Below are 89,307 nucleotides of genomic sequence, written 5' to 3' on the forward strand. Positions count from 1 at the left end.
GGAACTCGCCGAACCCGCACAGCGACCAGACCAGGTCGACCTGGACGGGGCCTGGCAGGAACGCAGCGCGCAGTTTCGCAACGGCGGCGACCAGGTCACCGTGCTGGTACGGGTGAACCCCGCGCGGCGGGAGGACTTGGTGGGCACCGCACTGGCCGTCCACGCCGAGGAGACCGACGCAGACGGCTGGCTACGGATGGAGGCGACCTTCCAAGATCCAAGACACGCCGAATGGGCGCTCTGGCAGCTCGCCACGAACGCGGAAGCCTTGGCCCCGCAGTGGTTGCGCACCTCCCTCCGTAACCGAGCGGCCACGATCGCCGCCCGCTACGGGGTGCCATCCTGAGAGTTCGATCGGGGCTTCGCGTCGGGCGACTGCTCCGGTTCACGAGATGACAGCGCCCACCTCAGGCCAGCACGGGCGGCCTCGTACGCCAAGGGAATCGTTGACTGCGAATCGGTCGAGGGCATGAAGAACATGCTCGCGCGTCTCCGCGGTACCGAGATGACCCGCGCTCTCGATCACGGTCAACGTCGAGTCGGGCCAGGCACGATGCAGATCCCACGCTGTTTGCAGCGGCCCGCCCAGGTCGAGTCGGCCATGGATGAGGACACCGGCGATGCCGGCCAGCTGGCCGGCATCGCGCAGCAGCGCGCCCTCCTCAAGCCACGCACCATGGGCGAAGTAGTGCGCGCAGATGCGCACGAAAGCCAGCCGCGCCGCAGGGGGGCGATCACCGTACGGACGTGATGCGCCGCCGGTCTCCCCGGACAGGACCGCGTCCTCCCAGGCGCACCAATCGATCGTGGCCCTGTCCCGCACGGCGGGGTCGGGGTGTTCCATGAGGCGGGCGTACGCGGCGACAACGTCCCCGTCGCGGGATGTGCCCGTAGCTCCTTCGAGGAATCGTTCCCACTGCTCGGGGAAGAACCGCCCGACGCCTCGGTAGAGCCAGTCGATGTCGGCGCGCCTGGTCATGGTGACGCCGGCGATGACGATCTCGGTCACCCGCCGAGGGTGCTGCTGCGCGTAGGCCAGGATGAGCGTGGAACCCCAGGATCCGCCATGAAGCAGCCAGCGGTCGATGCCGAGGCGTTCGCGCAGCCGCTCCATGTCGGCGATCAGGTGCCAGATGGTGTTGTGCCGCATGTCGGTCGCCGGATCGCTGGCGTGTGGTGTGCTCCGACCGCAACCACGCTGGTCGAACAGGACGACTTGGTACCGGTCCGGATCGAAGTACCGACGCCAGCCGGTCCCACACCCCGAGCCGGGCCCGCCGTGGACGACAAGCGCTGGCTTACCGGCCGGGTTACCGCACACCTCCCAGTACACGACGTTGCCGTCGCCGACGTCGAGCATGCCGGTCTCGTACGGCTCGACTGGTGGGTACAGCTCGGTCAAGGTCCAGACCTTTCGGTGCTCATTCGTGATCGGCTGCTGAGCCTGCCCGGCTGAGCAGGTGCAGAACTCTGCGGGCAAGCAAGGGGAGTACGAGCAGCGCGACCAAGCCCTGCGCGAACAGGTCCGACTTGAGGCCGACGGCGCGGTGTATCCGTGCAAGCGACTGCCCGACCAGGGTGAGGCCACGCCTGCGGGTGGAGGTCATGATCAGCGCTACTCCCAGTGCGAACTGGGCTGCCAGCGTCCCCGGGTGATCGGCGCAGTTTCTCGCGCCCGTCCCGCAGCTGGCGTGCCGAGGCCTCCCATTTACTCGGATCCGGCCTCAGCTCGAACAGATGAGGTGAGCCAAGCCTGCGCGAGGACCGCGTGCGCGGCGACCGGGTCGGCGGCCAGGTACTCATCCGAGCACCGTATGGCCAGGCTGCCTGCATGGGCCGGGTGGCAACATCCCGACGACCGGTCCCGGCGACGGTCCGGCGGTGGTCCCGGCCGGGTCGTGAGGACGCGGGTCGCGGCACGACGGTACATCCGGTCCTATGCACGGCCGGTCAGGCCCGACTCATGGGCCCAGACGGCGATCTCGACCCGGTTGCGGGTTCCCAACCGGGCGTGGATGCCGGTGAGGTGCCCCTTCACCGTGCCCACGGAGATGTGCAGCTCAGCGGCGATCTCAGCGTTGGACCGGCCGGTAGCGACGAGTCGCGCGACGTCGCGTTCCCGCCCGGTGAGCATGGCGGCATCGGGCTGTTCCGGCGCGATGGCAGCCTTGGCGTTCAGATGCCTCAGTAGGCGCATCGTCACTTGTGGGCTGATCAGAGTGTCGCCAGCCATCGCCGCTCGGATTGCCTCGATCATCAGCGTCGGACCCGACCGCTTGAGCATGAACCCGGACGCGCCGTGGCGCAGCGCGGCGTGCACGTACTCGTCGAGGTCGAAGGTGGTGACCACGATGACCCGGATCGGGTCGGCGACACCGGGGCCGGCGAGCTCGCGGGCGAGGTGCAATCCGTCGAGGCCGGGCATCCGCACGTCGGCGAGCACGATGTCCGGGCGCAGGTGGCGAGCCAGTTCCAGGGCGGTGACGCCGTCGGCCGCCTCAGCGATCACGGTCATGTCGGGCTGGGCGTCAAGGATCAGGCGGAACGCGGCCCGGATGCCCTCTTGATCGTCGGCCAGGAGGATTCTGATCGTCGTCACGGCCGGCCGTTCCCCGGCGCCAGTGGTAGTTCGGCACGCAGCCGCCAGCCGCCGCCGTGCGCTCCCGCGTCGAGGCGTCCGTGCAGAGCTGCCGCGGCCGCGGTGAGCTCCGGTAGCCCACGCCCACCGGGTGTGGCCCGAGCCGGTGCCGCCGCGGTGGTCGGCACGTCGTTGGTCACAGTCACGGTGAGGGTGCCGAGGTCGGTACGGACCACCGTGACCGAGACCGCGGTAGCGGTCGGGGCATGCCGGCGGATGTTGGTGAGCGCCTCGGCCACCGTGCGGTAGGCGAGGGCCGAGACGTCGGCCGGGACCAAGCCCGCGGGTACCGGGTCGAGGTCTAGGTCGGCGCGAACAGGACCGGCGGCGTCGAAGCCGGCCACCAGCACAGGCAGTTCGTCGAGGCCCGGTAGCTGATCGCCGAGCATGTGCACGGTCCGGTCGAGTGCGGCCATCGCGTGCTGTCCTGCCTGCTCGATCCGCCGGAACAGCGCCGTCGCGGTAGCCGGGTCGCCGCCGACGACCATCCCGGCCTGAGCGGCGGCAACCATCTCGCTGACGTCGTGGGCAACGTAGTCATGTAGATCCCGCGCAAGTCCCAGCCGCTGTGCCCGCCGCGCCTCGGCTGCGACCTGTACCCGTCGCCGGTCCTGGCGACGCAGGTGCAGTCCGACAGCGACCGCACCCACAGCCGGCAATCCCCACAGGCAGCATGCCCCGACGGCGGCGAGCAGCGACGGCGGCCCGGTGAGCCGCAACACGAGCAGGGCCACCGCCACCCCGGCCGAACCCGCCCCGAGCGCCGCTGCCCGTGGCCCGGTCCGGCGCGTCACCCAGGCCACGATCACCGTCAGCGCCGCGAACTCTGCCAGCAACGGCAGCAGCGACAGCCCCCAGGCCGGAGGCGAGCCGCTGGGACTCCGCCCGGCGACCGTGACGGTCATCGAACCCGTGACGGCGACGGCCACAGCGAACCCGCCGAACCTGCCCCGAACGATCAACACGGCCGCGACCACCGCGAGCACGGCCGAAGCCAACGTCAGCACGGTGCCAACCCTAGTGACCTGCCCGCACCGGCCACACCTGCCCAACGGCCGAAGTGCGTAGCGGGTGCGGCCCGGAACCGGCCGTTCGGCAGGTACACGGGCAACGGCTCCGCGCCGACGCTGGTCTGCATGCGAAAGAACCTCGTGCAAACAGCGACCGCCGGATGGTCGGCAGCGACCGCGGTAGCCGGTTTGATGTGGGCGACCGGCGGCCCGGGCTTCCCGTTCGGTGACAGCGATCGGGCCACCCGGATGGGCGCGGTATTGACTGGCCTCGACCCGCTCCCCACCGGCCTCGCCCTCGCCGTGCTCGCCGCGCTCGGCGCGGTCGTGGCCGTGCTGCCGGCAGGGCGCCCACCGTTGCGGTTCGTCGGTTGGCCGGCCGCCGCCGTACTCCTCCTGGTCATCCCCGACGGGCGTCTGCTGCTCGCGGTCGGCGAACTGCTGATGCTGCGGGCAGATCGGGTGGAAACGGCCGCGGTTGCGCAGGCCTGGTTCGCGGCGGGCGGCGCGTTGTGGGCGGCGGTGGCACGCCGGCCCACACCCTGCACCGCACCGCCCTGGGGCCGGCCGGTGACGTTGCTCGCCGCAGCGTTCCCGTTCGTGTATGCGGTACCGCGAGCGGTGTGGGCCGCCGGTTATCCGTTCGGGCTTGATGCGGCGACCACCGTGATGGTGTCCTCGCCAGCCGGACGCGCGCGGGAGCTGGTCTTCGCGTGCGCCGCGGCCGGCGGCGGCCTGCTGACGCTCGGGCTCACCCAGCGCTGGGGAACACGAATGCTCGGCATGCGTGTGCCACGGCTGCTGGCGGTCGTGCCGGCGACGGTCGTGGCCGTGATCCTCACCGGGTCAGGCGTCACGATGTGGCGAGCCCTGGCTCAGTTCGACCCGGCCAACTGGGCAGCATGGGTCGGAAACCTCGTATGGCTGCCGTGGGGCGTGACGCTGGGATTGGCCACCTGGGCGTATCACCGTCGACGCTGCACCGTCCACGACGAGAAGGCCCACGACAACGTGCCGGATCAGCCGTATCCGAACTCCGCCACGGCCACGTGACGCGACGCGATCACACTGCTCCGATCGCCCGCACGCTCATCGGCCAGAAGTGGATGCGCGATCAAGGTGGCACGGCACGCGTCACGTATGGCCGACGTCGCGTTTCCGGCCGTGCTGGCAGGCCGGTCAGGTCGGGCGTGGGGTCCCAGCCCAATGTGAAGACGATCTTCTCGTATGGCCGGAGTTCGGTGAAGTGGCCACGTACGACGGGCTGCTGGCCCCTGCGGCAGCCGAGGCGTCGGGAGCGCGTCGCGGTGAGGAGACGGTGTCGCCGGCGAATCGAGGACGACGATCGCGATTCGCTCCTCCCCCAACGACGGCAGCGTGATCGCGTATGGCGATGGTTGCTCGGTGACCCCTAGTCGGCTGGTGCTTGCGGCGTAAAGGGTCGATGGCTGTTCCGCCGTCGACGGGCTTCCGTCGCACCAGAGCCTGGCGGTGACGAGTGCAGCCCTCCGCTCGGGCTCGTTTTTGGGTGATTGGTAACGGCGCGGAGCGACGTTTCATCTTTGCTGTTGGTGCGGCTTGCCGCACGGCTGCTAAGCCGTCCTAGGACACTGGGTCCCTGCTTGGTTCGGCTCGGTCCGTTCATCGGGTCCCAGGGATCGGTACAGAACTCAGGAGGGCGGTCGCTGAGATCGGTGAGGACGCCGTCGACGAGCGCGATCGCCGCGTCGAGGGTGGCTGGGTCCCCCGTCGATATGGTCGAGGTGCTCGGCGTACGAGCGCAGGCCCTGCCGGTGGGCCAGCTGCCCGGCGGTGGTCAGCACATTCGCGCGGCGTCGCCGTACCCGGCTCAGCCGCCACGGCCAGCGCCCCGTGCCGCGTCCGGCCGTAACAGCCGCTCATTCAGGCCGCCCGCTCGGGCCTACCGCAGTCGGAGGTACGGGCGACGTGCGGCGGCGTTCCCCGTAACGCACCGAGCCTGACGGCAGGCCCGGCGCCGGGGCGGGAGATGTCTCGTGGTCAGTTGTCAGCACGGCCCCGTTGGTGCGGGCGGGCGGCGGTGGTGAAGCGACCGCGGTAGGCGCTGGGCGTCAGCCCGGTGTGGCGGCGGATCTGGGTACGCAGGTTGGCGCTGGTGCCCAGGCCGCTGGCGCGGGCGACGCTGTCCAGGCGTGGTTCACCTGCTTCGAGCAGGCGGCAGGCCAGATTGATGCGTTCGCTGGTCAGCCAGGCCAGCGGGGTGGTGCCCAGTTCGCTGTGGAAGCGGCGGTGCAGGGTAGCCGGGCTGACGGCGGCGTGGGTGGCCAGGTCCGTCACGCTCAGGGGTTGGTGCAGCCGTCCTCGGACCCAGTCGAGCAGCGGTGCCAGAGACGTGTCGAGTACGGCCGGCAGTGGCTGGGGGACGAACTGGCGTTGCCCGCCGTCGCGGTGCGCGGCGAACACGAGCCGACGGCTGACCGTGTTGGCGATCTCCGCGCCGTAATCGCGGCGGATCAGGTGAAGGCCGAGGTCGAGGGCGGCGGCGCTGCCGGCGGCGGTGAGGACGTCACCGTCGTCGACGAACAGCACGTCGGGGTGCAGCAACACCCGGGGGTGGCGGGCGGCGAACAGATCACTCCAGCGCCAGTGGGTGGTGGCGTGCCGGCCGTCGAGCACCCCGGCGGCGGCGAGGGTGAACGTGCCGGTGCAGAAGCTGACCAGTCGGGCGCCGCGGGCGGCAGCCCGCTGCACGGCGTCGATGACGGCGGGCGCGGGCGGGACGTGCGGGTCGGGCCGGTTCGGCACGATGAGGGTGTCGGCGCCCTCGGCGGCGTGCAGGCCGGGTACGCCGCTGAGGGTGAACAGCCCGGCGTGCAGCACGGTGTCCGGGGCGGCGGCGCACAGCGTGAAGTCGTACCAGCGGCGGTCGATCTCCGGGCGGCGCAGGCCGAACAGTTCGGTGGCCACGCCCAGTTCGAACGGGTTCGACCCGTCGTCGACGAGCATCACCACCCGGTGCGCGTCGCCAGGTTGCGAGGATTGGTGCGGCATACGCGATTTCTAGCACTCACGCCTGGCTGACGGCATCGGCCACGATGACAGCCATGATCAGCGAACCGGTCCAGCTGTCCACCGCCCTGGCCACCTTCGAGGCGCTGTGGAGCCCGCGCATCGTGACGCGGGTCAACGACTATGACGTACGCATCGCCAAGGTCGCTGGCGAGCACGTGTGGCACCGCCACGACAACACCGACGAGTTCTTCCTCGTACTGTCCGGGCAGTTGACCATCGCCCTGCGCCTACCGGGCGAGCAGGAACGAACCGTGGTGCTGCCACAGGGGTCGGTGTTCGTCGTACCGCGCGGCACCGACCACAGACCCTCCTCCGCGGACGGTGCCGCGATCCTGATGTTCGAACCCACCGGCACCCTCACCGTCGGCGACCACCATGACCCCGTGCCCGACCACGTCGACACCACCACTGGGTACGACCTGCGGTGATCCCGTCCACGTGCCCCCCGGTCAGGGCCGCAGCCAGCGATCGAACCAGGCGCGGGTCCGGCGCAGGACGTCGATCTGGTGGTGGCGTTCCCGGATCGAGTGGCCCTCTCTCGGGTAGATCACGAACTCGTGCTCGACGTCGAAGTGGCGCAGCGCGCGATGCAGGTACACGGCTTGTCCGAGGGGAACGTTCGTGTCCTCGGCGCCGTGCAGGATGAGCACCGGAGTGCGGATGTGGCTGGCGAAGGAGATCGGGCTGACCGCGTCGTGTGGGTGTGGTCCGGTGCCGGACCAGCCGGTGCTGCCACCGAGTGCGGCTTCGAACTGGCCGTTCTCCCCCGTTGCGGCGAGCATGCCCCAGTCGACGACGCCGGCGCCGACCAACGCGGCGCGGAAACGGTCGGTCTGGCCGACGGCCCAGGCGGACATGAAGCCGCCGTGACTCCAGCCGGCGATGCCCAGCCGGTCGGGGTCGGCGATGCCCTCGGCGACGAGCAGGTCGATGCCGGTCAGGATGTCCGTCCACTCCTGCTGTCCGACCCGGCCGGCGACGCTGGCGGCGAAGCCGTGGCCATGGCCCTGACCACCGCGCGGGTTGGGCAACAACACGGCGTAGCCGGCGGCGGCCAGCCACTGCGCGCTGGGAAACCAGAACAACTGGCACCGATCGGCGTAGCGGTCGTACGGGCCGCCGTGCACGATCGTGATGAGCGGGAACGGACCCTGCGCTGCGGTTCTTCCGACCGGCAGGACGAGCAGGCCGTCCAGGTCGAGGCCATCGGCGGCCCGGTAGGCCAACGGTTGTTGCGTGCCGAGTGCGACGCCGTCCAGTTCCGGGCGCGTGTTGGTGATCCTTCGCAGCGCCCCGGTTGGCGGTCCGACGTGGACGTTCGGCGGTTCATAGCGGGTCCCGGTAAGGACGGCGATCACCGCACCGGCTGGGGTGGTGGTCAGGTTGTCGAGGCGTCCCGGGTGCTGCGACAGGGTCGTGAGGCCGGTGGGGTCGAGTCGGGCCAGGGTCGTGTTCAGGCCATCAGCGCACACCACCAACGGCGCGGCGTCGGTCTGGCAGAGTTCGGTGGGGCACATCGGTAGACCAGCCGTGCGGTTGCGCAGGACGCGGCTGTCCACGGCCAGGTCGAACACGGCAGTGCCGGCCTGCAGACCCGGTGGGGTGAGCGCGAGGTGTCCGAGGTGCCAGCCGTCCTCGCCCCGCCACCAGGCCAGCGACTGTGCGTCGACCCCGACCGGCCCGAGGTTCTCCACGGTTGCGGTGGTGGGGTCGAGCAGGTGCAGTTGGCCGCTGCGCGGGCCGTGGTCGTTGTCGGCGCTGGCCCTGGTCAGCACGGCAAGTGGCCCCCCGTCGGGACGTTGCCGCAGTTCCACGACGTGCCGGTCACCGAACACGTTCGGGGTGGTGATCCGGCCGGTGCGCAGGTCGAGCAGACGCAACCGGGCACGCGGTTCACCCTCGCCCACGACGATCGCGTCGTCGCGGTCCCGGGCGCGGCGCGCGTCCGGCCCGGTGGGTTCGTCCTCGGCGAGCAGAGCGACCAGGGTGGGGTCGGCGAGCGGCAGATGGTCGATGACGCCGGTGCGCCAGCTGGTCACCGTGGTCAACGTGCCGTCGGAGAGGTTGAGGGCGTGTAGCTGCGGGGTGCCACGGACGGCGCGGTCGGACAGGAAGAACAGGGTCGTCGAGTTGGCCGACCAGCGTGGTACGGACTCGGTCGCGGTGTCGGCGGTCGCCCGGTGCGACGCGACGGCGCCGTCGGTGTCGACTAGCCAGAGTTCGGTGTCGAGGTGGTCATCGGTCCGGCTGGTCGGAGCGAGGACGTAGCAGAGCCGGCGCCCGTCCGGGGCGAGCGCCGGCCTCTGCGGGGTACGACCATCGACCACGAGCTCGGCGGTCAGACCTGTCATGTGATCAGTCTGCCCGGTGTCGATCGAGTCGATCAAGAAGCGACGTTAGTGGGTGGACGTGCCGAACCAGCGGGAAAGGTGGTCGTCCAGGCTTTCCTGGTCGTCGCCGATCCAGGCGACGTGCCCGTCGGGGCGCAGCAGGACGCCGGGAACGTCGAGGTCAGCGGTCGGATCCGCGAGGTGGTCGACCCGGTCTGACCAGCCGCCGACGCTCAGGCGTTCGGTGCGGTCCAGCAGCAGGCCGCGGCCGCGATGCAGCAGACCGTAGAGATTGCCCTGTTTCAGGGCGACGTCACCCAGGCGGCGTCCGAGCAGATCGGGACCCTCGCCGAAGTCGTAGCGGATGGCGACCGCGGTGATCTTCTCCAGCAGGTAGCGGTTGACCTCGTCGAAGTCCATCAGCTCGGTGAGCAGCCTACGCACGGCCCGTGGACCCGGTTCGGTGGACAGCAGCTCCGTCTGGGCGCGGGTGTTGTCCAGCACGTCCTCGGCGACCGGACGGCGTTCGGCCTGGTAGGTGTCCAGCAGTTCATCCGGCGCCCAGCCGCGGATCCGCCCAGCCAGTTTCCAGCCCAGGTTGACCGCGTCCTGGACGCCCAGGTTGAGGCCCTGTCCGCCGATGGGTGGGTGGATGTGCGCCGCGTCGCCGGCCAGGAGCACCCGCCCGACCCGATAACGTTCGGCGAGCCGCGTGGCGTCACCGAAGCGGGACAACCAGCGCGGAGAGTGGACGCCGAAATCGGTTCCGGCGATGCTGCGCAACTGCTGTTGGAAGTCCTCGAGGGTGGGTGGTCCCGTGCGGTCGCTGACTCCCGCGGCAGGGACCAGCACGCTGTAGACCCCTTCCCCGAAAGGCCGGAGCCAGAACCGTTGTGGGGCCTCGCCGAGCGCGGCCACCGTGGCGGCGACCTCCTCCGGGGGCATGCCCACCTTCATCTCGCCCATCAGCGTCTCGGTGCGTGTCGGCTCACCGGGGAAGCCGACACCGAGCAGTTTTCGTACGGTGCTGCGCCCGCCGTCGCAGCCGACGAGGTAGCGCGACCGCAACCGTTCCCCGTCGGCCAGCAGAACTGTCACACCCTCGTCGTCCTGCTGCACGTCGGTGACCGCGCACCCGTGCCGTACCTGCGCACCCAGTTCGAGCGCGCGTTCTTCGAGCACGTTCACGATGACCGGCTGCGGGATTCCCAGCAGGTAGGCGTACGCGGAGTCCAGGTTCTTGGGCGCGGGTTTGGCGATGGCGGCGAAGAAGCCGGCAGCTGGACGCCGTCGCCCGTGCGGGAGGACGCGATCCAGCAGTCCACGCATCGCCATCAGCTCAAGACTGCGCATGTGCAGACCGACGATGCGGACGAACGACGCGGGCTCGGTTTCCTTCTCCAGGACGAGTACCCGCACCTCGTGCAGCCGTAGCTCGGCGGCCAGCATGGCTCCGGTCGGTCCACATCCCACGATGATCACATCGAAGGTGAGGGGTGCGCGGTCGGCCCGGCTGGCAGACGGCTGCGCGGTGGTGAATTGCGGAGAACGCATAGGTGTTGCCCTTCGAGAGTGCCTTGGTGGCGAGGCGCTCCCGGCGACACCTACGTCAATCGCCCGGCCATGACGGGATGGGGAGCACCCATATCGATACAGCGGTCATGGGTCTCACCTCCTCGGGTGCTGTCACGGTCAGGCGCAAACTACAAGGCGCGCATCATCGCGTCCAATGCTTTTTCCGCGCCAGGCGATCACCTTCGGGCTGGCCCGCGGGGCGCGGTCAACGATCGGTGGAGCCACTCCGTCATGAGCGCGCGTTCGGCGTCGGTGAGCCCCGGAAGGTCGGGCACCACCGTGGCGAAGGTGACCGCCACCGCGCTCACTGTGGTGTCGGGTGTCGCTGGAGCGCTCACGAGGATGCTGCTGAGTACGGCGTCGAACATGGCGTCACCCAGACCACTGTCGCGCTCCTGCGGAGGTGTCGCCAGGAGGGCGAGGATGGTTCCGTTGCCGGCGGCGTGGATCATCATGAGCGCACGCCGCTCGTCGACGCCCAGCAGGCCGGCCGCGGCCAGTCGCCGCACGCGGGTGCGCAGCACCTCGATGCCGGCAGCCGTCGCCGGCGACGCCCTCCCGGCCTCCCGAGTGCCGATGAGGGCGTACAACTCGGGATTCGCCAGGCCGAACTCGATGTGCACCCGCCATCCGAGCCGCAGGTCCGCTACCGGATCTCCCTCGGCGGCCTGCACCACGGCGGATTTGGCGGCGACGTAGGTCGCCATGACGTGTTCCGCGACGGCATCGATCAGGCCGTCCTTGTCGCCGAAGAGGCGGTAGATGGTGGGCGCCTGCACACCGGCCGCCTGGGCGACGGCCCGCGTCGTCACCGCGTTCGCGCCCTTCTCCCGCAGCAGTTGGCTGGCCGCCGTGACGATGCCGAGCCGCACGTCGTCTCGGGATGCCGTGTCCTGCGCCGCAGTCATGGATCAATGCTAACAGAAACTTGTTATCCTCGTACTATCACTGCTAACGTTGCCACGATAACGTCGATAACAGGGAGTGCCCATCATGTTCGTCATCACCGGTGCCACCGGTCAGCTCGGCTCCCAGATCGTCGACCGGTTGCTCGAGCGGGTGCCCGCCGACACCGTGGGCGTCAGCGTGCGCGACGTGACCAAGGCGGCGGGTCTCGCCGCGCGCGGCGTACGGGTCCGCGCCGGAGACTTCACCGAACCGACCACGTTGCAACACGCCTTCGAGGGCGCCGAGAAGGTCCTCGTCGTGTCCGCCGCCATTCGCGGCAGCGGTGCGATCACCGCGAACCGCGCCGCCATCGACGCCGCCCACGCCGTCGGGGCCAAGCGCGTGCTGTACACCAGCCACCAGGCGGCGGCCAGGGATTCGCTCTTCCCCGCCCAGCACACGCATGCCGAGACCGAGGAGCATCTGGCCGGACTGGGTGTTCCCTTCACCGCCCTGCGCAACGGCTTCTACGCGAGCACGCTCGGCTTCGCCATCGGTACGGCCCTCGACACCGGTCAGCTCGTGGCACCAGCGGACGGTCCGGTCTCCTGGACCGCACACGCCGACCTCGCCGAGGCCGCGGCCATCGCCCTCGCCGAGGACGGCGTACTCGACGGGGTCACGGCCCCGCTCACCGCGCCGGAGATGCTCGACCTCGAGGCGGTGGCGGGCATCCTCAGCACCGTGACGGGCCGCACCATCAGGCGCGTCGTCGTGGATGACGACCAGTGGCGGGCCGCCGCCATCGCACGCGGCATGCCCGCGGCGGCAGCGGACTTCACCCTCGGCATGTACCGCGCGGCTCGCCGTGGCGAGTTCGCCGTCACCGACCCGACACTGGAGGCCCTCATCGGTCACCGTCCGACGTCCGCCCGCACGGTGCTCACGGCCATCGCCGCCCAGGCCTGAGGGGCACCAGTTCAGCGGGCGGGGCACTTGTCGGGTGCGGGTTGGGAGGAGTCCGACCACCATCGCGTCGTCCTGCGGGTGTGGGCCGCCCCAGGACGACTCCGACCAGAACGAGGGCCAGCCCGCACAACTGCTGAACTGTGAGCACATCTCCGGCCAATGCCGTGCCGAGCAGCACGCCGGTGACAGGGTTGAGCAGCCCGACCAGGCCCACCGTCCCCGCGGGCAGGTGCCGCAGCCCGGTGAACCAGGCGACAAATGCCAGCGCCGTGGCGACGACTGTGACGTAGCCGAACGCGACAAGTGCCGGCGCGGAGAGCGCGGGCGGTGGGCCCTCCACGGCTGCGGCGACAGGCAGCAGGAACAGCCCTCCGGCCGTTAGTTGCCAGGCGGTCGAGGCGAGCACGTCGGCACCGGTGTTGTTCCACCGTTTGGTCAGGATGTGGCCAAAGGCCGACACGAGCATCGCCGCGGCCGAGGCGAGGACTCCCGGCGTGCTCACTCGTCCCGCCCCCGTGAGCAGCATGAGGCAGACCCCGCCGAGCCCGATCGCGGCGCCGGCGAGGTGCGCGATGCCTGGGCGCTCGGAGACGAGTGCCCAGGCGATGAGCATCATGGCCAGCGGGGACAGCGCCATGACGGTCGAGGCGATGCTCGTCGGGAGGAGTTGCGAGGCGGCGTAGACGAGCACGAAGAACACGCTCACATTGAGCAGCCCGAGCACCGCGGAACGCCACCACCACGCACCGCGCGGTCGCTGCCTGCACAGGCCCAGCAGGACGAGGCCGGCGGGCAGCGCCCGCAGAGCGGCTCCGTAGAGAGGGCTGTCGGGTGGCAGGAATTCATGGGTGACGTAGTAGTTCGCGCCCCAGGCCACCGGTGCGACAGCGGTCAGGGCCACCCATCGCAATTTAGCTTCCACGGAAGACAATATAGCTTCCTCCGAAGCTATATTGGGGTACATGGACGACCCGCAACCGCTGGACCGCGTGGCCCGCATCCAGGCCGACTGGCGCCGCGAGCGGCCCGACCTCGACATCTCCCCGCAGGGCGTGATCGGTCGGCTGCATCGCCTGGCCGACCACCTCACCGAAGAACTCTGCCTCGTCTACCGCCGCTACGGACTCAGCGAGGGAGAGTTCGACGTCCTGTGCGCACTGCGCCGCGCCGGTGAGCCCTATGAGCGCGCGCCCGGCGAACTCGCCGCACACACCATGGTCACCACCGGCGCGATGACGAAGCGAATCGACAGCCTGGAGCGGGCCGGACTGGTCACCCGCCGCCGTTCCGACGACGACCAGCGCGGCCGGATCGTCGCCCTCACCCAGCCCGGTCGCGAACTGATCGACCAGGCATTCACCGACCACATGCGCAACGAGCGCCGCCTGCTGAGCGTGCTGACGACCGCGGAGACCAAGGCACTTGAGGGACTGCTCACCACCTGGACTTCCCACGTGGAAGATCTGCGTCCGTCCGACAGCGAGTGACCCGACCGGCGCGCCGGCACGGTGCCCGAAGTGCTCAGGGTCCCCCACACCTGCGCGAGACGGTTTGCCGGGCCAGCGACCGGCAACCCGCGCGGTGCCGTGCGCAGCCCTTCGGGTCGCGGCTCAGTTCGCGCCGGCAGACCGGACCGGTGACGGCCGCACCTCGGCGGTGGCCAACGTCTGGAAGCACGGACGAAGCAGCTCGATGATCTCATCGGGTGAAGCGTCCGCGAGTCGGCCGAGTCGAAGCAGGTAACGCTCGATGATCACGCCGTGGACGATCGCGCTGAGCAGGCTGGCGCGCAGTTCGGCGTCCTCGGTCGGAATCGCGGTGGTGATCTGGCTGAGCTGGGGCTCGGCGGCGGCCCGGTACCGCTCGGCGGCCTCGCTGTTGGTGAGCATGGACCGCAGGACCGCCAGTGAGGCGACCGGCTCGTCGTCCAGGCGGCTGGCGAGCGAGGTGAGCAGGACGTCGACGATCTCTTCATCCCCGCCGCTGGGCAGATCGGCGGCCGGCAGCTCGTCGGCGGGCAGTTCGGCGGCACGGGAGAAGAGGTTGTCCTTGGTGCCGTAGTAGTGCATCACCAGGCCGGCGTCGACCCCGGCCGCCCTGGCCACGGCACGGATCGTGGTGCGCTCGTAGCCGAGTTCGGCGAACATCTGCCGGGCCGCCGTCAGGATGCTCTCTTCGGTCTGGCGGCGCTGTTGGGCTCGAGTCAACCGCGGGCTCGGTTCGGTCACCTGGTCATTCTACGGTTGTTGACCGGCTCTCTCGTTCGTTCTACGCTGGTTCAATCAACGCTTGTTCAATCAATGCTGGCCGGGAGGTCGTGATGACAACCTCGTCTCGCACTGTCGTCGAGAAGGTGCTGCGGGCCGGCCGCGAGGTCGACATCGACACGTTCGTGGCGTTGATGGCGCCGGACGGATACATCGAGTGGCCCTACCGACCGCCGGGCGTGCCCGCTCGACTGCGAGGGCGTGCGGAGATTCGCCGTCATCTCACGGAGACAGCCGGCACCTTCGTCACGTTCGACGAATACCGCAACGTGGTGCTACACGAGACCGCCGACCCGGAGGTCGTCATCGTGGAGTACGAGGCGTACGGCAACCTCGTCGTCACCGGCCAGCCTTTCGAGCAGACGGTGATCGCGGTCATCAGAGTTCGCAATGGCCAGATTCTGTCCTATCGCGACTACCTCAACCCCTTGCCCCTGGTCGAGGCGCTGGCCAGTGTCAGGGCCCGACCGACTGGCCGGGTCGGGTAGGCGAAACGGTACGCGGCCCGCCAGCGCAATCCCGCCTACCGTTTCGGCAGGTGTCGGTGTGCGGTGATGGTGAGGAGTGCGAGCAGACCGGCTGTCGTCGCGGCGGCGACCGCGACGTGGTTGAGGCTGATGGCGAACGCCTCCCGGGCGGCCTGGGTGAGGTCACCGGCCAGCCCGTGGGGCAGTTGACCCGCGATGGCGGCGGCGTCGATGACCGACTGCCGAGCGGTCTCCGCGGCTGCCGTTGACAGCGCGTCGGGCACGGTGAGGTGCTGCCGGTAGACGGCATTGCCGAGGCTGCCGAGCAGCGCGACGCCGAGCGCGAGTCCCAGTTCGACGCTCGTTTCGGAGAGAGCCGAAGCCGCGCCGGCTTTGCGGGGAGGTGCCGCACCGACGACGAGATCGGTGCCCAACGCCATGATCGGACCTTGACCGAGGTAGACCACGGTGATGCCGGCCAGGAGGGGGACCGGGCCCGATCCGGCGTCGAGCTGTGTGATCAGGGCAAACCCGATCGCGGAGAGCGCAAGCGAGCCGCACACGATGACACTGGCGGAGCAGCGCTGGGCCAGCCGCGGCGCGAGTATGGATGTCACGGTCATCGCCACCGCCGGTAGCAGCAGCCACAATCCCGCCTCGAACGCGGATAGATCAGCCACGTACTGCAGGTACACGGTGACGAACAGATAGACGCCAGCGACCGAGGCGAGCCCGAGGATCAGCGTGACTATCGTCGTGGCGAACTTGCGGTCGCGGAACAGACCCACGTCCACCATCGGATTGCTGAGCCGTCGTTGCCGCCGCCAGAACGACAGACCGGCGGCGAGTCCGCACGCGATGAAGGCAACGGCCACTGGTGTGGCGCCGGAGTTGGCAAGCTGCTTGATCCCGCCGACGACCGGCAGCACCGCGGCGAGGAACAACGCGATGCTGGCGGCATCCATGCGGGCCGACCGGTGATCGCGGAACTCCGGCAGGAGCCAGGGCCCAGCGATCAGCAACAGGACCATCACCGGTACGGCGATCAGGAAGGCGGCGCCCCACCAGAACCAGTCCAGCAACGCTCCCCCCACCAGCGGTCCGAGCGCCACTCCTGCGGACAGCGAGGCCGCCCAGATGCCGATCGCGGCGCCGCGTTGCCGTGGCTGCTGGAACATGTTGCTGAGCAACGCCAAGGTGGACGGCATCAGCGTGGCGCCGGCCACGCCCAACACGGCGCGCGTGGCGATGAGCATGCCGGTACTCGTCGAGTAGGCGGCGAGTATGGATGCGGCAGCGAACACCGCCGCGCCGACGAGGAGGAGTCTGCGCCGTCCGATCCGATCCCCCAGGACCCCCATGGGCACGAGGAAGCCAGCGATCATGAATCCGTAGATGTCAGTGATCCACAACAGCTCGGTGCCCTTAGGACGCAGGTCGACGGCGAGGTGCGGTACAGCCAGGTAGAGCACCGTCACGTCCATGGACAGCACGAAGGTGGGTAGGGCCAGCACGGCCAGGCCGAGCCATTGGCGTGGCGCAGCCCCGGTCGATGCGGCCTGATCGGCGTGGTTGGTGGTCATGGGCCGAGGCTAAACTCTCTCATCGATGTGAGAGTCAAGCAGTTAGGCGTGCACATGCGAATCGGAGAGCTTCAGCGTCGTACCGGCGTCAGCCACCGACTGTTGCGCTACTACGAGGAGCAGAATCTGCTGCGACCAGAACGCCGCCCCAGCGGCTACCGGGAATACCGCGAGTCCGACGTGGCCACCGTGGCGCACATCCGCACGCTGCTGGCCGCCGGGTTGTCCACCGCGACGATCGCCGATCTGCTGCCCTGCATGGGCACGGACGGCAACCGCCTGATCATCGACTGCCCGGAGCTGCTCGTGGACCTCAATCGGGAACGCGAACGCCTCACCGCCGCCATCGACGACCTGCGGGCCGTGCGGGATGTCCTCGACGGCGTCATCTCCTCCGCCCCGCCAGAGGTCTCCCGAGCGTGACCAGAGGGTGCGCGTCGTCAGGGGTGGCGTACGCGCAGGGCGACGAAACTCGGGCGCTCGGTCAGCCGCTCGTAGCGCTCCGGGTTGACGGCGCGCAGCGTCTCGACCGCCCGCGCCTCGACCAGCCGCTCCAGCACGAACCCGGCGTCGAGCACCTCGGTCACCAGGGACTCGATGGTCATCCGCTGGAAGCGCATGGTGATCCCGTCGGCCACCGGGAACTCGACCCAGCTCTCGTCGAAGTACGATCCGCCGAAGTACCGCCAGTCCGACGTCGGGTGGGTCGTCGACAGCAGGAACCAGCCGCCCGGCCGCAGCACTCGCCGCACCTCCCCGAGGAACCCGGCGCGGTCGGTCAGGTGTTGCAGCACCAGCGCGCAGACGACTCCGTCGAACGACGCGTCGGCCGCGAACTCCAGCGGGCCGTCCAGGTCGTGCTGCTGGACGTCGGCGCGGTCGCCGAGCAGTGCCCGGGCGTGCCGGACCAGCGTCGCGCTGCCGTCCACCGCCACCACCTCGGCTCCCCGGTCGACCAACTCGACCGCGTAGTGCCCGCCACCGCAGCCGGCGTCCAGGATCCGGAGACCGGCGACGTCGCCGGCGAGCGTCAGCATGGCCGGTCGGTCCGTGTAGGCGTTGTGCGGACCGTCGGCGGCGTGCGCCGCGAACACGTCACCGGCCTGGTCGTGGTACGCGTGGGCTGCGGGCATCCGGGAAGCGTGCCCGGGTGCTGGCACGGACCGCAACCGAGATCGACCAGGGCGCAGCTGATTTGACCCTCGACCGGGTCGAGGCCCGAGCATCGGCGGCATGGACGACCACCCGACACCCGACCCGACAATGACCCGTATCGGCGAGGCGGTGCAGCTCGGCCGGTCAGGGCGCAAGGGTCCCGCCCGCGACGCCCTCACCGCGTTGTGGGACGAGATCGGCCCCACCGGCGACGCCTTCCACCGCTGCACCCTCGCCCACTACCTCGCCGATCTCCAGGACACCACCGAGGCGGAGCTGACCTGGGACGAGCGCGCCCTGGCCGCGGTGTCCGACCTGACCGACGAACGCGCCCAGCGCTACCTGTCCTCCCTCCAGGTCCGGGCGTTCCTGCCGTCGCTGTATCTCAACCTGGCCGACTGCCACCGGCGTCTGGGTAACCCCGCCCAGGCCCGCGAGCACCTGGCTCGGGCCGGCGAACACCTGGCGCACCTGCCCGACGACCCGTACGGCGAGGCGATCCGTGCCGCCGTCCGCGACTTCGCCGCGGACGACCCGACCGACGCAAGGCGGTGACCACCAGCGGACCGACCCAACCCAGCCGCACCGTCAGCGCAACATCATCCGGGTCATGCGACGGGTCGCGACGATCATCGCAATCGACCCGAACGCGAGCAGGTAGACGACCGGGATCAGCAGGTCCCAGCCGAGCCGACCCAACGTCGGTTCGCGGACCAGCTCGATGCTGTGGTAGAGCGGCAGCGCCTGGATCAGGGGTCGCACCGCCTCCGGATAGACCGACAGGGGGTAGAACGTCGTCGCGAACAGGTACATCGGCAGCATGAAGAGCTGGATGTACTGGAAGTCCGGGAAGTCGCGCAGGTACGTCGTGACGGCCAGCCCGCCCGCGGCGAACGCGTACGCGATCAGCAGCGACGCGGGTAGGGCCAGCAGCACCCACGCCGAGGTCACCAGCCCACCGACCGCCATGAGGATGAGGAATCCGATCGACGTGAGCAACGCGTTGATCATCGCGCTGGTGACCTCGCCGACGGCGATGTCGGTGACGGACAGCGGCGTCGGCAGGATCGCCTGGTAGGTCTTCTCGATCCTCATCCGGGCGAAGACACCGAAGCTGGTCTGGTTGAACGCGGTGTTCATCGCGGTCGTGGCCAGGATCGCCGGGGCCACGTAGACGGCGTACGGGACGTCGACCCCGGGTACGGCGCCGACGAGCATCCCGACGCCGACGCCGATCGACAGCAGGTACAGGATCGGTTCGACGAGCGCGTTGAGCAGCGGCGTGACCGACCGACGGTAGATCATGAAGTTGCGTTCGACGAGCGCGAACGCGCGACGTCGCGTCCAGGCCGGTACGACCACGACGGTGCTCATGCTGTCTCCACGGGACTCGGTGGGTGGGCCGTCACGGGTGCAACCGTCGCCGGTAGGTGACCCGGGCGACCAGGAAGCCGCCGACGGCCAGCGTCAGCAGGTAGGCGATGTGGACGGAACTGCCGGTGATCGTCGCGGTGCCGAGGCTGAGGGTGCGGCACAGCTCCACCCCGTGCCACAGCGGCAGCAGGTAGGACACCGGGCGGATCCACTCCGGCAGCTGGGAGACGGCGAAGAACGTGCCGGAGAACATGTAGAGCGGCATGATGACGAAGCGGAACACCGTGTCGATGTGGCGCAGCTTGCGTACCCCGACCGCCCACGCGGCGGCCGGTGCCGCGAACGCGACCCCGGTCAGTGTCGCGCCGAGCAGGGCGCCGAGCGCCCACCAGCCTCCGACCAACCCGAACGCGGCCATCACCACGATGAAGGCGCCGCTGGCGATGAGCACCCGGAAGGTGATGAAGAGCAGGTGCCCGGCGGCGAGCTGCTCCGGGCCCAGTGGCGTCGGGGTGGCGCTGCGGTACGCCCCGAAACCCGCGGCCCGGGCAACTCCCCCGGACCCCTCCAGGAACGCGTTCTGCATCGCCGCGGCGGCCAGCATGCCCGGGGCGAAGAACGCCGCGTACGAGACGCCGGCGATCTGGGCCGGCGCGTTGTCGTCGACGAGGGCGCCCAGGCCGGCGCCGATACCGATGAGGAACAGCAGCGGGTTCAGTACGTTGATCACGATCGAGCCACGCCAGGTGCGTCGGTAGCGGACCATCCAGTATCCGAATGCCTGCGACACCGTGGTCTCCTCTGCTACTCGATGAGCGATCGGCCGGTGAGCGTGAGGAACACGTCCTCCAACGTCGCGCGACGGACCAGGGCGGTGAGCGGCGTGAGCGACATGGCGTGCACCGCGGCGAGGGCGGCCTCACCGTCGGCGGTGTAGACGAGCACCCGGTCGGGAAGCGACTCGACACGGCCGTCGGTGTCGTTGCCGTCGGTGGCCAGGGCCGACGTCCGGAGCTTCTCCGTCGCGGTGTCCCGGTCGTCGAGGCGGAACCGCAGTTCGAGGACCTCCCGGGTGGCGTACCTGGTGATCAGGTCCCGGGGTGAGCCCTGCGCGACGATCCGGCCGTGGTCGACGACGATGAGCCGGTCGCAGAGTTGCTCGGCCTCGTCCATGTAGTGGGTGGTGAGGATGAGCGTGACGCCCTCCTGCTTGAGCTGGAAGAGCCGGTCCCACAGGATGTGCCGGGCCTGCGGGTCGAGGCCGGTGGTGGGCTCGTCGAGGAGCAGGATGTCAGGTTCGTTGATCAGGGAACGGGCGATGGTCAGGCGTCGGCGCATACCGCCGGAGAGCGTCTCCACCTGGTCGCCGGCCTTCTCCTGAAGCTGGGCGAAGTCCAGCAGTCGGGTCGCGCGGTCCCGGATGACGGCCCGGGGCAGGCTGAAGTAGCGCCCGTAGATGTGCAGGTTCTCCCGGACGGTCAGCTCGTTGTCCAGGTAGTCGTCCTGGGTGACGACGCCGAGCCGGGCGCGGATCTCCGGCCCCTGTCGTGTCGGGTCCAGGCCGAGCACCCGCAGGCTGCCGCCGCTGATCGGCGACGTCGCGGCGATCATCCGCATGGTCGTGGACTTGCCGGCGCCGTTGGGGCCGAGCAGCCCGAAGGACTCCCCCCGCTGGACCTCGAAGTCGATGCCGTCGACCGCGCGGAACTCCGCTGTGGACCCACGCGGTGGATAGACCTTGGTCAACTGCCTCGCCTGAACCAGGGGCTGATCGATCACCAGGGCAGCCTACGAAAATCAACATCGGCCTGCAAGATTTTATCAGGCAGATGAAATTTACGAACGAGAGCGCTGGTGGGCGGCGGCCCGGTATGCCTGCGGTGAAAGTCCGAAGCGAGCACGAAACAGGCGGCTGAAGTGGGCCTTGTCCGCAAACCCCCACCGGGCGGCGATGGCATGAACCGGTTGCCGGAGGTGCAGCGGACTCCCGAGATCACGCCGGCACTGTTCCAGACGCTTGACGCGGATCAGTTCGGCCGCCGTCGTCGTCTCCCCTTCGAACAGACGGTGCAGCGACCGCAGCGAGATGTGGTGGGCGGCGGCGACGCTACGAGGGCTGAGCTCGGCACTGCCGAGATGACGATCGATGAAATCGACGACGCGGGCGCGCAGCGCGGTGTGCCGGGCCTCCGGTGACAGGGTGCCCTCGACATCGAGGTGCTGAGCGAGCATGGCGGTGAGCAGGTCGAGTGCCACCCGGCCCAGGACCTCGGCGTCAGCCTGCCCATACTGCTCCGGTTGCGCCGCGACGCTCCGGAGGTGGTTGGCCAACAACCCGCCGACGCCGAGGTGCGACGGCATCGTCATGGCCAGCAGACGGCGCAGCAGGTCCGGCGCGAAAGGTAGCGCCGCGTGGGGTATCTGCACAGTGATCGTGGCGGCGAGACCGGGGCCGTCAGCGCTGTGCCGGGCCACGTGCGGCCGCGCGGTGTCCAGCAGCGTGAAATGATTCCCGGCTTCGAACGCGGACTCGTTGCGGTCCTGAGTCAACACGTTGCGGCCCGTCAGAGGTAGGGCGAGCTGATACACGTCCGCCTCGGCTCTGCGGACCAGTTGGGCGGGCCGGGTCGAGTCCAGCGACGGGTACCGCAGCGAGGTCAGCCGGATGGGACCGAGATCGATCGCCTGGGCGTACGCGACGAAGTTGTCCAGCTGGGCACTGCTGATGTGCGCCGGCGCTGTCTCCTGGGCGACCAGGGCATGCCAGAATTCGAACCTGTCCGCCGGTGCCAACACCGTCGTGTCCACCAGCAGGTTGGGCAACACTCCACTCGCCTCCCCGCATGCAAGAATGGATTCTTGCATGCGACGAATCTCCTTGCTGACGACGAAATTCCCACGTCTTCCGATGCTGTCCGGCAGGTCGACGAATGTCAGCGGTGACCGGCGTCGAGGTGCTCCAAGCGGCCGACGAGATGACCCGGGTGTTGCACCCGCACCGCGAGCGCGACTGGTCCGTGCCCGCCGGGCCGCTGACCTGGAACTGCTGGACCACCGCCGCGCACGTCGCACACGACCTGCTCGCGTACGCCGGCCAGGTCACCGGCCGCCCGGAGGACGGCTACCTGCCGTACGACCTGCGGGTCTCCCCCGACGCGAGCCCGGCGCAGACCCTCACCGTGGCGCGGGCCTGCGCCGGGCTGCTCGCCGCCGCCGTCGACTCCGCCCCGCCGGACGCGCGGGCCTGGCACTACGGTCCCTGCGACCCGGCCGGCTTCGCCGCGATGGGGGTGGCCGAGATCCTGCTGCACACCCACGACATCAGCGTCGGCCTCGGTGTGCCGTGGCAGCCGCCGCAGCGGCTGAGCGCGTTGGTGTTGCGGCGGTTGTTCCCGGACGCCCCCAGCGGCGCCGCACCGGAGGTGCTGCTCTGGATGACCGGCCGCGGTGAGCTGCCCGGCCGAGCGCGGCGAACCTCGTGGGTGTGGCAGGCGGCGGTCAGCTGACCGCTAGTCGACGCTCAGCGAGTGCCGGTGACCGTCCAGCGGAAACGGCGGCCGGGCGGGCAGCACCTCCTGGAACACGTAGCCGCTCTTCTGGGCCACCCGGCAGGAGGCCACGTTGTCCACCTGGTGCAGCAGGTCGAGGCGCTCCAGCGCGGGGAACCTGTCGAACGCCCACCGGCTGAGCGCGGTGACCGCCCGCGGAGCGACGCCGCGCCCGCGCGCCCACGCCGCCGTCCAGTAACCCACCTCGGGCGCGGGCCAATCCTCGCTGACCCGCTTGAGCACCACGTTCGCCACCAGCCGCGGCCCGTCCGCGTCGTCGTCCTCGACGACCGCGAAGCTGTACCGCCGACCCGCGTCCCAGTCCTCTCGCACCCGCTCCAGCCACTGCCGGCCCTCGGCCGGGTTGGTCACCGGCAGCCGGGTCCACTGACGCAACACCGGATCCCGGTACGCGTCCAGCAGGGCGTCCAGATCGTCGTCCGCCCAGGGACGCAGGGCCAGGCCCGGCACCGAGGAGATGCCGGACGTTCGTGGGTCGATCACCATCCGCACAGTCTGCCGGTGCCGGGCACGGCCGAGCAGGCGGGTCAGCGCGACCGGCGGCGCCACGGCAACCACCAGGCGCGACGCGGCCGGCGTGGCGCGACGACGGTCACCCGGTCGGTCGTCCGCGTCGGGAGGCTGGGCGGGGCGTGCTCGGCGCGCCAGCGGCGTACCGCCTCGTCGGTATTGACCGGACGCACCGCCACGCGGGGGCCGTCGGGGTTGCGCAGCCACGCCACGATCTGCGTGTTCAACTGACCCACGAAGTCACGGACGGCCTGTTCGGTGGGCAGGTCACGGACCTCGTCGGGGACCTGCTCGACACGTCGGCGCAGTTGCAGCGGGGTGGGTAGGAGCAGGTCGCTGGGCAGCGCCTCCCGTTCCAGGAAGCTCTTGATCCACCACGACTCGTCGTACGGCGCTCCCCGGCCGGGAATCGGCTTGCCCATGCCGGGCAGGTCGTCGAACTCGCCGCGTTGCACGGCTCCCCGGATCTGCGCCTCCACGGCCGCTTCCCACGCATCGGTCACTCTGCGGCACCTCCCCTGGCCACGGTAACGCGCCGCCTCCGCCCGGCGACGCGCGCTCGTAGGGGGTCAGCGCGCCCGCGACGGTGACCATTCCCGGCGGCGACCGGCCGAGGTGGTTTCGGCCCAGGTGTCCGATTCGAGGGCCACGACCTGCGAGGTGGCCCTCGGTCGACACGGTCGCCCCGCCTACCGTCGGTACGGGGCTGACGAACGGGGGAAACATCGTGGTGAGCACGGGGGCACTGCTGGGCATCGCGCTTGTGGCGTTGGGGCTGGTCCTCACGCCCGGCCCGAACATGGTCTACCTGGTGTCCCGCTCGGTGGCCCAGGGCCGTCGGGCCGGCCTGGTCTCACTGCTCGGGGTGGCCGCCGGCTTCGGGGTGTACCTGGCGGCGGCGGTCGCCGGTCTGGCCACCGTCTTCGTGCTGGTGCCGACCCTGTACGCGGTGGTGAAGCTGGCCGGTGCCGGTTACCTGCTCTGGCTGGCCTGGCAGACGCTGCGCCCGGGTGGGCACTCACCGTTCACGCCGACGCCGCTGCCGCCGGACCCGCCCCGGCGGCTGTTCACCATGGGTCTGATCACCAACCTGCTGAACCCGAAGATCGCGATCCTCTACGTGTCGGTGCTGCCCCAGTTCATCGACCCGGCGCGCGGGCAGGTGGCGGCGCAGAGTCTGCTGCTGGGCCTGACCCAGATCACCGTGGCGCTGTTCGTGAACACGCTGATCGTGCTCAGCGCCGGCTCGTTGGCCGGGTTCTTCGCCCGCCGACCGGGGTGGCTGCGGGTGCAGCGGTGGGTGACCGGGACGGCCCTGGCCGCGCTGGCCGTCCGGATCGCCGCCGACCGCTCCCGCGCGGCGGTCGCCACGCCCTGACCGGACGGTCGCTGCCACGGTCGCGGCGGACCACCGAGAGCCACGCCCGGACCGAGGCGGTCAATGCCCCCGGTGGCGGCGGACCATCCCGGCGGCCAGCGGCGCGTCGTCCAGGTCACCGGCGGCGAGCCGGGCGGCGAGGGTACGACGGACCAGCCGATCGGCGAGCGCGGGCGCGTGCCGGCCGACGGCCAACTCCAGCCGACCGCGCGTCGTGGTCGCCACGTCGCGGGGTGCCCGCCGGGCCGTGGCGGTCCGCAGGATCGCCGCGACCACCCCCTCCACGGGCTCGGGGCGGGACACCCGCCGCAGGGACAGGCCGGCCTCGGCGGTGCTGTGGTGGATGGGTGAGACGACCATGCTCGGGTAGACCACGCTCACCCCGACGTGTGTGCCCACCTCGTGGCGCAGCGCGTCGGCGTACGCGACCAGAGCCCGTTTGCTGACTCCGTACGCGGCGGCGAGCGGCAGGGGCAGCACCGCCATCCGACTGGCCACGAAGATGACTCGTCCGCGCGCGGTGAGCAGCGGTGGCAGTGCCGCGGCGGTGGTCCGCCAGGCGGCGAGCAGGTTGACCTCCAGTTGTCGGCGGACCACCTCGTCGGGTGGCAACTCGGCGGGGGCGGGACCACCGACACCGGCGTTGTTGATCAGCAGGTCCAGCCCGCCGAGCCGGTCGACAGCGGCTCGTACGGCCGGTGCCACGGCGTCCGGGTCGGTCAGGTCGCAGCCGAGCACCGGCAGGTCGCCGTCGGGGCGCGCGCGCAGGTCGAGGCCCACCACGTGCGCGCCAGCGGCGGTGAAGGCCGCGCCGAGATGCCGGCCGAAGGTTCCGCTCGCGCCGGTCAGCAGCACCCGACGGCCCGCCAATGCGCTGGCCCTCACTGCTGCACCCCGACCGAGGAGGCCGTAGCGGTCGCAGCGGCGGCACCGGATCGGGCGCGGCGAGTGCCGGCGGTCAACTCGCGGGCCAGGTCGGCCAGGTAGGCGTCGAAGTCCACGCGCATCGCCGGGCGGCGCTGGCCCCACCGGGCGGTCGCGGCCCGCAACTCGGCCCGGCACGTGGCCCGCTGTCGGTCCGGGTCCGGCAGCGCGTACCGGCCGGCGAGCTGCGCGGCGATCAGCTTGGCCTGCGCCTCCACCAGGGGGAACGCGGACCCGGTGGACTGCATCAGGCCGACGAAGGTCAGGCCGGGGGCGTCGGTGTGGAACACGTGCCGGTACAGCGGCAGGGTGTCGGCGCCACCGCCGAGCAGCGCCGGGTCGAGGAACGGGATCTCTACCCGGTAGCCGGTGCACCAGACGATCAGGTCGACGCTGTCGCTGCGGCCGTCGGTGAACTCGACCCGGTCGCCGTCGAGGGCGGTGACGCCGGGTCGGGCCTCGACGTCGCCGTGGGTCAGCCGCGACAGCAGCCCGTCGGAGAGCGTCGGGTGGTCCTGCAGGAGACCGTGCGTCGGCGCGGGCAGCCCGTAGCGGGCCGGGCTGCCGACGGTGGCGCTGAGCATCGTCTGGCTGATGCGTTGGCGCAGCCGCCACGGCAGTCGGCGGGCCAGCGCACCGTTGAGAGTGTCCGAGGGGCGACCCAGCAGGTACTTCGGCACCACCCAGACACCCCGGCGCAACGACAGCAGGGTGCGGGCGGCGGCGTACGAGGCGTCCACGGCGATGTCCATCGCGGAGTTGCCGCCACCGACGACGAGGACGCGCCTGCCGGCCAACTGCTCCGGGCCCCGGTAGTCGTGGCTGTGGATCTGCTCCGCGGTGCAGGTGCCCGGGTACGCGGGGTCGGGCAGCCGGGGCACCCGGTTGTGCCCGTTGGCGACGACCACGGCGTCGACGGTGACCTCGACCGACCGGTCCGGCCCGCGAGCGGTCACCGTCCAGGTGCCGGCGGAGTCCCGGGTGACCTGCTCGACGGTGTGTCGCAGCCGGATGTCCTCGCCCAGCCCGAAACGGTCGGCGTAGTCGGCGAGGTAGGCGGCGACCCGGCGGTGGTCGGGGTAGTCGGGCCAGTCGCCGGGCATCGGGTGGTCGGCGAACTGGGTACGCCCCCGGCTGGTGTTCAGGTGCAGCGTGCGGTACGCGGGCGAGTCGGGCGCCCCGTACACCCAGAGGCCACCGACCTGGTCGGCGGCCTCGAAGCCGATCACCGGCACCGCGGCGTCGCGCAGTGCCTTGACGGCGGCGAGCCCGGCCGCGCCAGCGCCGATCACCGCCACCCTGGGTGGTACACCCATCGCCGCCCCCATTTAATCCAACGTCTGCTGGATAATCGTCGCGCGGCGGCGACGCGTCAAGGGGTCGACGGTCCGTACAGGCCGACGAGCAGGCGATGCACGAACGCGCGGAACTCACGCCGCTCCCGAGCGCCCGGCGCACCCGCGGCCAGCGCCACCACGTGACCGTGGGTCGCCCACACCAGGCTGCGGACGGTGATGTGCGGGGTCGGCTCGGCCAGCGCCCCGGCCGCCGCGGCGGCGGTGAGCAGCTCCGCGACCAGCCGGTACAACGGCTCGGCGTACCGCTTGTCGAGCTCGTCGTGCCGCTGCGGTTCCAGCCAGCGGCGCAGCCACAGCGCGGTGGTCTCCGGGCGGTCCTCCAGAAAGTCGACGAAGACGTCGACCAGGTCGTGCAGCGCGCGCCGGGAGGCGTCCGGCCCCGCGTCGAGGGCCGCGCGGGCCTGTTCGGCGGCGTGGGTGAGCACCTCCTGCTCGGCGGCGAAGACCCGGGCGAAGCAGGCGTCGTAGAGCGCCGCCTTCGTACCCGTGTGGTGCGCGACCGTGGCGACGTCGACCCCGGCGGCGGCGGCGACCTCCCGCAGCCCGACGGCGTCGAAGCCACGCTCGGCGAACAGCGCGGTCGCCGCGGTGAGCACCACCTCGCGGGTCGGCCGGGTCTCGTCGCGGCGGGGCCGACCGGGACGGCGGCGGGGCATGGTCATGGCCGCCATTCTGCCCCTAGAATCCAGCAACCGTTGGATTACCGAGGGGATGCGGCGATGACCGGGCTCGACCGGCGGCCCGTGGCCGCCACCGACGCGACACTTGCCCGTGGCCCCCTGGCGGGCTTCGCGGCCGGCTCGCTCGGCATGGGTGTCTGGGTGACAGTTCCCGGCCTGCTGCTGCTGTACTTCCTCACCGACGTGCTGGCGGTCGGGCCGTGGCTGGCCGGCCTCGCGCTGCTGCTGCCGAAGATCGCCGACGTGCTGCTGCACCCCTGGGTGGGGCACCGCGCCGACGTCGAGCAGACCCGCCGGGGCGACAGGCGTCGCCTGCTGCTGCTCGGCTGTGCCCTGCCGGTCGCGTTCGCCGCGCTCTTCGCGGTGCCCGGCGGCCTGACCGGCGTGCCGGCGGCCGCGTGGGTGGCGATGTTCTTCGTCGCCGGCAATCTACTCTTCGCCGCCTACCAGGTCCCCTACCTGGCCACCCCGGCCGACCTGCGGATCGGTTATGACGAACGCACCCGGCTGATGGCGTTCCGGATGGTCGTGCTGACCCTGGGGATCCTGCTCTCCGGGTTGCTGGCCCCGCTGCTCACCGGCGGCGACGCCGCGACCCGGGGCGGCTACCAGCGGATGGGGGTGGTCCTCGCCGCCGGCATGCTGGCCGCCATGCTGGTCGGTGTCGCCGGCATCGCCCGACTGCGCGGCGGCGCGGCGGACCCCACGCGAGCGGGGCACGGCGGGTGGCGGGCGCTGCGCACCGCGCTGCGCGACCGACAGTTCCGCTGGCTGGTGACCGCGTACCTGGCCATGTCCACCGCCACCCACCTGGTGCTCGCCGGGGTGCCCTACTACGCCGAGTACGAGTTGCGCGCGCCCGGTCTGACCACGGTGCTGGTGGCCGCGTTCGTGGCGCCGGCGCTGCTGGTGACCCCGGCCTGGCTGGTGGTGGCCCGCCGGGTCGGCAAGCAGCGGGCGTTGCTCGGCGCGCAGGGCACGTTCGCCCTCGGCTCGCTGGTGCTCGCGGTGGGTCGCCCGGCCGGACTACCGGTGCTGATCGGCGCGGTGGCAGTGCTCGGGGTGGCGTTCGCGGGCATGCAACTGCTGCCCTTCTCGATGCTGCCCGACGTGATCCGCGCCGCCGCGAGCGACCGCGCACCGGCCGCCGACAGCACCGGTGCCGCCGCACCGACGGGCGCCGGCACCTACACCGGGGTGTGGACGGCGACCGAGGCAACCGGCGCGGCCCTGGGTCCGTACGCGTACGCGCTGTGCCTGGCCGTCGGGGGTTTCGTGGCCTCGACGGCCGGTGAGTCGCCGACGCAGCCGGACGCGGCGCTGGCGGCGGTCCGCTACGGCTTCGGGGTGCTGCCGGCGGTGGCGATGCTCGCGGCGCTGCTGCTGCAACGCCGCTACACCCTGGACGCGAGCGCCCGCGCCGCGAGCTGACCCCGCCGCGGTGCGCCGGGCGGCGCCGCCCGGCACTAGACTGCCACCTCGATGGACGCCCAGCCCACCACCACCGAGACCCGCCCGTGCGCCCACTGTGGACTGCCGGTGCCGCAGCGTGTCGGCGCGGGCCGACCGTTTCGGTACTGCCGGGACAACGACGGCGCCTGCCAGCGCGCCTCCCGCAACAGCCGGATGCGCCACCGCAACGCCCCCGGCCTGCCGGGGCAGGTGGCCCGCACCTGGGAGGCGGTGGACCGCCTCGACCAGATCGTCGAGACGTTGACCGAGTCCCTGCACGCCGAGTTGTCACCGGTGGGTGTGCAGCGCCAGATCGCCCAGGCTCGCGCGGAGGCCGCCACCGGGGTCGCGGCGGCGCAGACCGAACGCGACGAGGCCCGCGACGACGCCGAGGCCGCCGCCGCCGACGCGGCGCGGGCCCGGGAGCAGGCCCGCACGGCTCTCGCCGACGCCGACGAGGCCCGGCGACGCGCCGAGCAGGCCACCGAGGCCACCGAGCGGGCGCACCAGCAGGCCACCGCTGCCGACGAGCGGGCGCGGCACGCCGAGGCCGCCCGCGACCAGGCCCGCCACGACGTCAGTGCCGCCGAGGCGTTGCGCGCCCAGGCCGAACGCGACCGGGACCAGGCCCGCGCCGAGGTGCGGGACCTGCGCACGCAACGCGACGCCGAGCGGCAGCGGGCGGCCGACCTGACCGCTGAACGCGACGCGGTCCGCGCCGACGCCGAACGAGCCACCCGGGTCGCCGCCGACGCGACCGAACGGGCCGGCCGGTGGCAGGCCGAGGTGCAGGACGTGCGCCGCCAGATCGAGCAGGCCCGCGCCGACGCCGCGCGCGCCCGCGCCGAAGCCGCCGACGCCACCCGCGCGCGGGAGCAGGCCGACCGGGCCCGCGAGCGCGCCCAGGTCGCCGCCCGCGAGGTCGACGACGCCCGGCAGGAGGTCGCGCAGGTGGCGGCCCGGCTGCGCGCGGAACTGGCGGCCACCGAAGCCCAGCGCGACAGGCTCACCGCCGAGCTGACCGCCGCCCGGCAGGCGGCGGCCACCGCCGAGAGCCAGGTCACCGCCCTGACGGTACGACTCGACGCGGCTGAAGGTGGCCGGGACCTGGCTCAGCAGCGGGTGGCGCAGCTCGGTGACCAGGTCAGCGACCTGGCGGCGGCGCTGGCCCGGCTCGGCTCGGTGCCGACGACCGGTTGAGCCGCCCGGGGGCGCAACTTCCGCCGCCCCCGGGCGGTTAACCTCCCCGGTGGCAGCGGATCCACACCCCCGTTGCGACAGGCCTGGGGATCACCCGGCTGGGTGCGTGTCCCGGCCGGCTACCCTTGGTCGCGGCCCCACCCGTGGACGCCTCACGCCCTCGGGCGGGAATGGCTCGACGGGAACGCGCCGTTACACCCAGAAGACCAGCACCACGAACGAGGGGAAGTCGATCATGGGCGAGCGTATGCTGCGCGGAAGCCGCCTTGGCGCGGTGAGCTACGAATCCGACCGCAACACGGAGCTCGCGCCGCGTCAGACCCGCGAGTACCTCTGCGCCAAGGGCCATCAGTTCGAGGTGCCGTTCGCCGTCGACGCCGAGGTCCCGATGACCTGGGAATGCAAGTTCGATGGCAGCGTCGCCCGACTCGTCGACGGCAACGAGCCGGAGCAGAAGAAGGCCAAGCCGCCGCGTACCCACTGGGACATGCTGCTGGAGCGGCGTTCGATCGCCGAGCTCGAGGACATCCTCGAGGAGCGTCTGCAGGAGGTTCGGACCCGCCGCGGCCGCGCCTGAGCCGCACGACACACGGCGCCCCCGGGATCATCCCGGGGGCGCCGTCGTGTCCGCGTGTGATGCTGAGGCTACTGGCGACCGGGCTCGATGATCTCGCCCTCGATGGCCCGACCGCCGTCGACGACCACCGGCTGCTGCGGCTGCGGGGCCGGTTGCGGCGCACCCTGGCGCACCCGCACCGTGCGGGGGCCGAACAGGTCACCGGCGACCATCGACGACACCCGCCGCTCGGTGGCACGTCGCACCCCCGCGCGGGCCAGTCGACGCACCGGAGGCACCAGCAGCAGCAACCCGATCAGCCCGCTGACCAGCCCGGGCGCCGCCAGCAACAGGGCGCCGCCCAACCCGACGAGCCCGTCGGTCACCTGCCCACCCGGTGGTTGCCCGGCCGCCGCGGCGGAGCGGAAACCACGCCAGGCGCGCATCCCCTCCCGGCGCAGCAGCACCAGGCCCAGCAGGGACGCGGCGAACACCAGCAGCACCGCCGCCCCGAACCCCAGCGCCCGTCCGACTCCGACGAACACCGCCAACTCCAGCACCACCGCCAGCAACAGGGCCAACGGCACGAACCTCAGTCCTCGGCGCATCTCACCTCATCGCCATTCCCGCGACACCATGGACGTGTCCCGCTCATCCAGCATGACACGGCCGCGCTCACGGCCACCGCGCCTGCGGCGCCTCACGGCCACCGCGCCTGACCGGTGGTGGTGCCATGTAGGCCACGGCGTACCGCCTGCCGCCGGTCCTGCACACCCCAGGCGGTGATCCGCCACAGCGCCTCGGCCACGATCCGCGGGCTCATCTTGCTGTCCCCGTGTTCCCGTTCGGCGAAGGTGATCGGCACCTCCACGATCCGCACCCCGGCCCGGTGCGCCAGCCGGGACAGCTCCACCTGGAACGAGTACCCCTGCGACGTCACCGACTCCAGGTCGATGGCGTCCAACGCGCTGATCCGGTACACCCGGTAACCGCCGGTGGCGTCCGAGACGGGCATGCCCAGGGCGAGGCGCGCGTACAGGTTGCCGCCGCGCGACAGCAGCAGCCGCCGCAGCGGCCAGTTGAGCACCCGCGCGCCGCTGGTCCACCGTGACCCGATCACCACGTCGGCGTCGCGGGCGGCCTCCAGCAGCGCCGGCAGGTCCTCCGGCGCGTGCGAGCCGTCGGCGTCCATCTCCACGACTGCCTGGTAGTCGCGCTCCCGCGCCCACCCGAACCCCGCCAGGTACGCCGCGCCGAGGCCCTGCTTGCCGCGGCGGTGCAACACCTGCACGTGCGCGTCGCCGTCGGCGAGGGCGTCGGCGATCGCGCCGGTGCCGTCGGGGCTGTTGTCGTCGGCGATGAGGATCCGCACCGCCGGGACGGCACGTCGGACCCGACCGACGATCGAGGCGATGTTGGCGGCCTCGTTGTAGGTGGGGATCACCACCAGCACCCGGCCCACGCCCGGCACCTCGTCCGGGCGTCGGATCGTATCGGTCGCCTGGATCATGGTTCCTCCGCTCCCGCCGGCGTACCGGCTGTTGCTACCCGGGCATGACCCGCTGCCGCCGGCGCAGCACCGCCGCGCCGACCAGGGCCGCCACGGCCAGCGCGGCGAGCGTCACCTCCGGCCACCAGCCGAGGCGGGTGGCGAGGGTACGTCCGTCGTCGAGCCGCAACTGCCGCACCACGACCTCCCGGGTGTTGAACCCGGTGGCATCGCTTACCCGCCCGTCGGGTGCGACGAACCCGGACACGCCGACCGTGGACGCCATCAACGCCGGTCGGCCGTGCTCCACCGCCCGTAGCCGCACCATGGCCATCTGCTGGCGGGCCTCCGCCACGTTGAAGGTGGCGTTGTTGGTCTGCACGACCAGCAGCTGCGCGCCGCCGTCGACGGTGTCGCGGACCACGTGGTCGTAGGCGACCTCGAAGCAGATCACGTCGCCGAGCACGGCCGGGCCGGCGCGTACCACGCCCGGGGTGCTTCCGGGCACGAAGTCGCTGCGGATCAGGTCGACCTGCTTGCTGACCATCCGGGCGATGTCGCGAAGCGGCACGTACTCGGCGAACGGCACGGGGTGGCGTTTGGTGTACAGCTGGTCCAGGTCGGCGCCGGTGCCGGGGTGCCACAGGATGCCCGCGTTGCGGACCTGCCCGGGGCCGGGGCCGAGCAGCACCGCCCCGACGAGGATCGGCGCGCCGATGGTGTCGGCGGCCTGGGAGATCCGCGCGCCGGCCGTGGGGTTGCGCAGCGGGTCGATGTCGCTGGAGTTCTCCGGCCACACCACCAGGTCGGGGCGACGTTCCTGACCGGCGGCGACCCGCGCGGCCAGCTCGATGGTGGCGTCGACGTGGTTGTTGAGCACCGCCTGCCGTTGGGCGTTGAAGTCCAGGCCCAGCCGCGGCACGTTGCCCTGCACGATCGCCACGGTGGTGGTGGCGCCCGACCCGGCGGTGGCGACCGGCACGAGCAGGCCCCCAGCGGTCAGCGCGAGGGCCACGGCGGCCGGTGCGGCCACCGGCGCCCACCGGCGAGCCGAGGTGACCCCCCGCCCGCCGTCGGCGTCCTGGGAGCCCTCAGCGGGCGAGGTGGGGGGACGGGCGGCGGCCCAGCCCCGCCACGCGGCGGTGACCAGCAACCCGCCGACGAGCGCCGTCGTGAAGGTCACCAGCGGCGCGCCGCCCAGCGCGGCCAGACGCAGCAGCGGGGAGGTGTCCTGACTGAACGCCAACCGCCCCCACGGGAACCCACCGAACGGGGTGCGGTCGCGCAGCGCCTCCTGCCCCACCCACAGCAGCCCGGTCAGCACCGGCCACGCCCAGCGGACCCGGTCGGCCAGCGGCGACACCCAGGCGGTGGCCACGCCCAGCAGCGCCAGGTAACCGGCCTGCAGCAACGACAGCAGCACCCACGGCAGGTAACCGGTGTGCAGGTTCGTCCAGGCCAACAGCGGGGCGAACAACGCCACCCCGGTCAGGAAGCCCAGGCCGGCGCCGGCGCGCAACCGCCGCCGGTGTGCGGCGGCGGCCAGCAACGCCACCCCGACCGGCGCGAGGGGCCACACCCCGTACGGGGGGAACGCCACCAGCAGGGCCAGCCCGGCGGCCACGGCCAGGGGCACGGCGACCCGCAGCGGCAGCGGCCGACCGGTCCCGACCGGCTGACTCGGCGCGGCCGGGCTGTGGGTGTCGTCCCGGTCCAGAATCGTCACCGCTTCACCTCGATCACGGGGCGAAGGCTACCTGGCTGGCCTGCGAACCGACCGCATCGGGCCGGCCGGCACAGACCGCCCAGCGGACATGAAATCGGGGCGCGGCTCACGCCGCGCCCCGATGCTCCCAGGCCCTTCCCGGCCGGTGTGGCGAGGATGGGGTACGACGACCTTCGGACCGACCGGACGTGGACTGGCTGCCCCCGCCGGGCCGTTGTCTACTGGCCGTGCACCTCACCCTGCCCGTACACCGGTAACCGCGGCCGGTTCGCGCCGCCCCGCCGACCCCCGCCCGCTGGACCTGGCCGCCGCGACGATGACGCTGAAAATGTCGCTCGGCCAGCGGACGAGAGGACGAAGCGAACAACAGCCGCTTCCCGTGGTAGGACTCAAAGACGGTACGTGCCGACCCCCGTCGGTTGTCAACCCACCCCCGGCCTGTCGTGTGTTGCGACACGGCGTGTCGGGTCGGCGAGTCTCAATGCGTGCGTAGATGGTGGCGCAACAGCGCCCCCGCCGCCGCCCGGTGCTCCTCGGCGAGCAACCCCCCGGCGGCCAGCACGTACTCGGTGTCGACGACCGCGGCGGCGGCGCGCGGCAACGCCCACCCGCCGGCGTGGTCGGCCAGCACCGCCGCCAACACCTGCGCGGACGTGTCCGCCGAGGCGTGCCGCAGCACCCCACCGGAACCCACCAGCAACCGCACGTCGCGCAGGTCCCGCCCGGCCCGTTCACCGGTGGCGGCGCCGCGGGCGTGGCGGCGCAACGCCACCGTCGCCGCGAGGGTGGCGATCCGCCGGTCCACGGCCCGCTCGATGTCGTCGACAGCCAGAAACGCCGGGTCCGCGGCCCGACCCGCCGCGGCGGCGCTCAGGTCGTCGGCCTCGTCCGGGGTGAGCAGCCGCTCCTCGACGGCGGCCCGCACCACCCCGGGCGCACTCCACCGCATGCCCAGGTCACCCTCCACGGTACGGGCCCGCCACAGGTTCCCGGCGACCTGCCGCGCCGGCCCGCTGGCCCGCTCGTCGGGGGTGAGCACCGAGTACACGTCGGTGGTGGCACCACCCACGTCGACCACGGCGAGGTCACCGCCGAGGGTGTCGGCGAGCACCTCCACACCGGTGAGCACCGCGTCCGGGGTGGCCGCGCGCACCAGGCGCGCGAACCGGGTGCCCCTCGACAGTCGTTTGCCCCCGATGACGTGGCGTAGGAACACCGCGCGGATCGCCGCCCGCGCCGACGCCGGGGCGAGCACCCCGATGCGGGGCAGGACGTTCTCCGCGCCGGTCACCGGCACCCCGGCGGCCTCCAGCAACCCGGTCAGCTCGGCGCGCACGTCGGCGTTGCCCGCGTACACCACCGGGACCCGCCACCGGGCGCGGGCCAGGCGGGTCGCGTTGTGGGTGACCGTCTCGGCGTCACCGCCGTCGGTGCCACCGACGAGCAGCACCACGTCCGGGCGGGCCGCCCGCATCGCCGCCAGGTCCGCCGCGCCGAGCCGACCGGCCGCCACGTGCACCACGTGCGCGCCGGCGGACAACCCGACCCGCCGGCCCGCCTGCGCGGTGACCAGCGGCTCGTAGCCGACCACGGCCAGCCGCAGCCCACCACCGGCCGACGAGCACACGTACCACGGCGCGTCGCGCACCCCCAGTCCGGCGGTGGCCGCCGCGACCGCGGCGTCCAGGCCGTGCAGCACGTCGGTGCCCACCGTGGTCGGCGCCGCCGCCGCGCCGACCAGCACACCGGCGGCCAGGTCCACCACCGCCACCTTCGTGTACGTGGAACCGACGTCCGCGCAGACCGCCAGGGTCACGAGTCGGCGGGAACGACCACGGTGCCGGTCGCGGTGACCGCCACGATCGGCGGGTCGAGGACCTCGGCGGCGGACGCCGAGCGCTCCGGTCGGCCCCGGCACACCACCGCACAGCTCAACTCCAGGGTGCGGCTGCGGGTGCCCACCCGCGACACCTGGGCGGTGACCTCGATGACGTCACCGGCATGGATGGGCGCGTGGAAGCGCACGTCGGCGTAGCCGGCGAACAGGCCCTCGTCGCCGTCGGTGCGGATACACACCTCCGTGGCGACGTCGCCGAACAACCCGAGGGCGTACGCCCCGTCGACGAGGTTGCCGGCGTAGTGGGCGTGCGAGTACGGCACATACCGCCGGTGCGTCACCGTCAACCCGAGCCGTGCGTCGGTCATGCGTTCACCTTCCGTTGCGTGATCAGGGCGTGCACGAGGTAACTGGCCACCTCGCCGGGCGTGGTGCCCCGACCGAAGATCCGGTCCACGCCCAACTCGTCGGTCATCGACTCGTCGAACCGGGGACCACCGACGATCAACAGGGGCCGCCGGCCCGCCGGCATCGCCTCCCGGAACGCCGCCGACATCTCCCGGGTGTTGTGCAGGTGCGCATCGCGTTGCGTGACGACCTGCGACACGAGCACCGCGTCGGCCTTCTCCACCCTCGCTGCCTCCACCAACTCCGGCACACTGACCTGCGCGCCCAGGTTGGTGACCTTCAACTCCCGGTAGTACTCCAGGCCCTTCTCCCCCGCGATGCCCTTGACGTTGAGGATCGCGTCGATGCCCACGGTGTGCGCGTCGGTGCCGATGCACGCCCCGACGACGGACAGCTTGCGCCGCAACCGCTGCTTGACCACCGTGTTGACCTCCTTCGCCGACAGCAGCGCGAAGTCCCGTTCCACCACCTGCACCGCGTTCAGGTCGACCAGGTGGTTGACCCGCCCGTAGACCACGAAGAACGTGAACCCGTCACCCATCGGCTTGGCGTGCACCACCATCGCCGGGTCGATGCCCATCTTGTTGGCCAGCTGCACCGCCGCGCCCTCGGCCCGCTTGTCGTGGGCCACCGGCAGGGTGAACGACACCTGCACCATCCCGTCACCGGTGGTGTCCCCGTACGGACGCACGATCTGCTTGCCGGTTCGCTCGCTCACGCCGCCGCCTCCAGGATGTCGGTGGCCGGATTGCAGTAGTCCGCCTCGTGCGCGGCCACTCCCGACAGGCCCTTGCCCCGGTCCGCGGGCCGCTTCATGATCCCGAAGGTGCCCTCGGCGATGGCCGTGAGCAACGTCTGCTCCCCGATGCGCTCCAGCAGGTCCAGCGCCTCACCGAGAACCTGGTTGGCGCGGCGGCGGATGAACCCATCCGGCGCCGGCACGAAGTCCTCGTGCAGCCCACCGGCGGCGCCCAGCACGTACCGCACGTTCTGCAACGCGATGTCCCGATCCGACAACCACGGTGTCACCACCGCCTCGGTCATCATCCCCACCAGCAGGATGCCCTGACCGGTCAGCGCGCCCGCCAGGTTGAAGAACCCGTCGAGCAGGTTGCCCCGGAACACGTCACCGGTCATGTGCTTCGTCGGCGGCATCCACTTCAACGGCGCGTCCGGGAACAACTCCCGGGCCAGCAGGGCGTGCGCCAACTCCAGGCGGAACGACTCCGGCACCTCCGGGTTGATCTCGAACGCGTGCCCCAACCCCAACTGCCAGTCCGCCAACCCCGCCTCGTGCGCGAAGAACTCGTTGAGCAGCTGCGACACCGTCACCGTGTGCGCCTCGTCGACCGCGTCGGCGGTGGTCAGGTAGTTGTCCTCACCGGTGTTGATGATGATCCCGGCGCGGGCGTGCACCTGCCGGGAGAACCGCTGGTCGACGAACGTGCGCACCGGGTTGATGTCGCGGAACAGGATCCCGTACATCGAGTCGTTCAACATCATGTCGAGGCGTTCCAGCCCGGCCAGGGTCGCCATCTCCGGCATGCACAACCCCGACGCGTAGTTGGTCAACCGCACGTAGCGGCCCACCTCCCTCGACGACTCGTCCAACGCCGCCCGCATCAGCCGGAAGTTCTCCTGCGTGGCGTACGTGCCGGCGAACCCCTCCCGGGTCGCACCCTCGGGCACGTAGTCCAGCAACGACTGGCCGGTGGAGCGGATCACCGCGATCACGTCCGCGCCCGCCCGCGCGGCGGCCTGCGCCTGCGGGATGTCCTCGTAGATGTCCCCGGTGGCCACGATCAGGTAGATCCACGGCCGCTGCTTCGGGTCACCGTGGCGCTTGATCAGCCGGTCCCGCTCGGCGCGCCGCCGGTCGATGCGCCGAATGCCCGCGCCGACGGCCCTGCGCGCCGCCGACCGGGCGGCCGTGGCGGCCCGCCCGGTAGGCAGGTCGAACCGCACCGACCCGGCGGCGGCCTTCTGCGCCAGCAACGTCACGTCGGTGCCGCCCTCGCGGGCCAGGGCGTCGAACACCGGCACCGCGACCCCGTGACCCAACCCGACGTCCGCGGCGACCGCGTCGACGAGCCGGTTCACCCACGGAATCCCGTCCGGGTCCGCACCGGTCACCCCGGCCAACCGCAGCACCGCCCGCTCCACCGACACGGTGGTGTGGCTGCGGGCCAGGTCCACCACCGGCTGCCCGGCCCGACGCGCCAACTCCCGCGCCCGCGCCACCAGCACCGGATCAAGATCAAGCTTCCCGGTCATGATGACCCTTCCTCGTAGATGACCTCACCGCGCAGCACCAGCCGCCGGCACACCGGCAACGGCGTCGGGTCGTCCGGACCCCGCGCCTCCGGATCCTCGGCCAGCAACACCGGCAGTCCCCGCTGCACCCCCGCCGGCGTCGACCACACCGCGAACGTCGCCGGCGCGCCCAACGCGAGGACCCCCTCGGCGTCCAGGTGCACCGCCCGCCACCCACCACGGGTGTGCGCGGCGAACGCCGAACGCACACTCATCCGCTGCGTCGGGTTGTGGTGCGCTGCCGCCGCCCGCACCGACCCCCACGGATCCAACGGCGTCACCGGCGAATCCGACCCGAACGCCAACGCCACACCCACCGAGTGCATCGCGCCCATCGGGTTCGACTCCAACGACCGGTCCAACCCCAACCGTGACTCGTACATCCGGCCCGCGCCGCCCCACAACCTGTCGAAGGCCGGCTGCATGCTCGCCACCACCCCGAACTCCACGAACCGCGCGATCAACCGCTTGTTCATGATCTCCGCGTGCTCGATGCGGTGCCGGGCCGCGCGCAGCCGCTCCACACCCAGCGTCGTCGCCGCCGCCGCGAACCCGTCCAGCACCGTGCCGATCGCCGCGTCACCGATCGCGTGGAACCCACCCTGCACACCGTGCGCCGCGCAGTCCAACAGGTGATCGCGCACCTGCTCGGCCGTCAGGTAGCCGTGCCCGCACCCGGCGCCGTCGCCGTACTCCTGGGACAGATGCGCCGTCCGCGAGCCCAACGCGCCATCGGCGAACAGGTCACCACCGGCGCCCACCGCACCCAACTCCCGGGCCCGCGCCGCGCCACCCAACTCACCCCAGTACCCGTACACCTCCGGCAACCCCGCACCCGAGATGCCCAGCAGGCCGGTGAAGTCCTCCTCGTCGGAGATCTCCGGCCCACCACACTCGTGCACCGCCGCGATCCCCAACGACGCCGCGTGCGACAGGGCCACCCGCTGCGCGGCGACCCGCTGCGCCCGACTCACCGACCCCTGCGCCGCCGCCCGCACCACGTGGTGCGCGTCGCGACGCAACCAGCCCGACGCGTCGTAACCGACCGCCCCGACCACCTCCGGGCACGCCGCCAGCATCGCCGACGACACCAACGCCGAATGCAGCGACGCCTGCGACAGATACACCCGCCGTCCACCAGCCGCCCGGCCCACCGCCGCCGCGTCCGGCAACGTCGCATCCGACCAGCCCGACTCGTCCCAGCCGTGCCCCAGCACCACCGCGTCCGCCGGCAGACCCACCGCGAACCCGGCCACCGCGTCCAGCAACTGCCCCGCCGACCGCACCCCGGCCACATCCAGCCCGGCCAACGCCAACCCGGTGTCCGTGGCGTGCACGTGCGCGTCGACGAACGCCGGCGTCACCAGCGCCCCACCCAGATCCACCACCCGGTCGGCCGGCGGCGCGTCACCGTCGGTCCCCAACCAGGTGATCCGCCCACCGGACACCAGCAGCGCGGTGGCGCTCGGGTCGGCGGGGCAGTGCAGCACACCGCCGCGGTACAACGTCGAGGGGTTCGTCATGACTCTCAGTCTGCCGCGATCCGCGCCGCGAAAAGCTGACGCACCCCCGGCTCGGCCCGCAACAGGCCCAGCGCCAACTCCGCGTGCCCCGGCACGTACCCGTTGCCCACCAGCATCGTCACGTCCGCCGCCAACCCCTCGGCGCCCAACGCCGCCGCGGAGAAGCTCGTCGCCATCGAGAAAAAGATCACCGTGCCGCCGTCCGCGGTGGCCAACACCGCCCCGTGCTCACACCCCGGCACGTCCACGCACACCACCGTGACATCCGCCGGCGCACCCAGGGCCGTGGTCACCGCCGTGGACAACCCCACCGGGTCCCGCGCGTCGGCCAACGCCACCACCGACGCCAGGCCGGCAGCCGTCAGCGCGTCGCGCTCCGCCGCCACCGGCACCACCCCGACGGTACGCGCGGCACCGGCCCGCCGCGCCGCGGCGAGCGACAGCGACCCACTCTTGCCCGCCCCGCCGATCACCGCGACCCGCACCGGCGTCGGGTCACCGAGGCGACCGCGCTCCTCGACGTAGCGCGACACCACCCGGGCGGTCAGCGCGGGCGCCCCGCACACGTCCAGCACCGCCAGGGACAACTGCGGATCCTCGTCGTCGGGCAGCACCGCGGCGATGGACCGCGCGAACAGGATCGCCCACCCGTCACAGGGCACCTGCTCGCTGCGCCCGTCCCAGCGGGCCAACCCGTCGGTGATCACCAGGGGCGTCAGCGTCAACGACACCAGGGTCGCGACCCGCTCCCCCGCCCTGAGCCCGAGCGGGGAACGCCGGCCGGCCTCCTCGACCGTGCCGATCAGCATGCCGCCGGACCCGGTCACCGGGTTCTGCATCTTCCCCCGGGTGGAGATGATCTCCAGCACCTCGGCGCGGACCGCGGCGCCGTCCCCACCGTGCTTCTCCGACAACTGTCGGAAGCTCGCCGCGTCCAGGTTGAGCCGCTGCACCCGGATCCGCACCTCGTTCGGCCCGATCGCCGCCGACGCGTCCAGGCGCCACGCCGCCTGCGGCAGCACCCCCGCCGGTTGCACGACACGGTGCAAGCCCACCGGTGACGTCACGCCAACCTCCCCCAGCCGCCGCCCGAAGCCCCCCGGTCAAGGCTCGCGTAACGGGAAAACTTACGGCAGACTAGTTTCTGCACCGAATATTTTCCAGTAGCCTTCGGGCCTTGCTGATCAGCCGTAACACCGAGGAGGGGCCGTGACCCAGACCCAACCGGTTGAGACCATCCCTCAACCCCGTCACGCCCCGGTCGCCGTACCGACCGCCGGGCAGCCCTACGAATACCACCGCCGCCCCCTGGTCGAACCGGACTGGACCCGCTTCCCCGGCTGGCGCCACATCACCCGCGACCAGTGGGAATCCGCCCAGTGGCAACGCGTCAACTGCGTCAAGAACACCAAGCAGCTCCGCGCCGTCCTCGGCGACCTCGTCGACGACACCTTCTACGCCGACCTCGAGGCCGACCAGCAGGCCATGGCCACCATGTCCATGCTGGTGCCACCCCAAATGATCAACACGATGGTGCCGTTCGCGACCCCCACCACCGAGGCGCTGCTCGCCGACCCCATCCGCCGCTACATGATCCCGGTCGCCTCCGACCGACGCACCGACTGGCCCTCACACCCCTACGCCAGCCGCGACAGCCTCCACGAGCACGACATGTGGGTCGCCGAAGGCCTCACCCACCGCTACCCCACCAAGGTCCTCGCCGAACTGCTCTCCACCTGCCCCCAGTACTGCGGGCACTGCACCCGCATGGACCTCGTCGGCAACTCCACCCCCGCCGTCGACAAACTCAAGCTCACCCTCAAGCCCGTCGACCGCTACGACGCCCACATCGCCTACCTCAAGGCCCACCCCGGCGTCCGCGACGTGGTCGTCTCCGGCGGCGACGTCGCCAACGTCCCCTGGCGCAACCTCGAGTCGTACCTCATGCGCCTGCTGGAACTGGAAACGGTCCGCGACATCCGGCTCGCCACCAAAGCCCTCATGGGCCTCCCCCAGCACTGGCTGCAACCCGACGTCGTCGAAGGCCTGGAACGCGTCGCCCGCACCGCCGCCCGCCGCGGCGTCAACCTCGCCATCCACACCCACGTCAACCACGCCCAGTCGCTCACCCCACTGGTCGCCAGGGCCGCCCAGACCGCCCTCGACGTCGGCGTCCGCGACGTCCGCAACCAGGGCGTCCTCATGCGCGGCGTCAACGCCACCACCCCGGAACTGCTCGACCTCTGCTTCGCCCTCCAGGGCGAAGCCGGGATCCTGCCGTACTACTTCTACATGTGCGACATGATCCCCAACGCCGAACACTGGCGGGTTCCGGTCTGGCACGCCCAGCAACTCCAGCACGACATCATGGGCTACCTCCCCGGCTACGCCACCCCCCGCATCGTCTGCGACGTGCCCTTCGTCGGCAAACGCTGGGTGCACATGCTCACCGACTACGACCGCGAGCGCGGCATCTCCTACTGGACCAAGAACTACCGCACCTCCATCGAATCCGCCGACCTGGAGGCGCTCAACAAGCGCTACGCCTACTACGACCCGATCGACACCCTCCCGGCCGACGGCCAGCAGTGGTGGACCGCCCACCGCGACGACTGACGACCGTCAGGCACGGATACCGGCGACGACGAGGTCCGCCACCAGACCGATCACCCGGACGCTCGTCGTCGCCGGCAACCGCCGAAGCGACGCGATGGCCAGCAGCCCGGCCCGGACCTCGTCCGCGCCGACGCCGTCGCGCAGCACACCCGCGGCCCGCGCCCGCACCACCAGCACGTTCAACGCCTGCGCGTGTTCCCGCCGCTCCTTCTGAAACGCCGCACCCAACTCACCCGGCCCCAACAGCACCTCGTTGAGCTCCCGGTCATGGATCTGCCGCTCAGCGAACTCGCGCACCACGCCGGACAACGCCCGCCACGGGTCCGGGTCGTCGAGCGCCCGGCGCATCCGCACACCGCAGTCGTCCACCCGCTCGGCCAGGACCGCCGCCACCAACTCCGTACGCGTCGGGAAGTGCCGGTACAGGGTCGCCACACCAACCCCCGCCCGTCGCGCCACCTCCCGCATGGGCACCTCGAGCCCCGCCGACGCGAACGCCTCCCGAGCCGCCGCCATCACCCGATCACGGTTGAACCGGGCATCAGCACGCCGTATCTGAGACATCCCCGATTCGCCCCACTCTCACTTGACCCCACAGCGGAACAGCTGCTCCGTTTCCGGCCTACGGTACGACTACCACCATGTCAACCAGGCAGAGGAGCCCCTGATGTTCGCCGTGCAGTACAACCAGTTCGGCGGTCCCGACGTACTCCACCTCGGCACCACCGACGCGCCACAACCGCGGGCCGACCAGATCCGCATCCGTGTCCACGCCGCCGGGGTCTCCCCCGTCGACGTCGGCCTCCGCTCCGGCCGCACCCCGATGAGCGCCCAGCTACCGTTGCCACACATCCCCGGCGTCGACGCGGCCGGAATCGTCGACGAGATCGGCGACGACGTCGACGGCGTGACAGTCGGCGACCACGTCTTCGGCATCGTCGAACTGGCCCGGCTCGGCGGCGCCAGTGCACAGTTCGCGGTACTCCAGCTCTGGGCGCACAAGCCCACCGCCATGCCGTGGGCCCAGGCGGGCGCCGCGGGCACCAGCATCGAGACCGCCACCCGGGCCCTCGACCTGCTGGACCTGCGGCCCGGCATGACGCTCCTCGTCGACGGCGCCGCCGGCGGTGTCGGCAGCATCGCCGTCCAACTCGCCGCCGCCCGTGGCGTCCACGTCATCGGCACCGCCCGCGCCGAGAATCACGATTTCCTCCGCCAGCTCGGGGCGACACCGGTCACCTACGGACCCGACCTCACCAACCGCCTCGACGCCCTGGGAGTGACCCGGATCGACCGCGCCCTCGACGTCGCCGGCGCCGGGTCCCTGACCGAACTGCTCCGCCTCACCGACGACCCCACAGCAGTGGTCACCCTCGCCGACTTCACCGCCCCCACGTACGGCATCCGCCTGTCCATGGGCCAACTGGCCGGTGAGCCCGACGGCCGGCACGGTCTCGGCGCCGTCGCCGAACTGTTCGCCGAGGACCGGTTCAGGGTGCCGATCGAGGCGACCTTCCCCCTGGAGAAGGCGGCCGACGCACACCAGACGGCCGAGCGCGGATCCCGCCGCGGCAAGATCGTCCTGACCGTCGACGACGTGCCGGAAAGCTGAGCCTCAGCCCTTCGCCAGCACCTCGGACAACGGCGCCGGCACCAGCCCGCGCTCCCGCAGCCCGGCCAGGATGTGCGGCAACGCCTCATCGGTCATCGCCGCGTTCGCCTCGGTCACATGCATGATCACGACCGACCCGGGGCGGACGTGGTCCAGGACCGCCCGCACCAGCGGCTTCCACGCGGTCGCGAACGGATCGCCGCTGACCACGTCCCCGTCGACGACAGTCACACCCAGCGGCGCCAGGGCATCCAGGGTCGCCGCGTCGTGGCACAACCCCGGAAAACGGAAGTACCGGGTCTGCCGACCCCCGTACGGCTTGATCACCTCGAACGTCTTCGCCACGTCGGCGGCCAACTTGTCCACCGGCAGCGAGGGCAGGTCGTAGCAGTCAGCGGTGAACGCCGCGTGCCCGTAGGTGTGGTTGGCCAACTCGAAGCGCGGATTGCCGGCGATCCGCCGCGTCACATCCGGATACCGCTGCACCCACTTGCCGGTCAGGAAGAACGTCGCCGGCACCTCTTCCCGCTCCAGCAGGTCGAGGATGCGCAGGTTCGCGTACGACTTCACGCGGCCGGCCCGCAGGCTGGCCAGCATCCCGTCGGTCATGTCCGCGTCGAAGGTCAACGCGACCTTGGCACCGGTACGCGGGCCGTGATCCACCACCGGTGCCCGGGTCCCCACCCGCGTCGCACCCGGGACAGCCGGTGCGGCGGCGCTGGCCGACGGGGCCGCAGTGGTGGCGGACGAGCCGACGAAGGCCGGGCGCTCCGTCGGGGGCACCCGGGACGCCGAGCACGCGGCGCTGCCGAGGACAGCCGCCGCCACCAGTACGCCCCACCGGAAGCGAAGCCGAGGTCGATTCACGCCACCGATCATCGCAGAAGCGAAGAACGCTCACCGTCCCCGAAGCGCAGGGCGGCAAGGGTCTCAGGTACCGCGGGGGGCGTACATGATGACCGCCACGCCGAGCAGGCACAGCGCCGCACCGGCCAGGTCCCACCGGTCCGGACGGAATCCGTCGACCACCATCGCCCAGCCCAACGAGCCGGCCACGAACACCCCGCCGTACGCGGCCAGAATCCGGCCGAAGTTCGCGTCCGGCTGGAACGTGGCGACGAAGCCGTAACAGCCCAGCGCCACCACGCCGGCGGCGATCCACCACAGCCCACGCTGCTCCCGCCAGCCCTGCCAGACCAGCCAGGCGCCGCCGATCTCGGCCACCGCGGCCAGCGCGAACAACACCAGGGAACGCAGCACGGTCACCGGCCGACACTAACCGCAGCACGCGACAGGTCCCCGGGCGGTCATGCCGCCCGGGGACCCGTGGACCGCTCAGGTCACTTCGTGAAGGAGTCCTTCATGTTGCGACCGGCGTCCTTGACGTTCTGACCGGCCTGCTTGGCGCGCGCGTCGCTCTCCTGGCTGGCGCCCTCGCCACGCATCCGCTCGTTGTCGGTCATGTCGCCGACGCGCTCACGTGCTGCGCCGGCCATCTGCTCGACCTTGTTCTTGGCCTTCTCGGTGAAGCTCATCGCGCCTCCTCGGTCTGGCGGTTGTCCTCGTTCGCTTGCCCGGTCTCCGGGTGCCGAAACCGGTGGTGCCGGTCGGCACACCCGCTCAGGCATCCTAGGAAGATAGGTTGAGGGAGGGTCGCCTGCCGGCAACGGCCGCGATGGTTAACTGGCCGTATGGGAGAGCTCCTGCTGATCCGGCACGGCGAGACCACCTGGAGCGCCAGCCTCCGGCACACCTCGTACACCGACCTCGAGCTGACCCCCGACGGCGAGCGGCAGGCCCGCACCCTCGCCGCGTTCCTCGCCGGCCGGCGGTTCGCGACAGTGCTGGCCAGCCCCCGCGCCCGGGCGCTGCGCACCGCGCAGCTGGCCGGGCTCACCGTCGACGGGGTCGACGAGGACCTCAGCGAGTGGAACTACGGCGAGTACGAGGGCCGCACCACCGTCGACATCCACGCCGACGACCCGCACTGGAACATCTGGACGGACGGCTGCCCCGGCGGAGAGTCACCCGCGCAGGTGGGCGAACGGCTCGACCGGGTGCTGGCCCGGGTCACCCCACTGCTCGACCGTGGCACCGTCGCGCTTGTCGGCCACGCGCACAGCCTGCGCGTGCTCGGCGCTCGCTGGATCGGCCTGCCCCCGTCCGCCGGCGGACGACTGCGCCTGGAAACCGCCACGGTCAGCGCGCTCGGTCACGAGCACGGCCGGCAGGTCATCCTGCGGTGGAACCAGCCGGCTCCTCCGGCGCCCGGGACCGCGACCGACTCGATACCGCAGCGGTGACCTTCGGCGGCCGGTTCTCGTACGGGGTGGACAGCACCACGGTCGTCCGGGTCGTCACGTTGGCCGAGGTGCGGATCTCCTGCAGCAACCGCTCCAGGTCGGTGGGGCTGGCCACCCGCACCAACAACATGTAGAAGTCCTCCCCCGCCACGGAGTAGCAGGAGTCGATCTCGGGCAGGTGCGCGAGACGCTCCGGCGCGTCGTCCGGCTGCGACGGGTCGAACGGGCGGATCGCCACGAACGCCGTCAGGGGCAGGTCCAGCGCCTCGAACGACACCCGCGCGGCGTACCCCTTGATCACCTCACGCTGCTCCAGCCGGCGCACCCGCTGGTGCACGGCGGACACCGACAGCCCCACCTTCTCGGCCAGGTCGGTGTACGACAGTCGGCCGTCGGCGGTCAGCGCGGCGACGATAGCGCGGTCGATCTCCTCCACGGCGTGCAACCTACCGGGAAAACCGCCGCACGGCGACGCAGCGCCCTACGCGGCACCCGAGCGGCGGGCCGCGGCGGCTTCGCCGCGGCCCCACCAGCACAGGCCGACCTCAGCCCTGGGCGAGGGCCCGGGAGATCACCAGGCGCTGGATCTGGTTGGTGCCCTCCACGATCTGCAACACCTTGGCCTCACGCATGTACCGCTCCACCGGGTGATCGGCCACGTAGCCTGCGCCGCCGAGCACCTGCACCGCGTCGGTGGTCACCCGCATCGCCATGTCGGTGGCGAAGAGCTTCGCCTTGGCCGCCTCGATCGCGTACGGCCGGCCGGCGTCGCGCAGCCGGGCCGCGGCGAGGGTCAACGCGCGGGCGGCGGAGATCTGGGTGGCCGCGTCGGCGAGGAGGAACCCGAGGCCCTGGAAGTCGATGATGGAGCGGCCGAACTGCTGCCGCTCCCGGGCGTAGGACACCGCGTAGTCCAGCGCCGCCTGGGCCAGCCCCACCGCGCAGGCGGCGATGCCCAGGCGACCGGAGTCGAGCGCGGACATGGCGATGGTGAAGCCGGCGCCCTCGCCGCCGATCAGCCGGTCCGCCGGCACCCGCGCCTCGTCGAAGACGATCTGCGCCACCGGCGAGGCGCGCAGTCCCATCGTCCGCTCGGCGGCCTGTGGCTGAATGCCGGCCGTGCCCGCGTCGGCGAGCAGGCAGGAGATCCCCTTCGGCCCGGGTCCCCCGGTGCGGCAGAAGATGTTGTAGAAGTCGGCCGTCCCCGCGTGGGTGATCCACGCCTTGGTGCCGGACACCAGGTACGCGTCCCCGTCGCGAACCGCCCGGGTGCTCAACGCGGCCGCGTCCGAGCCGCCCTGCGGCTCGGAGAGGCAGTACGCGCCCAGCAGCTCGCCGCCGATCATGTCCGGCAGCAGTTTGCGCTGTTCGTCGGTGCCGAACGCGAACACCGGGTAACAGGACAGGGTGTGCACGCTGACCGCCTCGGCGACCGCGAGCCAGCGGCTGGCCAGGATCTCCAGCACCTGCAGGTAGACCTCGTAGGGCTGGGCCGCGCCGCCGTACTCCTCGGGGTAGGGCAGGCCGAGCAGGCCGGCGCGGCCCAGGGTCCGGAGTACGCCGCGGGGGAATTCGGCGCGCTCCTCGAAGGCGGTGGCGTTCGGCGCGAGCTCGCGGTCGGCGAGCTCGGTGGCGAGACCCAGCAGGTCGTGGGCCTCGTCGGTGGGGAGGATCCGGTCGACAGTCATAGCGCGATGAGCTCCGTGGGGGTGGTGTTGAGCCGTTGCACGCCGTCTGTGGTGCAGACGACGATGTCCTCGATGCGGGCGCCGTGCCGGCCCGCCAGGTAGACGCCCGGCTCGATGGAGAACGCCATCCCCGCCTCGATCGGGCGGTCGTTGCCCGCCACCAGGTAGGGCTCCTCGTGACCGTCCAGACCGATGCCGTGGCCGGTGCGGTGCAGGAACGCGCGGCCGTAGCCGGCGGCGGCGATCGGGTCCCGGGCCGCGGCGTCGGCGGCCGTCGCGGTGATCCCAGGCCGCACCGCGGCGACGGCGGCGCGCTGGGCGTCGTGCAGCACCGCGTAGTAGTCCAGGAAGTCCGCCGGCGCCGGCCCGCCCACCACGTAGGTGCGGGTGCAGTCCGAGCGGTATCCCGAGGCCATCGTGCCGCCGATGTCGACCACCACGGGCTCTCCGACGCCGATCGGCCGGTCCGAGGTGCCGTGGTGTGGGCTGGCGCCGTTCGGCCCGGCCGCCACGATGACGAAGTCGACCCGGACGTGTCCGGCGGCCCGGATCGCCGCGGCGATGTCCGTGGCGACCTCGGCCTCGGTGCGCCCCGGGCGCAGCCACTGCCCCATCCGCAGGTGCACCTCGTCGATCGCCGCGCCGGCCTCGGCGAGCGCGGCCACCTCCGCCGGGGACTTGCGCACGCGCAGCTCGCCCAGCACCTCGCCGGCGAGGCGTTGCGCGGCACCGGGCAGGGCGGCCCGCAGCGCGAGGACCTGCTCGGCCCACATCCGGTCGGCCAGCCCCACCGCCGCCGGCGGGCCGTCGAGGGCGGCGACGACAAGCGGGTACGGGTCGGTGCCGTCGAGGTGGTCGACGATGCGGACGCCGGTGGCCGGTGCCGCCTCGGCCGCCGGGCGTTCCAGCGTGGGCACGATGAGGGTCGGCTCGCCCTGGGCGGGCAGCACCAGGCAGGTCAGTCGCTCCCCCGCGTGGGCGTCGTAGCCGGTCAGGTACCGCAGGTCGGAACCGGGGGTGAGCAGCAGGGCGTCCAGCCCCGCAGCGGCGGTGGCGCGCTGCGCGGCGATCAGCCGGTCCGGCGGGTACAGCTCGTCGAGTCCCACCCCATCAGCTTAACGGTCGTTTGGGTAAACCCCCATACGGGCACCAGTGTCGGGGAATTCACAGATGTTGATTGACGCGGACAGTTAACACTCTTTAAGATTTGGCTGCCTCGAGGCCCACCCGTTCCTGCGTCCCGCACCGCCCGTCCGCGACAACCCGCGTGGGCGGGTGTCGTCCCCCGCCCACGGGAAGGCCCCCGATGTCCTCACCACTGCGCCGCGCCCTCGCCGCCGGCCTCCTCGCGCTGGCCACCGCCGGCGCCACCCTCACCGTCACCTCCACCGCCGCGCAGGCCGTGGTGCTGCCGAACAACTTCAAGAGCGTCGGCTACATGCCCTCCTGGGCCGGCAACATCAACACCATCCAGTACAACAAGCTCACCCACATCAACTACGCCTTCATCCTGCCCAACGCCGACGGCAGCCTGCAGGGAGTCGACGGGGGCCGGCTGTCCTCGCTGGTCTCGCAGGGACACGCCAACAACGTCAAGGTCTCGATCGCGGTCGGCGGCTGGAACGACGGCAACGACTCGGCCTTCGAAGCCCTGGCGGCCAACTCCGGCAGCCGGACCAACTTCGTGAACAACCTGGTCAACTTCGTCAACCAGTACAATCTCGACGGCGTCGACATGGACTGGGAGTACCCCGACCCGGGCACCTCGGCCAACAACTACACGGCGCTCATGACGCAGCTCGGCAGCGCCATGCACAGCCGCGGCAAGCTGCTCACCGCCGCCGTGGTCTCCGAGGGCGGCAGCGTGCAGGGCGTGCAGACCGCCGTCTTCAACCAGGTCGACTGGCTCAACATCATGGCGTACGACGGCGGCAGCCCACACGCCAACTACGACTGGTCGATCAACAGCATCAACCTGTGGAAGGCGCGCGGCCTGCCGGCCAGCAAGGCGGTGCTCGGCATCCCCTTCTACAGCCGCCCGGTGTACTACAACTACTCGTACATCGTCGGCCTGGACCCGGCGAACGCCAACCGGGACTGCGCCACCATCGGCGGGTCGCAGCAGTGCTGGAACGGCATCCCGACGGTCAAGCGCAAGACGCAGTGGGCGCTGGCCAACGCCGGCGGCGTGATGAACTGGGAGTTGAGCCAGGACACCAGCGGCTCGACCTCACTGCTCAGCGCCATGTACGACACCATCATGGGCGGCACCACCCCGCCGCCGACCGGGCGTACCGGCCGGATCACCGGCCTCGGCGGCAAGTGCGTCGACGTGGCCGCGGCCAGCACCGCCAACGGCGCCGCCATCCAGCTCTACGGCTGCAACGGCACCACCGCGCAGACGTGGACGGTGGCCGGCGACAGCACGCTGCGGGCCCTCGGTAAGTGCGCCGACATCGCCAGTGGTTCCACCGCCAACGGCGCGAAGGTCCAGCTCTGGGAGTGCAACGGCAGCGGCGCCCAGGTGTGGCAGGCGCAGTCCAACGGCACCCTGCGCAACCCGCAGTCGAACAAGTGCCTGGACGTCACGGACAACAGTTCCGCCGACGGAACCCGGCTGCAGATCTGGGACTGCTTCGCCGGCGCCAACCAGCGCTGGACGCTCCCGGCCTGACCGGCATGGTCCCCGGTCCCCGGTCGACGCCCAGGCGTCAGCCGGGGACCGCCGCGTGTTCCCGGGCCAGGGTGAGCATCTCCTGCACCGAGCCGGCCGGGTCGGTGACCGGGAACTGCACGGCGCGCACCACCGCCGTCGGGTCGACGAGCAGCGTCAGCCGCTTGAACCGGGTCACCCCGCCGGCCCGGAAGACCGGCAGCAGCAGGCCCGCGGCCAGGCGGCCATCCTCGTCGGACAACAGCGGAAACGGCAGTTCGGCGTACGCGGCGAAGTCGGCGAGCTGGTCCGGGCGCTGGGTGCTGATCCCATGCACCCGTACCCCGGCGGCCTGGAAGTCCGAGTGACGCGTGGCGTACGTGCGCGACTCCAGGGTGCAGCCCCGGGCACCGGGGATCTCCCCCCAGCCCGGCGGGTAGCCGGGCGTTCCCGGCGCGTACGCCCCGGGGAAGAGGTAGAGGACCGCCCAGGTGTCCATCGTGGCCAACGCGACCGGCCGACCGCCGGGACCGGGCAGGGCTACCTCGGGCAGTCGTCGCCCGACCAGGTGATGCGCCCGCTGCGCCTCGGCGGAGTCGGCGTCGGCCGTCGCGGTCAGCTCGCCGTCACCCATGAGATGCCTCGTTCCCCAGTCCTGTAGGGCGATCAGCACCGGCAGCAGCCCCTCGCCCCGAGCGGTGAGCAGGTAGTCGTAGCGCGGTGGGTGCCGCGAGTAGGACCGACGCTCCAGCACCCCGTGCTGCACCAGGGCGGCGAGGCGTTCGGTCAACGCCCGCCGGCTGACGCCCAGCTCGCGTTGCAGCGCGTCGAAGCGGGTCGTTCCCCCGGCGACGTCGCGCACGATGAGGAACGTCCACCAATCCCCCAGCACGCCGAGCGCCTGCGCGATGCCGCAGTCCGCATCGGCGAGATCCTCTCGCCGCACCCGTTACCTCCGTCGGTCCCCACCGACTATAGTGCGTTCCAGATTGGAACGCACTGGTTCGACGAACGGGGGCCGACGACATGCGCGTCGACGATCGGGCCGGAGCCTTCTGGCGCTGGTGGACCGCCGGCACGACCAGCATGGTCGGATCGGCGGTCGGCTCGGTGGCCCTGCCGCTGACCGCGCTCACCGTGCTCGACGCCTCCGCGTTCCAGCTGGGCGTGATCACCGCGGCCAGCTACGTCGCCTGGCTCGTGATCGGGCTACCCGCCGGCGTCATCGTGCAACGCCTGCCGCTGCGCGGCGCCCAGGTGGGCGCCGACCTGGCCCGCGCGGTCGCCGTCGCGTCCATACCTCTTGCCTGGTGGTGGGGGCAACTCACCGTCGCCCACCTGGTGGTCACCGCGCTCGTGGTCAGCTTCGCCAACGTGCTCTTCGACGTGGCCAACTCGACCTTCCTGCCCAGCATCGTGGAACGGGAGCAGTTGCAGTCGCGCAACAGCCTCACGTCGGGCACCCACGCCGTGACCCTGCTCAGCGGCCCGTCCCTCGGCGGGCTCGCGGTGCAGACGCTCGGCGCGGTGCCCACCCTGCTCGTCGACTCGGCCAGCTACCTCGTCTCGGCGGCACTGCTGCGCACGCTGCCCGCCGGTCGGGTCGACGCGCCGGACCGCTGGCCGCCGGTCGGCGAGCTGATCCGCGCCGGCTGGCGTTTCGTCGCGCACCACCCGGTGATCGGACCGAGCATGTGGGCCGCGACGGCGATGAACCTCGTCTGCGGCGCACAGTTGGCACTCTTCCCGCTCTACCTCTTCCGCGAGCTGAACGCACCAGCCGGCCTGGTCGGGGTGCTGCTCGCCGTCGAGGGAGTCGGGGCACTGGTCGGGGCCGCGCTCACCACGCTCATCACCGCGCGGATCGGCACCGCCCGAGCATTGCTCGCCGCCGCGTTCACCACGGTCGCCGGTTCGTTCCTGCTCCCCTGGGGCACCGGCTGGCCGGCGTACGCCGCCTTCGCCACCGGCAGCGTCGTCTTCTCCCTCGGGACGGTGGTGCTGAGCGTGACCACCCGGACGTACCGGCAGATCGCCAGCCCGCCCGAGCTGCTCTCCCGGGTGATGGCCACCGTACGGTTCGTCTCCTGGGGCGCGATCCCGGTCGGCGGGCTGGTCGCCGGCGCGCTGGCCGGCCCGCTCGGCGCCCGCGCCACCCTGTTCGTCTTCGCGGCGACACTGGTGTGCGCGCCGCTGGTGCTGTTGCTCTCCCCCGTCCGCCACCTGCGCGACCTCACCGACCACGACGAACCGCGCCCCGTCGCGTCGCCGGTCACCGCCGTTCGGCGGTGAGGGCGGCACCGCAGGAGGCACTCTCGGCCAGCCGCGGCCACGAGGGCCGTGCGGATCACCCGGCGCGCGCCGCCGCCATCCGCAACGCGGTCGCGGAGTCCGGCGGGCCGAGCACGATCCACGACCCGTCCACGAAGAGCAGGGCGAGACGCCCGAGCATGCCGCCGGGCAGCGCGTCGAGGCGGACCAACGACTCCAGACCCACCTGCCAGGCCACCTCCAGTGGCGCATGGCGGTCCACCGGGCCGGGCCCCTGCCAGGCCGCCCGCACCTGGCTGGCCGCCGCCGACAGGCGATCCCGCAGACCGCCACCGGCGGCCAGCTGCGTCCCGACCGGTCGCGCGCGGCGGCGGAGCACCAACACCCGGCGGTGTGTCAACGCCAGCACGCGCACCACGCTGGGCTCGGGCAACTGCTCGTCCAGCCCGACCGCCAACGAACCCGGCGGACCGCCGAGCACCCCGTTGCGGGCCGCCTCGTACCACTCCACCCCCGGCCCGGTGGATGCGGTAACCCCGACGGCGTCCCCGGCCAGCCCCTCCGCCACCCGAAGCGGGTTGAACGCCGCACGGAACACCTCCCCCGCCGACCGGCGGCCCGGGACGCGGCCCACCCAGCACGCCTCCCGCAGGGTCTCGCCCGGGGCCAACACGGCTCGCACCTGAGTGAGCAGCTCTGCTCGGCGCGCCCCCGACTCGTCCATCGACTCTCCCCGCGTCACGGCACCCGGCCGGCTGCCGGGTCCGTCCTGACGCGGCTGCGCGACGAGCGTATCGATGACGATCCGACTTGGCTGCCCCGACGCGACGGCGTGGCCGGGCCACCCACAGGCACCGTGATTTCCCGTTCGAACGGGCGGACGGGGCCATAGCCTGGATCCGGGATGCCCGCGCGGGCGTCGCCGGCCGGGAGGATCACGTGGCACCGAACGAGGAGGACCGGGCGGCGACCCGCCGACGCCGCCAACTGTGGGCGGGAGTGCTCGCGCTCGTCGGCCTGGTCCTGCTGATCATCGGTGTCACCGTGGCCGACGGCGTCGCGGCCTGGGTCGAGGTGCTTGTCGCGATCCTGCTGCTGGTGACCAGTTACGTCGTGCAGCACCTGGCCCGGCGCGCGACCGTCTACCGGCACGACGAGCGGCGCTGACACCGCCGACGGCCGGGCGTACCCCGGATCGTCGGAGGCTTGTGCCAGGCTGTCCGGCGTGGCACACCAACCCCCGATCCTGCTGATCGACGCAGCCAGCCTCTACTTCCGGGCCTACTTCGGCATCCCGGAGTCCGCCGCCCGCACCGAGGACGGCACCCCGGTCAACGCGGTGCGTGGCTTCCTCGACATGCTCGCCACCCTCATCCGCGGACGCGGCGCCGACCGGATGGTCTGCGCCCTGGACCACGACTGGCGTCCCGCCTGGCGGGTCGAGCTGTTGCCGTCCTACAAGGCACACCGGGTCGCCCCGCAGGGCGGCGAGATCGTCCCGGACACCCTGTCCCCGCAGGTGCCGATGATCCTGGAGGTGCTCGCCGCGGTCGGCATCACCGCCGTCGGGGCGACCGGCTACGAGGCCGACGATGTGCTCGGCACGCTCTCGGTCACCCAGCCGGGCCCGGTCGAGGTGGTCTCCGGCGACCGGGACCTGTTCCAGCTCATCGACGACGCGCGGCCGGTCCGGCTGCTCTACGTGGGGCGCGGCGTCAGCAAGCTCGACGACTGCGACGACGCGGCGGTCCGGTCCCGATACGGCGTGTCCGCCGACCGGTACGCCGACTTCGCCGCACTGCGCGGCGACCCCAGCGACGGGTTGCCCGGCGTGGCGGGCGTCGGCGAGAAGACCGCGGCCCGGCTCATCGAGCGCTACGGCGACATCGCCGGCATCCTGGCCGCGCTCGACGACTCCGACTCGTCGTTCGCACCGGGCCTGCGTACCAAGCTGGCCGCGGCCCGCGACTACCTGGCCGTCGCGCCCACGGTGGTCCGGGTCGCGCTGGACGTGCCGCTGCCGGAGCTGCCCACCGCGCTGCCGACCGCTCCTGTCGATCCGGACCGGCTGCTCGAACTCGCCGGCCGCTGGAACCTGGCCGGCTCCACCCGCCGGCTGGTGGACGCCCTCGCCGCCCGCGCCGACGCCTGACCGTCGAGGCGGCCGCGCCGGACCGCCGACGCCGACCGCCGCCGGGACTGCGCCGGATCGCCGGTGCCCAGGCCGGCCGACCGCGGGTCAGGCTCGTCGCACTCTATTTGATCTTTCGGGTGGACCGGACCACGATGCCCTCGTACTCCGGGTGTTTGACCAGCCAGTCGGCGAGGAACGGACAGATGGGTACGACCGTCCGCTTCCTGGCCCGTGCGTCGTCCATCACTGCGCGGGCCAGGGTCGAGCCGACGCCCCTGCCCTCGAACGCCGGGTCGACCTCGGTGTGGGTGTAGGCGATGATGCTGCCGGTCAACTGGTAGGTGACAAACCCGGCGATCGTCCCCGCCTCGTCGCGCGCCTCGAATCGCTCCCGCTCCGGCGCGTCTGTCACGGTGGTCTGCATCCGGTCATCCAATCACCCGCCCCGCCACCGCTCACCGCGCGGCCGAGGTCAGGTGACGCCGCGCGCATTGTCCCGGCGGTAACGGGAAACGCACCGCCGCCGGTCGAGACGCGGGAGGAGGCGTGCCAGGTGACGAACCCGTCGACAGACCTCGGCTTCGCCGTCGTGGAGATGTTCACCTCGCAGGGCTGCTCGAGCTGCCCTCCCGCGGAGGAGGTGCTGACCGAGATCGAGCGGGACGCCCGGGATCGGGGACAGCCGGTCTTCGCCCTCGGATTCCACGTCGACTACTGGGACGACCTGGGCTGGCCCGACCGTTTCGCGGACGCGGCGTACACCGCACGGCAGGAGGCGTACGCCCGCGCCTTTGGCACCGGGCGTCTGTACACACCGCAGATGGTCGTCAACGGCACCGTCGAGTTCGTCGGATCGGACCGGCGGCGTGCGGCGGGTGCGATCGCGTCCGCCCTGGCGTCGAGCGCCACCACGGCGGTCACGCTCCGGGCGGAGGACCTCGGCGGACGGGTGGCGGTGGACTACCAGAGCGCGCCGCCGCCGGAGGGCGCGGTGCTGCACGTGGCGATCGTGGAACGTGGGCTGGACAGCGAGATCGCCCGGGGGGAGAACGCCGGGCGGACGCTGCGACAGGACAACGTCGTCCGCGCCTTCACGTCGGTGGACCTGCGCGCCGAGCGGGGACGGGTGGAGGTGGCGACACCACCCGATCTCGATCCTCGCGGGGCCTCGGTGGTCGGCTACGTGCAGGAGGACGGTAACCGGGCCGTCCTCGGCGCCACCGCCGTCGACCTGTCCACCGCGTAATCTCGGCACATGCGTCTACCTGGTCGGCTGGTCGGGCGTCATGTGGCCGTGTTGCCAGGCCCAGGCGGCGATCCCGACGCGGTTGCGGGCGGCGAGTTTGGCCTGGATGTTGGCGGCGTGGGTCTTGACCGTGCCGGCGCTGATGTGGAGTGTGGCGCCGATCTCGGCGTTGGTGCGTCCGTTCGCGATGAGTCGAGCGATCTCCAGCTCGCGTGCGGTGAGTGGGTGCGCCTTGTTCGCCGGTCCAGGCAATGCACTCTGGACCAGGGTGTGGAGCAGCCGCACGGTGACCTGGGGGCTGATCAGGGTGTCTCCGGCCATGGCGGCGCGGACGGCTTCGATCAGCAGGGTTGGCCCGGATCGTTTGAGGAGGAAGCCGCAGGCGCCGTTGCGCAATGCCGTGTGTACGTATTCGTCGAGGTCGAAGGTGGTGATCACGACGACTCTGGTGGTCGCAGCGAGCAACCGGGTGACTTCCAGCCCGTCGAGACCGGGCATGCGGATGTCGGCCAGCACCACGTCCGGGGTGAGGTCGCGGGCTTTGGCGAGGGCTGACCTTCCGTCTGCGGCCTCACCAACGACAGTCATGTCAGGCTGGGAGTCCAGCACAAGCCGGAAGCCACTGCGGATGTCGTCCTGGTCGTCGGCGATGAGGATGCGGGTGGGCGAAGGCTGATGGATCATTCGTCGCCCCTGGGCGGTTCGCCGGGGAAGGTGGCGGTCAGCCGCCACCCGGCGCCACCGTTGTCGTCGGTGAGCGGTCCGGCCGTCAAGGTACCTCCCGCGGCTACGGCATGATCACGAAGCCCGATCAACCCGTGCCCGCCACGCGTGCCGCGGCTACGCGACCGGCGGCTGCTCGGCGGAAGGTCATTGGTGACCGCCACGTCGACAGTACCGGCGGCGCCTGGCCGTACCACCACGGTGACCGACGTGGCGTTGGCCGCGTGTCGGCGTACGTTTGTCAATCCTTCCACCACCACCCGATATCCGGCCGCCTGGGCCCGAGCAGAGAGTGCCTCGGCTGCGGAGGGCTCGTTGTCGAGGTGGCAGGTTGTCGTTCCGGCTGATCCGAACTGCTCGACAACCGCGGGCAGTCCGTCGATGCCGGGTCCGGCGGCGACCGCACGGCCGTCCGCGTCGTGGAGCATCTGAACCGTGCGGTCCATCAGCGTCAACGCGTTCAACCCAGCCCGCTCGATGCGCTCCAACGCGCGCGGCGCCTGGACCGGATCGGTGTCGGCCACGAACCGCGCCGCCTGCGCCTGGGCGACGATCGCGCTGACCTCGTGCGCCACGAAATCGTGCAGATCTCTGGCCAGATCCAGCTGCTGACGACGGCGTGCGTGCCGCACCGCCTCCTCCAAACGGTACGCCTGCCAGCGCGGGTAGCCGCCCACCACGACGGCGCCGAGCGCCGGCAGCATCCAAAACATCGCCGCACCGACCCGTACCAGCCACGAGGACGTCTCCAGGACGGGCACCGGCCACAGCGCGCAGGCCACGACTCCCAGACAGGCGGCCGGTACCGCAGCGCGGGCCGGTGACCATCGCACCACGCCGCGCAGCAGTACCAGCAGTGCGGCGATCTCGATCAGCGTCCACAGCGATGTCTTTTCGGGTACCGGGTGCGGCTGCCGGAAGCCGGTCACCACTGACAGCACGGCGACGGCGGCGAGCGGACCAGCCAGGCGGTGCCGGAACCGCCGCGGCGCCAGCACCGCCCATACCGCCGTGGTCACCGCCCAGGCGACCGCGATCGCGGTGGTTGTATTCCACACCGCGTCGACGGTATCGGGTGCTGGCCTCGCTCTCGTAGCCCATTCGGCATATCCACCGGGTGCGGCACGGGCTCAGGATCTCCCGATCGGCACATGGTGCGCTGCCGGTCGCTTGGGAAGGCTGAATGCAGCGGTCGGAAGCGTTCCGGCCACGCGCTCCCTCAGCTCTGGGAAAGGTCGTTAACCATGCGCCTCGCAAGCGCCGCCACCATCGCCACGCTGGCCGTGACCTCTGGCCTGATCACCACAACGGCGGTGACCGCCGCCGCTGAGACCAGCCACTCATCGGGCAAGCCGAGGATCGCCAGCGTCGTCGGAGCTGCGGACGTACGCCTCACGTACCTCAACGACGACGACATCCGGTCGTTCGCCTTCGCCGCGCGCGCCGCGCCCTACACCCGCGGCCCGCTTCCCACCGGTGACGGCGGATCGCTTCCTGGCTCGCCCAACGACGCCGCCGGCACCGTCAAGATCACACATTACGCTGCCCAGTGGAACATGACCTTCACCGCCGAGGGCCAGGTCGACTCCATGGTGACCGCGCCCGGCTACGCGTCCCTGACCGCCGTCATCACCACCGTGAGCGCGGGCGGACCAGACCACTGGATTGGCAAACGCCTCGGATTCAGCGTGTACGACGCGGGCAAAGACACGCCCCGCGGTTCCCGCGACCGAGTTGGCTTCTCGTGGGAGTTCATGAACATGACAAAGAACAACGCTGGCGAATGGACCGAATCCGAGATCGGCACCAGCATGGCACCCGCCCCGTTCGCACCCGTCGTCGACGGCGGATACACCATCACCCACGCGGACCTGCCACCCGTCCCACCGAGCTGAGGGCCTCAACCGCTGGCCCACGCACCTGGTAACCGGGCCGTCCTCGGCGCCACCGCCGTCGACCTGTCCACCGCGTAATCTCGGCACATGCTGATCGCGTGTGGTGCGGGGGGCCTTGGTGGCTGACGCCGACGACGTACGCCGGGTGGCGCTGGCCCTGCCGCACACGGTGGAGATCCCCAGTGACGGCTTCGACTTCCGGGTGGCGGACAAGGGATTCATCTGGTCCTACCCGGAGCGCGTCCCCGGACAGCCCCGGGTGATCCGACTCGACATCGCCGTGCTGTTCGTCGGCGACGAGGCCGAGAAGCAGGCGCTCGTGCTCGGCGAGCCCGAGCTCTTCTTCACCACGCCCGGCTACGCCGGACTGCCCCTGGTGCTGGTGCGGCTGGCGGCGGTCGATCTGGAGCGATTGCGCGAGCTGGTGACCGACGCGTGGCGGATGCGCGCGCCCGAAGCGCTCCTGGGCGACCTCGACGACAGTGGCGCGCCGGTCGTCGCGTCGGACGCGGGCGCTGGCGGTTAGCGACATCCGCACGCAACGGGTTTGACACATTGACGGGGATCTAGGTGCTCCACTACCGTTGCCGTGAGAGCGCTCTCTCGCCTGACCTTCTCCCTAATTCAGACGCAACGCGTCGGACCCGGCACCTGCCGCACCCCGGCGCGCGATGGAGGCACCATGAAACCTCCCGTCCCCCACCGCCGCTGGGCCCTGGCCATCGCGACCGCCCTGGCCCTGGTCGTCGGCGGTCTCACGATCCCCGTCAGCCGCGCCGCCGAGGCCGCACCTGTCGGCGCCGGCAGCTACACCACCACCCCGGTCGGCGCGCTCCCCAGCGGCTGCGGCGCGATGGCCAGCAACCCCCGGCAGTTCGCCACCGCCAACGCCCCCGCCGGGCCGATCCCCACGAACGACTGGTGGTCCTCGCTGCTGTGGAAGCGCACCGACTGCTCCTTCAGCGAACCACTGCACGCTCACCCGATCTCGTACGACACCTTCACCGACGGCCTGGGCTTCTCCGCCAACTCCACGCCCACCATCAGCGGCACCGCGACCGGCGTCGGTGAATACCACTACCCCTACGTGCAGGACATCCGGGTCGGCGTGGCCGGGCTCGGCGCACCCCAGGTCAGGGTGGACGGCTGGACCGACTGGACGGTCAGCCCACACTGGAGCGACGGCACCCGCACCATGCGCGCCACCATCGGCCACGGGCTGCCCTTCGCGTACTTCCAGACCACCGGCGGAGACGCGGTGATCGGCACCGCCGGCACTCCCGACGTGTGGTCCGCCAGCGGCGCCACCATCGGGTTCCGGGTCAACGGGCACGACTACGTCGCGTACGCGCCCAGCGGCGCCAGCTGGACCGTCGCCGGTGGCCGGATCTCGTCCACCCTCGCCGGTCGGGGCTACTTCTCCGTGGCCCTGCTGCCACCGACGTCCAGCGCCACGGAGCGCGCCGACCTGGCCGCGACCTACGGCCGGTACGCCCACGCCCACGTGACCGGCACCCAGGTGTCGTACGCGTACAACCCGTCGACCAGCGGCCTGACCACCACGTACGCGTTCACCACGACCGCCCGGGAGGGCTCCGCCACGCAGACCGTGGTCAGCCTCTACCCGCACCAGTGGAAGTCGCTGAGCGGGTCCACCGCCATCACCCCGACCTACCCGTCGGCGCGCGGCCGGATGAAGGTGCTCACCGGCGTCAACCAGTTCCGCACCGCCATGACCTTCCAGGGCGTCCTGCCGGAGCTGCCGGCCGTCGGCGACGGTAGCGGAAGCGACCTGGCCACGTTGAACAGCCAGCTCGCGGCCACCCGCGCGAACCCGATGGACCAGCGCGGCACCGACACGTACTGGACCGGCAAGGGGCTGGGCCGGGCCGCCCGGATCGCCGAGATCGCCGACCAGGTCAACGACACCACGACGCGCGACAGCGCGCTGAACGCCATCCGCGGCACGCTCACCGACTGGTTCACCGCGTCCAGCGGCAAGACCAGCCGGGTCTTCTACTACGACAACAACTGGGGCACCCTGATCGGCTATCCGGCGTCGTACGGCTCCGACCAGGAACTCAACGACCACCACTTCCACTACGGCTACTTCATCGCCGCCGCCGCCACGCTCGCCAAGTTCGACCCGACGTGGGCCACCGCCAGCCGCTACGGCGGCATGGTGGACCTGCTGATCCGCGACGCCAACAACTACCAGCGCGGCGACACCCGTTTCCCCTACCTGCGGGACTTCGACATCTACGCCGGCCACGACTGGGCGTCCGGGCACGGCTCGTTCGGCTCCGGAAACAACCAGGAGTCCTCGTCCGAGGGGATGAACTTCGCCAACGCCCTGATCCAGTGGGGGCAGGTCACCGGCAACACCGCCGTCCGTGACGCCGGTGTCTTCCTCTACACCACGCAGGCCGCCGCCATCCAGGAGTACTGGTTCGACTCCAGCGACCAGAACTTCCCCGCCGCCTTCGGGCACTCCACGGTCGGCATGGTCTGGGGCGACGGCGGCGCGTACGCCACCTGGTTCAGCGGCGAACCGGAGATGATCCAGGGCATCAACCTGCTGCCGGTCACCGGTGGACACCTCTACCTGGGCAACAACCCGGCGTACGTGCGGACCAACTACGCCGAGCTGGTCCGCAACAACGGCGGGCAACCGACGGTGTGGCAGGACATCCTCTGGCAGTTCCAGGCCCTCGGTGACCCCGACGCGGCGTTGGCGAACCTCCGCGCGAACCCCGGCTACACCCCGGAGGAGGGCGAGAGCCGGGCACACACCTTCCACTGGATCCGCAACCTCGCGGCCCTCGGGTCCGTCGACCCGACGGTGACCGGCAACCACCCGCTGTCGGCGGTGTTCTCCCGCAACGGGGCACGCACCTACGTGGCCTCGAACCCGACCGCCGCGCCGATCACCGTGACGTTCTCCAACGGCACCAGACTCACCGTGGCGGCGGGCCGGACGGCCACCACCGGGGCGTACACCTGGAGTGGTGGCAACGCGTCCGGCGGCGTACCGCCGACCACCCCACCGACGACCGCCCCACCGACCACGGCCCCACCCACGACCGCGCCGCCGACGACGGCCCCACCGACCACCGCTCCGCCGACCACGACGCCGCCGGCGACGGGCGGTCCCACCCGGTACCTGCTGCCGGGGGGCGGGCTGGGCGCGGCCGGTAGCGCGGCCACGACGACGGTCGCGGCAGCCAACGGCAACCACGACGGTACGCCCACCAACGCGCAGGTCTTCAGGGCGACCGGCCTGAACCTCGCCTACTCCGGTGGGCAGACCGCGTTCGACCTGCTCGTGGATGCCGGGACGGCGGTCGGCAACGGTGTGCAGGTGCGGATCTCCTACGACCTCACCGGCAACGGCAGTTGGGACCGGGTGGAGACCCTGCGGTACTTCGCCACCGACCCGGTGCCCGGCTACGAGCGCTACACCCAGAGCGCCGGCCTAGCCTCGGCCACCGGCACGTTGGGCACGTTGAGCAACGGCACGGTCCGGGTGGAGATCTGGTCCGCGATCGGCAACAACCCCAGCACCGTGGGCATCGGCAACCAGTCGGTGGTGCGGCTGCCGTACTCCTGATCGGCTCGTGCACCGCGAACGGCCGGTGTGCGGGACCAGGAACGGTCCCGCACACCGGCCGACGGGGACGGGTCGGTCAGTCGTGCTCGGTCAGGAGGCGGCGCAGGTGGGTGTGATGCCAGCCCCACTGCCGGTGCCCTGGAAGCCGAACTCGGCGACCTGGCCGGCGCCGAGCTGGCCGTTGTAGTTGACGTTGGTGAACCGGACCGTGCCGGTGGAGCCACTGGCCGTCGCACTCCAGGTGTTGGTGACACTCGCACCGCTGGGCAGCGTGACGCTGACGTTCCAGCCGTTCGTGCCGGCCGCGCCGGCGGTGACCTTCACGCTGGCCACGAAACCACCGGTCCACGAGTTCAGTGACACCGTTGCCGTGCAACCACCCGGCGGAGGGGTCGTCGGCGGAGGGGTCGTGGGCGACGGGCTCGTCGGCGGAGGGCTCGTCGGCCCCGGGGTCGTCGGCCCCGGCGTCGTGGGCGACGGGGTGATGCCCGGGCCGGCGTTGAGGGCGTTCAGGACGCTCGTGTACGCGGCCTTCTTGTTACCACTGCACTCGAAGAGCAGGGCGTTGTCCGACCCACGCCACGAGTCACAGTCGCGCACACCCCAGGTGGTGATACCGGTGCACCGCGAGACGTTCATGCACGCGCGGGTAACCCCGGCGTAGATGTTGGCCTGGTTGCCGCCACTCATCACGTCCAGCTCGGTGATCTGCACGTCCACACCGAGATCGGCGAAACGCTGCAGATTGGCCTGGTAGTCACTGGACAACGACGTGCCCAGGTGCGACTGGAACCCCACACAGTCGATCGGCACACCACGGGACTTGAAGTCCCGCACCATGTTGTAGATACCCGTCGACTTCGCGTTGATCCCGTCGGTGTTGTAGTCGTTGTAACACAACTTCGCACCCGGATCCGCGGCCCGCGCCGCCCTAAACGCCGCCTCGATCCAGTCGTTGCCCGTGCGCTGCAGGTTCGAGTCACGCCGCGCACCACTGTTACCGTCGGCGAACGCCTCGTTCACCACGTCCCACGAATGGATCTTGCCCTTGAAGTGGGTCGCGACCTGCGTGACGTGGTTCATCATCGCGCTGCGCAACGGACTGCCGGACATGTTCTGCGCCCAACCCGGCTGCTGCTGATACCACAACAGCGCATGGCCCCGCACACTCTGACCATTGGCCTGCGCGTGCGCGACCAGCCGGTCACCACCGGTGTAGTTGAACCGACCCTGCTGCGGCTCGGTCGCGTCCCACTTCATGTCGTTCTCGGCCACGACACTGTTGAACTCGCGGTTCAGAATCGTCACATACGTGCTGTCGGACAGCTTCTGCCCCGCGACGGCCGCGCCGAAGTAACGGCCCTTCTCGGCCGCCGACGCCTTCAGGGTCGTGCCGGCACTGGCCGTGGAGGTCAGCGTCATCGTCATTCCGGCGGCGAGTGCGCCGGTGGCAGCGACGGTCACCGCCAATCGCAGGACTCTCTTGTGATTCATGCGAATTCCTTGTCTGTGGTGGTTCGGTGATGGAGACGGGTCGGCTCGCGGTGGCGACACCAGGACGAACGGGAGCCCGGTCGCCAGCACGGCACCGGTGGTGGGAGACCCCGACACGACGTCCGGCATGCCCTGGGCGGACGTTGTGCTCCGAGGTGCGACCAGCAGGCTCGCCCGGTGAACCACAGGTGCGGCCGCCCTCAAACATCGACTGTGAGCGATAACATGCCGTTCGTCAAGTCGTAACGATCCGCCGTCGCGGGCGGGCCGCTCCGGTCATCCCGGCCGGGGTTGTGCTGCCGGAGCCGTCCGCAGCCGGCTCCGGCAGCACGCGTCACTGGAACGAGGCGTCGTCGACGAGGAGGCTGTCGGTGCCCGCCGCCGTCTCGACGTAGAAGGTCGCGTTGGACAGCGTGCCGCTCCACGACACGGTCGTCGTGCCGGTGAGCAGGGTCCAACCGTTGACGTTCACCCCCACGGCCGGGGTGAGCTGGACGTAGTTCGTCGTACCGTTCGCGGTCAGCGACAGGGTCGCCTTGGCCGACGGCGTGCCGCTCTGCGCCCGTACCCAGACGTTCGTGGTGTAGCTCTTGCCGTTGGTGAGCTTCGAGGTCACGTCCTGGCCGGGGCCGTTCCACGCCCCGGTCCGGCCGGTGATCGACAGCGACCCGCTGCCGCCGTGGGCGACCGACGTGTTCCGGGAGAGCGTCCCGCTGCCGTGCACACCCCAGCCGGTCGTGCCGTTCTCCACGTCACCGTTGGTGAGCACGGTGCCGCTGCCGCCGGTGCCGCCGAACTGCCACCAGTTGATGTTGAACAGGTTGCCGCTACCGCCGGCGAAGCGGAGGTACAGGTCATGGGTGCCGGTGGCGCCGGTGACCGCGCAGGTCGTGCTGGTCCAGGTCTGCCAGCCGCCCGTGCCGCCCACGGTGCAGGTGCCCACGACCGGGCCGCTGGCACTGTCGAGGCGGACCTCGATACGCCCACCGCTGGTGGCCGAGGCGACCCGTGCGGTGAACGACGTCGCGCCCGCGCCGAAGGCGACGCCCTTGACCTTGACGTGGTCGCCGTTCTCGATCCACCCGACGTTCATACCGCCCTCGCTGGCGACCTCCGTCTCGATCCCCGAGCCCCACGCGATCGTCTCGGCCTCCTGGCGCACGTACGGGTTCAGCGTCCCCACCTGCGGCGCACCGGTCGTGCTCATCGTGATCGTCGGGAACATCCCGGTGGAGGTGTAGGAGAACCTCTCCACCGCCACCGACCGGGTGTAACCACTTCCACCGGGCAACGCCCCGTTGTGATAGAAGAAGTACGAGCCACCGTTGAAGTCGACGACCCCGGCGTGATTGGTGAAGCTGGCGCCCTGCCGCGGCATGATCGTCCCCCGGTAGGTCCACGGCCCGGTCGGACCGGGGGCCGTCGAGTATGCGATGAACTCCGAACAACACTCCGCCGCGAACACGTTGTAGTACAACCCGCCGCGCTTGAACACCCACGGCCCCTCCTCGTACAGCGTCGGCCGCGAGGCGTTCCCCGTCCGAGTGCCGAAACCCGCGGTCGTCAACGGAATCCGCGTCACGCTGCCCGAGTAGGAGATCATGTCCGCGTTCAGCCGGACGTACCACAGACCCGGATTACCCCAGTACAGGTACGCCTGCCCATCGTCATCGACGAACACGTTCGGGTCGATCTCGTTGTTGCCCACCAGGGGCCGACCGAGCGCGTCCCGGAAGGGCCCCGTCGGGCTGTCCGCCACGCCGACGCCGATCACCATCTGTCCGTTCGACCGCTGCCGGACCGGCACGTACCAGTAGAACTTCCCGTTGCGCGCGACCACGTGACCGGCCCACGCGTTGGCATCCGCCCAGGCGAACGTCGCCAGACTCATCGGCGATCCATGATCGGTCCAGTTCACCATGTCCGCCGACGAGAACACCCGCCAGTCACGCATCGTGAAATACGTCGACCCGTCCTCGTCATGACCCGTGTACAGATACACCCGGCCGTCGTGGACCATCGGGGCCGGATCAGCGGTGTACACGTGCTGAACGATCGGATTGTCCGCCTTGACGGCGCTGGCCGGGACCAGTGCGAGGACGCAGACGAGGCTCGCCAGCCAGGCGACGGCCCGCCTGAGGGTGGGGGTGGTGGTGGCTCGGGTTCTCACCTTCACGATTACTCCCAGAGAGAGTGCGCTGTGCGCGAGGTCCGCGTCGAGTCGACGAGTCACCGCCATCCGGGTTGCCGGTCGAACGAGCTGCACCGTGCGCGTGGGACGGAGCACGGGCGGCACCCGTGTTAGCGCTAACAGATCTTGGTCGATGCCTTCCTCGGCGGTTGACCTGGACTTTTGGGCGATGCGGAGCGCCCGTCGTAACGACATCGCCGCAAGGATGTAGCGACGACGACATCCAAGATTTACGATGCAACGTACTGAGCCGTGCAGCCGACGTCAACGGGGCGGTCACCGCCCGCCGGCATCGGCTGCCCGTTACGCGCTGTTATCTTCTGGTGGTCAGAAGCCCCATCCGCGTCCATTCCGGACCGACGGCGATCCCCTCGACCGGCGCCGACCAGGGGTCACGGCGTGCTGCCACCGGGCCGAGGCGGCGAGGCGATCGGCGCGGTGCACTCGGGGGTTGCGGGCGTGTTAACGACCAACTATGTTAGCGATCACATCGATGTGCCGCGATAGGCCTCCGGGCAGCCCATCGCGTCCACGGCGACCCTGCTCCACCACCATCGCACCCGCCGTGCGTGTTTTCCGCTGACGACCCGCCGCCATCGATGCGCCGCCACCAGCCGGCCCCCGACCACCGCTCGGGCGGCCACCACACCCGTCCCGCGCCTCGGAAAGGTCGCCTACCGTGCCGCTGACTCGACGCACGTTCACCCAGGACGCTCGGTCCACCGCCAGCGGCGCACCGAGTCTTCCGAGCGCCGCTGTCGCCGCGCCGCCGACCGCCAGCACCGACGCGCACCGCGGCAGCTCACACGCCGCCGACCGCCAGCACGCCACCGTTCGCACCACCCCGTAGCGCACCCGTCCCCGTACCGAATTTTCCCGGAGGTTCCCATGCCATCCCTGCCCCTCAGCCGCCGCCACCTCCTTCAGGCCGCCGGTGCCACCGCGGTGGTCTCCGCGGCCGGCAGCACCCTCGTCGCCGGCAGCGCCGCGGCCGCCGTGGTCCCGCCGGCCCGGGCGGACATCGGCGTCTCGGCGTACGCGTTCGACCTCGGTCAGGTGCGGCTGACCTCCGGCCGCTGGATGGACAACCAGTCGCGGACGCTCAACTACCTGCGGTTCGTCGACGTCGACCGGATGCTCTACAACTTCCGCGCCAACCACCGGCTGTCCACGAACGGCGCCGCCACCAACGGAGGCTGGGACGCGCCGAACTTCCCGTTCCGGACCCACATGCAGGGCCACTTCCTGAGCGCGTGGGCGTACGCGTACGCGGTGCTGGGCGACACCACCTGCCGGGACAAGGCCAACTACATGGTCGCCGAGTTGGCCAAGTGCCAGGCGAACAACGGTGCCGCCGGCTTCGGCGCGGGCTACCTCTCCGGCTTCCCGGAGTCCGACTTCAGCGCGCTCGAGGCACGGACGCTGTCCAACGGCAACGTGCCCTACTACTGCATCCACAAGACCCTCGCCGGGCTGCTCGACGTCTGGCGCTACATCGGCAACACGCAGGCCCGTACGGTCCTGCTGTCCCTCGCCGGCTGGGTCGACACCCGGACGTCGCGGCTGAGCTACAGCCAGATGCAGTCGATGCTGGGCACCGAGTTCGGGGGCATGAACGACGTGCTCGCCGACATCTACCAGATGACCGGCGACAGCCGGTGGCTCGCCACCGCACAGCGGTTCGACCACGCCGGCATCTTCGACCCGCTGGCCTCCGGCCAGGACCAGCTCAACGGCAAGCACGCCAACACGCAGGTGCCCAAGTGGATCGGCGCGGCCCGGGAGTTCAAGGCCACCGGGACCACCCGTTACCGGAGCATCGCCAGCAACGCGTGGAACATCACCGTCGGCGCGCACACCTACGTCATCGGCGGCAACAGCCAGGCCGAGCACTTCCGGCCGCCGAACGCGATCGCCGGCTACCTCACCAACGACACGTGCGAGCAGTGCAACACGTACAACATGCTCAAACTGACCCGGGAGCTGTGGCTGCTCGACCCGAACCGGGCGGACTACTTCGACTACTACGAGCGCGCGCTGATGAACCACCTGATCGGCGGACAGAACTCGGCCGACAGCCGCGGCCACATCACCTACTTCACCCCGCTGCGGCCGGGTGGCCGTCGGGGTGTGGGCCCGGCGTGGGGTGGCGGCACCTGGAGCACCGACTACAACTCGTTCTGGTGCTGCCAGGGCACCGGCCTGGAGATCAACACGAGGTTGATGGACTCCATCTACTTCTACAACGGCACGACGCTGAGCGTGAACCTGTTCACGCCGTCGGTGCTGAACTGGACCCAGCGCGGCATCACGGTCACCCAGACCACCAGCTTCCCGGTCAGTGACACCACCACGCTGACCCTGTCCGGCTCGATGAGCGGCTCCTGGAGCATCCGGGTGCGGATCCCGTCCTGGACCAGCGGCGCGACGATCACCGTCAACGGCACGGTGGAGAACGTCACCGCCACCCCGGGCAGCTACGCCACGGTCACGCGCACCTGGGCCGCGGGCGACACCATCACCGTACGGCTGCCCATGCAGGTCGCCATCAAGGCCGCCAACGACAACGCCAACGTCGGAGCGGTCACGTACGGCCCCACGGTGCTGGCCGGCAACTACGGCAACACGGCCCTGAGCACCCTGCCCACCCTCACCGTCTCCTCGATCACCCGGACCAGCACCAGCTCGCTCGCGTTCACCGCCAGCGCCAACGGGTCCACGGTGAACCTCGCCCCCTTCTACGACGCCCACGGCTACAACTACACGGTCTACTGGAACACCAGCGGCAGCGGCGGTGGCCCCAGCGGCAGCTACCGCCTGGTCAACGTCGGCACCGGGCTGGTCCTCGGCGTGCAGAACATGTCCACCGCCGACGGTGGTCTGGCCGTGCAGTGGAGCGACAGCGGCACCGCCGACCACAACTGGGTGGTCGTGACCGACGGCAACGCGGTCCGGTTCCGCAACGCCCACAGCAACAAGGTGCTGGGTGTGGAGAACATGTCCACCGCCGACAACGCCCGGGTCCTGCAGTGGGCGGACAACGGCACCGCCGACCACCGGTGGATCCTCGTCGACAACGGCGACGGGACCTACAAGATCCGCAACGTCAACAGCAACAAGCTGCTCGCCATCCTGAACGGGTCGACCGCGATGGGAGCGCAGGCGGTGCAGGATTCGGACAACGGCAGCGCGGACAACCGCTGGCGGCTGGTCCGCAACGCCTGACGATCCGCCCAGCTCGCCGGCGCGCCGGCGCGGTCACCCCGAGGACCGCGCCGGCGACGCCGGGCGAGCGGGCGGCGGCGGTCGTACAGTGGCAGGGTCCTGGCCCCAGTGATCGTGGTGGATCTGTCGGCTCGTGCCGCGGTCCGCCCGGAAGGAGCACAGTGAACCGACCTCTTCGGGCCGCGCTCGGCGGTGCCCTGACCGCCGCCCTCCTGACCTGCGTCGCCGTCGCGCCCGCGCAGGCACACCCCGCCGGGCATCTGCCCACCGTCCTCGCCCTGCCCGACGGTTTCGCACCCGAGGGCATTGCCACCGCCGGCCGGTACGCGTATTTCGGCTCCCGCGCCACCGGCGCCATCCAGCGCGTCGACCTGGTCACCGGCCGGGGTACCGCGATCGGCGCACCCACCGGCACCCCGTCGCTCGGCCTCAAGATCGACCCGCGCGGCCGGCTCTTCGTCGCCGGGGGCACCGCCGGCGACGCCCGCGTGCTCGACACCCGCACCGGTGAGGTGGTGGCGCGCTACCAGTTCGCCACCACCCCGACGTTCGTCAACGACGTCATCCTGACCCGCGACGCCGCGTACTTCACCGACTCCAACCGGCCGGTGCTCTACCGGCTGCCGCTCGGTCGTGGCGGCGCCCTGCCGCCCGCCGACACGTTCACCACCATCCCCCTGACCGGGGCGTACGAGCAGGTCGGCACCGGCGTGAACCTCAACGGCATCACCACCACACCGGACGGCAGTGCGCTGATCGTCGTGCAGTCCAACACCGGGACGCTGTACCGGGTCGACCCGGCGACCGGCGCGACCACCGTCGTGGACGTGCCCGGCTACACCTTCACCAACGGCGACGGGCTGCTGCTGCGCGGGCGCACGCTCTACGTCGTGCAGAACAGCCTCAACCAGATCGCGGTGGCCACGCTCAACCACGCGGGCACCAGGGGCACGGTCACCGGCACCATCACCGACCCGAACTTCGACGTGCCCACCACCGTCGCCGAGGCGTTGGGCCGGCTCTACCTGCCCAACGGCCGCTTCACCACGCCACCGACCCCGACCACGCCGTACACCGTCGTCGCGGTCCGCGCCCGCTGAGGTGGACCGAGGGGGTACGCGCACCGCGGGTGCCCCCTCGGCCGGCCGTCAGTAGGATCACGGGCACCTCGGCGACGACTGCCGCCCTCTGCACCCGGAGCCCGCGTGGCCGACCCCCGCTCGCACCGCCTTCTGCGTCGCGCCCTGGCCGTCGGCTGTCTGCTCGCCGCCGCCGCACTGCCCGCCGGGCCGCCGCCGGCGAGCCCGACGGACCGCACCGGGCCGACGGTCCTGCGGGTGCTCCAGATGAACCTCTGCAACAGCGGCCGCGCCGCGTGTTTCAGCGGCCGATCCCTGCACCGGGCCACCGAGGTGATCGGCACCGAGGCACCCGACCTGGTCACCCTCAACGAGATCTGCCGGGACGACGTGGCCGTCCTGGAGCGGGTGTTCGCGACGGTGCACACCGGGCGGCGGGTCGTCTCCGCGTTCCAGGCCGCCGGTGACCGTCCCAGCGGGGGCGACACGCGGTGCCGCAACGGCCAACCGTACGGCGTGGGACTGCTGACGCGGGCGCGGACGTCGGACACCGCGCGGGCCGTGTACCGCGGGATCCACCCGACGCAGGACCTCGCGGACCCCGAGGAACGAGCCTGGCTCTGCGTCGACGTCGACGCGGTCCTGCTCGCCTGCACCACGCATCTGGCGGCCACCGGCTACGCGGTCGCGCTCGCCCAGTGCCGCCACCTGCTCGACACGATCCTGCCGCCGATCCGTCGGCGGAGCGGGTACGTGCCCGTCCTGCTGAGCGGCGACCTCAACCTGCGCGCCGGCGGCGACCCCGACGTGCGGTCCTGCGTGCCGTCCGGTCACCAGCGGATCGACGACGGCGCGCGGCAACACGTCGTGGCGACGACCGACGTGGGCCTCTGCTGCCGCAGGTCGGTGCCGATGCACGGGGCGACCGACCACCCCGGGCTGCTGGCCACCCTCCGGATCGACGGCGGCCGGCCGACGACCTGACCCCGCATCGGCCGTGCCGCGCCCCGATCAGCGGGGTGGGGTGTCCCGGCGGGACGGGAACGGGGTGCCCGGCTGACCGAGGGTGGAGCGGGCGCGCAACCCGACCGGGTCCGGGGCGGCGGCGGGCGGCACCGCGGCAGCCGGCTCCGGGACCCGTCGCCCATCGAGGTACGCGGCGGCGGCCCGGTCGTCGTCGGTCGGGGCGGCGAGCAGGGCGTAGAGCAGACCGACCACGCCGAAGATCACCGCCACCATGATCGGCACCAGCAGGGTGCTCACCTGGGCGCCGGTCACCCCGCCCACGCGTTCGTGCCGGTGCACCGACAGGGCGCTCATCCCGGTGAAGTGCATCCCGTTCACGGCGATGCCCATGACCAGCGCGGAGGCGAAGACCGCCAGCCCTCGTCGGACGGTCATCGCGAGCCACAGCGCGACGGTGGACGCCACGACAGCGATGACCACCGAGAGCACGACCCGGACGGAGTCGTAGCCGAGGCTGCCGTTGAGGCGCATCGCCGCCATGCCGGTGTAGTGCATGGAGGCCACCCCGGCGCCGGTGAAGATGCCACCGGCGACCAGGCGTACCGGATTCAACCGACCGGTGCCCACGATGGCCAGGCCGATACCGACCGCCACCACGGCGATGGCCGTGCTCGCCGCGGTCAGCGGCACGTCGTAGCGGATCCGGGTGCCCTCGACGGCGAAGCCCAGCATGGCCATGAAGTGCATCGCCCAGATGGCGGTGCCGCCCAGCGCCCAGGCCGCCAGCAGGCCCCACCAGGCCCGCTGGCCGGCCGTGCGCGCGGTACGGATGCGCCCCGCGCACACCAGCCCGAGGACCGAACCGAGCACGGACAGCGCGTAACTCAACGCGGGCGTGATCCACCCGTACTCAAAGTGATTGATGTCCGCCACAGCGGTCTTCTCCCCGATCGTTACCGGCGCGTCAACAAAGGCGCTCGGCAATGATCAGGGGTGGCGTGATCAGGCGCAACAGTGCCCCCCAAGCTATTCGGGGGGTGCTGTCGCGGTGACTGTCCGAAGCGCCGATTCGTCGGCGATCGTTACTGAAAGTGACGGTCAGGTGGAGGTGTGGTACGCCAGGACGCCCCGGTTGACGGCCGCGATCGCCTGCCGGGCGGTGGACCGCAACTCCGGCGAGGCGCCGCCGGAGTCGGCGAGCTGACCGAGCAGATCGACCACCTGCCGCGCCCACCGGACGAAGTCACCGGCGGGCATCTCGCCGTCGATCTCGTGACCACTGCCGAGCACCTTGGCCAGCGCCTCGCCCCGGGCCCACCGGTAGACCGGCCAGGCGAAGCCCAGATCCGGCTCCCGGGTCGCGGTCAGCCCGCGGGCCGCCTCGTCGGCCTCGATCTCGCCCCAGAGCTTCACCGTCTCGTCCACCGCGTCGGCCACCGGCCCCCGCGGCAACGACGCCCGCTCGTCGACGTCGCGACGCGCCTCGAAGACCACCACCGACACCGCGGCGGCCAACTCGGCCGGGGACAGGCCGTTCCACACCCCCCGGCGCAGGCACTCGGCGACCAGCAGGTCCGCCTCGGTCCAGATCCGACCGAGCATCCGACCGGCGTCGGTGACCGCGCCGTCGCGAGCGAGGTAACCGCGGTCGGTCAACAGCGCCACGATCCGGTCGAAGGTCCGCGCCAGGGACCCCGTCCGCCCGGAGACGCGCTCGCGCAACTCCTCGGTGTCGCGCTCCAGTCGCCGCCGGCGCTCCGCCCAGCGGGCGTGGTCCTCCCGCTCCGGGCAGGCGTGGCAGGGGTGGTGACGCAGCTCGGTGCGGAGCTGGGCGATCTGGTGATCGTCGCCGGCCGCCTGCCGGGAACGGCCACCCCGCCGGCCGCCGTGCCGGTCCAGGCCGGTGCCGCTGACCTCTGCGGCGAGATCCCGCCGGGCACCCGGTGAACGGTGGTTGAAGTGCTTGGGCACCCGGATCCGGGCCAGCACCTCGGCCGGCGTGGTGAAGTCGCCGGGGCTGACCCGCCCGGCCCACCGGTCCTGGGTGAGCACCAGCGGCCGGGGCTCACCGAACCCGCCGGTCGCCGGGTCCAGGACGACGGCCAGCCCGGCCCGCCGACCCGACGGCACCCGGATCACGTCGCCGATCCGCAGCCGCTCCAGCGACGCCACCGCGGCGGCCTTGCGCTGGGTCTGACCCTGCCGGGCGATCGCCTTCTCCCGGTCCGCGATCGCCACCCGCAACGCGAAGTACTCGTCGAAGTCGCCGTGGTGGCAGGCGGCCTCCGCGCCGTACGCCTCGATGGTCTCGGTGTTGCGCTGCACCTGCCGGGCCAGACCGACCACCGACCGGTCCGCCTGGAACTGGGCGAACGAGGACTCCAGCAGCGCCCGGGCCGGCTCCGCGCCGACCGTGCCGACCAGGTTCACCGCCATGTTGTACGACGGACGGAAGCTGGAGCGCAGCGGGTACGTGCGGGTGGACGCGAGCCCGGCCACGTGCCGTGGGTCGGTCTCCGGGGACCACACCACGACGGCGTGCCCCTCCACGTCGATGCCCCGGCGGCCGGCCCGACCGGTGAGCTGCGTGTACTCCCCCGGGGTCAGGTCGACGTGCGCCTCGCCGTTGTACTTGACCAGCCGTTCCAGGACCACGCAGCGGGCCGGCATGTTGATGCCCAACGCCAGGGTCTCGGTGGCGAAGACCGCCTTCACCAGACCACGGACGAACAACTCCTCGACGATCTCCTTGAACACCGGCAGCATGCCGGCGTGGTGGGCGGCCAGGCCGCGCTCCAGGCCGTCGAGCCACTCCCAGTAGCCCAGCACCGTCAGGTCCTCGCCGGGGATCGCGGTCACCCGCGACTCGACCACCCGCCGGATCTCGGCCCGCTCCTCCGCCGAGGTGAGCCGCAGACCGGCGGCGAGGCACTGCTGCACCGCGGCTGCGCAGCCGGCCCGGCTGAAGATGAACAGGATCGCCGGCAGCAGCCCCTCCCGGTCCAGCCGGTCGACGATGTCCGGGCGCATCGGGCCCCGCCACCGGGGGCCACGTCGACCGGAGCCCGGTCCGGCGCTGCGCCCCTCCCCCAACTCCAGGCGGCGTACCTGGTCCCGGGTGTAGCGCAGCAACTCCGGGTGCACGTCGTGCTTGCGGGCGGCGTCGGCGTCGTGGAACAGGTCGAACATCCGCTTGCCGACCAGCATGTGCTGCCACAACGGCACCGGTCGGTGCTCACTGACCACCACCGCGGTCTCGCCGCGCACGGTGACCAGCCAGTCGGCGAACTCCTCGGCGTTGGACACGGTCGCCGACAACGAGACCAGGGTGACCGAGGCGGGCAGGTGGATGATCACCTCTTCCCACACCCCGCCACGGAACCGGTCGGCCAGGTAGTGCACCTCGTCCATCACCACGTACGCCAGACCCTGCAGGGTGCTGGAGCCCGCGTAGAGCATGTTGCGCAGCACCTCGGTGGTCATCACCACCACCGGCGCGTCGCCGTTTATCGCGTTGTCGCCGGTCAACAGGCCGACCTGCTCGACGCCGTACCGGGCGACCAGGTCGTGGTACTTCTGGTTGGACAGCGCCTTGATCGGCGTGGTGTAGAAGCACTTGCGCCGGGCCGGCGGCTCGTCGCCGGGCACCGGGTCGTCGGGCCGCCCGCGCAACGCCAGGTGGACCGCGAACTCCCCCACCACGGTCTTACCGGCTCCGGTGGGGGCGCAGACCAGCACCCCGCTGCCCCGCTCCAGTGACTGACACGCCTCCCGCTGGAAATCGTCGAGGTCGAACCCCAGATCGAGGGCGAACTCGTCCAGCGCCGGAAACTCTGCGGCCTGTGCGGCCCGGCGGCGCGCCGCTGCGTACCGCTCGGCGGGGCTCGACATGGCACCAAGATTAGTGCGTGCCGGGACGGGACACCCGACAAGGCCGACCCGTTGGGCCATCCGAGGCGGTCGGTAGGGTGCACGGCGTGCCGGACCATGCCGAACCGCCCCAGACTCGTCCGCCGGTCAGCCCCGAGACCGACGCCCCCCGGGCGTCCCGACGGCCCGTCAAGGCGGTGCTCTTCGACTTCCACGGCACCCTGGCCCAGGTCGAGGAGCCCCGGCAGTGGGTGCTGGCGGCCGCGGCGGCGTGCGGGGTCACCCTGGACCGGGTCCGCGCCACCTCGCTGGCCGACCGGCTGCTGACCGCGGGGCGTGCCGGCGGCCCACTGCCGGCGCGGGTGCCACCCCGGCTGGCCGAACTGTGGGCCGACCGGGACCTCTACCAGCACGCCCACCGAGGCGCGTACACCGGGCTGGCCGAGACCGTCGACGCCGGCATCGAGGGCTTCGCCGACGCCCTCTACGACCGGCTGCTGACCGCCGAGGGCTGGCTGCCGTACCCGGACACCGCGCCGACACTGACCGCGCTGCGCGCCGCCGGAGTGCCCGTGGCGGTGGTCAGCAACATCGGCTTCGACGTACGACCGCACTTCGACACCTGGGGGCTGACCGACCTGGTCGACGCGTTCGTGCTGTCGTACGAGGTGGGGCGCTGCAAACCCGACCCGGCCATCTTCTGGCGGGCCTGCGGGATGCTCGGCGTCGACCCGGAGCAGACACTGATGGTCGGTGACACCCCGGCGGACGCGGGCGCGGTGGCGGCCGGCTGCGCGGTGCTGGTGCTCCCCACCGCCGACCCGGGTCGGGAGAACGGGCTGGGCGCGGTGCTCGACCTCGCCCTGCCGGGCTGACCCGCACGTCGTCAGGCCGGAATGTGAATCACCGGTAGCTCGTCGCCGTACCGGTCCTCCCCGGTGAGGATCGAGGCATCGTGCTCAAGGACGGCCAGCGCCGTGGTGGCCAGATCGGCGCGGCCCGTCACCGTGCGCCAGAAGCTGAGTTCGTGCCAGGAGTGCCCCTCGGTCGAGAGCACCTCGCAGGCGTCCAGGCTCAGCAGCCGGTGCAGGGTCGCCCGTTCCTTCGGGTCACTGACGATCGCCAGCGTCTCCGCCGCGGTCACGGCGGTGACGCCGAACCTGTTGCGGTCCTGGATCACCTCGTGCAGCGGCTCCCCGACATGCACCGACCCCGCCAGGTACGCCAGCAGAGCCGACCGGTCCAGCACGAGCCGGACCGGTCGGTCGTCCTCGGTGCTCACGCCGCCGGTTGTTCGCGCGTGCCGGCGGCGGCGTCCCGCGCGTGCTGGCGGGCCCGCTCCCGAAGCGCGCCGCGGCGCTCCGGGGACCAGTCGGCCTCCACGGCGGCACGGCGGGCGCGCGCCTCGGCCACACCCTGCTCGGTGATGGGAATGCCCTGGTGGGCCAACTCCGCGTCCAAGGCGTCCAACCGCATCCGGTCCCGGACGGCCCGGGTGATGTAGGCGCTGGCGTTGGACTCGCGCTCCAGGCGCTCCGCCACGTCGGGTGGCACGGAGATCGACAGCTTCCGCATCGCGCTGGTCATACCAGGAACCGTACGCCGGTAGCACCGCGTTGGCGACCAGGAACGGCCGCGTCGGCCCCGCCGGGGTTCGCATTTCGGCAGGTCGACACCGCCGCGAGGGAGCCGGAACCGACCGCTACCGTCGTGCGCGTGACCGAGACGCTGCTGCCCACGCCCACGCCGGCCGACACGCCACCGGCCCGGCGCGGCGGCGTCGTCGCCGTGGGGCTCGTCCTGGGCGGGGCGCTGTCGGTGCAGTTCGGGTCCGCCGTGGCCGCGCTGCTCTTCCCGCGTACCGGGGTGGCCGGCGCGGTGACCCTGCGGCTGACCATTTCGGCGGTGCTGCTGCTCATCGTGTGCCGGCCCCGACTGCGCGGGTACGACCGGTCGGCCTGGCTCGCGGCGGGCGCGTTCGGGCTGGCGCTGGCCGGCATGAACTCGCTGTTCTACCAGGCCATCGAACGCATCCCACTGGGGCCGACGGTGACGCTCGAGGTGCTCGGCCCGCTGGCGCTGTCGGTGTTCAGCGCCCGACGACTGGCCAGCTGGGGCTGGGCGGGACTCGCCCTGGCCGGGGTTGCGCTGCTCGGGCAGAGCGGCTTCGACCGGCTCAACCCGGCCGGGGTGGCCTTCGCGTTCGGCGCGGGCACCATGTGGGCCGCGTACATCGTGCTGAGCGCCCGGGTCGGCGGCCGGTTCCCCGGCGCGGACGGGCTGGCCCTGGCGCTGACCGTCGCCGCGCTCGTCACCCTGCCGCTGGGCATCGTCGACGGCGGCGCGGTCCTGCTCGACCCGCCGGTGCTGGCGCTCGGCGCCGTCCTCGCGGTGCTCGCCTCCGGGCTGCCCTACACCCTGGAGCTGCTGGCGCTGCGACGGATGTCGACCGCCACGTTCGCGGTGCTGATGAGCCTCGGCCCGGCCGTCGCCACGCTCGCCGGGTGGCTGGTGCTGCGGCAGGCCCTCACCCTGCTGGAGTGCGCCGCCATCGTGCTGGTCATCGCGGCCAGCATCGGAGCGGTACGGGTCAACGCAGCAGCCGCACGGCGCCCGGAACGGCGCTGATCGTCACCGGCAGCTCCAGGGAACGTTCCCCGTCGGCGTACGTGACGATCCCGTCGGCGGCCAGCTCCACGGTGCGGGCCCGGTAACTGGTCACCAGGGGATGGCTCACGTGCGTGCCCTGGTAGATGCGCGGCTTCACCCGGACCAGCGTCCGGCGGTTGACCCGCCCCGCCACCACCACGTCCAGCAGCCCGTCGGTCGGGTCGGCGGCGGGACAGATCCGCATTCCGCCCCCGTACGTCGGGCAGTTGCCCACCGCCACCAGCACCGCGTCGAGGTCGTGCGGCACCCCGTCGAGGCGCAGCGTGTAGCGGCGGGGCCGCAGCCGGGCCAACTCCACCAGGATCGCCAGGTCGTACCGGCGGGGTCCGCGCGGCCAGCGCATCCGGTTGGCCCGCTCGTTGACGATCGCGTCGAACCCCGCCGCCAGGACCGCCCCGAACCACCGCTCGGCGCCGTCAGCCCCGGTCATCCGGGCCAGATCGACGACGTGGGTCCGGCCGGCCCGCAACGCGGACGCGATCACCTGCACCGCCGCCACCGGGTCGGCGGGGAACCCGGTGTCGAGGGCGAAGTCGTTGCCGGTCCCCGCCGGCACCGGACCGAACGGCACGGCGGTGCCGGCGACCGCCTGCATCGCCCGGTGCACGGTGCCGTCCCCACCGATCGCGACAAGCGCACCGATGCCGTCGGCGACGGCGGCACGACAGGCGGCCTCCGCCTCGCCCGGACTGACCGCCGACAGCACGCGGACCGGACGGCCGGCGGCGGCCAGCCCGTCCAACAGCCGGGGCAGCAGGGCCCGGTGCCGCCCCCGACCGGCGGTCGGGTTGGCGAGCACCGCCACGGGGCCACCGGGGAGCGGGGCGCGGTCGGCCGGGGCACCGGCGGGCGGGCCGGGCAGGTGATCGTCTGCGGTCACGGGCAGCACCGTACCGGTCGGACACCCACCGTTTTCCGGGGGCAGGCGCGGACACCACCGGTAACGCGGCGACGCCGCCCCCGGGGAACGGGGACGGCGTCGGCTGACCGGGCGGCGCGGGGCCGTCAGGTCATGTCGTCGTAGCGACGCTCGATCGGTGCCGGTGCGGCGACCGGCTCGGGTACGCCGATCGGCGCGGCCGAGTCGACCCGCTGCCCGGCCACGACCGGGTCCTTGTCGAACTCCAACGGCGACACCTCGTCGTCGTCGATGCCGGCGTAGATCTCCTTGCCCCGCCCCCGTCGCCGGTCGTTGATGAACGCGACCCCGACCGCGGCGAAGTAGAGCGCGGTGAGGCAGAGCGCCAGAGCGGTCATCCCGAACGGATCCGGGGTGGGGGTGACCACGGCGGAGAAGGCGAAGAACACGAAGATCGCCACCCGCCACCAGCTGAGCAGCCGTTTCGCGCTGGCCAGGCCGACGAAGTTGAGCATCAGCACGATCAGCGGGAACTCGAACGCCACACCGAACAGCAGGATCAGGTTGGTGACGAACGAGATGTACCGGGTGACTTCCAGATTCGTCGCGATGTCGTCGCCGGACACGTTCAGCAGGAACTCGAGGCCCTTGGTGGTGACGAAGAAGGCCAGGACCGCGCCGGCCGCGAACAGCGGCGCGGCGAGAGCCGTGAAGATGTACGCGTAACGCCGCTCGTGCCGGTGCAGGCCCGGCGCGATGAACGCCCACAGCTGGTAGAGCCAGATGGGCGCCGCGATGATCAGGCCCACCCACAGACCGATCTTCAGGTTCAGCAGGAAGACGTCCGCGACACCGAGCTGGACGAACTTGCACTTCCCGGTGACCGGGTCGAGCGAGGCGTCGAGGCTGCAGTACGGCTCCGACAACAGGATCCGGACCGGCTTCGCCAGCCAGATGCCCACGCCGAAGCCGAGCATGATCGCCAACGATGCGCGGAACAGACGATTACGCAGCTCGCGGACGTGCTCGATGAGTGTCATCGAGCCATCGGCGGCCCGCTCGAACGCCTTGGGGCCGCGTTTGCGCAGTGCGAAGGCCACGGTGGTGGGGCCCTTCGGTCAGTTGTCGCGGACGCGGTGCACCGGGTCGACGACCGGCTGCTGCGCCGGCGCCTGCTGGTACGGCGCCTGCTGCGGCTGCCCGGCGTACGGCGCCTGCTGCCCGGCGTGCGGCGGCAGCGGCTGGTAGCCAGCCTGCGCGTCGGCCTTCTCGGCGAGGTCGCGGTCGTCGTCCTGCAGGCTCTTGGTCTCGGCCTTGATGATCCGCAGCGACCGACCCAGCGAGCGAGCAGCGTCGGGAAGCCGCTTCGCCCCGAAGAGCAGGATCAGCACAACCACGAGAACAGCGATGTGCCACGGCTTGAGGGCACCCATGAGAAGCTCCAGTCGGTCTGTGTCCGAGGGGTGGTACGCAGCCCATCGTACGTGCGGATCGGCTGCCTGACACCCGCCGGGTGGGGGTGGTTCGACCCGAAGGGTGAAGTCTTGACCAACGCGCGATGATCCGTCAACCGCCGCCGGGCACCCAGCTCGGCGGGGCGCGATCAGCCCCGCTTGGCCTTGATCACCGCGAGTCGCTGGGACGTGGTGTCGAGCTGGCGTTGGACATCCTCGGCGCGCTGCTGCAACACCTCGGCGGTCTCCCGCAGCGCCTCGGCCTCGGCGGCCCGTCGCTGCAACGCCACCGCGGCGCGGCGCAGCCGAGGCAGCCGGGTCAGCACCGGGCGTACGGCCAGCACGAGCGCCACGAGCGGGAGCAGCACCACCGCGAGCACGATCCAGATCAGCACGGCGGTCAGCCTACTGGGTGCGGCCGGCCACCGCCGGGTCGCCCGCCGGCGCGCTCGTCGCGTCGACCTCGGGCACCCGAAGCTCGGCCGCGGGGGCGGGCACCGCGTAGGCGTCCAACGCGGCGGCCGCCGCCGCTCGGACCTGCTCGGCCAGCTCGGCCGGGGCGACCACGACGGCGTCCGGGCCGAGACCCAGCACGAACCGGCGGGCCCACCCCAGGTCGGTGACCCGCAGGGAGACCAGCCACTGGTCGCCGTCACCGGCCTCGACCCGCTCGCACGGATAATATTCGGTGATCCACCGCTCGCTCCGGCCGATGCGCAGCGTGATCAGCGGCAGGTCCGGCGAGGGGCGGAAGACACCCTCGGTGAGGTCGTGCGGAACTGCCTGCGGGGGGACGGTGGCCGGCTCGGGCAGCTCGGTGATCGCGTCGATCCGGTCGGCCCGGAACAGGCGGACCGCCTCCGCGCGCCGGCACCACGCCTCCACGTAGGCCCGGCCGCCGACCATCAGCATCCGCAGGGGGTCGATGACGCGGTCGGTGGTCTCGTCCCGCGCGGCCGTGTAGTAGGTGATCCGCAGCGCCCGGCCGCCCTCCACGGCGGCCCGCAGCGCCTCGACCCGTCGGGTGTCGCCGGGCAGCCGGACCGCCACCGGCGCGCCCACCAGGTCACCGGCGTCCTCGATCTTGGCCAGGGCCCGTTCGACGGCCTCGCGGTTGGCCACCCCGGGTGTCTCGGCGAGCATCCGCAACGCCACCACCAGCGCGAGGGCCTCGTCCGGGGTGAGCCGCAGCGGCCGGTCGATGCCGGCGTCGTAGGTGATCGTGACCCGGTCGCCGTCGAACGCCATGTCGATCAGGTCACCGGGACCGTAACCGGGCAGCCCGCACACCCAGAGCAGCTCCAGGTCCTCCCGCAGTTGGCGCTCGGTGACGCCCAGGTCACCGGCCGCCTCGGCGATCTCGATGCCGGGTCGGGCCAGCAGGTAGGGCACCAGGTTGAGCAGGCGGGCCAGCCGGTCGGCGGAGGCGCGCGAACCGCCCCGGGCGGCCGGGCGGGTCACCGGGCACCGCCGGCGGTGGCCAACTCGTCGTGGCGGACGGCGATCTCCTTGAGTCGTTGGATGACCGCCTCGCGGACCTCCGGTGGGTCGAGCACCCGCACGTCCGGGCCGTAGCCGACGAGGTGACCGGCCAACCCGTCCGGGTCGGCGTACGGCAGGACCAGGCGGTCGCCGTCCGGCCCGGTGGTCACCTCCACGGCCCAGCGGCGCAGCCCGGCGGCCCGGCCCGCGGCGGCCAGCACGGTGGCCCGGCCGGTGCGCTCCACCGGACCCGACCAGCGGGCCACGTGGCTGATCAGGTCGACGTTCGGCGGCGGCTGGTACGCGCCGGGCACACCGGTCACCCGGACCGCGCCGACCACCCGGGACAGCCGGAAGCAGCGGGTCGCCGCGCGGTCCAGGTCGTGGCCGACCACATACCACCGGCCGCGCCAGCAGACCACGCCCCACGGTTGCAGCCGCCGCCGGCTGGGCGCGTCCCGGTCGGGCACCCGGTAGTCGAAACCGACCTCGCGGCGGTCCCGGGCCGCGGCCGTCAGCGGCGCGAACGCCGGATCGACGGTCACCATCGGCTCCAGGCCCAGGGTGGCCTGCGGATCCACGTCCACCCCGGCGGCGCGCAGCTTGGCCAACCCGGACGACGCGGCGGCGGCCAGCCCGGCGTGCTGCCACAGCCGGGCGGCGATGCCCACCGCGGCAGCCTCGTCGGGCTCCAGCAGGATGTCGGGCAGCGCGTACTCGCGGTGGGCGATCCGATAACCCGGCTCGGCGTCGAAGGCGCTCGCCGTGCCCGTCTCCAGTGGCACACCCAGCTCACGCAGCTCGGCCTTGTCCCGCTCGAACTTGCGTTGGAACGCCTCGTGGTCACGCGCGTCGTCCGGGTCGTGCTCGTAGCCGGGCACGGTCGCGGCGATCTGCGCGGCGGTCAGGAACCGTCGCGTGGACAGCAGACAGATCACCAGGTTGACCAGGCGTTCGGTGCGGGTCCGCGACACCCGGTAGACGCTAGCAGCCGACACGCCCGCGACGTGCACCCACGCGGGCGTGCCGCACACTTGTTCGGATCCGGCCTCCCCCAGCGCCTCGCCGTTTCCGGTCATAGGGTGATTCTCATGTCGCAAGCGGAGGACAGGATGTCGCAGGCGGAGGCCAGGCCGGAGAGCGAAAGCGTCGGCACGGTGGTCGTCGCGGGTGTCGCCAACCTCGCCATCGCGATCGCCAAACTGATCGCCGGGCTGATCTCCGGATCGGCCGCGATGCTGTCCGAGGCCGCCCACTCGGTCGCCGACACCACCACCGAGGTGCTGCTCTTCCAGGCGCTGCGCCGGGGCGCCCGGCCGGCCGACCAGCGACACCCCTTCGGGTACGGCAAGGAGAGCTACGTCTGGGCGTTCTTCGCCGCGATGTTCACCTTCGTCGCCGGGGCCGGCTTCGCCGTCACCCACGGCGTCACCACGATCCTGGTGCACGAGCACAGCGGCGACTACCTGGTCTCGTACATCGTCCTGGCGGTGTCGTTCGTCATCGAGTCGATCTCCCTGGCCCGGGCGGTACGGCAGGTCCGCCGCGAGGCGCGGCGCTGGCACACCACGCCGCGGCGGTTCCTGCGGCTGACCGCCGACACCACCGTCAAGGCGGTCTTCCTGGAGGACAGCGCGGCGCTCATCGGTCTGCTGCTCGCCGGGGCCGGCGTCGGCCTGTCGCACGCCACCGGCGACGAGGTGTGGGACGGCGTCGCGTCGATCCTGATCGGGCTGCTGCTACTGACGGTCGCCGGGATCCTCGCCGGCAACAACCTGTCGCTGCTGGTCGGTCGGGCCGTCCCGGAGCGGTTGCGCCGCGAGATCGAGCAGGACCTGGCCGGACTGCCCGAGGTGGAGCGCATCGACACCCTGTTGACCATGCAACTCGGCCCGCAGGACATCCTGGTCGCCGCGAAGGTCGACTTCCGCGACGAGGCCACCGGCGCGCAGATCGAGGCCACCGCCGACGAGGCCGAGCGACAGCTCACCGAGCGGTACCCGGAGATTCGCTTCGTCTTTCTCGACCCCACCCGCTCACTGCCGGGGGCCACCGGCACCGCCCGACACACCCAGGCCGGGCCGACCCCGGACGCCGGCGGCCCCGAACCGGCCTGATCCGCCACCACCGCCGTACCCGGGCGCGGGCCGTCGGGTCTGCGCGGCTAGCGTGCCCGTCATGGTGCGATGGCGTACGGGGACGGTGGCGACGCTGCGACGGCAGTGGACCGGGGCGGTGGAACTCGACGTCGACCTGCCCGACGGCACGCGCATGCGGGCGCTGGCCTACCCGGAGCTGGTCGGCACACCCGAGCCCGGCGACCGGGTGCTGCTCAACGCCGGCGCGCTGCTGATGGGTTTGGGCACCGGCGGGTACGCCCTGGTGGTGGCCCTGCCGGACCGACTGCCGCCGGACCCGCCGGAGGTCGGCGACACCCGCGACGCCGGGCACCTGGTCAAGGCCCGCTACACGCCGTTGCAGCCGATCCTGCTCGGCGTCGACGAGGAGGCGTCCCCGCACCGCGCGATACTCGCCGACGCGGACGACCTCGGCGGCCTGCCGGTGGTCACCGCCGATCTGCACTCGGCGCTGCCGGCGATCCTGGCCGGCATCCGGGCCGACCTCCCGCAGGCGCGGGTGGCGTACCTGCTCACCGATGGTGGGGCCCTGCCCGCCTGGTTCTCCCGCACCCTCGCCGGGCTGCGCGCCGACCTGGCCGGCACGATCACCGTCGGACAGTCCTTCGGCGGCGACCTGGAGGCGACCACGTTGCACGGTGGCCTGCTCGCCGCCCGGCACGTGCTCGACGCCGACCTGGCCATCGTCGCCCAGGGGCCCGGCAACCTGGGCACCGGCACCCGGTGGGGGTTCTCCGGTGTCGCCGTCGGTGAGGCGGTCAACGCGATCGCCACCCTGGGTGGACGGCCGGTCGGCTCCCTGCGGATCTCCGACGCCGACCCCCGCCCCCGGCACCGGGGCGTGTCCCACCACAGCCTCACCGCGTACGGCCGGGTGGCCCTCGCCCCGGCGGAGCTGGTGGTGCCCGACGACCTGGACCCGGCCCTCGCGGCCGAGGTGGACGCGTCGTTGGCCCCCCTCGCCGCCCGGCACCGGATCGTCCGGGTGCCCACCGTCGGTCTCGACGCCGCGCTGCGCGCCAGCGCCGTGCCGCTGTCCACGATGGGCCGTGGTCTCGACGCCGACCACGCGTACTTCCTGGCCGCCGCCGCGGCAGGCCGCCACGCCGCCACCCTGCTGCCCTAACCCCCCGCCCGCCCTCCGCCCCGTTGATCATGGGGTTACTGCCCGCCGCCTCGGCTTGGGGTCAGGGCAATAACCTCATGATCAACGCGAGCATTGCGGGGGTGGGGTGGGGTTAGGCCAGGAAGACCAGGGTTAGCCAGCCGCCGACGATGAGCACCAGCGCCAGCGCCAGCACCCACGTCGGCACGGTGTATTCACCACGGCGGTTACGGTCGACCTCGGCGCGGATCTTCTCCCGCCGGCGTTCGACCCAGTTCTGCCGCTCGGCGCCGCGCTCAGGGCGGTCGGAAGGTCCAGAAGTCGTCATGGCGGACCCAGCTTAGCGGCCACCGCGCCGCCCGCGCCGGTGCGCCCACCGGTGGGCCGGCCCCGTCGGCGGGCACCACCGCCGGGGCCGGCAGACCCGTCACATGCTGGCGATCAGCCGCTCCACCCGCTCGTCGTAGGCCCGGAACGGGTCCTTGCAGAGCACGGTGCGCTGCGCCTGGTCGTTGAGCTTCAGGTGCACCCAGTCCACGGTGAAGTCCCGCCGCTTCTCCTGTGCGTGCCGGATGAACTCGCCGCGCAGCCGGGCCCGGGTGGTCTGCGGCGGGGTCTCCTTGGCCTCGAAGATCTCCGGGTCGGTGGCCACCCGGTCGACCTCGCCACGCCGTTCCAGCAGACCGTAGAGGCCGCGACCGCGACGCACGTCGTGGTAGGCCAGATCCATCTGCGCCACCCGGGGGTGCGACAGCGGCAGGTCGTGCTTGCGCTGGTAGCGCTCGATCAGCCGCAGCTTGCTGACCCAGTCGATCTCCCGCGAGACCGGCTCCAGGTCACCGGTCTCCACCGCGCTGAGCACCCGGCCCCACAGCTCGACGACCCGCTTGGCGGCCTGGTCGCCGCCGCGCCGCTCGACGAACTCGGTCGCCTTGGACAGGTACTCCTGCTGGATGTCCAGGGCGCTGACCTCCTTGCCGTTGGCCAGCCGCACCTTGCGCCGGCCGGTGATGTCGTGCGACACCTCCCGGATCGCCCGGATCGGGTTCTCCAGGGACAGGTCGCGCATCACCACCCCGGCCTCGATCATCCGCAGCACGATGTCGGCGGTGCCGACCTTGAGCAGCGTGGTGACCTCGTTCATGTTGGAGTCGCCGACGATGACGTGCAGCCGCCGGTAGCGCTCGGCGTCGGCGTGCGGCTCGTCGCGGGTGTTGATGATCGGACGGCTGCGGGTGGTCGCCGAGGAGACGCCCTCCCAGATGTGCTCGGCCCGCTGCGACAGGCAGTAGACCGCGCCGCGCGGGGTTTGCAGGACCTTGCCGGCCCCGCAGATCAACTGCCGGGTGACCAGGAACGGGATGAGTACGTCGGCCAGCCGGCCGAACTCCCCGTGCCGGGAGACCAGGTAGTTCTCGTGGCAGCCGTACGAGTTACCGGCCGAGTCGGTGTTGTTCTTGAACAGGTAGATCTCACCCGCGATGCCCTCGTCGTGCAGCCGCTTCTCCGCGTCGACGAGCAGGCCCTCCAGGATCCGCTCGCCAGCCCGGTCGTGGGCGACGAGATCGGTCACCGAGTCGCACTCCGGTGTCGCGTACTCCGGATGCGACCCGACGTCCAGGTAGAGCCGGGCTCCATTACGCAGAAAGACGTTGCTCGACCGACCCCAGGACACCACGCGACGGAACAGATACCGCGCGACCTCGTCCGGGGACAGCCGCCGCTGCCCGCGATAGGTGCAGGTGACGCCGTACTCGGTCTCGAGGCCGAAGATTCGCCGCTCCATGGTGTGACATTAGCCGCCCGGAGGCCCGGTTCGTCACTGTCACACCACAGGTCGTGCCCCGGGGGTGGTCACATACCGGTTGAGTGCGACATTCCGTCCGGACCGAGGCTCGCCACGAACCGCCGGCAGTTGTCGTACTCCGGAAGCAGGCCGCTCTCGCGGGCCTGAGCGAGGGTCGGCGCCGCGTCGTCCCGCGCGGACAGCAACGGAACGTCGGCGGGCCACTCGATGCCCAGCTCCTCGTCCAGCGGGTGCACCGCGTGCTCACCCGTCGGGTTGTAGCTGGCCGAGCAGAGATAGCTCAACGTGGCGTCGTCGGTGAGCGCGCAGAAACCGTGCCCCAGCCCCTCGCTGAGGTAGACCGCCCGACGGTCGGTGTCGTCCAGCCGGACGCCCTCCCAACGGCCGAAGGTCGGCGAGCCCACCCGCAGGTCCACGATGACGTCGAGGACCGCACCGCGCACGCAGGTGACGTACTTGGCCTGCCCCGGCGGAACGTCGGCGAAGTGGATGCCGCGCACCACGCCACGGGCGGAGACCGACAGATTGGCCTGGGCCAGCCGCAGCGGATGCCCCACCACGTCGGCGAGCTTGTCGAAGCGGTACCACTCCATGAACATGCCGCGCGAGTCGCCGTGCTGCTGGGGGGTGATCTCCCAGGCGCCCTCGATGCTCAGCTCCCGGATCTTCACCAGGCCACCCCCTGGCGGCCGCTCGGCTCAGCGAGCAGACCGAGCAGGTAGTCGCCGTAACCGCTCTTGGTCAACGGCGCGGCCAACGCGCGCAGCTGGTCGTCGTCGATCAGGCCGGCCCGCCAGGCCACCTCCTCGACACAACCGATCTTCAGGCCCTGCCGCTCCTCGACCACCCGGACGAACTCGGCCGCCTGCATCATGGAGGCGAACGTGCCCGTGTCCAGCCAGGCGGTGCCCCGATCCAGCACCGTCACCGACAGCTCCCCGGTCTCCCGGTACACCTCGTTGACCGCCGTGATCTCCAGCTCGCCGCGGGCGCTCGGGGTGAGCTTGCGGGCGATGTCCACGACCCGGTTGTCGTAGAAGTACAGGCCGGGCACCGCGTAGCGGGACTTCGGCAGGGCCGGCTTCTCCTCGATCGAGAGCACCCGACCGGCGTCGTCGAAGTCGACCACACCGTATTCCTGCGGGTTGGCCACCTGGTAGGCGAAGACCCGCCCGCCGACCGGGTCGCCGTGGGCCGCGAGCTGCCGGCCCAGACCACCACCGTGGAAGATGTTGTCGCCGAGGATCAGCGCCACCGACTCCGTGCCGATGAAGTCCGCCCCGAGGATGAAGGCCTGCGCGATGCCCTCCGGGCGCTCCTGGCTGACGTACTCCAGCCGCAGCCCGAACTGGCTGCCGTCGCCGAGCAGCCGACGGAACTGGTCCTGGTCGTCCGGGGTCGTGATCACCAGGATCTCCCGCACCCCGGACATCACCAGGGTGGAGAGCGGGTAGTAGACCATCGGCTTGTCGAAGACCGGCATCAGCTGCTTAGACACCGCACGGGTGATCGGCCAGAGCCGAGAACCGGTGCCGCCGGCAAGTAGGATTCCACGCACCGGGGCAGCCTAGCGGCACAGAAGCAGGATGTGCGGGGGGGTCGCGCCCCGCGCAGGGCACCCAACTTCGCGTACACTTCCCGACCCGTGAGGATCCTCGTCACCGGCGGAGCCGGATTCATCGGGTCGGAGTACGTTCGCCTGCTGCTGGGCAAGCCCCTCGGCAGTGCCGACGGCGTGCCGCCACTCGAGCCGGCGGTCGTGACCGTGCTCGACAAACTGACCTACTCGGGCAACCTGGCCAACCTCGACCCCGTCCGCGACGACCCGCGGCTACGGTTCGTCCAGGGCGACATCTGCGACCCCGCCATCGTCGACGAGGTCGTCGCCGAGCACGACGTGATCGTGCACTTCGCCGCCGAATCACACGTCGACCGCTCCATCGCCGGCGCCGCCCCGTTCGTCACCACCAACGTCCTGGGCACCCA

The 89,307-nt window shown here is 71.6% G+C and carries 91 protein-coding genes (1 of these 91 only partly in view); 33 read left to right on the forward strand and 58 right to left on the reverse strand.

Going from position 1 to position 89,307, the window contains the following annotated elements:
• Nucleotides 1–346 carry the final stretch of a WYL domain-containing protein gene (locus AB0A90_RS19435; protein ID WP_357249410.1) on the forward strand. 629 nt of this gene lie to the left of the window's left edge, so 346 of the gene's 975 nt are visible here — the last part of the coding sequence; its start codon lies beyond the left edge, outside the window; its stop codon occupies nucleotides 344–346.
• Between the two features lie 39 nt (nucleotides 347–385).
• On the opposite strand, the gene pip is transcribed toward AB0A90_RS19435, so the two are convergent.
• The 4 genes from pip to AB0A90_RS19455 all read right to left on the reverse strand — a co-directional run bounded on the left by pip (nucleotide 386) and on the right by AB0A90_RS19455 (nucleotide 3,645).
• The gene (pip, locus tag AB0A90_RS19440; RefSeq protein ID WP_357249412.1) at nucleotides 386–1,402 is read right to left on the reverse strand and encodes a prolyl aminopeptidase; all 1,017 of its coding nucleotides are present in this window, start codon (nucleotides 1,400–1,402) and stop codon (nucleotides 386–388) included.
• A gap of 19 nt (nucleotides 1,403–1,421) precedes the next feature.
• A complete protein-coding gene (locus AB0A90_RS19445; protein ID WP_357249415.1) occupies nucleotides 1,422–1,607 on the reverse strand; it encodes a hypothetical protein in 186 nt (61 codons plus the stop codon).
• Nucleotides 1,608–1,936: 329 nt separating this feature from the next.
• Nucleotides 1,937–2,599, reverse strand: coding sequence for a response regulator transcription factor (locus AB0A90_RS19450; protein ID WP_357249418.1), 663 nt, complete (start codon nucleotides 2,597–2,599; stop codon nucleotides 1,937–1,939).
• The gene (locus AB0A90_RS19455; protein WP_357249420.1) at nucleotides 2,596–3,645 is read right to left on the reverse strand and encodes a histidine kinase; all 1,050 of its coding nucleotides are present in this window, start codon (nucleotides 3,643–3,645) and stop codon (nucleotides 2,596–2,598) included. The genes AB0A90_RS19450 and AB0A90_RS19455 overlap by 4 nt, the downstream gene beginning before the upstream one ends.
• 129 nt (nucleotides 3,646–3,774) lie before the next feature.
• On the opposite strand from AB0A90_RS19455, the gene AB0A90_RS19460 reads away from it, so the two are divergent.
• Nucleotides 3,775–4,701: a hypothetical protein gene (locus AB0A90_RS19460; protein ID WP_357249423.1), complete on the forward strand. Its 927-nt coding sequence runs from the start codon at nucleotides 3,775–3,777 to the stop codon at nucleotides 4,699–4,701.
• Nucleotides 4,702–5,667: 966 nt separating this feature from the next.
• On the opposite strand, the gene AB0A90_RS19465 is transcribed toward AB0A90_RS19460, so the two are convergent.
• Entirely contained in the window at nucleotides 5,668–6,678 is a 1,011-nt protein-coding gene (locus tag AB0A90_RS19465; protein WP_357249426.1) for a helix-turn-helix domain-containing protein, read from the reverse strand.
• A 53-nt stretch (nucleotides 6,679–6,731) separates the two neighbouring features.
• Between AB0A90_RS19465 and AB0A90_RS19470 the strand changes: the two genes are divergently transcribed.
• Nucleotides 6,732–7,127: a cupin domain-containing protein gene (locus AB0A90_RS19470; RefSeq protein WP_357249428.1), complete on the forward strand. Its 396-nt coding sequence runs from the start codon at nucleotides 6,732–6,734 to the stop codon at nucleotides 7,125–7,127.
• A gap of 21 nt (nucleotides 7,128–7,148) precedes the next feature.
• On the opposite strand, the gene AB0A90_RS19475 is transcribed toward AB0A90_RS19470, so the two are convergent.
• The 3 genes from AB0A90_RS19475 to AB0A90_RS19485 form a co-directional block, all read right to left on the reverse strand.
• The gene (locus AB0A90_RS19475) at nucleotides 7,149–9,050 is read right to left on the reverse strand and encodes a prolyl oligopeptidase family serine peptidase (RefSeq protein ID WP_357249431.1); all 1,902 of its coding nucleotides are present in this window, start codon (nucleotides 9,048–9,050) and stop codon (nucleotides 7,149–7,151) included.
• A 45-nt stretch (nucleotides 9,051–9,095) separates the two neighbouring features.
• Nucleotides 9,096–10,583 (reverse strand): rifampin monooxygenase, encoded by a 1,488-nt coding sequence (gene rox, locus AB0A90_RS19480; protein WP_357249433.1) that lies wholly within the window; start codon nucleotides 10,581–10,583, stop codon nucleotides 9,096–9,098.
• Between the two features lie 197 nt (nucleotides 10,584–10,780).
• The gene (locus AB0A90_RS19485; protein ID WP_357249436.1) at nucleotides 10,781–11,512 is read right to left on the reverse strand and encodes a TetR/AcrR family transcriptional regulator; all 732 of its coding nucleotides are present in this window, start codon (nucleotides 11,510–11,512) and stop codon (nucleotides 10,781–10,783) included.
• Nucleotides 11,513–11,597: 85 nt separating this feature from the next.
• Here AB0A90_RS19485 and AB0A90_RS19490 point away from each other — a divergent pair, with 85 nt between their 5' ends.
• Nucleotides 11,598–12,461 carry an NmrA family NAD(P)-binding protein gene (locus AB0A90_RS19490; protein ID WP_357249439.1) on the forward strand — a complete coding sequence of 288 codons (864 nt, stop codon included), beginning with the start codon at nucleotides 11,598–11,600 and terminating at the stop codon, nucleotides 12,459–12,461.
• On the opposite strand, the gene AB0A90_RS19495 is transcribed toward AB0A90_RS19490, so the two are convergent.
• Nucleotides 12,436–13,362, reverse strand: coding sequence for an EamA family transporter (locus tag AB0A90_RS19495; protein WP_357249442.1), 927 nt, complete (start codon nucleotides 13,360–13,362; stop codon nucleotides 12,436–12,438). The two genes, AB0A90_RS19490 and AB0A90_RS19495, sit on opposite strands and share 26 nt — an antisense overlap.
• Nucleotides 13,363–13,423: 61 nt before the next feature.
• On the opposite strand from AB0A90_RS19495, the gene AB0A90_RS19500 reads away from it, so the two are divergent.
• Entirely contained in the window at nucleotides 13,424–13,948 is a 525-nt protein-coding gene (locus AB0A90_RS19500) for a MarR family transcriptional regulator (protein ID WP_357249445.1), read from the forward strand.
• Nucleotides 13,949–14,071: 123 nt separating this feature from the next.
• Here AB0A90_RS19500 and AB0A90_RS19505 read toward each other — a convergent pair whose 3' ends face one another.
• Nucleotides 14,072–14,689 (reverse strand): TetR family transcriptional regulator, encoded by a 618-nt coding sequence (locus tag AB0A90_RS19505; RefSeq protein ID WP_357249449.1) that lies wholly within the window; start codon nucleotides 14,687–14,689, stop codon nucleotides 14,072–14,074.
• A 92-nt stretch (nucleotides 14,690–14,781) separates the two neighbouring features.
• Here AB0A90_RS19505 and AB0A90_RS19510 point away from each other — a divergent pair, with 92 nt between their 5' ends.
• The gene (locus AB0A90_RS19510) at nucleotides 14,782–15,216 is read left to right on the forward strand and encodes a nuclear transport factor 2 family protein (RefSeq protein ID WP_357249452.1); all 435 of its coding nucleotides are present in this window, start codon (nucleotides 14,782–14,784) and stop codon (nucleotides 15,214–15,216) included.
• A gap of 35 nt (nucleotides 15,217–15,251) precedes the next feature.
• Here the strand turns inward: AB0A90_RS19510 and AB0A90_RS19515 are convergent, their stop codons facing one another.
• Entirely contained in the window at nucleotides 15,252–16,778 is a 1,527-nt protein-coding gene (locus AB0A90_RS19515) for an MFS transporter (protein ID WP_357249455.1), read from the reverse strand.
• Nucleotides 16,779–16,832: 54 nt separating this feature from the next.
• On the opposite strand from AB0A90_RS19515, the gene AB0A90_RS19520 reads away from it, so the two are divergent.
• Entirely contained in the window at nucleotides 16,833–17,201 is a 369-nt protein-coding gene (locus AB0A90_RS19520; RefSeq protein ID WP_357249681.1) for a MerR family transcriptional regulator, read from the forward strand.
• Nucleotides 17,202–17,218: 17 nt separating this feature from the next.
• On the opposite strand, the gene AB0A90_RS19525 is transcribed toward AB0A90_RS19520, so the two are convergent.
• Nucleotides 17,219–17,911, reverse strand: coding sequence for a class I SAM-dependent methyltransferase (locus tag AB0A90_RS19525; RefSeq protein ID WP_357249458.1), 693 nt, complete (start codon nucleotides 17,909–17,911; stop codon nucleotides 17,219–17,221).
• A gap of 100 nt (nucleotides 17,912–18,011) precedes the next feature.
• Between AB0A90_RS19525 and AB0A90_RS19530 the strand changes: the two genes are divergently transcribed.
• Nucleotides 18,012–18,488 carry a tetratricopeptide repeat protein gene (locus AB0A90_RS19530; protein ID WP_357249461.1) on the forward strand — a complete coding sequence of 159 codons (477 nt, stop codon included), beginning with the start codon at nucleotides 18,012–18,014 and terminating at the stop codon, nucleotides 18,486–18,488.
• Between the two features lie 33 nt (nucleotides 18,489–18,521).
• Here the strand turns inward: AB0A90_RS19530 and AB0A90_RS19535 are convergent, their stop codons facing one another.
• The 4 genes from AB0A90_RS19535 to AB0A90_RS19550 form a co-directional block, all read right to left on the reverse strand.
• Nucleotides 18,522–19,307, reverse strand: a complete 786-nt coding sequence (locus AB0A90_RS19535; RefSeq protein ID WP_357249464.1) for an ABC transporter permease — start codon at nucleotides 19,305–19,307, stop codon at nucleotides 18,522–18,524.
• 31 nt (nucleotides 19,308–19,338) lie between these two features.
• Nucleotides 19,339–20,097, reverse strand: a complete 759-nt coding sequence (locus tag AB0A90_RS19540; RefSeq protein ID WP_357249467.1) for an ABC transporter permease — start codon at nucleotides 20,095–20,097, stop codon at nucleotides 19,339–19,341.
• A 14-nt stretch (nucleotides 20,098–20,111) separates the two neighbouring features.
• Nucleotides 20,112–21,053, reverse strand: a complete 942-nt coding sequence (locus AB0A90_RS19545) for an ABC transporter ATP-binding protein (protein WP_357249684.1) — start codon at nucleotides 21,051–21,053, stop codon at nucleotides 20,112–20,114.
• 90 nt (nucleotides 21,054–21,143) lie between these two features.
• Nucleotides 21,144–22,172: a helix-turn-helix domain-containing protein gene (locus AB0A90_RS19550; protein WP_357249469.1), complete on the reverse strand. Its 1,029-nt coding sequence runs from the start codon at nucleotides 22,170–22,172 to the stop codon at nucleotides 21,144–21,146.
• Between the two features lie 65 nt (nucleotides 22,173–22,237).
• Between AB0A90_RS19550 and AB0A90_RS19555 the strand changes: the two genes are divergently transcribed.
• Nucleotides 22,238–22,813, forward strand: coding sequence for a maleylpyruvate isomerase N-terminal domain-containing protein (locus tag AB0A90_RS19555; RefSeq protein WP_357249472.1), 576 nt, complete (start codon nucleotides 22,238–22,240; stop codon nucleotides 22,811–22,813).
• Nucleotides 22,814–22,816: 3 nt separating this feature from the next.
• On the opposite strand, the gene AB0A90_RS19560 is transcribed toward AB0A90_RS19555, so the two are convergent.
• Nucleotides 22,817–23,425 carry a GNAT family N-acetyltransferase gene (locus AB0A90_RS19560; RefSeq protein ID WP_357249475.1) on the reverse strand — a complete coding sequence of 203 codons (609 nt, stop codon included), beginning with the start codon at nucleotides 23,423–23,425 and terminating at the stop codon, nucleotides 22,817–22,819.
• Complete coding sequence (locus AB0A90_RS19565) at nucleotides 23,404–23,889, reverse strand: DUF1992 domain-containing protein (protein WP_357249478.1); 486 nt, start codon at nucleotides 23,887–23,889, stop codon at nucleotides 23,404–23,406. Before AB0A90_RS19565 ends, AB0A90_RS19560 begins: the two co-directional genes overlap by 22 nt.
• A 224-nt stretch (nucleotides 23,890–24,113) precedes the next feature.
• Between AB0A90_RS19565 and AB0A90_RS19570 the strand changes: the two genes are divergently transcribed.
• On the forward strand, nucleotides 24,114–24,764 hold the full coding sequence (locus AB0A90_RS19570) for a LysE family translocator (RefSeq protein WP_357249481.1): 651 nt from the start codon (nucleotides 24,114–24,116) through the stop codon (nucleotides 24,762–24,764).
• A gap of 60 nt (nucleotides 24,765–24,824) precedes the next feature.
• On the opposite strand, the gene AB0A90_RS19575 is transcribed toward AB0A90_RS19570, so the two are convergent.
• Genes AB0A90_RS19575 through AB0A90_RS19585 form a run of 3 tightly spaced genes read right to left on the reverse strand, consistent with a single transcriptional unit; the run spans nucleotide 24,825 to nucleotide 27,708 of the window.
• Nucleotides 24,825–25,649, reverse strand: a complete 825-nt coding sequence (locus tag AB0A90_RS19575; RefSeq protein ID WP_357249484.1) for an SDR family NAD(P)-dependent oxidoreductase — start codon at nucleotides 25,647–25,649, stop codon at nucleotides 24,825–24,827.
• On the reverse strand, nucleotides 25,646–27,004 hold the full coding sequence (locus AB0A90_RS19580) for an NAD(P)-binding domain-containing protein (protein ID WP_357249487.1): 1,359 nt from the start codon (nucleotides 27,002–27,004) through the stop codon (nucleotides 25,646–25,648). Before AB0A90_RS19580 ends, AB0A90_RS19575 begins: the two co-directional genes overlap by 4 nt.
• Before the next feature lie 56 nt (nucleotides 27,005–27,060).
• Nucleotides 27,061–27,708 (reverse strand): TetR/AcrR family transcriptional regulator, encoded by a 648-nt coding sequence (locus AB0A90_RS19585; protein WP_357249490.1) that lies wholly within the window; start codon nucleotides 27,706–27,708, stop codon nucleotides 27,061–27,063.
• A gap of 57 nt (nucleotides 27,709–27,765) precedes the next feature.
• On the opposite strand from AB0A90_RS19585, the gene AB0A90_RS19590 reads away from it, so the two are divergent.
• The 3 genes from AB0A90_RS19590 (at nucleotide 27,766) to AB0A90_RS19600 (ending at nucleotide 30,955) form a co-directional block, all read left to right on the forward strand.
• Nucleotides 27,766–29,157, forward strand: a complete 1,392-nt coding sequence (locus AB0A90_RS19590) for an MFS transporter (protein WP_357249493.1) — start codon at nucleotides 27,766–27,768, stop codon at nucleotides 29,155–29,157.
• A 51-nt stretch (nucleotides 29,158–29,208) separates the two neighbouring features.
• Nucleotides 29,209–30,378, forward strand: coding sequence for a hypothetical protein (locus AB0A90_RS19595; RefSeq protein ID WP_357249496.1), 1,170 nt, complete (start codon nucleotides 29,209–29,211; stop codon nucleotides 30,376–30,378).
• A gap of 235 nt (nucleotides 30,379–30,613) precedes the next feature.
• The gene (locus AB0A90_RS19600) at nucleotides 30,614–30,955 is read left to right on the forward strand and encodes an RNA polymerase-binding protein RbpA (protein ID WP_030489777.1); all 342 of its coding nucleotides are present in this window, start codon (nucleotides 30,614–30,616) and stop codon (nucleotides 30,953–30,955) included.
• A gap of 68 nt (nucleotides 30,956–31,023) precedes the next feature.
• Here the strand turns inward: AB0A90_RS19600 and AB0A90_RS19605 are convergent, their stop codons facing one another.
• The 9 genes from AB0A90_RS19605 to AB0A90_RS19645 form a co-directional block, all read right to left on the reverse strand.
• A complete protein-coding gene (locus AB0A90_RS19605; RefSeq protein ID WP_357249499.1) occupies nucleotides 31,024–31,542 on the reverse strand; it encodes an FxsA family protein in 519 nt (172 codons plus the stop codon).
• 92 nt (nucleotides 31,543–31,634) lie between these two features.
• The gene (locus AB0A90_RS19610) at nucleotides 31,635–32,444 is read right to left on the reverse strand and encodes a polyprenol monophosphomannose synthase (protein WP_357249502.1); all 810 of its coding nucleotides are present in this window, start codon (nucleotides 32,442–32,444) and stop codon (nucleotides 31,635–31,637) included.
• Between the two features lie 34 nt (nucleotides 32,445–32,478).
• Entirely contained in the window at nucleotides 32,479–34,077 is a 1,599-nt protein-coding gene (gene lnt / locus AB0A90_RS19615) for an apolipoprotein N-acyltransferase (RefSeq protein ID WP_357249687.1), read from the reverse strand.
• Nucleotides 34,078–34,627: 550 nt separating this feature from the next.
• Entirely contained in the window at nucleotides 34,628–35,965 is a 1,338-nt protein-coding gene (locus AB0A90_RS19620) for a glutamate mutase L (protein ID WP_357249505.1), read from the reverse strand.
• Nucleotides 35,962–36,354 carry a hotdog domain-containing protein gene (locus AB0A90_RS19625; RefSeq protein WP_357249508.1) on the reverse strand — a complete coding sequence of 131 codons (393 nt, stop codon included), beginning with the start codon at nucleotides 36,352–36,354 and terminating at the stop codon, nucleotides 35,962–35,964. The genes AB0A90_RS19620 and AB0A90_RS19625 overlap by 4 nt, the downstream gene beginning before the upstream one ends.
• Entirely contained in the window at nucleotides 36,351–37,112 is a 762-nt protein-coding gene (locus tag AB0A90_RS19630) for an OAM dimerization domain-containing protein (RefSeq protein ID WP_357249511.1), read from the reverse strand. Before AB0A90_RS19630 ends, AB0A90_RS19625 begins: the two co-directional genes overlap by 4 nt.
• A complete protein-coding gene (locus AB0A90_RS19635) occupies nucleotides 37,109–38,668 on the reverse strand; it encodes a lysine 5,6-aminomutase subunit alpha (protein ID WP_357249514.1) in 1,560 nt (519 codons plus the stop codon). The genes AB0A90_RS19630 and AB0A90_RS19635 overlap by 4 nt, the downstream gene beginning before the upstream one ends.
• Nucleotides 38,665–40,230: an amidohydrolase family protein gene (locus tag AB0A90_RS19640; protein ID WP_357249517.1), complete on the reverse strand. Its 1,566-nt coding sequence runs from the start codon at nucleotides 40,228–40,230 to the stop codon at nucleotides 38,665–38,667. The genes AB0A90_RS19635 and AB0A90_RS19640 overlap by 4 nt, the downstream gene beginning before the upstream one ends.
• A 5-nt stretch (nucleotides 40,231–40,235) precedes the next feature.
• Entirely contained in the window at nucleotides 40,236–41,285 is a 1,050-nt protein-coding gene (locus AB0A90_RS19645; RefSeq protein ID WP_357249690.1) for a zinc-binding alcohol dehydrogenase, read from the reverse strand.
• Nucleotides 41,286–41,439: 154 nt separating this feature from the next.
• Between AB0A90_RS19645 and AB0A90_RS19650 the strand changes: the two genes are divergently transcribed.
• On the forward strand, nucleotides 41,440–42,846 hold the full coding sequence (locus tag AB0A90_RS19650; RefSeq protein ID WP_357249520.1) for a lysine 2,3-aminomutase: 1,407 nt from the start codon (nucleotides 41,440–41,442) through the stop codon (nucleotides 42,844–42,846).
• A gap of 6 nt (nucleotides 42,847–42,852) precedes the next feature.
• Here AB0A90_RS19650 and AB0A90_RS19655 read toward each other — a convergent pair whose 3' ends face one another.
• Nucleotides 42,853–43,362: a helix-turn-helix domain-containing protein gene (locus AB0A90_RS19655; protein WP_357249693.1), complete on the reverse strand. Its 510-nt coding sequence runs from the start codon at nucleotides 43,360–43,362 to the stop codon at nucleotides 42,853–42,855.
• Nucleotides 43,363–43,513: 151 nt separating this feature from the next.
• Between AB0A90_RS19655 and AB0A90_RS19660 the strand changes: the two genes are divergently transcribed.
• Nucleotides 43,514–44,458 carry an NADP-dependent oxidoreductase gene (locus tag AB0A90_RS19660; protein ID WP_357249523.1) on the forward strand — a complete coding sequence of 315 codons (945 nt, stop codon included), beginning with the start codon at nucleotides 43,514–43,516 and terminating at the stop codon, nucleotides 44,456–44,458.
• A 3-nt stretch (nucleotides 44,459–44,461) separates the two neighbouring features.
• Here the strand turns inward: AB0A90_RS19660 and AB0A90_RS19665 are convergent, their stop codons facing one another.
• The 3 genes from AB0A90_RS19665 to AB0A90_RS19675 form a co-directional block, all read right to left on the reverse strand.
• On the reverse strand, nucleotides 44,462–45,325 hold the full coding sequence (locus AB0A90_RS19665; RefSeq protein WP_357249526.1) for a polysaccharide deacetylase family protein: 864 nt from the start codon (nucleotides 45,323–45,325) through the stop codon (nucleotides 44,462–44,464).
• A 63-nt stretch (nucleotides 45,326–45,388) separates the two neighbouring features.
• A complete protein-coding gene (locus AB0A90_RS19670; RefSeq protein ID WP_357249529.1) occupies nucleotides 45,389–45,724 on the reverse strand; it encodes a YnfA family protein in 336 nt (111 codons plus the stop codon).
• 74 nt (nucleotides 45,725–45,798) lie between these two features.
• On the reverse strand, nucleotides 45,799–45,993 hold the full coding sequence (locus tag AB0A90_RS19675; protein ID WP_124856785.1) for a CsbD family protein: 195 nt from the start codon (nucleotides 45,991–45,993) through the stop codon (nucleotides 45,799–45,801).
• A gap of 156 nt (nucleotides 45,994–46,149) precedes the next feature.
• On the opposite strand from AB0A90_RS19675, the gene AB0A90_RS19680 reads away from it, so the two are divergent.
• Entirely contained in the window at nucleotides 46,150–46,761 is a 612-nt protein-coding gene (locus AB0A90_RS19680) for a histidine phosphatase family protein (RefSeq protein WP_357249533.1), read from the forward strand.
• Here the strand turns inward: AB0A90_RS19680 and AB0A90_RS19685 are convergent.
• The 3 genes from AB0A90_RS19685 to AB0A90_RS19695 all read right to left on the reverse strand — a co-directional run bounded on the left by AB0A90_RS19685 (nucleotide 46,691) and on the right by AB0A90_RS19695 (nucleotide 49,555).
• Nucleotides 46,691–47,197, reverse strand: coding sequence for an Lrp/AsnC family transcriptional regulator (locus AB0A90_RS19685; protein ID WP_357249536.1), 507 nt, complete (start codon nucleotides 47,195–47,197; stop codon nucleotides 46,691–46,693). The genes AB0A90_RS19680 and AB0A90_RS19685 overlap by 71 nt on opposite strands.
• A gap of 109 nt (nucleotides 47,198–47,306) precedes the next feature.
• Nucleotides 47,307–48,449, reverse strand: coding sequence for an acyl-CoA dehydrogenase family protein (locus AB0A90_RS19690; RefSeq protein ID WP_357249539.1), 1,143 nt, complete (start codon nucleotides 48,447–48,449; stop codon nucleotides 47,307–47,309).
• Nucleotides 48,446–49,555, reverse strand: coding sequence for a Xaa-Pro peptidase family protein (locus AB0A90_RS19695; protein ID WP_357249542.1), 1,110 nt, complete (start codon nucleotides 49,553–49,555; stop codon nucleotides 48,446–48,448). Before AB0A90_RS19695 ends, AB0A90_RS19690 begins: the two co-directional genes overlap by 4 nt.
• 200 nt (nucleotides 49,556–49,755) lie before the next feature.
• Here AB0A90_RS19695 and AB0A90_RS19700 point away from each other — a divergent pair, with 200 nt between their 5' ends.
• A complete protein-coding gene (locus AB0A90_RS19700) occupies nucleotides 49,756–51,123 on the forward strand; it encodes a glycosyl hydrolase family 18 protein (RefSeq protein WP_357249545.1) in 1,368 nt (455 codons plus the stop codon).
• A gap of 37 nt (nucleotides 51,124–51,160) precedes the next feature.
• Here AB0A90_RS19700 and AB0A90_RS19705 read toward each other — a convergent pair whose 3' ends face one another.
• Nucleotides 51,161–52,048, reverse strand: a complete 888-nt coding sequence (locus AB0A90_RS19705; RefSeq protein WP_357249547.1) for a winged helix-turn-helix transcriptional regulator — start codon at nucleotides 52,046–52,048, stop codon at nucleotides 51,161–51,163.
• Nucleotides 52,049–52,128: 80 nt separating this feature from the next.
• Between AB0A90_RS19705 and AB0A90_RS19710 the strand changes: the two genes are divergently transcribed.
• Complete coding sequence (locus AB0A90_RS19710) at nucleotides 52,129–53,394, forward strand: MFS transporter (protein WP_357249550.1); 1,266 nt, start codon at nucleotides 52,129–52,131, stop codon at nucleotides 53,392–53,394.
• A gap of 55 nt (nucleotides 53,395–53,449) precedes the next feature.
• Here AB0A90_RS19710 and AB0A90_RS19715 read toward each other — a convergent pair whose 3' ends face one another.
• Nucleotides 53,450–54,097: a hypothetical protein gene (locus AB0A90_RS19715; protein WP_357249553.1), complete on the reverse strand. Its 648-nt coding sequence runs from the start codon at nucleotides 54,095–54,097 to the stop codon at nucleotides 53,450–53,452.
• A gap of 215 nt (nucleotides 54,098–54,312) precedes the next feature.
• Here AB0A90_RS19715 and AB0A90_RS19720 point away from each other — a divergent pair, with 215 nt between their 5' ends.
• Together AB0A90_RS19720 and AB0A90_RS19725 are read left to right on the forward strand one after the other, a co-directional pair.
• Nucleotides 54,313–54,540, forward strand: a complete 228-nt coding sequence (locus AB0A90_RS19720) for a hypothetical protein (RefSeq protein ID WP_357249556.1) — start codon at nucleotides 54,313–54,315, stop codon at nucleotides 54,538–54,540.
• A gap of 58 nt (nucleotides 54,541–54,598) precedes the next feature.
• Nucleotides 54,599–55,525 (forward strand): 5'-3' exonuclease, encoded by a 927-nt coding sequence (locus AB0A90_RS19725; protein WP_357249559.1) that lies wholly within the window; start codon nucleotides 54,599–54,601, stop codon nucleotides 55,523–55,525.
• 103 nt (nucleotides 55,526–55,628) lie between these two features.
• Here AB0A90_RS19725 and AB0A90_RS19730 read toward each other — a convergent pair whose 3' ends face one another.
• Nucleotides 55,629–55,931: a GNAT family N-acetyltransferase gene (locus AB0A90_RS19730; RefSeq protein WP_357249562.1), complete on the reverse strand. Its 303-nt coding sequence runs from the start codon at nucleotides 55,929–55,931 to the stop codon at nucleotides 55,629–55,631.
• Between the two features lie 129 nt (nucleotides 55,932–56,060).
• On the opposite strand from AB0A90_RS19730, the gene AB0A90_RS19735 reads away from it, so the two are divergent.
• Nucleotides 56,061–56,753 (forward strand): DUF1223 domain-containing protein, encoded by a 693-nt coding sequence (locus AB0A90_RS19735; protein ID WP_357249564.1) that lies wholly within the window; start codon nucleotides 56,061–56,063, stop codon nucleotides 56,751–56,753.
• 15 nt (nucleotides 56,754–56,768) lie between these two features.
• Here AB0A90_RS19735 and AB0A90_RS19740 read toward each other — a convergent pair whose 3' ends face one another.
• The gene (locus tag AB0A90_RS19740; protein WP_357249696.1) at nucleotides 56,769–57,437 is read right to left on the reverse strand and encodes a response regulator transcription factor; all 669 of its coding nucleotides are present in this window, start codon (nucleotides 57,435–57,437) and stop codon (nucleotides 56,769–56,771) included.
• Nucleotides 57,434–58,534 (reverse strand): histidine kinase, encoded by a 1,101-nt coding sequence (locus AB0A90_RS19745; protein ID WP_357249567.1) that lies wholly within the window; start codon nucleotides 58,532–58,534, stop codon nucleotides 57,434–57,436. The genes AB0A90_RS19740 and AB0A90_RS19745 overlap by 4 nt, the downstream gene beginning before the upstream one ends.
• 93 nt (nucleotides 58,535–58,627) lie before the next feature.
• Between AB0A90_RS19745 and AB0A90_RS19750 the strand changes: the two genes are divergently transcribed.
• The 3 genes from AB0A90_RS19750 (at nucleotide 58,628) to AB0A90_RS19760 (ending at nucleotide 62,981) form a co-directional block, all read left to right on the forward strand.
• Entirely contained in the window at nucleotides 58,628–59,371 is a 744-nt protein-coding gene (locus tag AB0A90_RS19750) for a hypothetical protein (RefSeq protein ID WP_357249570.1), read from the forward strand.
• A gap of 118 nt (nucleotides 59,372–59,489) precedes the next feature.
• Nucleotides 59,490–59,897, forward strand: coding sequence for a hypothetical protein (locus AB0A90_RS19755; RefSeq protein WP_357249573.1), 408 nt, complete (start codon nucleotides 59,490–59,492; stop codon nucleotides 59,895–59,897).
• Nucleotides 59,898–60,053: 156 nt separating this feature from the next.
• A complete protein-coding gene (locus tag AB0A90_RS19760; RefSeq protein WP_357249576.1) occupies nucleotides 60,054–62,981 on the forward strand; it encodes a glycosyl hydrolase in 2,928 nt (975 codons plus the stop codon).
• A gap of 90 nt (nucleotides 62,982–63,071) precedes the next feature.
• Here the strand turns inward: AB0A90_RS19760 and AB0A90_RS19765 are convergent, their stop codons facing one another.
• Both AB0A90_RS19765 and AB0A90_RS19770 read right to left on the reverse strand, forming a co-directional pair.
• Nucleotides 63,072–64,409, reverse strand: a complete 1,338-nt coding sequence (locus AB0A90_RS19765; protein ID WP_357249699.1) for an endo-1,4-beta-xylanase — start codon at nucleotides 64,407–64,409, stop codon at nucleotides 63,072–63,074.
• A 400-nt stretch (nucleotides 64,410–64,809) separates the two neighbouring features.
• Nucleotides 64,810–66,594, reverse strand: a complete 1,785-nt coding sequence (locus AB0A90_RS19770; RefSeq protein ID WP_357249702.1) for a family 43 glycosylhydrolase — start codon at nucleotides 66,592–66,594, stop codon at nucleotides 64,810–64,812.
• A 751-nt stretch (nucleotides 66,595–67,345) separates the two neighbouring features.
• Here AB0A90_RS19770 and AB0A90_RS19775 point away from each other — a divergent pair.
• The 4 genes from AB0A90_RS19775 to AB0A90_RS19790 all read left to right on the forward strand — a co-directional run bounded on the left by AB0A90_RS19775 (nucleotide 67,346) and on the right by AB0A90_RS19790 (nucleotide 71,954).
• The gene (locus AB0A90_RS19775; RefSeq protein WP_357249579.1) at nucleotides 67,346–67,516 is read left to right on the forward strand and encodes a hypothetical protein; all 171 of its coding nucleotides are present in this window, start codon (nucleotides 67,346–67,348) and stop codon (nucleotides 67,514–67,516) included.
• A gap of 38 nt (nucleotides 67,517–67,554) precedes the next feature.
• Entirely contained in the window at nucleotides 67,555–69,891 is a 2,337-nt protein-coding gene (locus AB0A90_RS19780) for a beta-L-arabinofuranosidase domain-containing protein (protein ID WP_357249580.1), read from the forward strand.
• A gap of 161 nt (nucleotides 69,892–70,052) precedes the next feature.
• Nucleotides 70,053–70,991, forward strand: a complete 939-nt coding sequence (locus AB0A90_RS19785; protein WP_357249583.1) for a superoxide dismutase — start codon at nucleotides 70,053–70,055, stop codon at nucleotides 70,989–70,991.
• A 105-nt stretch (nucleotides 70,992–71,096) separates the two neighbouring features.
• Entirely contained in the window at nucleotides 71,097–71,954 is an 858-nt protein-coding gene (locus tag AB0A90_RS19790) for an endonuclease/exonuclease/phosphatase family protein (RefSeq protein ID WP_357249586.1), read from the forward strand.
• A gap of 27 nt (nucleotides 71,955–71,981) precedes the next feature.
• On the opposite strand, the gene AB0A90_RS19795 is transcribed toward AB0A90_RS19790, so the two are convergent.
• Both AB0A90_RS19795 and AB0A90_RS19800 read right to left on the reverse strand, forming a co-directional pair.
• Nucleotides 71,982–72,869, reverse strand: coding sequence for an MHYT domain-containing protein (locus AB0A90_RS19795; RefSeq protein WP_357249589.1), 888 nt, complete (start codon nucleotides 72,867–72,869; stop codon nucleotides 71,982–71,984).
• A gap of 165 nt (nucleotides 72,870–73,034) precedes the next feature.
• Nucleotides 73,035–75,827, reverse strand: coding sequence for a DEAD/DEAH box helicase (locus tag AB0A90_RS19800; protein WP_357249592.1), 2,793 nt, complete (start codon nucleotides 75,825–75,827; stop codon nucleotides 73,035–73,037).
• An 86-nt stretch (nucleotides 75,828–75,913) separates the two neighbouring features.
• Between AB0A90_RS19800 and AB0A90_RS19805 the strand changes: the two genes are divergently transcribed.
• A complete protein-coding gene (locus tag AB0A90_RS19805) occupies nucleotides 75,914–76,681 on the forward strand; it encodes an HAD-IA family hydrolase (RefSeq protein ID WP_357249595.1) in 768 nt (255 codons plus the stop codon).
• 11 nt (nucleotides 76,682–76,692) lie between these two features.
• On the opposite strand, the gene AB0A90_RS19810 is transcribed toward AB0A90_RS19805, so the two are convergent.
• Nucleotides 76,693–77,088 carry a PIN domain-containing protein gene (locus AB0A90_RS19810; protein WP_357249598.1) on the reverse strand — a complete coding sequence of 132 codons (396 nt, stop codon included), beginning with the start codon at nucleotides 77,086–77,088 and terminating at the stop codon, nucleotides 76,693–76,695.
• Nucleotides 77,085–77,393 (reverse strand): hypothetical protein, encoded by a 309-nt coding sequence (locus tag AB0A90_RS19815; protein ID WP_357249601.1) that lies wholly within the window; start codon nucleotides 77,391–77,393, stop codon nucleotides 77,085–77,087. Before AB0A90_RS19815 ends, AB0A90_RS19810 begins: the two co-directional genes overlap by 4 nt.
• Before the next feature lie 123 nt (nucleotides 77,394–77,516).
• Between AB0A90_RS19815 and AB0A90_RS19820 the strand changes: the two genes are divergently transcribed.
• Entirely contained in the window at nucleotides 77,517–78,434 is a 918-nt protein-coding gene (locus tag AB0A90_RS19820; protein ID WP_357249603.1) for an EamA family transporter, read from the forward strand.
• On the opposite strand, the gene AB0A90_RS19825 is transcribed toward AB0A90_RS19820, so the two are convergent.
• From AB0A90_RS19825 to AB0A90_RS19850, 6 genes are all read right to left on the reverse strand, one after another.
• Nucleotides 78,397–79,338 (reverse strand): diacylglycerol kinase family protein, encoded by a 942-nt coding sequence (locus AB0A90_RS19825; protein ID WP_357249705.1) that lies wholly within the window; start codon nucleotides 79,336–79,338, stop codon nucleotides 78,397–78,399. The genes AB0A90_RS19820 and AB0A90_RS19825 overlap by 38 nt on opposite strands.
• Nucleotides 79,339–79,481: 143 nt before the next feature.
• Nucleotides 79,482–80,435, reverse strand: coding sequence for a twin-arginine translocase subunit TatC (gene tatC, locus AB0A90_RS19830; protein WP_357249606.1), 954 nt, complete (start codon nucleotides 80,433–80,435; stop codon nucleotides 79,482–79,484).
• A gap of 18 nt (nucleotides 80,436–80,453) precedes the next feature.
• Entirely contained in the window at nucleotides 80,454–80,768 is a 315-nt protein-coding gene (tatA, locus tag AB0A90_RS19835) for a Sec-independent protein translocase subunit TatA (protein WP_007459946.1), read from the reverse strand.
• A gap of 170 nt (nucleotides 80,769–80,938) precedes the next feature.
• Nucleotides 80,939–81,184 (reverse strand): hypothetical protein, encoded by a 246-nt coding sequence (locus AB0A90_RS19840; protein ID WP_357249610.1) that lies wholly within the window; start codon nucleotides 81,182–81,184, stop codon nucleotides 80,939–80,941.
• Nucleotides 81,185–81,194: 10 nt separating this feature from the next.
• Nucleotides 81,195–82,250 (reverse strand): YafY family protein, encoded by a 1,056-nt coding sequence (locus AB0A90_RS19845; RefSeq protein WP_357249613.1) that lies wholly within the window; start codon nucleotides 82,248–82,250, stop codon nucleotides 81,195–81,197.
• On the reverse strand, nucleotides 82,247–83,245 hold the full coding sequence (locus AB0A90_RS19850; RefSeq protein ID WP_357249708.1) for a WYL domain-containing protein: 999 nt from the start codon (nucleotides 83,243–83,245) through the stop codon (nucleotides 82,247–82,249). Before AB0A90_RS19850 ends, AB0A90_RS19845 begins: the two co-directional genes overlap by 4 nt.
• Nucleotides 83,246–83,362: 117 nt before the next feature.
• Here AB0A90_RS19850 and AB0A90_RS19855 point away from each other — a divergent pair, with 117 nt between their 5' ends.
• Complete coding sequence (locus tag AB0A90_RS19855; RefSeq protein ID WP_357249616.1) at nucleotides 83,363–84,388, forward strand: cation diffusion facilitator family transporter; 1,026 nt, start codon at nucleotides 83,363–83,365, stop codon at nucleotides 84,386–84,388.
• Between the two features lie 61 nt (nucleotides 84,389–84,449).
• A complete protein-coding gene (locus tag AB0A90_RS19860) occupies nucleotides 84,450–85,535 on the forward strand; it encodes a DUF3866 family protein (RefSeq protein WP_357249618.1) in 1,086 nt (361 codons plus the stop codon).
• A gap of 112 nt (nucleotides 85,536–85,647) precedes the next feature.
• On the opposite strand, the gene AB0A90_RS19865 is transcribed toward AB0A90_RS19860, so the two are convergent.
• The 4 genes from AB0A90_RS19865 to rfbA all read right to left on the reverse strand — a co-directional run bounded on the left by AB0A90_RS19865 (nucleotide 85,648) and on the right by rfbA (nucleotide 88,879).
• Nucleotides 85,648–85,842, reverse strand: a complete 195-nt coding sequence (locus AB0A90_RS19865; RefSeq protein WP_357249621.1) for a hypothetical protein — start codon at nucleotides 85,840–85,842, stop codon at nucleotides 85,648–85,650.
• 99 nt (nucleotides 85,843–85,941) lie between these two features.
• Complete coding sequence (gene pafA / locus AB0A90_RS19870) at nucleotides 85,942–87,300, reverse strand: Pup--protein ligase (RefSeq protein ID WP_357249624.1); 1,359 nt, start codon at nucleotides 87,298–87,300, stop codon at nucleotides 85,942–85,944.
• A gap of 68 nt (nucleotides 87,301–87,368) precedes the next feature.
• The gene (rfbC, locus tag AB0A90_RS19875; protein WP_357249627.1) at nucleotides 87,369–87,992 is read right to left on the reverse strand and encodes a dTDP-4-dehydrorhamnose 3,5-epimerase; all 624 of its coding nucleotides are present in this window, start codon (nucleotides 87,990–87,992) and stop codon (nucleotides 87,369–87,371) included.
• Nucleotides 87,989–88,879, reverse strand: coding sequence for a glucose-1-phosphate thymidylyltransferase RfbA (gene rfbA / locus AB0A90_RS19880; protein ID WP_357249630.1), 891 nt, complete (start codon nucleotides 88,877–88,879; stop codon nucleotides 87,989–87,991). The genes rfbC and rfbA overlap by 4 nt, the downstream gene beginning before the upstream one ends.
• Nucleotides 88,880–88,966: 87 nt before the next feature.
• On the opposite strand from rfbA, the gene AB0A90_RS19885 reads away from it, so the two are divergent.
• The coding region (locus tag AB0A90_RS19885; protein WP_357249633.1) for a GDP-mannose 4,6-dehydratase at nucleotides 88,967–89,307 on the forward strand (341 nt) is incomplete at its 3' end.

The organism is Micromonospora sp. NPDC049204 (genome assembly GCF_040647935.1).
GTDB lineage: Bacteria > Actinomycetota > Actinomycetes > Mycobacteriales > Micromonosporaceae > Micromonospora.

What these genes read in the sequence shown, in the direction of transcription:
- AB0A90_RS19445 (WP_357249415.1), bottom strand. Translation starts at nt 1,607, where the DNA reads ATGACCTCCACCCGCAGGCGTGGCCTCACCCTGGTCGGGCAGTCGCTT.
- AB0A90_RS19460 (WP_357249423.1), top strand. Translation starts at nt 3,775, where the DNA reads ATGCGAAAGAACCTCGTGCAAACAGCGACCGCCGGATGGTCGGCAGCG.
- AB0A90_RS19465 (WP_357249426.1), bottom strand. Translation starts at nt 6,678, where the DNA reads ATGCCGCACCAATCCTCGCAACCTGGCGACGCGCACCGGGTGGTGATG.
- AB0A90_RS19470 (WP_357249428.1), top strand. Translation starts at nt 6,732, where the DNA reads ATGATCAGCGAACCGGTCCAGCTGTCCACCGCCCTGGCCACCTTCGAG.
- AB0A90_RS19475 (WP_357249431.1), bottom strand. Translation starts at nt 9,050, where the DNA reads ATGACAGGTCTGACCGCCGAGCTCGTGGTCGATGGTCGTACCCCGCAG.
- rox (WP_357249433.1), bottom strand. Translation starts at nt 10,583, where the DNA reads ATGCGTTCTCCGCAATTCACCACCGCGCAGCCGTCTGCCAGCCGGGCC.
- AB0A90_RS19485 (WP_357249436.1), bottom strand. Translation starts at nt 11,512, where the DNA reads ATGACTGCGGCGCAGGACACGGCATCCCGAGACGACGTGCGGCTCGGC.
- AB0A90_RS19490 (WP_357249439.1), top strand. Translation starts at nt 11,598, where the DNA reads ATGTTCGTCATCACCGGTGCCACCGGTCAGCTCGGCTCCCAGATCGTC.
- AB0A90_RS19500 (WP_357249445.1), top strand. Translation starts at nt 13,424, where the DNA reads ATGGACGACCCGCAACCGCTGGACCGCGTGGCCCGCATCCAGGCCGAC.
- AB0A90_RS19510 (WP_357249452.1), top strand. Translation starts at nt 14,782, where the DNA reads ATGACAACCTCGTCTCGCACTGTCGTCGAGAAGGTGCTGCGGGCCGGC.
- AB0A90_RS19515 (WP_357249455.1), bottom strand. Translation starts at nt 16,778, where the DNA reads ATGACCACCAACCACGCCGATCAGGCCGCATCGACCGGGGCTGCGCCA.
- AB0A90_RS19520 (WP_357249681.1), top strand. Translation starts at nt 16,833, where the DNA reads ATGCGAATCGGAGAGCTTCAGCGTCGTACCGGCGTCAGCCACCGACTG.
- AB0A90_RS19525 (WP_357249458.1), bottom strand. Translation starts at nt 17,911, where the DNA reads ATGCCCGCAGCCCACGCGTACCACGACCAGGCCGGTGACGTGTTCGCG.
- AB0A90_RS19530 (WP_357249461.1), top strand. Translation starts at nt 18,012, where the DNA reads ATGGACGACCACCCGACACCCGACCCGACAATGACCCGTATCGGCGAG.
- AB0A90_RS19535 (WP_357249464.1), bottom strand. Translation starts at nt 19,307, where the DNA reads ATGAGCACCGTCGTGGTCGTACCGGCCTGGACGCGACGTCGCGCGTTC.
- AB0A90_RS19550 (WP_357249469.1), bottom strand. Translation starts at nt 22,172, where the DNA reads ATGCAAGAATCCATTCTTGCATGCGGGGAGGCGAGTGGAGTGTTGCCC.
- AB0A90_RS19555 (WP_357249472.1), top strand. Translation starts at nt 22,238, where the DNA reads ATGTCAGCGGTGACCGGCGTCGAGGTGCTCCAAGCGGCCGACGAGATG.
- AB0A90_RS19580 (WP_357249487.1), bottom strand. Translation starts at nt 27,004, where the DNA reads ATGGGTGTACCACCCAGGGTGGCGGTGATCGGCGCTGGCGCGGCCGGG.
- AB0A90_RS19585 (WP_357249490.1), bottom strand. Translation starts at nt 27,708, where the DNA reads ATGACCATGCCCCGCCGCCGTCCCGGTCGGCCCCGCCGCGACGAGACC.
- AB0A90_RS19590 (WP_357249493.1), top strand. Translation starts at nt 27,766, where the DNA reads ATGACCGGGCTCGACCGGCGGCCCGTGGCCGCCACCGACGCGACACTT.
- AB0A90_RS19595 (WP_357249496.1), top strand. Translation starts at nt 29,209, where the DNA reads ATGGACGCCCAGCCCACCACCACCGAGACCCGCCCGTGCGCCCACTGT.
- AB0A90_RS19600 (WP_030489777.1), top strand. Translation starts at nt 30,614, where the DNA reads ATGGGCGAGCGTATGCTGCGCGGAAGCCGCCTTGGCGCGGTGAGCTAC.
- AB0A90_RS19605 (WP_357249499.1), bottom strand. Translation starts at nt 31,542, where the DNA reads ATGCGCCGAGGACTGAGGTTCGTGCCGTTGGCCCTGTTGCTGGCGGTG.
- AB0A90_RS19610 (WP_357249502.1), bottom strand. Translation starts at nt 32,444, where the DNA reads ATGATCCAGGCGACCGATACGATCCGACGCCCGGACGAGGTGCCGGGC.
- AB0A90_RS19625 (WP_357249508.1), bottom strand. Translation starts at nt 36,354, where the DNA reads ATGACCGACGCACGGCTCGGGTTGACGGTGACGCACCGGCGGTATGTG.
- AB0A90_RS19635 (WP_357249514.1), bottom strand. Translation starts at nt 38,668, where the DNA reads ATGACCGGGAAGCTTGATCTTGATCCGGTGCTGGTGGCGCGGGCGCGG.
- AB0A90_RS19640 (WP_357249517.1), bottom strand. Translation starts at nt 40,230, where the DNA reads ATGACGAACCCCTCGACGTTGTACCGCGGCGGTGTGCTGCACTGCCCC.
- AB0A90_RS19655 (WP_357249693.1), bottom strand. Translation starts at nt 43,362, where the DNA reads ATGGCGGCGGCTCGGGAGGCGTTCGCGTCGGCGGGGCTCGAGGTGCCC.
- AB0A90_RS19660 (WP_357249523.1), top strand. Translation starts at nt 43,514, where the DNA reads ATGTTCGCCGTGCAGTACAACCAGTTCGGCGGTCCCGACGTACTCCAC.
- AB0A90_RS19675 (WP_124856785.1), bottom strand. Translation starts at nt 45,993, where the DNA reads ATGAGCTTCACCGAGAAGGCCAAGAACAAGGTCGAGCAGATGGCCGGC.
- AB0A90_RS19680 (WP_357249533.1), top strand. Translation starts at nt 46,150, where the DNA reads ATGGGAGAGCTCCTGCTGATCCGGCACGGCGAGACCACCTGGAGCGCC.
- AB0A90_RS19690 (WP_357249539.1), bottom strand. Translation starts at nt 48,449, where the DNA reads ATGACTGTCGACCGGATCCTCCCCACCGACGAGGCCCACGACCTGCTG.
- AB0A90_RS19700 (WP_357249545.1), top strand. Translation starts at nt 49,756, where the DNA reads ATGTCCTCACCACTGCGCCGCGCCCTCGCCGCCGGCCTCCTCGCGCTG.
- AB0A90_RS19710 (WP_357249550.1), top strand. Translation starts at nt 52,129, where the DNA reads ATGCGCGTCGACGATCGGGCCGGAGCCTTCTGGCGCTGGTGGACCGCC.
- AB0A90_RS19715 (WP_357249553.1), bottom strand. Translation starts at nt 54,097, where the DNA reads ATGGACGAGTCGGGGGCGCGCCGAGCAGAGCTGCTCACTCAGGTGCGA.
- AB0A90_RS19730 (WP_357249562.1), bottom strand. Translation starts at nt 55,931, where the DNA reads ATGCAGACCACCGTGACAGACGCGCCGGAGCGGGAGCGATTCGAGGCG.
- AB0A90_RS19740 (WP_357249696.1), bottom strand. Translation starts at nt 57,437, where the DNA reads ATGATCCATCAGCCTTCGCCCACCCGCATCCTCATCGCCGACGACCAG.
- AB0A90_RS19750 (WP_357249570.1), top strand. Translation starts at nt 58,628, where the DNA reads ATGGTGCGCTGCCGGTCGCTTGGGAAGGCTGAATGCAGCGGTCGGAAG.
- AB0A90_RS19760 (WP_357249576.1), top strand. Translation starts at nt 60,054, where the DNA reads ATGAAACCTCCCGTCCCCCACCGCCGCTGGGCCCTGGCCATCGCGACC.
- AB0A90_RS19765 (WP_357249699.1), bottom strand. Translation starts at nt 64,409, where the DNA reads ATGACGATGACGCTGACCTCCACGGCCAGTGCCGGCACGACCCTGAAG.
- AB0A90_RS19780 (WP_357249580.1), top strand. Translation starts at nt 67,555, where the DNA reads ATGCCATCCCTGCCCCTCAGCCGCCGCCACCTCCTTCAGGCCGCCGGT.
- AB0A90_RS19800 (WP_357249592.1), bottom strand. Translation starts at nt 75,827, where the DNA reads ATGTCGAGCCCCGCCGAGCGGTACGCAGCGGCGCGCCGCCGGGCCGCA.
- AB0A90_RS19815 (WP_357249601.1), bottom strand. Translation starts at nt 77,393, where the DNA reads ATGACCAGCGCGATGCGGAAGCTGTCGATCTCCGTGCCACCCGACGTG.
- tatA (WP_007459946.1), bottom strand. Translation starts at nt 80,768, where the DNA reads ATGGGTGCCCTCAAGCCGTGGCACATCGCTGTTCTCGTGGTTGTGCTG.
- AB0A90_RS19855 (WP_357249616.1), top strand. Translation starts at nt 83,363, where the DNA reads ATGTCGCAAGCGGAGGACAGGATGTCGCAGGCGGAGGCCAGGCCGGAG.
- AB0A90_RS19860 (WP_357249618.1), top strand. Translation starts at nt 84,450, where the DNA reads ATGGTGCGATGGCGTACGGGGACGGTGGCGACGCTGCGACGGCAGTGG.
- AB0A90_RS19865 (WP_357249621.1), bottom strand. Translation starts at nt 85,842, where the DNA reads ATGACGACTTCTGGACCTTCCGACCGCCCTGAGCGCGGCGCCGAGCGG.
- pafA (WP_357249624.1), bottom strand. Translation starts at nt 87,300, where the DNA reads ATGGAGCGGCGAATCTTCGGCCTCGAGACCGAGTACGGCGTCACCTGC.